General features: G+C 43.4%; 105 protein-coding genes and 1 pseudogene (1 of these 106 only partly in view). 105 read left to right on the forward strand and 1 reads right to left on the reverse strand.

Annotation, left to right across the window (positions count from 1 at the left end):
- From smc to AS888_RS24380, 92 genes and pseudogenes are all read left to right on the forward strand, one after another.
- Positions 1-2,300 carry the 3' portion of a chromosome segregation protein SMC gene (smc, locus tag AS888_RS23925; RefSeq protein WP_061144593.1) on the forward strand. 1,264 nt of this gene lie to the left of the window's left edge, so 2,300 of the gene's 3,564 nt are visible here — the last part of the coding sequence; its start codon lies off the left edge, out of view; it ends in the stop codon at positions 2,298-2,300.
- A 26-nt stretch (positions 2,301-2,326) separates the two neighbouring features.
- On the forward strand, positions 2,327-3,346 hold the full coding sequence (ftsY, locus tag AS888_RS23930; RefSeq protein WP_061144594.1) for a signal recognition particle-docking protein FtsY: 1,020 nt from the start codon (positions 2,327-2,329) through the stop codon (positions 3,344-3,346).
- Between the two features lie 108 nt (positions 3,347-3,454).
- A pseudogene (locus tag AS888_RS23935) lies at positions 3,455-3,853 on the forward strand (GNAT family N-acetyltransferase).
- A 121-nt stretch (positions 3,854-3,974) separates the two neighbouring features.
- Positions 3,975-4,307 carry a hypothetical protein gene (locus tag AS888_RS23940; protein WP_061144595.1) on the forward strand — a complete coding sequence of 111 codons (333 nt, stop codon included), beginning with the start codon at positions 3,975-3,977 and terminating at the stop codon, positions 4,305-4,307.
- Positions 4,308-4,379: 72 nt separating this feature from the next.
- A complete protein-coding gene (locus tag AS888_RS23945; protein WP_061144596.1) occupies positions 4,380-4,712 on the forward strand; it encodes a putative DNA-binding protein in 333 nt (110 codons plus the stop codon).
- Positions 4,713-4,723: 11 nt separating this feature from the next.
- Entirely contained in the window at positions 4,724-6,064 is a 1,341-nt protein-coding gene (ffh, locus tag AS888_RS23950; RefSeq protein ID WP_061144597.1) for a signal recognition particle protein, read from the forward strand.
- A gap of 153 nt (positions 6,065-6,217) precedes the next feature.
- Positions 6,218-6,490 carry a 30S ribosomal protein S16 gene (gene rpsP / locus AS888_RS23955; protein WP_053345299.1) on the forward strand — a complete coding sequence of 91 codons (273 nt, stop codon included), beginning with the start codon at positions 6,218-6,220 and terminating at the stop codon, positions 6,488-6,490.
- 13 nt (positions 6,491-6,503) lie between these two features.
- Positions 6,504-6,734: a KH domain-containing protein gene (locus AS888_RS23960; protein WP_061144598.1), complete on the forward strand. Its 231-nt coding sequence runs from the start codon at positions 6,504-6,506 to the stop codon at positions 6,732-6,734.
- A 223-nt stretch (positions 6,735-6,957) separates the two neighbouring features.
- Positions 6,958-7,344 (forward strand): YlqD family protein, encoded by a 387-nt coding sequence (locus tag AS888_RS23965; RefSeq protein WP_061144599.1) that lies wholly within the window; start codon positions 6,958-6,960, stop codon positions 7,342-7,344.
- A 10-nt stretch (positions 7,345-7,354) separates the two neighbouring features.
- Positions 7,355-7,873 (forward strand): ribosome maturation factor RimM, encoded by a 519-nt coding sequence (rimM, locus tag AS888_RS23970; RefSeq protein WP_061144600.1) that lies wholly within the window; start codon positions 7,355-7,357, stop codon positions 7,871-7,873.
- Positions 7,873-8,607, forward strand: a complete 735-nt coding sequence (gene trmD, locus AS888_RS23975) for a tRNA (guanosine(37)-N1)-methyltransferase TrmD (protein WP_061144738.1) — start codon at positions 7,873-7,875, stop codon at positions 8,605-8,607. Before rimM ends, trmD begins: the two co-directional genes overlap by 1 nt.
- A 130-nt stretch (positions 8,608-8,737) precedes the next feature.
- Positions 8,738-9,085: a 50S ribosomal protein L19 gene (rplS, locus tag AS888_RS23980; RefSeq protein ID WP_057913433.1), complete on the forward strand. Its 348-nt coding sequence runs from the start codon at positions 8,738-8,740 to the stop codon at positions 9,083-9,085.
- Between the two features lie 221 nt (positions 9,086-9,306).
- Positions 9,307-9,867: a signal peptidase I gene (gene lepB, locus AS888_RS23985; RefSeq protein ID WP_061144601.1), complete on the forward strand. Its 561-nt coding sequence runs from the start codon at positions 9,307-9,309 to the stop codon at positions 9,865-9,867.
- A 17-nt stretch (positions 9,868-9,884) separates the two neighbouring features.
- On the forward strand, positions 9,885-10,757 hold the full coding sequence (gene ylqF, locus AS888_RS23990) for a ribosome biogenesis GTPase YlqF (RefSeq protein WP_061144602.1): 873 nt from the start codon (positions 9,885-9,887) through the stop codon (positions 10,755-10,757).
- Positions 10,758-10,937: 180 nt separating this feature from the next.
- A complete protein-coding gene (locus AS888_RS23995; protein WP_061144603.1) occupies positions 10,938-11,723 on the forward strand; it encodes a ribonuclease HII in 786 nt (261 codons plus the stop codon).
- Between the two features lie 13 nt (positions 11,724-11,736).
- Complete coding sequence (locus tag AS888_RS24000) at positions 11,737-13,659, forward strand: hypothetical protein (RefSeq protein WP_061144604.1); 1,923 nt, start codon at positions 11,737-11,739, stop codon at positions 13,657-13,659.
- On the forward strand, positions 13,656-13,940 hold the full coding sequence (locus AS888_RS24005; protein WP_061144605.1) for an EscU/YscU/HrcU family type III secretion system export apparatus switch protein: 285 nt from the start codon (positions 13,656-13,658) through the stop codon (positions 13,938-13,940). Before AS888_RS24000 ends, AS888_RS24005 begins: the two co-directional genes overlap by 4 nt.
- Before the next feature lie 498 nt (positions 13,941-14,438).
- The gene (gene sucC, locus AS888_RS24010) at positions 14,439-15,599 is read left to right on the forward strand and encodes an ADP-forming succinate--CoA ligase subunit beta (RefSeq protein WP_061144606.1); all 1,161 of its coding nucleotides are present in this window, start codon (positions 14,439-14,441) and stop codon (positions 15,597-15,599) included.
- A gap of 18 nt (positions 15,600-15,617) precedes the next feature.
- On the forward strand, positions 15,618-16,520 hold the full coding sequence (gene sucD / locus AS888_RS24015) for a succinate--CoA ligase subunit alpha (protein ID WP_061144607.1): 903 nt from the start codon (positions 15,618-15,620) through the stop codon (positions 16,518-16,520).
- Between the two features lie 114 nt (positions 16,521-16,634).
- Complete coding sequence (gene dprA, locus AS888_RS24020) at positions 16,635-17,516, forward strand: DNA-processing protein DprA (protein ID WP_061144608.1); 882 nt, start codon at positions 16,635-16,637, stop codon at positions 17,514-17,516.
- 252 nt (positions 17,517-17,768) lie between these two features.
- Positions 17,769-19,844, forward strand: a complete 2,076-nt coding sequence (gene topA, locus AS888_RS24025) for a type I DNA topoisomerase (RefSeq protein ID WP_061144609.1) — start codon at positions 17,769-17,771, stop codon at positions 19,842-19,844.
- 430 nt (positions 19,845-20,274) lie between these two features.
- Positions 20,275-21,582 carry an FADH(2)-oxidizing methylenetetrahydrofolate--tRNA-(uracil(54)-C(5))-methyltransferase TrmFO gene (trmFO, locus tag AS888_RS24030; RefSeq protein WP_061144610.1) on the forward strand — a complete coding sequence of 436 codons (1,308 nt, stop codon included), beginning with the start codon at positions 20,275-20,277 and terminating at the stop codon, positions 21,580-21,582.
- 59 nt (positions 21,583-21,641) lie between these two features.
- Positions 21,642-22,544, forward strand: a complete 903-nt coding sequence (gene xerC / locus AS888_RS24035) for a tyrosine recombinase XerC (RefSeq protein ID WP_061144611.1) — start codon at positions 21,642-21,644, stop codon at positions 22,542-22,544.
- Between the two features lie 20 nt (positions 22,545-22,564).
- Positions 22,565-23,092: an HslVU peptidase proteolytic subunit gene (gene hslV / locus AS888_RS24040; protein WP_057913421.1), complete on the forward strand. Its 528-nt coding sequence runs from the start codon at positions 22,565-22,567 to the stop codon at positions 23,090-23,092.
- Positions 23,093-23,104: 12 nt separating this feature from the next.
- On the forward strand, positions 23,105-24,514 hold the full coding sequence (hslU, locus tag AS888_RS24045) for an HslU--HslV peptidase ATPase subunit (protein ID WP_061144612.1): 1,410 nt from the start codon (positions 23,105-23,107) through the stop codon (positions 24,512-24,514).
- Positions 24,515-24,618: 104 nt separating this feature from the next.
- Entirely contained in the window at positions 24,619-25,398 is a 780-nt protein-coding gene (gene codY / locus AS888_RS24050) for a GTP-sensing pleiotropic transcriptional regulator CodY (protein WP_057913419.1), read from the forward strand.
- 817 nt (positions 25,399-26,215) lie between these two features.
- Positions 26,216-26,611 carry a flagellar basal body rod protein FlgB gene (gene flgB / locus AS888_RS24055; RefSeq protein WP_061144613.1) on the forward strand — a complete coding sequence of 132 codons (396 nt, stop codon included), beginning with the start codon at positions 26,216-26,218 and terminating at the stop codon, positions 26,609-26,611.
- Positions 26,611-27,069 (forward strand): flagellar basal body rod protein FlgC, encoded by a 459-nt coding sequence (gene flgC / locus AS888_RS24060; RefSeq protein ID WP_061144614.1) that lies wholly within the window; start codon positions 26,611-26,613, stop codon positions 27,067-27,069. The genes flgB and flgC overlap by 1 nt, the downstream gene beginning before the upstream one ends.
- 8 nt (positions 27,070-27,077) lie before the next feature.
- Entirely contained in the window at positions 27,078-27,401 is a 324-nt protein-coding gene (gene fliE / locus AS888_RS24065) for a flagellar hook-basal body complex protein FliE (RefSeq protein ID WP_061144615.1), read from the forward strand.
- Between the two features lie 95 nt (positions 27,402-27,496).
- Positions 27,497-29,092, forward strand: a complete 1,596-nt coding sequence (gene fliF, locus AS888_RS24070; RefSeq protein WP_061144616.1) for a flagellar basal-body MS-ring/collar protein FliF — start codon at positions 27,497-27,499, stop codon at positions 29,090-29,092.
- 12 nt (positions 29,093-29,104) lie between these two features.
- Positions 29,105-30,124: a flagellar motor switch protein FliG gene (gene fliG / locus AS888_RS24075; RefSeq protein WP_061144617.1), complete on the forward strand. Its 1,020-nt coding sequence runs from the start codon at positions 29,105-29,107 to the stop codon at positions 30,122-30,124.
- Complete coding sequence (gene fliH / locus AS888_RS24080; protein ID WP_061144618.1) at positions 30,117-30,887, forward strand: flagellar assembly protein FliH; 771 nt, start codon at positions 30,117-30,119, stop codon at positions 30,885-30,887. Before fliG ends, fliH begins: the two co-directional genes overlap by 8 nt.
- Positions 30,884-32,209 (forward strand): flagellar protein export ATPase FliI, encoded by a 1,326-nt coding sequence (gene fliI, locus AS888_RS24085; protein WP_061144619.1) that lies wholly within the window; start codon positions 30,884-30,886, stop codon positions 32,207-32,209. The genes fliH and fliI overlap by 4 nt, the downstream gene beginning before the upstream one ends.
- Complete coding sequence (gene fliJ / locus AS888_RS24090) at positions 32,206-32,652, forward strand: flagellar export protein FliJ (RefSeq protein WP_061144620.1); 447 nt, start codon at positions 32,206-32,208, stop codon at positions 32,650-32,652. The genes fliI and fliJ overlap by 4 nt, the downstream gene beginning before the upstream one ends.
- A 4-nt stretch (positions 32,653-32,656) precedes the next feature.
- On the forward strand, positions 32,657-33,286 hold the full coding sequence (locus tag AS888_RS24095) for a MotE family protein (RefSeq protein WP_061144621.1): 630 nt from the start codon (positions 32,657-32,659) through the stop codon (positions 33,284-33,286).
- 15 nt (positions 33,287-33,301) lie between these two features.
- Positions 33,302-34,615, forward strand: coding sequence for a flagellar hook-length control protein FliK (locus AS888_RS24100; RefSeq protein WP_061144622.1), 1,314 nt, complete (start codon positions 33,302-33,304; stop codon positions 34,613-34,615).
- A 10-nt stretch (positions 34,616-34,625) separates the two neighbouring features.
- On the forward strand, positions 34,626-35,261 hold the full coding sequence (gene flgD / locus AS888_RS24105) for a flagellar hook assembly protein FlgD (RefSeq protein ID WP_061144623.1): 636 nt from the start codon (positions 34,626-34,628) through the stop codon (positions 35,259-35,261).
- A 12-nt stretch (positions 35,262-35,273) separates the two neighbouring features.
- The gene (locus tag AS888_RS27000; RefSeq protein WP_061144624.1) at positions 35,274-35,474 is read left to right on the forward strand and encodes a hypothetical protein; all 201 of its coding nucleotides are present in this window, start codon (positions 35,274-35,276) and stop codon (positions 35,472-35,474) included.
- A gap of 266 nt (positions 35,475-35,740) precedes the next feature.
- Positions 35,741-37,006 carry a flagellar hook protein FlgE gene (locus tag AS888_RS24115; protein ID WP_061144739.1) on the forward strand — a complete coding sequence of 422 codons (1,266 nt, stop codon included), beginning with the start codon at positions 35,741-35,743 and terminating at the stop codon, positions 37,004-37,006.
- Positions 37,007-37,055: 49 nt separating this feature from the next.
- Complete coding sequence (locus AS888_RS24120) at positions 37,056-37,271, forward strand: flagellar FlbD family protein (protein WP_061144740.1); 216 nt, start codon at positions 37,056-37,058, stop codon at positions 37,269-37,271.
- The gene (gene fliL, locus AS888_RS24125; protein ID WP_061144625.1) at positions 37,268-37,696 is read left to right on the forward strand and encodes a flagellar basal body-associated protein FliL; all 429 of its coding nucleotides are present in this window, start codon (positions 37,268-37,270) and stop codon (positions 37,694-37,696) included. Before AS888_RS24120 ends, fliL begins: the two co-directional genes overlap by 4 nt.
- Before the next feature lie 52 nt (positions 37,697-37,748).
- Complete coding sequence (fliM, locus tag AS888_RS24130; RefSeq protein WP_061144626.1) at positions 37,749-38,747, forward strand: flagellar motor switch protein FliM; 999 nt, start codon at positions 37,749-37,751, stop codon at positions 38,745-38,747.
- The gene (fliY, locus tag AS888_RS24135) at positions 38,737-39,948 is read left to right on the forward strand and encodes a flagellar motor switch phosphatase FliY (RefSeq protein WP_061144627.1); all 1,212 of its coding nucleotides are present in this window, start codon (positions 38,737-38,739) and stop codon (positions 39,946-39,948) included. Before fliM ends, fliY begins: the two co-directional genes overlap by 11 nt.
- An 18-nt stretch (positions 39,949-39,966) precedes the next feature.
- Positions 39,967-40,329: a response regulator gene (locus tag AS888_RS24140; protein WP_061144628.1), complete on the forward strand. Its 363-nt coding sequence runs from the start codon at positions 39,967-39,969 to the stop codon at positions 40,327-40,329.
- Between the two features lie 15 nt (positions 40,330-40,344).
- Positions 40,345-41,001: a flagellar biosynthetic protein FliO gene (locus AS888_RS24145; protein ID WP_061144629.1), complete on the forward strand. Its 657-nt coding sequence runs from the start codon at positions 40,345-40,347 to the stop codon at positions 40,999-41,001.
- Complete coding sequence (gene fliP / locus AS888_RS24150; protein WP_061144630.1) at positions 40,998-41,663, forward strand: flagellar type III secretion system pore protein FliP; 666 nt, start codon at positions 40,998-41,000, stop codon at positions 41,661-41,663. Before AS888_RS24145 ends, fliP begins: the two co-directional genes overlap by 4 nt.
- A gap of 12 nt (positions 41,664-41,675) precedes the next feature.
- Positions 41,676-41,945: a flagellar biosynthesis protein FliQ gene (gene fliQ, locus AS888_RS24155; RefSeq protein ID WP_061144631.1), complete on the forward strand. Its 270-nt coding sequence runs from the start codon at positions 41,676-41,678 to the stop codon at positions 41,943-41,945.
- Positions 41,946-41,948: 3 nt separating this feature from the next.
- Positions 41,949-42,725 carry a flagellar biosynthetic protein FliR gene (fliR, locus tag AS888_RS24160; protein WP_061144632.1) on the forward strand — a complete coding sequence of 259 codons (777 nt, stop codon included), beginning with the start codon at positions 41,949-41,951 and terminating at the stop codon, positions 42,723-42,725.
- A gap of 1 nt (position 42,726) precedes the next feature.
- Complete coding sequence (flhB, locus tag AS888_RS24165) at positions 42,727-43,809, forward strand: flagellar biosynthesis protein FlhB (protein ID WP_061144633.1); 1,083 nt, start codon at positions 42,727-42,729, stop codon at positions 43,807-43,809.
- A gap of 37 nt (positions 43,810-43,846) precedes the next feature.
- Positions 43,847-45,883 (forward strand): flagellar biosynthesis protein FlhA, encoded by a 2,037-nt coding sequence (flhA, locus tag AS888_RS24170; RefSeq protein ID WP_061144634.1) that lies wholly within the window; start codon positions 43,847-43,849, stop codon positions 45,881-45,883.
- Positions 45,880-47,034, forward strand: a complete 1,155-nt coding sequence (gene flhF / locus AS888_RS24175; protein WP_061144635.1) for a flagellar biosynthesis protein FlhF — start codon at positions 45,880-45,882, stop codon at positions 47,032-47,034. The genes flhA and flhF overlap by 4 nt, the downstream gene beginning before the upstream one ends.
- Entirely contained in the window at positions 47,018-47,884 is an 867-nt protein-coding gene (locus tag AS888_RS24180; protein ID WP_061144636.1) for a MinD/ParA family protein, read from the forward strand. Before flhF ends, AS888_RS24180 begins: the two co-directional genes overlap by 17 nt.
- A gap of 10 nt (positions 47,885-47,894) precedes the next feature.
- Complete coding sequence (locus AS888_RS24185) at positions 47,895-48,992, forward strand: protein-glutamate methylesterase/protein-glutamine glutaminase (RefSeq protein WP_061144637.1); 1,098 nt, start codon at positions 47,895-47,897, stop codon at positions 48,990-48,992.
- Positions 48,993-49,012: 20 nt separating this feature from the next.
- Positions 49,013-51,058, forward strand: coding sequence for a chemotaxis protein CheA (locus AS888_RS24190; protein WP_061144638.1), 2,046 nt, complete (start codon positions 49,013-49,015; stop codon positions 51,056-51,058).
- Positions 51,059-51,164: 106 nt separating this feature from the next.
- Positions 51,165-51,620, forward strand: coding sequence for a chemotaxis protein CheW (locus AS888_RS24195; RefSeq protein ID WP_061144639.1), 456 nt, complete (start codon positions 51,165-51,167; stop codon positions 51,618-51,620).
- 4 nt (positions 51,621-51,624) lie between these two features.
- The gene (locus AS888_RS24200; protein ID WP_061144640.1) at positions 51,625-52,263 is read left to right on the forward strand and encodes a chemotaxis protein CheC; all 639 of its coding nucleotides are present in this window, start codon (positions 51,625-51,627) and stop codon (positions 52,261-52,263) included.
- The gene (locus tag AS888_RS24205; protein ID WP_061144641.1) at positions 52,256-52,759 is read left to right on the forward strand and encodes a chemotaxis protein CheD; all 504 of its coding nucleotides are present in this window, start codon (positions 52,256-52,258) and stop codon (positions 52,757-52,759) included. The genes AS888_RS24200 and AS888_RS24205 overlap by 8 nt, the downstream gene beginning before the upstream one ends.
- Before the next feature lie 71 nt (positions 52,760-52,830).
- Entirely contained in the window at positions 52,831-53,586 is a 756-nt protein-coding gene (locus AS888_RS24210) for a FliA/WhiG family RNA polymerase sigma factor (RefSeq protein WP_061144642.1), read from the forward strand.
- A 247-nt stretch (positions 53,587-53,833) separates the two neighbouring features.
- Complete coding sequence (locus tag AS888_RS24215; protein WP_061144643.1) at positions 53,834-54,469, forward strand: hypothetical protein; 636 nt, start codon at positions 53,834-53,836, stop codon at positions 54,467-54,469.
- A gap of 153 nt (positions 54,470-54,622) precedes the next feature.
- Positions 54,623-55,336, forward strand: a complete 714-nt coding sequence (rpsB, locus tag AS888_RS24220; protein WP_057913389.1) for a 30S ribosomal protein S2 — start codon at positions 54,623-54,625, stop codon at positions 55,334-55,336.
- Positions 55,337-55,636: 300 nt separating this feature from the next.
- Positions 55,637-56,521, forward strand: a complete 885-nt coding sequence (gene tsf / locus AS888_RS24225; RefSeq protein WP_061144644.1) for a translation elongation factor Ts — start codon at positions 55,637-55,639, stop codon at positions 56,519-56,521.
- Positions 56,522-56,637: 116 nt separating this feature from the next.
- Entirely contained in the window at positions 56,638-57,360 is a 723-nt protein-coding gene (gene pyrH, locus AS888_RS24230) for a UMP kinase (RefSeq protein ID WP_061144645.1), read from the forward strand.
- A gap of 3 nt (positions 57,361-57,363) precedes the next feature.
- Positions 57,364-57,921 (forward strand): ribosome recycling factor, encoded by a 558-nt coding sequence (gene frr, locus AS888_RS24235; RefSeq protein WP_061144646.1) that lies wholly within the window; start codon positions 57,364-57,366, stop codon positions 57,919-57,921.
- A 395-nt stretch (positions 57,922-58,316) separates the two neighbouring features.
- Positions 58,317-59,090: an isoprenyl transferase gene (locus tag AS888_RS24240; RefSeq protein ID WP_061144647.1), complete on the forward strand. Its 774-nt coding sequence runs from the start codon at positions 58,317-58,319 to the stop codon at positions 59,088-59,090.
- A gap of 25 nt (positions 59,091-59,115) precedes the next feature.
- A complete protein-coding gene (locus tag AS888_RS24245; RefSeq protein WP_061144741.1) occupies positions 59,116-59,913 on the forward strand; it encodes a phosphatidate cytidylyltransferase in 798 nt (265 codons plus the stop codon).
- Between the two features lie 41 nt (positions 59,914-59,954).
- Complete coding sequence (gene dxr, locus AS888_RS24250; RefSeq protein ID WP_061144648.1) at positions 59,955-61,115, forward strand: 1-deoxy-D-xylulose-5-phosphate reductoisomerase; 1,161 nt, start codon at positions 59,955-59,957, stop codon at positions 61,113-61,115.
- 7 nt (positions 61,116-61,122) lie between these two features.
- Complete coding sequence (rseP, locus tag AS888_RS24255) at positions 61,123-62,391, forward strand: RIP metalloprotease RseP (RefSeq protein ID WP_061144649.1); 1,269 nt, start codon at positions 61,123-61,125, stop codon at positions 62,389-62,391.
- A gap of 251 nt (positions 62,392-62,642) precedes the next feature.
- Positions 62,643-64,343 carry a proline--tRNA ligase gene (locus tag AS888_RS24260; protein WP_061144650.1) on the forward strand — a complete coding sequence of 567 codons (1,701 nt, stop codon included), beginning with the start codon at positions 62,643-62,645 and terminating at the stop codon, positions 64,341-64,343.
- 157 nt (positions 64,344-64,500) lie between these two features.
- Positions 64,501-68,823, forward strand: coding sequence for a PolC-type DNA polymerase III (locus AS888_RS24265; RefSeq protein ID WP_061144651.1), 4,323 nt, complete (start codon positions 64,501-64,503; stop codon positions 68,821-68,823).
- Positions 68,824-69,016: 193 nt separating this feature from the next.
- The gene (rimP, locus tag AS888_RS24270) at positions 69,017-69,490 is read left to right on the forward strand and encodes a ribosome maturation factor RimP (RefSeq protein ID WP_061144652.1); all 474 of its coding nucleotides are present in this window, start codon (positions 69,017-69,019) and stop codon (positions 69,488-69,490) included.
- Positions 69,491-69,532: 42 nt separating this feature from the next.
- A complete protein-coding gene (gene nusA / locus AS888_RS24275) occupies positions 69,533-70,663 on the forward strand; it encodes a transcription termination factor NusA (protein WP_057913379.1) in 1,131 nt (376 codons plus the stop codon).
- Positions 70,664-70,680: 17 nt separating this feature from the next.
- Positions 70,681-70,956, forward strand: coding sequence for an RNase P modulator RnpM (rnpM, locus tag AS888_RS24280; protein ID WP_057913378.1), 276 nt, complete (start codon positions 70,681-70,683; stop codon positions 70,954-70,956).
- 5 nt (positions 70,957-70,961) lie between these two features.
- Positions 70,962-71,267, forward strand: coding sequence for a YlxQ family RNA-binding protein (locus tag AS888_RS24285; protein ID WP_061144653.1), 306 nt, complete (start codon positions 70,962-70,964; stop codon positions 71,265-71,267).
- Between the two features lie 19 nt (positions 71,268-71,286).
- Positions 71,287-73,443, forward strand: coding sequence for a translation initiation factor IF-2 (infB, locus tag AS888_RS24290; protein WP_061144654.1), 2,157 nt, complete (start codon positions 71,287-71,289; stop codon positions 73,441-73,443).
- Positions 73,440-73,721 (forward strand): DUF503 domain-containing protein, encoded by a 282-nt coding sequence (locus tag AS888_RS24295; RefSeq protein ID WP_057913375.1) that lies wholly within the window; start codon positions 73,440-73,442, stop codon positions 73,719-73,721. Before infB ends, AS888_RS24295 begins: the two co-directional genes overlap by 4 nt.
- An 18-nt stretch (positions 73,722-73,739) precedes the next feature.
- Positions 73,740-74,108 (forward strand): 30S ribosome-binding factor RbfA, encoded by a 369-nt coding sequence (gene rbfA, locus AS888_RS24300; RefSeq protein WP_034313607.1) that lies wholly within the window; start codon positions 73,740-73,742, stop codon positions 74,106-74,108.
- A 93-nt stretch (positions 74,109-74,201) separates the two neighbouring features.
- Entirely contained in the window at positions 74,202-75,122 is a 921-nt protein-coding gene (gene truB / locus AS888_RS24305) for a tRNA pseudouridine(55) synthase TruB (protein WP_061144742.1), read from the forward strand.
- A gap of 33 nt (positions 75,123-75,155) precedes the next feature.
- On the forward strand, positions 75,156-76,109 hold the full coding sequence (gene ribF, locus AS888_RS24310) for a bifunctional riboflavin kinase/FAD synthetase (RefSeq protein WP_061144655.1): 954 nt from the start codon (positions 75,156-75,158) through the stop codon (positions 76,107-76,109).
- 143 nt (positions 76,110-76,252) lie between these two features.
- Positions 76,253-76,522, forward strand: coding sequence for a 30S ribosomal protein S15 (gene rpsO, locus AS888_RS24315; protein WP_053345367.1), 270 nt, complete (start codon positions 76,253-76,255; stop codon positions 76,520-76,522).
- A 321-nt stretch (positions 76,523-76,843) separates the two neighbouring features.
- Positions 76,844-78,961 (forward strand): polyribonucleotide nucleotidyltransferase, encoded by a 2,118-nt coding sequence (gene pnp / locus AS888_RS24320; protein ID WP_061144656.1) that lies wholly within the window; start codon positions 76,844-76,846, stop codon positions 78,959-78,961.
- Between the two features lie 157 nt (positions 78,962-79,118).
- Positions 79,119-80,078: a polysaccharide deacetylase family protein gene (locus AS888_RS24325; protein ID WP_061144657.1), complete on the forward strand. Its 960-nt coding sequence runs from the start codon at positions 79,119-79,121 to the stop codon at positions 80,076-80,078.
- 46 nt (positions 80,079-80,124) lie between these two features.
- Entirely contained in the window at positions 80,125-81,351 is a 1,227-nt protein-coding gene (locus tag AS888_RS24330) for a M16 family metallopeptidase (protein ID WP_061144658.1), read from the forward strand.
- A 168-nt stretch (positions 81,352-81,519) separates the two neighbouring features.
- The gene (locus AS888_RS24335; protein WP_061144659.1) at positions 81,520-81,786 is read left to right on the forward strand and encodes a YlmC/YmxH family sporulation protein; all 267 of its coding nucleotides are present in this window, start codon (positions 81,520-81,522) and stop codon (positions 81,784-81,786) included.
- 234 nt (positions 81,787-82,020) lie between these two features.
- Entirely contained in the window at positions 82,021-82,923 is a 903-nt protein-coding gene (dpaA, locus tag AS888_RS24340; RefSeq protein WP_061144660.1) for a dipicolinic acid synthetase subunit A, read from the forward strand.
- Positions 82,920-83,522, forward strand: coding sequence for a dipicolinate synthase subunit B (locus AS888_RS24345; protein ID WP_061144661.1), 603 nt, complete (start codon positions 82,920-82,922; stop codon positions 83,520-83,522). Before dpaA ends, AS888_RS24345 begins: the two co-directional genes overlap by 4 nt.
- Before the next feature lie 217 nt (positions 83,523-83,739).
- Complete coding sequence (gene asd / locus AS888_RS24350; protein ID WP_061144662.1) at positions 83,740-84,795, forward strand: aspartate-semialdehyde dehydrogenase; 1,056 nt, start codon at positions 83,740-83,742, stop codon at positions 84,793-84,795.
- A gap of 102 nt (positions 84,796-84,897) precedes the next feature.
- Positions 84,898-86,124: an aspartate kinase gene (gene dapG / locus AS888_RS24355; protein ID WP_061144663.1), complete on the forward strand. Its 1,227-nt coding sequence runs from the start codon at positions 84,898-84,900 to the stop codon at positions 86,122-86,124.
- Between the two features lie 37 nt (positions 86,125-86,161).
- Positions 86,162-87,031, forward strand: coding sequence for a 4-hydroxy-tetrahydrodipicolinate synthase (gene dapA / locus AS888_RS24360; RefSeq protein WP_061144664.1), 870 nt, complete (start codon positions 86,162-86,164; stop codon positions 87,029-87,031).
- A 289-nt stretch (positions 87,032-87,320) separates the two neighbouring features.
- Complete coding sequence (locus AS888_RS24365) at positions 87,321-88,991, forward strand: ribonuclease J (protein WP_061144665.1); 1,671 nt, start codon at positions 87,321-87,323, stop codon at positions 88,989-88,991.
- A 124-nt stretch (positions 88,992-89,115) separates the two neighbouring features.
- The gene (locus AS888_RS24370) at positions 89,116-89,865 is read left to right on the forward strand and encodes a ClpP family protease (protein WP_155645600.1); all 750 of its coding nucleotides are present in this window, start codon (positions 89,116-89,118) and stop codon (positions 89,863-89,865) included.
- Positions 89,862-90,092: a YlzJ-like family protein gene (locus AS888_RS24375; protein ID WP_061144667.1), complete on the forward strand. Its 231-nt coding sequence runs from the start codon at positions 89,862-89,864 to the stop codon at positions 90,090-90,092. The genes AS888_RS24370 and AS888_RS24375 overlap by 4 nt, the downstream gene beginning before the upstream one ends.
- Before the next feature lie 233 nt (positions 90,093-90,325).
- Complete coding sequence (locus tag AS888_RS24380) at positions 90,326-92,656, forward strand: DNA translocase FtsK (RefSeq protein WP_061144668.1); 2,331 nt, start codon at positions 90,326-90,328, stop codon at positions 92,654-92,656.
- Between the two features lie 30 nt (positions 92,657-92,686).
- Here the strand turns inward: AS888_RS24380 and AS888_RS24385 are convergent, their stop codons facing one another.
- Positions 92,687-92,986, reverse strand: a complete 300-nt coding sequence (locus AS888_RS24385) for a DUF6509 family protein (RefSeq protein WP_061144669.1) — start codon at positions 92,984-92,986, stop codon at positions 92,687-92,689.
- 311 nt (positions 92,987-93,297) lie between these two features.
- Here AS888_RS24385 and AS888_RS24390 point away from each other — a divergent pair, with 311 nt between their 5' ends.
- From AS888_RS24390 to AS888_RS24450, 13 genes are all read left to right on the forward strand, one after another.
- Positions 93,298-94,023: a GntR family transcriptional regulator gene (locus tag AS888_RS24390; protein ID WP_061144670.1), complete on the forward strand. Its 726-nt coding sequence runs from the start codon at positions 93,298-93,300 to the stop codon at positions 94,021-94,023.
- 148 nt (positions 94,024-94,171) lie between these two features.
- Positions 94,172-95,272 (forward strand): BMP family lipoprotein, encoded by a 1,101-nt coding sequence (locus AS888_RS24395; RefSeq protein ID WP_061144671.1) that lies wholly within the window; start codon positions 94,172-94,174, stop codon positions 95,270-95,272.
- Positions 95,273-95,482: 210 nt separating this feature from the next.
- Positions 95,483-97,018 carry an ABC transporter ATP-binding protein gene (locus tag AS888_RS24400; RefSeq protein WP_061144672.1) on the forward strand — a complete coding sequence of 512 codons (1,536 nt, stop codon included), beginning with the start codon at positions 95,483-95,485 and terminating at the stop codon, positions 97,016-97,018.
- Positions 97,011-98,054, forward strand: a complete 1,044-nt coding sequence (locus AS888_RS24405; RefSeq protein ID WP_061144673.1) for an ABC transporter permease — start codon at positions 97,011-97,013, stop codon at positions 98,052-98,054. Before AS888_RS24400 ends, AS888_RS24405 begins: the two co-directional genes overlap by 8 nt.
- Positions 98,055-99,014, forward strand: a complete 960-nt coding sequence (locus AS888_RS24410; RefSeq protein WP_100534137.1) for an ABC transporter permease — start codon at positions 98,055-98,057, stop codon at positions 99,012-99,014.
- A 224-nt stretch (positions 99,015-99,238) separates the two neighbouring features.
- Positions 99,239-100,519: an EF-P 5-aminopentanol modification-associated protein YfmF gene (yfmF, locus tag AS888_RS24415; protein WP_061144674.1), complete on the forward strand. Its 1,281-nt coding sequence runs from the start codon at positions 99,239-99,241 to the stop codon at positions 100,517-100,519.
- Positions 100,519-101,805, forward strand: coding sequence for an EF-P 5-aminopentanol modification-associated protein YfmH (gene yfmH / locus AS888_RS24420; RefSeq protein ID WP_061144675.1), 1,287 nt, complete (start codon positions 100,519-100,521; stop codon positions 101,803-101,805). The genes yfmF and yfmH overlap by 1 nt, the downstream gene beginning before the upstream one ends.
- Positions 101,806-101,824: 19 nt before the next feature.
- Positions 101,825-102,550: an elongation factor P 5-aminopentanone reductase gene (gene ymfI / locus AS888_RS24425; protein WP_061144676.1), complete on the forward strand. Its 726-nt coding sequence runs from the start codon at positions 101,825-101,827 to the stop codon at positions 102,548-102,550.
- An 80-nt stretch (positions 102,551-102,630) separates the two neighbouring features.
- Entirely contained in the window at positions 102,631-102,888 is a 258-nt protein-coding gene (locus AS888_RS24430) for a DUF3243 domain-containing protein (RefSeq protein WP_061144677.1), read from the forward strand.
- Positions 102,889-103,125: 237 nt separating this feature from the next.
- Positions 103,126-103,917 (forward strand): DUF3388 domain-containing protein, encoded by a 792-nt coding sequence (locus tag AS888_RS24435; RefSeq protein ID WP_057913349.1) that lies wholly within the window; start codon positions 103,126-103,128, stop codon positions 103,915-103,917.
- Between the two features lie 8 nt (positions 103,918-103,925).
- The gene (locus AS888_RS24440) at positions 103,926-104,843 is read left to right on the forward strand and encodes a helix-turn-helix domain-containing protein (RefSeq protein ID WP_311316501.1); all 918 of its coding nucleotides are present in this window, start codon (positions 103,926-103,928) and stop codon (positions 104,841-104,843) included.
- A gap of 179 nt (positions 104,844-105,022) precedes the next feature.
- The gene (gene pgsA / locus AS888_RS24445; RefSeq protein ID WP_061144679.1) at positions 105,023-105,607 is read left to right on the forward strand and encodes a CDP-diacylglycerol--glycerol-3-phosphate 3-phosphatidyltransferase; all 585 of its coding nucleotides are present in this window, start codon (positions 105,023-105,025) and stop codon (positions 105,605-105,607) included.
- Positions 105,608-105,629: 22 nt separating this feature from the next.
- On the forward strand, positions 105,630-106,862 hold the full coding sequence (locus AS888_RS24450; RefSeq protein WP_061144680.1) for a competence/damage-inducible protein A: 1,233 nt from the start codon (positions 105,630-105,632) through the stop codon (positions 106,860-106,862).
- Positions 106,863-106,988: the final 126 nt, after the last annotated feature.

Genomic DNA, 106,988 nt, shown 5'->3' on the forward strand with positions numbered 1-106,988 from the left:
AGTTCCTAATTGAAAGAAATGATATCACCGCAAAAAAACGGGAGTATTCACAGCGGATGGACAAGGTGACCAAGCAGCTTGAAGAGCATGTCTCGGTTTTCAGGAATCAGCAGAATAAACTGGATGCGGCTAAAGATGTGTATCAAAAGCAAGAAACCACTCTTTATAAAGCTTATCAATTCCTTCAACAGGCCAAGTCTCGCAAAGAGCTTCTTGAAGAAATGGAAGAAGACTATGCAGGCTTCTTTCAAGGTGTTAAAGAAGTTTTGAAAGCGAAAGAAAAGCTTTCAGGCATTGAAGGCGCAGTCGCAGAGTTGATAAAGGTGCCAAAGGAGTATGAAACGGCCATCGAAACGGCCCTGGGCGGAGCGATGCAGCATGTTGTCGTCGAACGCGAAGAGCATGCACGTGAAGCCATTTCCTTCTTGAAGAAGAATAGATATGGACGTGCTACGTTCTTGCCGTTATCCGTCATAAAGGCAAGGGAAATTTCATCAAGTCAATTATCGATGCTGAAAAGCCATGCAGCATTTGTCGGGACAGGCTCCTCTTTGATCCAATATGATGTCAGGCATGCCGCAATCGCCGAAAACCTGCTAGGAACGGTCATCATCACCACCGATTTAAAGGGTGCGAACGACCTGGCCAAAATGATGCAGCATCGCTTTCGTTTCGTAACGCTCGAAGGCGATATCGTCAATCCAGGCGGTTCAATGACTGGTGGGGCGCTAAAGCAAAAAACGACCTCTCTGCTTTCAAGGAAGACCGAATTGGAAGAACTCCATCAAAAACTTTCCGCAATGGAAGCAAAAACGAACCAGCTGGAAAAGCAGGTCAAACAGCTGAAAGTGGATGTCGGTGTTCAAGAGCAAACGCTTGAACAAACGAGAAAAACGGGGGAGGATCTCCGGTTACAGGAGCAAACCCTGAAGGGCGAACTGCGTGAAGTCGAATTGCAGGAAAGAAACGTTAATGACCGGCTTCACCTGTATGATTTGGATAAAAACTCTTATTTGGAAGAGCAACAACAAAAAATGGCCAGATTGGAAGAGTTGGAAGAGTTATTGAAGTCATGCAAAACGGAAATCGAAGCGCTTGACAAGTTGATTTCAGACATGACAGCACAAAAACAATCTCAACAATCTTCAAAAGAAAGTCTTGCTGAAGAAACGAATGAGCTAAAGGTAACACTGGCGTCCAAGCGTGGGCTGCTGCAAAACCAAAAAGAAAAATTGGAACGCATTGAATTTGATCTTGCAAAGGAAACGAGCAAGCTTGCCGAAAATAAAGATGACTTGGGGCTTCTGACAAATGAAATGACGGACAGTTCAAGCGGCGAAGAGACACTCGAGGATATGGCCCAGCAAAAATTGCTTGATAAAAACGGGGCCATTGAAGGGATTGCCAGTAAAAAACAAGAGAAAAATGAGCTTCTTTCACAAGTTGAAACGCTTGAATTGGCCTTGAAGGAAGAAAATAGGGTTTATAAAGGCGTTATCGAAGTGATAAAAGATGAAGAGGTCAAATTAACTCGGTTGGACATGGAACTTGAAAATCGCCTTGACCATTTAAGGGAAGAGTATACGCTATCCTATGAAGGGGCCAAGGAACGGTATCCATTGATGCTCCCTGTAGAAGAAGCACGCAAAAAAGTGAAGCTCATCAAGCTGGCGATCGAGGAATTGGGGACGGTCAATCTAGGTGCGATCGAGGAATACGCCCGTGTAGCTGAACGCTATGAATTCCTGATGAGTCAAAAGGAAGATCTCCAACAGGCAAAAGACACATTATTCCAAGTCATAGATGAGATGGATGATGAGATGAAACGTCGCTTTGCTGATACCTTCTATTCGATACGGGAGCAATTCGAACAGGTGTTCAAAGCTTTATTTGGCGGGGGAAGAGCGGAGCTGAAGCTGACGAATCCCGATGATCTGCTGCATACAGGGGTAGATATCATCGCACAGCCACCAGGTAAAAAACTGCAGAACTTAAGTCTTTTATCCGGGGGAGAACGGGCACTGACGGCAATAGCCCTATTATTCTCCATCCTGAAAGTGAGGCCGGTGCCTTTCTGTATCCTCGATGAGGTCGAGGCAGCACTCGATGAGGCGAATGTCGTCCGGTTCAGCCAATTCTTAAGGAAGTTCAGCAGGGAAACGCAGTTTATCGTCATCACCCACCGGAAAGGTACGATGGAAGAGGCTGATGTCCTCTACGGGATTACGATGCAGGAGTCAGGTGTGTCCAAGCTTGTTTCTGTCCGGATGGAAGAGTCGGAAAACTTTATCGAAGTGTAAATTCATGAATGAGAGGAAGTGGGACAATGAGTTTTTTCAAGAAGCTAAAAGAGAAGTTTACGACCCAGGAAGAGAAGGAAAAAGAAATAGAGGTACAAGAAATCTCCATAGGGGAGAAATTCAAGCAAGGTTTGACGAAGACGAGGAATTCCTTTACTGGAAGAGTTAATGAGCTTGTTGCCCGTTACCGGAAAGTGGATGAGGACTTTTTTGAAGAACTTGAAGAAATCCTGATTCAAGCTGACGTGGGCTTCGACACCGTCATGGAATTGATCGATCAATTAAAAACGGAGGTCAAACTCCGCAATATCTCGGACACACGGGAAGTGCAGTCTGTCATTTCAGAAAAGCTTGTGGACATCTACCAAGGTGATGACGGTGATACCTCAAGCCTGAACATCCAAGAAGAAGGTTTGACGGTCATTTTGTTTGTCGGTGTGAATGGGGTAGGTAAAACGACGACAATCGGTAAACTTGCTCATAAGTTCAAGAGTGAGGGTAAATCGGTTGTACTGGCAGCGGGGGATACATTCCGTGCTGGCGCAATCGAACAGCTTGAAGTATGGGGGGAGCGCGTCGGTGTCAGTGTAATCAAACAAGGTGAAGGGTCCGATCCCGCTGCGGTCATGTTCGATGCCGTTCAGGCTGCCAAGGCAAGAAAAGCGGACATTCTGATATGTGATACGGCCGGACGCTTACAGAACAAAGTGAACTTAATGAAGGAATTGGAAAAAGTGAAACGCGTAATCGAACGCGAAGTACCGGGTGCCCCACATGAGGTGCTCCTTGCCCTTGATGCAACAACCGGACAAAATGCCCTGATTCAGGCCAAGACATTCAAAGAAGCGACGAATGTCTCGGGAATTGTTTTAACAAAGCTAGACGGCACGGCAAAAGGCGGAATTGTTTTGGCGATTCGCAATGAGCTGGCCATTCCCGTTAAATTCGTCGGACTTGGTGAAAAAATGGACGACCTTCAGGAATTCGATGCCGAAAAATATGTTTACGGCCTATTTGCTGATATCATTGATAAAGAAGAGCTTTGAATATAACTTAGTAAGCCGGAAGAGATTATTCTCTTCCGGTTTTTTGTTGATACTATAGTATTTAAGGGAAAAACCATTCACCGTTTTATAAGTAGGCGAGGAAACATTTTGAGCAAATATGAGATTGAAAAATAATACGCCAACGTTGGAAGAATACATATATTTGTGTGCTTCTGTGGGATGGGCCGATTATATGAATTTTGAAGCGGAGGAAATATTACTAAGGAACTCCATCCACTGCCTTACAGTCAGAGATCAAAGTCATGTTGTGGGCATGGGGCCGTCTATTTCTATGTTCAAGATATCGTGGTTCATCCAGATTATCAGAAAAAAGGTATTGGAAAGGAGATCATGGATCATTGGGTGGGGTACTTGAATACCCATGCGCCAGATAAGGCATTTATCGGTTTGTTTGCTTCGCACGGTAAACACTCTTTCTATGAAAAATATCGTTTTAAAGATTATTCTCCTAATATGATGGGGATGTTTACTGTAATTTCAAGATAGATATATTTTAAAAATCGGACATGACTGTCGATCAAAGCATCGGATATCGAAGACAAGCGTTTTAACCGTCCATATAGCTGCTCCAGAGGGGAATGGCTGATCTTTAGACTTATTTCCTTTTATGGAGCCTATCGTCGCCATAATGAAGAAATGGACGCACTTCCTCTCGACGGTCAATTTTAAAAGAAGAGCAGGAATGGTCACGATAGGGGTAGCCGCCGCTGTCCTTGGAGGCAATCGGCCGGACACACGCGGATTCAAAACACAGGGAAACCTCGGCGTCTTTCCGACCTTTCCCTGTTTATTTGTGCAATTGAAATTTGGCTTACACAGGCATTATTTGCAGATGAAAAGATGGCAAGTTAAACTTAAAATCAGGCTGAAGCGGCGTTTAAAAGCGAGAAAAAGAAAAAAAAGGATCGGCTCCAAGCCAGTGGTAAGGAGTTTAGCTTGACATCAAATAAACAAGACGATACAATATAAACTTGTAAAGGGTTTTCACTTAACAGCAGGGAGGCTTGCTAAGATGCTTGAAAAGACAACGCGGATTAACTATTTGTATGACTTTTATCAATCGTTGTTAACAGAGAAGCAGCAGAGCTATATGTCCCTCTACTATCTGGATGATTACTCTCTTGGGGAGATTGCCGATGAATACGAAGTGAGTAGGCAGGCAGTCTATGATAATATAAAAAGAACAGAAGCGATGCTTGAGGAATATGAAGCAAAGCTATTGTTATTTCAAAAATTTCAAGAGCGTAACCAGTGGATTGCGAATATGAAGGCACTCATTGAAAAGGATTCCTTTTCGAAGGAGAAGCTGCTTGATGCAATCACGACGCTTGAGAAGTTGGATTAGGAGGCGGCAATATGGCATTTGAAGGATTGGCCGACCGACTGCAGAGCACGATGCAAAAGATCCGCGGAAAAGGGAAGGTCAACGAAGCAGACGTAAAAGAAATGATGCGTGAAGTTCGATTAGCCCTGCTTGAAGCGGACGTTAACTTTAAAGTCGTGAAGGATTTTGTAAAGCGTGTAAGTGAACGTTCGGTAGGTCAGGAAGTGCTGAAAAGCTTAACCCCCGGTCAACAGGTAATTAAAGTAGTTAAGGAAGAATTGACGGAGCTGATGGGCGGCGAACAGAGCAAGATTGCCGTAGCCTCGAAGCCGCCGACCGTCATTATGATGGTTGGGCTTCAAGGGGCGGGTAAAACGACGACCACCGGAAAGCTTGCCAATCTTCTTAGAAAGAAATACAACCGCAAGCCATTGCTCGTTGCGGCTGATATTTACCGTCCGGCGGCGATTAAGCAGCTTGAAACACTTGGCAAACAATTAAGCATGCCTGTTTTTTCCCTTGGTGACCAAATCAGTCCTGTTGAAATAGCGAAACAGGCGATTGAAAAAGCGAAGGAAGAACATCATGATTATGTTTTGATCGATACCGCAGGCCGTCTTCATGTTGATGAAAACTTGATGGGCGAACTGAAGGATATTAAAGAACTGACAAAACCGGATGAAATCTTCCTTGTGGTCGATGCGATGACGGGGCAGGATGCGGTCAATGTAGCCCAAAGCTTCAATGATCAGCTCGGCCTGACTGGAGTCGTCTTGACGAAACTCGATGGGGATACACGCGGTGGTGCGGCACTTTCGATTCGTTCAGTCACGAACACGCCGATCAAATTCGTCGGTATGGGGGAAAAACTGGATGCACTTGAGGCATTTCATCCAGAACGGATGGCGTCAAGGATCCTCGGCATGGGCGATGTATTGACCCTTATCGAAAAGGCACAGGCCAATGTCGATGAAGACAAAGCGAAAGAATTAGAGAAAAAGATGCGTACAGCGACTTTCACCTTTGATGATTTCCTTGAACAGCTTGGTCAGGTGCGGAATATGGGACCGCTTGATGATATTCTGAAAATGATTCCTGGTGCGAACAAAATGAAAGGGATGGACAATCTTCAAATTGATGACAAGCAGATCGGTCATGTTGAAGCCATCATCCGTTCCATGACGACCCATGAAAAGGAACATCCAGAAACCATGAATGCATCCCGCAAGAAACGGATTGCCAAAGGCAGCGGCAGATCGATTCAAGAGGTGAACCGTTTATTGAAGCAATTCGAAGAAATGAAAAAAATGATGAAACAGGTCACGAACATGCAAAAAGGAAAGAAAAAGGGATTCAAATTCCCGTTCATGTAAGGGTTATTTCAAGTCGAAACGAAGCGGAAATACAGGCTGAAGCCATGTAGTTCAACACTTTTTTCGCCTGTTAAGAAAAAAACCTTTACAAACATACAAGACATTTGATATCATACTATCTTGTGTGAAACTATTCGGAGGTGCTTATTTAAAATGGCAGTAAAAATTCGCTTAAAACGTATGGGAGCTAAAAAATCTCCTTTCTATCGTATTGTAGTTGCAGATTCCCGTTCACCACGTGACGGACGTTACATTGAAGTGGTAGGAACTTATAACCCGGTGACTCAACCAGCTAAAGTTGACATCAACGAAGAGCTTGCTCTTAAATGGTTACAAGATGGAGCTAAACCATCTGATACAGTTCGTAACTTATTCTCAACACAAGGCATCATGGAAAAATTCCATGTTGCAAAAAACAGCAAGTAATCGACGGTAGTTGATGAAAGCATTAATTGAAACGATTGTTTCAGCGCTTGTGGATTTTCCCGAAGAAGTCACTGTGACCTCAAAGGAAGAGTCCGACCGGATTGTCTATATCCTCTCCGTTCATAAAGAGGACATGGGCAAGATCATCGGGAAGCAAGGGCGTGTTGCTAAGGCGATTCGGACTGTAGTATATGCAGCAGGATCTTCACAGCAGAAGAAAATCTATTTGGAGATTTCCGAATAAGGAGGGCTAATACCCCTCCTTTTTTTGCACTTCAAGAAAGTGAAATCCCGGCTCCCCGCACTTCTGAAAATGGTCCGGAGATAAACTTTACGCCTTTTTAAGACGCATCTTTTATCGATATACGTTATACTTAAGGGAATGACCCCCATTATTCAAAAAGATTACCCCATCATACATATTTTTTGAAGGAAATAAGAAATCATAGATAATAGGAGGTGCTGGAATGAAAATTCTCCAAAATGTAATCGTTAACCAAGTATTAACGGAATCCAGCAAGAGTCAGCTCCTCGAGAATTACAAATCAAAACGCCTTCAGCTTCAAAAAGAGAGTGAACAACTCCGATTTGAGCTGAAAAAGCTTGAAAAAACAAGAAATCTCCAGCCTGCCAGTCTCCGTGCCCATTTCGAAAAAGAGATAAATCAGAGGCAGGAAAAAATTAAACTGCTTGAATTTCAGATGGAGCAGCTGGAGATCCTTCCCGCCGGAAGCGAATTGAAGGAACGGGAAGTTCAAAGTATCATTGATGTGGAAATCGGGGCAGATTGGGACGAAATAATGGCAACGAAGACCATTGTCATTAAAGATGGAATCGTCTCGGAAATTCGTTAGAGGTGAAAGAATGGAAAACTGGTTTAATGTAGGTAAAATTGTCAACACCCATGGTTTATTAGGAGAGGTCCGGGTCATTTCTTCAACAGACTTTCCGGAAAAACGCTACAAAGTGGGGAATACCCTGTATTTGTTCAGGGATACGGAGAAAAAGCCTATGCCGCTTGTCATCAGGTCCCACCGCACCCATAAAAACTTTAATCTATTGACGTTCGAGAACTATTATAACGTGGGTCAAGTCGAGGCTTTTAAAAACGGGGTCCTGAAAGTCAAGGAAGCACAGCTTGGTCCATTGGACGAAGGCGAGTTCTACTTCCATGAAATCATCGGCTGTGCGGTATTTACGGATGAGGGCAGTGAAATAGGGGAAATCGTTGAGGTGCTGACGCCAGGTGCCAATGACGTATGGGTCATAAAGAAAGCCGGAAGCAAGGATATTTTGATACCGTATATTGATCAAATCGTCAAAGAAGTGGATATATCCGCCAAAAAGGTCATCATTACGCCGATGGAAGGACTTTTAGATTGATGAAAATCGATGTACTTTCGCTTTTTCCGGAAATGTTCGAAGGCGTGTTCGGCTCGTCGATTCTAAAAAAGGCTTCCGAAAAGCAGGCTGTCAGTTATAAGGTGACCAATTTCCGGGATTATGCCGATAATAAGCATTCGACGGTGGATGATTATCCTTATGGCGGAGGTGCCGGGATGGTGTTGAAGGCACAACCGATTTTTGATGCCGTGGAAGCTCTTAAAGGACAAGCTGAACAAAACCCCCGGGTGGTCCTGCTTTGTCCCCAGGGAGAGCGTTATTCGCAGAAAAAAGCTGAAGAGCTCGCTAAAGAAGAACATCTCATTTTCATATGTGGACATTATGAAGGATATGATGAGCGCATTCGTGAGCATGTCGTAACGGATGAAATATCAATCGGTGACTTTGTGCTTACAGGTGGGGAACTGGGCGCGATGGTCATTATTGACAGCGTGGTCCGCCTGCTGCCTGGTGTTTTAGGAAATGTAGACTCCCCGATCCTTGATTCCTACTCTTCTGGTTTGTTAGAGCATCCCCATTATACTAGACCTGCAGATTTCCGGGGAATGAAAGTGCCCGATCCGCTCATATCCGGAAATCACAAAAAAATCGATGAATGGCGGATGAAGGAATCACTGCGCAGAACGTGGACGCGGCGTCCCGATTTGCTCGAGAGTTATGAACTTTCGGATCTTGAGAAAAAATTATTGTCCGAGATTCAAAAAGAAGACTGATCCCTATTGCATCGACGTTTGGAATATGATAGGATATACCTTGTGACTTGGGCAAAATGCTCAGTCTTATAACGATGTTCCGCTGCAAACATTCAGTATTTGCAAGAGCGTCCAGGAGGAGTTGGAAACGATGCAAAACATTATTAACGAAATTACAAAAGAACAACTTCGCTCAGATCTTCCATCATTCAGACCTGGTGACACAGTACGTGTACACGTAAAGGTTATTGAAGGAACTCGCGAACGTATCCAGTTGTTTGAAGGCGTTGTAATCAAACGTCGTGGCGGCGGAGTCAGTGAAACTTTCACAGTTCGTAAGATCTCTTACGGCGTTGGAGTTGAACGTGCTTTCCCTGTTCACACACCAAAAATTGCAAAACTAGAAGTTATCCGTCACGGTAAAGTACGTCGTGCGAAACTTTATTACCTACGCGAACTTCGTGGTAAAAAAGCACGTATTAAAGAAATTCGTCGTTAATCCTTCGAATATCTCCATACGGGTTTACCATGATCCACATAAGGTGAATAACCAAACAGTATCATGCGAAAAGGGAGCTTGTTCATCAGGCTCCCTTTTTGCACTTGATGAAACTCATGAATGCTCCAAGTGGGTGAAAATCCATATGGAATCCTGCTCGCTATAGCTTCCGCGACATGTTAAAATGGTTGTTGATATGCATTCTAAAAGGGTGGGTAAGGATGGCGAAAAAGAAAAATGAATTGTGGGAATGGACAAAGGCGGTCATAATCGCGGTCATAGCTGCGACACTGATTCGGTATTTCCTCCTGGCACCTATTGTTGTGGACGGTAATTCCATGATGCCGACATTGAAGGACACGGACCGCATGATCATTAACAAAATCTCCTATTCGATCGGTGAACCGAAAAGATTCGATATTATCGTTTTTCATGCTCCAGAGGGCAAGGATTACATAAAGCGGGTCATCGGATTGCCAGGCGAAAAGGTAGAATATAAAAACGATACACTTTATGTGAATGGAAAAGCTTACGCTGAGCCATACTTGGATGAAAATAAAAAGAAATTGATTGATGGCGGTGCTTTGACGGAGCCATTTACATTAAGCGAGGTCATAGGCCGGGAAACGGTTCCTAAGGGCCATCTGTTCGTCTTGGGGGATAATCGCCGGCTAAGCAAGGACAGCCGTTATGATAGCGTAGGCGTCGTTCCTTACGATAAAGTGTTAGGAAAAACTAAATTAGTTTATTGGCCAATCGAAGACTTTCGATTGGCGGAATAGTAGGAAGGTTGATTCCATTGACAATACAGTGGTTCCCTGGCCATATGGCCAAAGCGAGACGGGAAGTAACGGAAAAATTAAAACTGATCGACATCATTTTTGAACTAGTGGATGCCCGTCTTCCGGCATCATCAAGAAATCCAATGATAGATGAGATCATACAGCATAAACCGAGGGTCATCCTTTTGAATAAAGCGGATATGGCTGATCCGGCAAAAACGAACATGTGGCTGGATTATTATAAGTCACAAGGGAAAACGGCCATTGCGATTAACTCGCAGGCAGGGAATGGATTGAACCAGATCACGGCTGCCGCAAAAAAACTTTTGAAAGAGAAGTATGACCGGATGGAGTCAAGGGGAATCAAGCCGCGGGCGATCCGTGCGATGATCGTGGGAATTCCGAACGTTGGGAAATCAACGTTAATCAATCGACTCGCCAAAAAGAACATTGCTAAAACAGGGAATACACCCGGTGTAACCAAAGCGCAGCAGTGGATAAAAGTCGGCAAGGAAATGGAGCTGCTTGACACGCCGGGAATCCTCTGGCCTAAATTCGAGGATCAGGAAGTGGGCTTGAAGCTTGCGTTAACCGGAGCGATCAAGGATACGATTCTAAACCTGCATGAAGTCTCCTTATACGGGCTCCGTTTCTTGGAAAAGGAATATCCGGATAGGATGAAATCACGCTATAACCTTGATGAAATTCCTCAAGAAACGCTCGAACTCTTTGATGCCGTCGGAAAGTTCAGGGGATGTTTAGCTTCTGGTGGGTTCATTGATTATGATAAAACCGCGGAGTTGGTCGTACGTGAAATCCGTTCGGAAAAGATGGGGCCACTTACGTTTGAGGTACCCATGGACTATGAAGAGGATGCCATTACGGAATAATCTGGCGTGGAGATTGAAAATGCTGGCTGAGTTTTGAAGACAGTAAGTGAAAAATGGGTGATACGGAGCTGGAGTTGGATATCAAGATGTTTTTTGATGTCTCTTTTCCGCTCCGTATTTTTGTTTGGGCTATAAGCGGGAAGCAAGACTGCCGATAATGAAGATGATGGGTGATGAATGATGAAAACTTCAATGAGTATAAAAGATATATCTGCAAAATTAAAGGCAATCAACGATCCTGAAGATTTATTTTTGCAAGAATGCTTGGATGACGGCAGAAAGGGAGTCACCGACTTAGTGAGCAAGTGGCAAAGGAAGTATGAAAAAGCGCAGCAGGTGAAGAATGCATTCATGGAAATGACGGAGTTTGAAAGGCAACTTCGAGCACAGGGGTTTTCCATTCTCGCTGGCATCGATGAAGTGGGGAGGGGGCCGCTTGCAGGACCGGTTGTGACGAGTGCGGTCATCTTGCCTGAATCCTTCTATTTGCCAGGGCTGAATGATTCCAAAAAGATTCCGGAGTCCAAGCGGGAACTGTTTTATGAAATGATTTATAAAGAAGCCCTGTCCATTGGGGTCGGTGTTGTACATAGCGATATAATCGATGAAATCAATATATATCAAGCTACGAAAAAGGCCATGATTGCAGCTGTCAACGACCTGTCAGGTCTCCCGGATCACTTGCTGATCGATGCGATGGAACTGGATGTCCCGATTCCGCAGCTTTCGCTCATAAAAGGAGATGCAAGAAGCATTAGCATCTCCGCCGCCTCCATTATAGCGAAAGTGACCCGTGATCGGATGATGAAGGAGTATGGGGAGAAATATCCGGAATACGGTTTCGAAAAGCACATGGGCTACGGGACAAGCCAGCATTTGGACGCACTGGACAAGCACGGGCTAACCCCATGGCACAGGAGGAGTTTTGCGCCTGTTAAGGAAATTGCTGCACGAATGAATGATTAAGGGAGGATGAGTGATGCAATCCATAACAAGCGGTCAACCTGCAGCTTCACCAGTTGAAACGCTAGGAGCTGCAAGTCTGAAAAATGGGCAAATTCTTTTCGGGAAGGTGAATAAGGTATTTCCTAACCGGATGGCCGAGGTGCAGATTGGCGATCAAAAGATGATTGCGACGCTCGATATCCCGCTTCGCACAGGGGAAAGATATTGGTTTCAAGTAGAGCAGCCGATTGAAGGGAAGCTTGTATTGAGGGCTCTGGAGTTTCCGGATGTGAATTATGCCAATTTAAAGGGAGCGGCTGCACAATTGACCGCTCACTTTGGCATGAATTCCGACCCGGCTGCAGCCAAGCTTGCCGAATATTTTCTGAAAAACCGTCTTCCTATAACCAAGGAAACCTTTCAGTCCGCTTTGCAATGGTTAAAAGCTGCTGATTCACCTGAAGCTGGTCTTCCCATCTTTAAAACGATGTTTATTCAGCAATTTCCCATTGTTAAAGAGGTTTTTGATGCATTATTGGCACAGGCCAAGGGAGCACCCTTCCACAAACAGCTCACTTCCCTCCAGCAGCAGTTACAGGCGGTGGGGGAGAAAACGATAACAACCGTCAAGTTAATGGCCGTATTGGACAGGTTGCAAATTGCAGGAAGGAGCCAAATTCAACAAACCGGTTTGCAGCAACTTGTGACTAGCTGGCTCGATCCCGATTCTACAGCCGAAATGAAATCCGGTGCTTTCTCACTGCTCCAAAAGACAGGATTCATTCCAAAGGGTTTGACGGAAGCTTTCTTTTTGAACAATTTAATGGAGGGAGCACAGGCAAGGACCGGATTTCCTGACAATCCAGCGATCGATAAATTTCACCACGGCTTGCAAATGCTGTCAAGGGCAAAGGATGGGTCATTGGGGGAACTTGAAAAGGTCGAAATTAAATTACAGCGCTTAATGAACGATATTGACCAGGTAGGGGCAAAAATGCCAGCTGAAATCCAGCAGGTTCAGAAGAAAAATGTTTCTTCTGAAAAGATATCTTCGCTTTCTTTTCATATGCTTGTGGATGCTTTTACTGAAGTGGCATCAGGAAGAACAGCGGTAGGTGCCAATACGGCATTGGATGACCTCTTGGCTTATTTGAATGGGGATAAGCAGCTGGTAGCTGCAGCGAAGGGCAAGGCAGCCGAGATGATCTTGCAGTCGGATACACAGCAGCCTGAGGCCCTGTCCTTAAGGAATAATGAGAAATTGGTTCTGGCTCATGTTATGGAAGCGGAATACCAAGCCGTCGATTTTACAAATGGTGCATCTGTTGCATTTCAGCTCAAAGAATTGACGAAGTTACTCGGCCTTCAGCTGGAGCATGCACTCATTAACCAATCCGCAGCCAATCTGGAGGAAAACCCGCAGGATATGGAGACACTAAAGCCGCTGCTGTTAAAACTGCTGAATGAACAATTGCCAGCAGGTATCAAGGAGTTGGCTGAACAGATCCTGAATCGGATCACGGCGCAGCAGATCCTTTCACAGGAAAATGGGCCATTGCAGAATCTGCTCCTTACACTTCCTCTTAATCTGGGGCATGCCCAAACAGATTTAACATTGCAATGGAGCGGACGGAAAACGAAAGATGGCAATATAGATCCCGATTTCTGTCGGGTCCTGTTTTATCTAGAGCTAGAAGGCATAAAAGAAACGGTCATCGATATGCATGTTCAAAAACGGGTCATCAACGTGACGGTCATCAATGAGCAAGTGGCACACATGGAAGGGGCAGCCAATCGATATGTAAATCTGCTGAGAGGGAATTTGGAGAAGATGGATTACAGATTGTCCGGTGTGTCGTTCGTTAACCCGAAGCATGAAAGAATCGGCGGCAAAGGGCCGAAGTTCAATCCTTTTTCAGAAACGGGATCTTATAGTGGAGTGGATATTCGAATATGAAAAATGTAAAACGAAAAGAAGCGATTGCCTTAAAATATGATCAAGAGAAATCGATTGCCCCTGTCATCTTGGCGAAGGGAAAAGGAAAAACGGCGGAAAATATTCTGGAAAAGGCGATGAAACTGAATATTCCCGTTCAAAGTGATGAGTCGCTTGCAGCGCTTTTAGGTCAATTGGATATAAATCAGACGATTCCTGAAGAATTGTATGCTGCGGTAGCGGAGGTATTTGCCTTCATTTATAAAGCGGACAAGGAGATGCAGATGAAGGACAATGGGTGAGCCATTAGACTTTTTAGGTGATTCATGTTGGTTTATGTAGAAATTTAGGGAAATTGCCAAAAGAATTTAATTATACTAAAAACATAATTAATAAGCAGCAAAAAGGAAAATCCAGAACTTTTCCTTTTTGCTTTTTTATTAGGGTATTGCTGGAAAAGACTGTTTTTTTAGAAAAAACTATAATTTATAAAAATGACTCACTAGATTTATATCATGGAAAAGGCTTTCATAATAAGCTCTATTGCTAAAACCCATTCTATAAATTACCTTTTTTGGAATTGGTTTAGGCATGCCGATTAAATAAAATTTAATAGAGGGAAAGAGAGAGCAAGATCGATCCATTCCCTGTTTATCCCTTTTTATATTAGTATATTATTATAATGATTTCCAAAAAAAACGAAAGAAAATTATGCACGAAGCAGAATTTTGTTGTACTATGTAAGAGAAAACACGCATTAAATCTCAAAGTTGTTTTTTAGTAGATAAGGAGGATGGGAAATGAATATCCATGAGTATCAGGGGAAAGAGATTTTGCGACAATACGGGGTATCCGTTCCGAATGGCCGGGTTGCCTTTACTGTTGATGAAGCAGTGGAAGCAGCGAAGGAATTAGGTACGGAAGTTGTTGTCGTCAAAGCTCAAATTCATGCGGGCGGCCGCGGAAAAGCCGGTGGAGTTAAGGTAGCGAAAAACCTTGACGAAGCACGTACATATGCACAAGAAATTCTTGGTAAAACGCTGGTGACCCATCAAACTGGTCCTGCAGGCAAGGAAGTTAAGCGTTTACTTATTGAAGAAGGCTGCGACATCTCGAAAGAATATTACATCGGTCTGGTTTTGGACCGTGCTACCAATAGTGTCGTTTTGATGGCTTCTGAAGAAGGCGGAACGGAAATTGAAGAAGTGGCTGAAAAGACACCGGAGAAAATTTTCAAAGAAGTGATCGATCCGGTTGTCGGCCTGACGGGCTTCCAGGCGCGCAGGATCGCTTTCAATATCAATATCCCGGCTAAACTTATAAACAAAGCTTCCAAGCTTATGGTGAACTTATATACAGCTTTCGTTGACAAAGATTGTTCAATTGCTGAAATCAATCCATTAGTCGTTACGGGTGATGGAAATGTCATGGCACTTGATGCTAAATTGAACTTCGATGATAATGCGATTTACCGCCATAAGGACATCGCGGAATTCCGTGATTTGGATGAAGAGGATGCGAAAGAGATCGAAGCATCAAAACATGGCCTTAGTTACATATCGCTTGACGGTAATATCGGATGCATGGTTAATGGTGCTGGGCTTGCTATGGCAACGATGGACATCATTAAACATTATATGGGAGATCCGGCTAACTTCCTTGATGTTGGCGGCGGCGCCACAGAGGAAAAAGTAAAAGAGGCTTTCAAAATCATCCTGTCCGATCAAAATGTTAAAGGCATTTTCGTTAACATCTTCGGCGGAATCATGAAATGTGACATCATTGCGGCAGGCGTCGTAGCTGCTGCTAAAGAGCTTGGCCTGGACGTACCTTTGGTTGTTCGTCTTGAAGGAACGAATGTGGATCTTGGCAAACAGATCCTAAAAGAGTCAGGTTTGAATATCACGGCTGCTGAATCAATGGCAGATGGAGCACAAAAAATAGTATCACTTGTAGGATAATAGGCAGGGGGGAACATAATGAGCGTTTTTATTAATAAAGATACGAAAGTGATCGTTCAGGGAATCACTGGTTCAACAGCATTATTTCATACTAAACAAATGTTGGAATACGGCACGAAGATCGTTGGCGGAGTCACTCCGGGTAAAGGTGGAACGGAAGCGGAAGGAGTACCTGTATTCAATACAGTTTCCGAAGCTGTCACTGAAACCGGAGCGAATGCATCGGTAATCTACGTTCCTGCTCCATTTGCAGCGGATGCAATTTTGGAAGCAGTTGACGCAGAGCTTGATCTTGTCATTTGCATTACGGAACATATTCCCGTTCTGGATATGGTCAAGGTGAAGCGTTATATGGAAGGCAAAAAGACCCGTTTGATCGGGCCGAACTGCCCGGGTGTCATCACCCCTGAAGAATGCAAAATCGGTATCATGCCAGGCTACATCCATAAAAAAGGCCATGTAGGTGTAGTTTCCCGTTCCGGAACTTTGACCTATGAAGCCGTTCATCAATTATCTCAAGAAGGCATCGGGCAATCGACAGCTGTCGGAATCGGTGGAGATCCCGTTAACGGAACGGACTTCATTGATGTGTTGAAAGCATTCAACGAGGATCCGGAAACCCATGCAGTGATCATGATCGGAGAGATCGGAGGCACGGCAGAGGAAGAGGCAGCTCTCTGGGTGAAAGAGAATATGACAAAGCCTGTTGTTGGCTTCATTGGCGGCCGTACGGCTCCTGCCGGTAAACGTATGGGACACGCAGGTGCGATCATTTCTGGAGGAAAAGGCACTGCTGACGAGAAAATCCGCGTTATGAACGAATGTGGAATTAAAGTTGCCGAGACTCCATCCGTAATGGGCGAAACATTGATTTCCGTCCTGAAAGAAAAAGGCATTTACGAACCTTGTAAAACACATTGATCCATGCTGGCCGACCTGTTTTTTGGGTCGGCCTTTATTTCCCTCTCCTTTTTTCGGCAATCCGGCTTCCGCCACGATCAACCTCTTAAAAATAAATGACTAGGGGTGCTTCCGTTGAATCGTATAGAAAAGTTAATCCACCTCCATCATTGCCGCGGTGCAGGATGGAAAACGATCCAAACAATCATGTCCAATGATCCATCCCTTTCTTCCCTCTTTACTACCAAACGCAATGAATGGGTAAAATTGCTCCCTATCCCTTCCAATAAACTTAACCTCTTTCTCAAAGATTTACATTCTCTCAATACCCTTGAAAAGCTCAAGAGATATGAAGATAGCCAAATTCATTGGCTAACGATCCTTGATGATGATTATCCTTTTTTATTGAAGCAAATATTCGATCCCCCTTGGGTTCTTTATTATAAAGGCGATAAGAAGCTCCTAAGTAGGAGTGATACGCTAGGTGTCGTTGGAACGCGTAAGCCGACCTCGTACGGACTGGAGGCCTTAAAAACGATTTTATTACCGCTCGTTAAGAAAAAATACGTCATCATCAGTGGTGTTGCGGCGGGAATCGATTCAAGGGCGCATGAAATCACGTTAGATGCGGACGGGGATACGATTGGAATCTTGGGAGGAGGGCTTATGCAAATATACCCAAAGTCCAACATTCCCCTTGCAGAGAGAATCATGGCTAAAGGGGTGCTCATTTCTGAGACTCCACCGGAAATGAGAGCGGAACCATGGATGTTCCCGCTAAGGAACCGTATCATCAGCGGATTATCACAAGGAGTGTTCGTTGTGGAGGCAAAAGAAAAAAGCGGTTCCTTAATAACGGCACAAACGGCTTTGGAGCAGGGGCGTGAGGTGTTTGCACTTCCAGGAAATGTAACGAGTCCAGAATCAATCGGGACCAATCAATTGATTTCCGATGGAGCCAAACTTGTTTTGAATTCCAAGCAGATCGAGGAAGAGTTTTTTCGCAATATAATATAGAAGATAGACGGAAAATCAGCCAGGGAATTAGTAAAAAAAGGCGATTTTTACCTGAATGGGTTGAAATATTAGACAAAAGGGTTGAAAATATTGTAAAACTGTTATAAGTTTTGCAAATGGAATCTTTTAGCTAAAATGGTTAGGAATATGTAAGTCAACATGCTTTGAAAAGTAATGGGGTGTTGACAAATGATTTTTGTATGATTAATAATAGTGAAGATTTATATTACCTCTTTGAGGAGGATTTATTGGATGTCAGAATACTTAGTGATTGTGGAATCGCCTGCGAAGGCGAAAACGATAGAACGCTACTTGGGAAAAAAATATAAAGTAAAGGCTTCCATGGGGCATGTGCGTGATTTGCCTAAAAGTCAAATGGGTGTCGATGTTGAACATGAATATGAACCTAAATATATAACGATCCGCGGCAAAGGCCCGGTTTTAAAAGAATTGAAAACCGCTGCAAAAAAAGCGAAAAAAATATATCTCGCAGCTGACCCCGACAGAGAAGGTGAAGCCATTGCCTGGCATTTGGCTCACAGTCTCGATGTGGATATCAACTCCGATTGCCGCGTGGTTTTCAATGAAATCACGAAAGAAGCGATCAAAGAATCATTTAAATCGCCGAGGCCGATCAACATGAAATTGGTTGATGCACAACAGGCAAGAAGGATCTTGGATCGCTTGGTCGGCTACAATATTAGCCCGCTGTTATGGAAAAAAGTAAAAAAAGGCCTAAGTGCTGGACGGGTCCAATCGGTCGCTGTAAGGATGATCATCGACCGGGAGAAAGAAATCAAAGATTTTAACCCGGAAGAGTATTGGACAATCAAGGCGGATTTCGTGAAAGGAAAAGAACAGTTTGAAGGTTCCTTTTTCAGTATCGGGGGAGAGCGTAAAGAATTAAACAACGAAGAGGACGTCAAAAAAGTACTCGCTTCTTTAAAAGGCAGTGAATTCACTATCGGCGCCGTGGCTAAAAAGGAAAGAAAACGTAATCCGGCAGCACCTTTTACGACGTCTTCCCTGCAACAAGAAGCGGCACGAAAATTGAATTTCCGTGCAAAGAAAACGATGATGCTTGCCCAGCAGCTTTACGAAGGAATCGAGCTTGGAAAGGAAGGGACAGTCGGATTAATCACTTATATGAGGACGGACTCGACCCGGATTTCCGATATTGCTAAACAGGAAGCCCATACCTTCATCCAAAATAGTTATGGGAAGGATTATGTACAGGTTGAACAGCGCAAAGAGAAAAAGCAGACCAATGCACAGGATGCGCATGAAGCAGTTCGGCCAACCAGCACATTACGTGAACCTAATATCGTCAAGGAGTATTTATCCAGAGATCAATTCCGTCTATATAAATTGATCTGGGAACGGTTCGTTTCGAGCCAAATGTCATCGGCGGTCATGGACACAATGAGCATTGACCTTCATAATGGCGATGTAATCTTCAGGGCCAATGGGTCCAAAATCAAGTTTCCAGGTTTCATGAAGGTATATGTGGAAGGTTCCGATGACTCTGTGGAAGAAAAGGAAAATTCCCTTCCGGATGTAAAGAAAGGCGATCAACTCTTTTCGAAAGATGTCGAGCCGAAACAGCATTTCACACAGCCGCCGCCCCGCTATACAGAAGCGAGGCTTGTCAAAACCTTAGAAGAACTTGGTATAGGCCGACCTTCTACATATGCACCTACCTTGGATACGATTCAAAAACGGGGCTATGTTACCTTGGACAATAAACGATTCATCCCGACAGAGCTTGGTGAAATTGTCCTTGAATTGATACGTGAATTCTTCCCGGATATTCTTGATGCCGAGTTCACGGCCAAGATGGAGCAGGAATTCGATAGCGTCGAAGAAGGCAGCATCGAATGGATTAAGGTCATTGATGAATTTTATAAAGAGTTTGCGGTTCATTTGGCTAAAGCCGAGGTCGAAATGGAGAAAATCGAGATCAAAGATGAGCCTGCTGGAGAAGATTGTACGGAATGCGGCCATGAAATGGTCTTTAAAATGGGGCGCTACGGGAAGTTCATGGCATGCAGTAATTTCCCGGATTGCCGTAACACCAAACCGATCGTGAAAGAGATTGGTGTGAAATGCCCGAAATGTAAAGAAGGGAACATCATTGAAAGGAAGAGTAAAAAACGCCGCATATTTTACGGTTGTGATACTTACCCTGGATGCGACTTCATCTCTTGGGATAAGCCCCTTCCTCGTAGTTGTCCTAAATGTGAGGGCACACTTGTTGAGAAAAAGCTCAAAAAAGGTGTGCAGGTCCAGTGTATGGACTGTGATTTCAAAGAAACGCCTCAAGCGTAGAGTTAAATGGGATGGAACGGTGCTTTGTGCCTGCATCCGGAAGAAAACTCAATATAGACCGACTCGGCATTCGCCGAGTTTCTTTATGTTCCTGGAAGTATGGTATCATGGTAACGAGCACAATTACTTCCCAAGAAGAAAATGGATGGAACATGAAACTTTTTTATTTGGGTGATGTGATGTAAAATTCAGTGGACAAGTGTATTCCTTTAAAGATATAATTCCTCTTTGCGCCAAATTATCCACTTAGGAAAAAAGGTTGGCAAGAGAAATGCCGTATCCAAGGCATATGCTTTATAATTATCGTTAGCAGGAGTAGGTATTTCTTAGAATAAATACATAAATATCGTTAAAAATGAAACGCTTATGAATGCAATTTTAATGATAAATGATCCTGTCTTATCATATCTATACATGGAGGTTCGAAAAAATGAAAGAAACAAAAGTAAGTGTTATCGGTGCGGGGCTTGCTGGAAGTGAAGCGGCTTGGCAGTTAGCTAAAAGAGGAATTAAAGTGGATCTATACGAAATGCGTCCGGTAAAACAAACGCCAGCCCATCATACCGATAAATTCGCTGAACTTGTTTGTTCCAACTCACTTCGGGCAAATACGCTAACAAATGCAGTCGGAGTATTAAAAGAAGAAATGCGCATGCTTGATTCGGTCATCATGTCCGCAGCAGATGCTTGTGCTGTACCTGCAGGCGGCGCACTGGCAGTCGATCGTCATGAATTTGCCGGCCTTGTAACGGAAAGGGTGAAGAATCATCCCAATGTAACGGTCATTAATGAAGAGGTAACAGAGATCCCCGATGGGCCCACCATCATTGCAACCGGTCCGCTTACAAGTCAGTCCCTATCCGACAGCTTAAAGCAAATCATGGACGAAGAATACTTATACTTCTATGATGCAGCCGCTCCTATTCTTGAAAAGGACAGCATCGACATGGATAAGGTATATCTAAAATCCCGTTATGATAAAGGCGAAGCTGCTTACTTGAACTGTCCGATGACAGAGGAGGAATTTGATCGCTTTTATGAAGCGTTGATTTCTGCTGAAACGGTTCCGCTAAAGGAATTTGAAAAAGAAATCTTTTTTGAGGGATGTATGCCGATTGAAGTGATGGCATCGCGCGGGAAGAAAACCATGTTATTCGGTCCATTAAAGCCAGTTGGCTTGGAAGATCCCAAAACAGGAAAACGCCCTTTCGCTGTCGTCCAATTGCGTCAAGACGATGCAGCAGGCACACTATATAATATTGTTGGTTTTCAGACACATTTAAAATGGGGCCCGCAAAAAGAAGTGTTAAGGCTCATCCCTGGATTGGAAAATGCGGAAATTGTTCGTTATGGAGTTATGCACCGTAATACGTTCATAAATTCTCCTAACGTCCTGAAACCTACGTACCAATTCAAAAATAGGGATGATTTGTTCTTTGCCGGTCAGATGACTGGTGTCGAAGGGTATGTTGAATCCGCAGCATCAGGGCTGATTGCAGGTATAAATGCAGCAAGAATCGTCCAAGGCCAGGACCCTGCCGTTTTCCCTGCCGAGACGACTATGGGGAGCATGGCAAGGTACATAACATCGACAAACGGAAAAAGCTTCCAGCCGATGAATGCGAACTTTGGACTGCTTCCAGACCTTGAAGTGAGGATCAAATCGAAAAAAGAACGGAACGAAACGCATGCTAAGCGCGCTTTGGACACAATTCAGAACTTTGTGAAAAATTTGTAAAATATTTGCCTGCCGTTTTAAAGTATGATACTATTTATTAGCCTTTGCGAGGTGTTTCCATGATGAATCAAAAAAAGGCATTATCATCCTTCATCGAATATTTACAAATTGAAAAAAACAGTTCACATTACACCATTGAAAATTACAAACGTGATATTCTCGAATTTTTCCTGTTTCTTGATGAACAGGGAATGACGGATATCACCTCTGTTGAATATTTTGATGTCCGGTTGTTTTTAACGAGTTTATATGAGAAAAACCTTTCTAAGCGCACTGTAGCAAGGAAAACTTCTTGTCTGCGGAGCTTTTATAAATTCTTATTACGTGAAGGCGATGTGAAGGATAATCCTTTTTCCCTTGTTTCTTTGCCTAAAAAGGATCAAAAACTGCCACGGTTTCTTTATGAGAAGGAAATGGAACAGTTGTTTTCTTCTTTAAATAAAGATTCACCGATAGGAAAAAGGAACAATGCTTTACTGGAATTACTGTATGCCACTGGCATTCGCGTAAGTGAATGTTGTGAGATTAAGCTGCACGATATCGATCTGTCCCTTGGTACAGTACTGGTGCATGGGAAAGGGAAAAAAGATCGCTACGTTCCGGTTGGTAAATATGCTCAAGAAGCGATAGAGTTATACATACGTACAGCCAGGATGGAAATGACTTCGTCTGACGCCAAGGCGCATGTTTATTTATTCGTAAATTTTCGTGGAGACCCTCTGACACCTAGGGGAGTTCGCTATATATTAAATGAATTGATCAAAAAGTCAGCCGCGGAGGGAAGTCTTCATCCCCACATGCTAAGGCATTCATTTGCAACCCATCTATTGAATAATGGGGCGGATATTCGTACCGTTCAGGAATTGCTTGGTCATTCCAAAATTTCATCAACGCAAGTGTATACGCATGTTACAAAAGACCAATTAAAAAAAGTCTATAATGCAACACATCCACGGGCTTAAATGTTGAAAGGGGACACTTTATGACAACGATATTTGCAGTGCATCATAAAGGTGAATGCGCCATGTCCGGTGATGGGCAGGTTACGTTAGGAAATTCAGTAGTGATGAAGCATACAGCAAGAAAAGTCAGGAAAATCTTCAATGGTAATGTCCTTGCAGGTTTCGCAGGCTCTGTTGCAGATGCATTCACCTTATTTGAGATGTTCGAAGCAAAGCTTGAGGAGTATAATGGCAATCTTCAGCGTGCTGCCGTCGAAATGGCAAAACAATGGAGAAGTGACAATGTATTGAGAAAGCTCGAAGCCATGCTAGTCGTCATGGATAAGGACCATTTGCTGCTCGTTTCCGGTACCGGGGAAGTCATAGAACCTGATGACGGGATTCTTGCCATCGGATCAGGCGGCAACTATGCACTTGCTGCCGGCAGGGCATTGATGCGATTCTCCAGTGAGCATTTATCTGCGAAGGAAATTGCCCAATCATCTTTACAAATTGCAGCGGAAATTTGTGTATTTACGAATACGAACATAATCGTGGAAGAGTTGTAAGGAGGAGCGCAAATGTCAAATAAAGCTAATTTAACACCGAGGCAAATCGTCGAAAAACTGGATCAGTATATCGTGGGGCAGCGTGATGCAAAACGGGCAGTGGCAGTGGCTCTTCGCAATCGCTACCGACGTTCCCTTCTCTCGGATCAACTTCGTGATGAAGTCGTTCCGAAAAACATATTAATGATTGGACCGACAGGAGTCGGGAAAACAGAAATAGCTCGGAGAATGGCTAAATTGGTAGGTGCTCCTTTTGTAAAAGTTGAAGCAACGAAATTTACGGAAGTCGGATATGTCGGAAGGGATGTAGAATCCATGGTCCGTGATTTGGTGGAGACTTCCGTCCGCCTCGTGAAGGAAGAAAAGATGGCCAGCGTAAAAGAACGTGCTGAAGAAAATGCCAACCGCCGTTTAATTGAGCTATTGGTGCCATCTGCGAAAAAACAAAGTAATTTCAAAAATCCTCTTGAAGTCTTTTTTGGCGGCAATAGCAATCAAGATGAACAGGACCCGGAAGAAAATTCCGAAGATTTAAGTTTGCAGGAAAAAAGAAAAATCGTCGCTGCAAAGCTTGCTAATGGTGAGCTCGAAAGTGAAATGATCACGGTTGAAGTGGAAGAACAGGCTGCTTCAATGTTTGATATGCTCCAGGGTTCGGGAATGGAACAAATGGGGATGAATATGCAAGACGCTTTAGGCAGCTTGATGCCGAAAAAAAGCAAAAAGCGCAAATTGAAAGTAAGTGAAGCAAGAATCGTTCTAACAAATGAAGAAGCGGGCAAATTGATTGATATGGATGATGTCACCTCAGAAGCCGTTTACGGTGCTGAGCAAAACGGGATCATCTTTATCGATGAAATCGACAAAATCGCCAGCAAGCAGTCTGGAAGCTCTTCAGCCGATGTTTCCAGGGAAGGTGTTCAAAGGGATATATTACCTATTGTAGAAGGCTCGACGGTCGTGACGAAGTATGGTTCCGTAAAGACGGATCATGTCCTGTTCATTGCGGCAGGTGCCTTCCATATAGCGAAGCCATCCGATCTTATCCCGGAACTGCAGGGGAGATTTCCAATCCGGGTGGAATTGAACAAACTGACCGTTGATGACTTTGTGCGGATTCTCCATGAACCTGATAATGCATTGTTAAAACAATATGTTGCTTTATTGGAAACTGAAGGTATAGAAATTGAATTTTCTGACGATGCTGTTCGTAAGATAGCTGAAGTGGCCTTCGAAGTAAATCAAAATACAGATAATATTGGTGCAAGACGGCTTCATACCATTTTGGAACGGTTGCTTGAGGACCTGTCGTTTGAAGCTCCCGAAATCACAATGGAGAAGATTACGATTACACCACAATATGTCGAAGGGAAGCTGGGTTCTATCGCACGGAATAAAGATTTAAGTCAGTTTATCCTTTAAGAACGAAACAATGGCAAACATTTGCCGATGTAATGAACATACAATTACGGAAATACAACTTCATAGTTATGTGAACCATGGTATTTTTAGGAGGAACAAATCAAATGAACTTATTAGCAAAAACAAGAAAAATCAATGCAATGCTCCAAAAGGCAGCCGGTAAAGCCGTTAACTTTAAAGAAATGGCAGAAAGCTTGAGTGAAGTTATTGAAGCAAATGTATTCGTCGTTAGCCGCCGCGGGAAATTATTAGGAATAGCTGTAAGTCAGCAAATCGAAAATGAGCGCATGTACAAGATGTTGGAAGATAAACAATTCCCTGAAGTGTACACAAACAACTTGTTTAATATTCCTGAAACATCTTCCAATCTTGATATTGAGAGCGAATATACTGCGTTTCCAGTGGAAAACAAAGAGCTTTTCAAAACGGGATTAACAACAATCGTACCAATCATGGGTGGAGGAGAGCGTTTAGGAACTTTGGTTCTTGCCCGTTTACAAGAAAAATTCCACGATGACGATTTAATTTTAGCCGAGTATGGTGCGACTGTAGTCGGTATGGAAATTCTTCGTGAGAAATCAGAAGAGATTGAAGAGGAAGCCCGCAGTAAGGCTGTCGTTCAAATGGCGATTTCCTCGTTATCGTATAGTGAATTGGAAGCTATCGAGCACATTTTCGAAGAGCTAAAAGGAAATGAAGGTCTGCTTGTAGCATCTAAAATTGCAGATCGCGTAGGTATCACCCGTTCAGTAATCGTTAACGCACTAAGGAAATTGGAAAGTGCAGGAGTCATTGAATCACGTTCCCTTGGAATGAAAGGTACTTATATCAAAGTATTGAACGATAAATTCCTGCTAGAATTAGAAAAACTTAAAAATAATTAATACCAAAAAGGCAATCCTTGCAATAAGGCTGCTTCAAAATGTAGACGAACTCGATGAAGACCGGGTTCGCCTGCATTTTTTTTTGATTTGATTTGCCTCTCGCAACACTTCGCTTGGATTTTACTTTTAGGGAGTATACCATTAGACTGAATTTTTTTAAAGAAAAGAGGTATTTCGGATTACCGAACCTTGACGATAATGTGAAAATAGGAGTGTTTTCCCAATAGGCCAGTTAAATTCTTCTTGAAAAGGGTAATTATATTATTATAACTACTCAACTAACGGACAATCGATACTTTTGATTGAAGAGTTGGTTTTTTGAACTTCCCTCCAAAGCAGATTCGGTTTTTAGCCATTTGCCGAATTTGTCGAAATGCTGGCCGATGTTTAACTCTCTCTTTTTTTAAAAAACTGAATAAATGGATAACTTGTATTTTTTGATGAATTCCTTGCTGTTAAAAGGGTGAGGCAAGTAATATGGAAAAAATTACTTTAAATTTATTTGAAAATTAGTTCTAAAGTATCAGGTATATGGATACGTTTTTCGATATGATAAATAAGCTAATAGAAGTAAAATTTGGGTAAAATGTAGAATACCCTAACAAAATGTAATAAACCGTAATATTATACCTTGAATAATCCTATGAAAATCGTCAAATTTGAGCATTTTGTGACATTTTTCGACTATAATAGGACTAAAGTCTGTGTTTAGTTTATAGACATAGTTATTTTGTTTCTTTAAAATTAAACCATGAAAGCAATGGTTTAATTTAATGAAAAAGTAATTATTTGTTATAAATAGAAAGAGGTGAATGGTATGGAACTATTTTCAAATACTTTTCGATCACTTGAAAATGCTCTTGATTATTCTAATACAAAACAAAAAGTCATTTCACAGAACATAGCGAATTCGGATACGCCTAACTATAAAGCTAAAGAGGTCGATAAAACACAATCTTTTAAAGCGGAGCTCGAATCTTCACTAGAATCATATCGAACAGATGTCAGGCATCTTGCCTTCACCCCTGAAGACAGTCAGGGATCAACAATCGTGACAAAGAAAAATGTCCAATACAACAATAATGGCAATAGCGTGGACGTAGATAAGGAAATGACGGATCTTGCGGCCAATCAAATTTATTACAATGCTGTATCCGACAGGCTATCAGGTAAATTCAAATCATTGGAGAATGTAATTAAGGGAGGTAAGTGATGGGGATTTTCCAAAGTATAAATATGACCGGCTCCAGCCTGACCAGTCAGCGGTTAAGGATGGATGTAATCTCTGCAAATATGGCTAATGCGGAAACCACCAGAGGCGAATATGATGCGGAAACGAAATCATGGAAGCCGTACACAAGAAAAGCGGTCGTGCTGCAAAGCAAGGAAGAGGGTTTTTCCAGTTTCCTAAACGCCGCATCCAAAAAAACGAGCGGGGTTGGAAATGGTGTCAAGGTGACGGAAATCGTAAAAGATCAAACCCCCTATAAACTGGATTATAATCCCGATCATCCAGATGCCAATGAAGATGGATACGTTGAAATGCCAAATGTCGATCCACTAAGGGAAATGGTGGATTTAATGAGTGTCACGCGCTCATACGAGGCTAATGTGACCGTGTTGAATGCCTCAAAGGGAATGATGATGAAGGCATTGGAAATAGGCAAATAAAAAAATGAATGGAGAGTGTTGATGTGGAGGGGATTTCGCTATCGCCTGTCAGCAATGCCGGGAATGTACTGAAAAAAGAACAGAGCAAGATTAATACACCATACGAAGCACAGCAAAATTTTGCGTCCGTCTTAAAAGAATCAATGAATAAAGTTAATGAAACACAGGTGGCATCAGATGACCTGACGACTAAACTGGTGAATGGAGAAGATGTTGAGCTTCATTCGGTGATGATAGCTTCACAAAAAGCCAGCATTACGATGCAGGCTACATTAGAGGTTCGGAATAAGGTGGTTGAAGCCTACCAGGAAATGATGAGAATGAGTATCTAGCATTCATTTTTTTAAACCTCATTTATATAGAGAAAAAATGACCAGGGGGATATGCATCCCCCATCATAAATTCATAGACTGACCGGGGGATTTAAATGAATGATGCACTAATGAATATGAAAAATAAAATAACTGCATACTGGTCGAGCCGGAGTAAAAAGCAAAAAATGCTGATGATTGGTTCCGCCGCTTTAATGATCATCATCATTTCGGCCGTTTCGATCCTGACCACGCGCACGACGCTGGTACCCTTATATTCCAATCTAACACCTTCGGAAACGGGGAGCATCAAAGAGAACTTAGACAGTCAAGGAATCAAAAATGAAATTACGGAAAATGGTACGACGATAAAAGTTCCTGAAGAAAGCGTGGATACGCTTAAAGTGGAATTGGCCGCTGAAGGAATTCCTGATTCGGGCAATATCGACTATTCATTTTTTAGTCAAAGTGCTGGAATCGGGATGACCGAAAATGAATTCAATGTCATTAAATTGGACTCGATGCAAACGGAGCTGGCCAGTTTAATTAAGAAAATAGATGGAGTACAGGATGCAAGCGTGATGATCACGCTTCCTGATAAAGGCGTATTTGTAAGTGATGCAGCGGGGGAAGCTTCGGCATCCATTGTACTGAATACGAAACCGGGATATAAATTTGAAGAAAGCCAAATCAATTCGCTTTATCATCTTGTTTCGAAAAGCGTTCCGAATCTCCCTACCGATAATATCGTCATCATGAATCAAGACTTTGAGTATTATGACCTAGAAAATGAAAATTCTTCTTTCGCGTCGGCATTTGCTTCTCAAAACGAGATAAAAAAAGAAATAGAACGTGATATCCAAAGGCAAGTTCAAAATATGCTCGGAACGATAATGGGTCGGGATAAAGTGGTCGTTTCCGTCACGACGGACATCGATTTCACACAAGAAAACCGGGAAGAGAATTTAGTGGAACCGGTCGACAAAGAAAATATGGCCGGAATCGAGATTTCCGCGCAAAGGATCAATGAATCGTATAGCGGGGATCAAGCGGCTGCCGGGGGCGTTCCGCAAAGTGAGGACTCCTCAGATTCATTGGGATCTTACTCATCAGGGAGTAACGGATCCGGTGATTATGAAAAAGTGGATGAAAAGATAAATAGTGAAGTGAACCGGATCAAGAAGGAAATAGTGGGTAGCCCTTATAAAGTGAAGGACTTGGGCATACAGGTCATGGTCGAGCCGCCGAAGGCAAACGACCCCAATTCTCTATCTCAACAGAGTGTGGATGATATCACCCAGATTCTCGGGACGATTATCCGCACGACAATCGAGAAAAAGGCTGAAGGGGAAGAGCTGACGGACGAAGAGCTGACGAATAAAATAGCGATTTCTGTTCAACCGTTCAACGGGAAAATGAAACTGCCGAAAGAGGAAGCCAATTCTTCGTTGCCAATGTGGGCTTACATAGTCGGAGGAGTGCTGATACTTGCCATTATCATTCTCTTAATCTTATTCTTCCGTTCCCGCAGGCAATCCGAAATGGAAGAGGAATATGTGGTGGAAGAGGAAGAGGTCGTATTCGATGTACCGGATTTGAACAAGGAAAAAGAAACGGAAGCATCTTTAAAGAGAAAACAACTGGAGAAACTTGCAAAAGAAAAACCAGATGAATTCGCAAAATTATTAAGAAGCTGGATAGCGGAAGATTAGGAGGCTGGGCAAGTGACAGACAGAAAGAAAAAGGCCGGATTGACTGGTAAGCAGAAAGCCGCCATCCTCCTTATTTCATTAGGCCCGGATGTTTCTGCATCCGTATATAAGCATCTATCCGAAGAGGAAATTGAGAGGTTGACCCTTGAAATCTCGGGAGTGAGAAAAGTGGAATCGCATGATAAAGAAGAGATTCTTGAGGAGTTCCACAACATTGCTTTGGCTCAGGATTATATTTCCCAAGGCGGGATAGGGTATGCAAAGCAAGTGCTTGAAAAGGCGTTGGGATCCGATCAGGCAGCGGCCATCATTAACCGGTTGACATCTTCCTTACAGGTACGGCCGTTCGACTTTGCAAGAAAGGCAGATCCAGGCCAAATATTGAATTTCATCCAGAATGAACATCCGCAGACCATTGCATTGATCCTGTCGTACCTAGACCCGGCACAAGCTGGACAAATATTGTCTGAGCTCCCGCAAGAGGTACAGGCTGATATTGCGAGAAGGATCGCGTTAATGGATAGCACCTCGCCGGAAATCATCAATGAAGTGGAGCAAATACTCGAAAGGAAGCTGTCTGCGACCGTGACTCAAGATTATACGCAGACCGGTGGAGTAGAGGCGGTTGTCGATGTGTTGAACGGTGTGGATCGCTCAACCGAACGAACGATCTTGGATGCCCTCGAAATCCAGGATCCCGAGCTTGCTGAAGAAATCAAGAAACGGATGTTTGTTTTCGAAGATATCGTGACCCTTGATGGCAGAGCGATTCAGCGTGTGGTCAGGGAATCTGAAAACGAGGACCTTAAACTTTCCCTTAAAGTGGCAAGTGATGAAGTAAAGGAAATTGTTTTCCGAAATATGTCAAAACGGATGGTCGAAACGTTCCAGGAAGAAATGGAGTATATGGGACCTGTACGTTTGCGAGATGTTGAAGAAGCCCAATCAAGAATCGTTGCGGTCATCCGCCGATTGGAAGAAACTGGAGAAATTGTGATTGCCCGCGGTGGAGGGGATGATATCATTGTCTAGGATCATAAAATCCCGGCAGGCACAACGAGAGGACAGTAGAAAGGTCACGATAAAGGTGCGTCCTTTCGACTTTTTTCAAGCGGGCAATGAGGATGAGGAGCAAGGCCTTCACCATTTTCAATCTGGTGAATTCCTGAATCATGCCAAACAGGAAGCTGAAATGTTAATACTGGAGGCTCAGCAACAAGCGCAAGCGATTGCTGCCGGTATTCAGAAGGAACGTGAGAATTGGGAAAACGAAGAAAAGCTGATGTATATCGAACAAGCCCAAAAAGAAGGCTATCAGCAAGGAGTCGAAGATGGCATCCAAAAGGGCTATAACGAAATCGCAGGTGAAGTCGCCTATGCGAAAGACGTGGTGGAATCTTCAAAAAAAGATTATCGCCAGCATATCGAATCCTCGGAAACCGTAATTTTGGACCTTGCCATGAAGGTGGCGGCGAAAATCATTGGAAGCGAGATCGAAAAAGATGATGCGTCCTTTCTATCGATCGTCAAGAACGCGATCAAAGAGGTGCGGGATTACCGGGAAGTGCAATTGCACATCCATCCTGTTCACTACCAATCGATTCTTTCCCACAAGGAAGAATTGATCGCGATCTTTCCGAGGGATACGGAGTTGTATATCTTTCCCGATGATGAGCTGGAAGAAAGCAGCTGTATTATCGAATCCGAAAAGGGAAGGATAGATGCAAGCGTCGATAGTCAGCTGGAGGTAATCAAAACGAAACTAACTGAATTGCTGGAAGGGGAGCAAAAATGAAAGCTTTGGATCTATTGCCCTTGGTCGAAGATGTCGATCCATACAAACATTATGGACGGGTCAAACGGGTCGTAGGGTTAATGATAGAATCTCAAGGCCCTGAAAGCTCTGTAGGTGATGTTTGCTATATCTATACGGGCATGCAAAAAAAGAAAAATCGAATATTGGCGGAAGTCGTCGGGTTTCGTGATGAGATGGTCATCTTAATGCCATTTACGGCAGTTAGTGATATAGCCCCGGGGTGCATGGTTGAAGGGAGCGGGCGGAGCCTGGAGATTAAGGTTGGCAGCGGCTTGATTGGCAAGGTGGTTGATCCATTGGGGCAGCCAATTGATGATTCCCTGCTCCCGAAAGGCCTCGCTACCGTTCCTGTTGATCAAGATCCGCCCAATCCGATGAAACGTCCCCCGATTCATGAGCAGATAGATGTAGGTGTCCGGGTGATTGATAGTTTATTGACCGTCGGAAAAGGTCAGCGAGTTGGCATCTTCGCAGGGAGCGGTGTCGGGAAGAGTACACTGCTTGGCATGGTGGCAAGGAATACGACCGCTGATATAAACGTAATCGGCCTTGTGGGTGAACGTGGCCGTGAAGTTCGTGAATTCATTGAAAAGGATCTCGGTCCAGAAGGACTGGCGCGATCGATCGTTGTTGTTGCGACTTCCGATCAGCCGGCGCTGATGAGGATAAAAGGAGCATTGACGGCAACGGCAATAGCCGAATATTTCCGTGATAAAGGATTGAACGTAATGCTGATGATGGACTCGGTCACAAGGGTTGCAATGGCCCAGAGGGAAATCGGGCTGGCCATTGGCGAACCACCAACGACCAAGGGGTATACCCCATCCGTTTTCGCCATTTTGCCTAGGCTTTTGGAAAGGACTGGGACAAATCAGTTAGGAACGATTACAGCTTTTTATACGGTTCTAGTCGATGGTGATGACATGAATGAGCCGATTGCCGATGCAGTGAGGGGAATATTGGATGGTCACTTCATACTTGACCGAGATTTGGCCAATAAAGGACAGTTTCCCGCGATCAACATCTTAAAGAGCATCAGTCGGGTCATGAATAACATTGCCCAAGATAGGCATAAGAAATCCGCAGAAAAACTGCGGGCAAACTTATCAACTTATATGGAGTCGGAAGATTTGATCAATATAGGTGCTTATAAAAGAGGATCATCAAAACAAATTGATGACTCGATTACGCGCTATCCGGAAATCATCTCTTTCTTAAAGCAGGGGACTCATGAAAAGGCGGCCAAGGATGATAGTATCAATGCCCTGGTCGGATTGATGGAGAAAGGTGATCAGTCATGATTTATCAATATAAATTCGAGAAGATCCTGACCATTAAAGAAAAGGAAAAAAACGACGCATTGGCTAAATATAATGCTGCTGTAAAACGATTTGAAGAAGTGGCAGAAAAATTGTATCGTCTCTTGAAGAAAAAAGAAGAGTTGCTTGACTTTCAGCAGGAAAAGCTGCGAAATGGTTTATCGATCCAGGAGATTCGTCATCATCAGTTATTCATGGATAATCTGGAGATACTGGTGAGCCATTGCCAACAGGAAGTCATTGAATCGCGTTACAAAATGAATTTTCAACGGGATGCTCTTATGGAAAGAAATATTGAAGTGAAAAAGTACGAAAAAATGAAAGAAAATGATTTTCTTAAATTCCTCGATGTCATAAAGGAAGCTGAGAATAAACAAATGGATGAAATATCAATCCGCCAATTCTTAAGCAAAGGCGTTAGGTGATAGAATGCGTAAAAAAATCGAATCTAATGGAATGGAAGAATTGGAAGAAAGCAAGATAAGTAAGTTTCAATGGTTTCTTGTCATTTTCATACCGTTAATCTTTGCTGTAACTGTAGCATTGATCGTTTTAACAGTTGCAGGAGTCAATGTGGCGGATAAGGCCAAGGAAATGTCCGCAAAAATTCCCTTCATTGAATCGGGGAAAAAGGATGAGGAAAAAGGAAATGCAGACCGGAATGATGAGAAAGTTTCAATCAAACTGGAAAAATTGGAAACGGAAATTGAAACCAAGCAAAAAGAGATAGACAAGCTTGAAGGCATCATCGATACACGTGACAAGACCATTGAAAAGGCTGAAGCAGAAAAGCAGCAGCTTCAATTGGAAATGAATCAACTCAAGGTTAGTCAGAGCGGCAATGCCAAGGCTTTCAAAGATATCATCCGCACCTATGAAACGATGGCCCCTAAGAAGTCTGCACCAATCATTACTGAAATGAATGAGCAAGACGCATTGAAAATTCTCTCAAGCATGAAGGCGGCCACATTAGCCAAGGTATTGGAGAACATGTCAACTGCGGATGCCGCAAGGTTAACGAAGAGGCTTACGGAACAAAGCACGCAAGAGGAAAGTTGAGGGAGGTGAGGATAGATGAATTCAGCCATTAATGCCTTTCTCCCGTCTGTATCGGCAGGTCAAAAGGTTACGTCAAAGCAAAACCAACCAATCCATTCCGGTTTTGGCTCAGTCCTTCAATCTGTTGCGGGGGCAGAAGCATCCCCTCCATCTGAAAGCCTTGACGTTCTTGAGGGAAGATTGTCCGCATTAGGGGAATTGCTTGATTTTTTGAAAAGCGGCACGTTGATGGACGGTGAGGAAGAGGCAGTTGTTGAAGGGGGTGCAGCTAATACCCAAGAAGATATCAGCAACCAACTTTTGCGGGTTCTAAAAAAAATAACTGGAAACGATGAAGATAGCCTTTCTGAATTCCTTTCCAGCATAGAAGAGCTGGATTTAGAGCAAGAACAAGATGATTTGGACCTGAAATCTCAAAGCCTGGTATCGGGCAATGTCATGGAACTATATACCCTCCTAAAAAAAGTCTCGGTGTTTAGTGAAGAAGAATGGCATAAGCTGCCAATCCCTGGTGGGGCGAATTTGTTGAAATTGGTAAAAATCCAAAATTTGCTATCAGAGAATAAAGAGATGACGCAAGATGAAGCGGTCATCCAGAAGCAACTGAAAAACCTGCTTGAAGGGATGACCGGCAAGCTGGAAAAATGGCTATCCCATCAGCAAAAAGCAAATCCTGAACCTGATCAAACCAATATTTTGGGTACGGCACGAACTAACCAAAATGAAATCCTGAAAAGCGCATTCTTGACATTCTCAACAAGCGAGAAGGGAAGCAAGGAAACTAAAAGCGGCAGCGGTTTAGCTGTGAAAACCGTGGATGGGGGCCTCTTTCAAGGCACAGGCATACCTTTGACCATGACGAAGCTGGAACAATTCGTACTGACCGTTTCCAAAGGGGAGCAAACAGTCAGCCAAGAAGAATTCGTTAAGCAATTCGAAAATATTTTGGGCAAGGCAAATTTCAATGCGCATAACGGTGTAAATAAGCTGTTGATCCGGTTGAATCCGGAACATCTAGGAACCTTGAGAATCGAATTGATCCAAAAGGACGGGCTGATGTCAGCAAGGATATTGGCCACTACTGCACAGGCAAAGGATATGCTCGAGAAGCAGATTCATGGATTGAAGCAAGCCTTTAGCGGGCAAAGCATTCAAATCGAAAAAATTGAAATTTCCCAGGCCTTCACCGCTTTCGGTTCCGAGAAATTCTTACAGAAGGATGCGGATGAACGGCACGAGCGACAGCAGCGTAAGGAAGAAAGCAACGATGAGGGAGAAGGCGAATTTACAGGCTCCCTTGCTGAAGCTCTGCTAAATATGGAAGTGTAGAGGTGAAAAAATGACGACCATCGATACATCACTTTTATTATCGAATAATCAACAGGACAAAAGAAACACGGGCGATGCATTAGGAAAAGATGACTTTTTGAAATTGCTGCTCACCCAGCTGCAAAACCAAGATCCTTCAAGTCCAATGGACAATACCGAATTCATTGCCCAAATGGCGACATTTTCATCACTCGAACAGATGATGAATCTGGGGACGAAAATGGATGAAATCATCGGGATCAATCAACAAAATAGTTTAATGAATTATAACTCCTTTGTCGGGAAAGAAGTCACGTGGCATAAATTGGATGAGGGCGATGATAACCTTGCGATAGAAGAAGGAAAAGGAATCGTGAAATCCATTCAATATAAGGGCGAGAATGTGTATTTCCTTTTAGAAGATGGCACAAAACTTACACCGGCCAATATTTCCGCTATGGAACAAACAAGTACGACTTCGATTGGCCTAACTGCAGCAAGCGAGTTAATCGGGAAACGGGTAAGCTGGAAGGATGAAAAAAATGGAGATTCGTCAGCAATCGTTGTCTCTGTGTCCATGAATAAAGGCAAGCTGCAAATAGAAGTGGATGATGAAAGCAAAACCAAGCTGTCCTATGAGCAACTGACGGAAATTGCCAAACCATAAAGGGGCGGGAAAATGAATAAACTTGGTTTCCAAGCAAATCCCGCTCAGATGTTGTCACAGCCAAAGTTACCTTTGCGCCAAAGGCAGATCATCCCTCAAGGATTTCAGCACCATTTTCAAGCCGCCGTGTCCCCTATTGAAAAATTGACCATCAGTAAACATGCGCAAATGAGGATGAATGAAAGAAATATCCAAATAGCGCCGCAAATGTGAGGGGAAATAGAAGTAAAAGCAGATGGGGCCAAAAAGAAGGGTGTGACCGAATCTCTTGTCATTACGGATAATGCTGCGCCCATAATAAGTACGAAAAATAACAAAGTCATTACGGTCATGGATAGGGATGAAGCATCATCGTAAATTTTCACGAACATTAAGGGAACCATCATTTTGGATTGATGGAATAGTAGGCTGGACCTAATATAGGAAGTCTCGACTGTGGAATGACGGAAGCGGTCGCAAAAAGAAAGGGGAGCTTTAATATGCTTCGTTCAATGTATTCGGGAATAAGCGGATTAAAAAACTTACAAACAAAATTGGATGTTATCGGCAATAACGTCGCCAATGTCAATACTTACGGTTTCAAAAAAAGCCGTGTGACATTCAGCGATGCGATGAACCAAACGATATCGGGTGCAAGCGCAGCTACAGCCAATAAGGGTGGGACTAACTCGAAACAAATCGGATTGGGCTCCACGATTGCTACGATTGATACCATCCATACTCAATCAAGCTTACAAACGACCGGACGGGATCTTGACTTGGGGATATCTGGCGATGGCTATTTTGTAGTCAAGCAAGGCGATGCACTTTCCTATACGCGGGCAGGAAACTTTTATTTGGATGATAACGGTACCCTAGTAAATGCGAATGGTTTGAAAGTACAAGCTTACAAGGTCGATGAAAACGGGAAACGGTCGAAAACCATCGGCGATGTCGCCGTTAACGTCAATGCCATCTTACCTGCAGTAACCACGACGAAAATATCGGTAAGTGAAAATCTTGCTGCTGATGCCATTGATGGTTCCGTATTCAGCCAGCAAATAAAAGTGGTGGATGGAAAGGGTAAGGAACAGACGGCCACGATTTATTTCCAAAAGACGAGTGATAATAAATGGAACGTTTTTGATGAAGAGCCTGCTGCACTTGGAGATACTTCAGCTACAAAACCAAAACCGTTCACTTCGTTGAATTTCGACGCGAATGGTCAGCTCGTGGCCGCTGACAAAAATCAGCCAAATAAAACGATTAACATAACAAGCGGCAAAGAGGATGACACGAATACAGCGGCTGATGAAAGCGTCCAAAGGGCTCAATTGGATTTTGATTTCTCAAAGCTCACTCAAGTCAAAGGCTCTACAACTGCATTAGTCAACCCGAATGGCAATAAAGAAGGAAAACTGGAAAGCTTCAATATTGGTTCGGCAGGGGAAGTGAATGGCGTTTATTCCAACGGTCTGATCACTACTTTAGGTCAGTTGGCAGTTGCCAAGTTTTCCAATTCATCAGGCTTGACGAAAACGGGGGGCAATACTTTCCAGGAATCGATCAACTCAGGTACGGCAAACATCAATATCCCTGGTGAGGGGCGCGGTGTGATCGCTTCAGGTTCATTGGAAATGTCCAATGTCGATCTGTCAGAAGAGTTCACGGAAATGATTGTTGCCCAACGGGGTTTTCAATCGAATTCCAGGATCATCACGACTTCGGATGAGATATTACAAGAATTGGTTAATTTAAAAAGATAGGTTAAAGGAGGGAGGAGCCCGGTGCTTTTTGCTCTGGCTCCTAAATATCATTATCAAAGTGACAAGACTCAATGGAAAATGCTTTCACGTCAATGCGTTGTACATAGACACAATCGAATCATTGCCTGATACGACCATCTCTTTTACAAATGGCAAAAAGATCGTGGTACTTGAAAAGGAAGAGGAAATGGTCGAAGCTATTATTCAATTTTATCGTACCGTGAATATTCTTGGATTCAGGAAGGGTGTGGAGGAAGGAACATGAAAAAAAAATTAATGACCATAATATTGATCATACTTGTGGCCATCACGCTGGTTGGTGTCATAGCGGTAGTGGTTGTGACAAAGTTATCTGAGCCCACATCTGCCGAAGCTAAACCGAGCATCGACGAAATCGTCAAATCATCTGTTGAAATTCCCGAAATAACAACGAACCTTGACGGAAATGATTATATCAAAATCTCATTTATGGTCCAAACCGAAAATAAAAAGGCAAAAGAAGAATTGGAAAAAAGAAATTTCCAGATGAAAAATATCATCATTACTGAACTGTCCGAAATGAAAGCGGAAGAGTTAACCGGTAAAAAAGGTAAAGAAAAATTACAAAATGTATTAAAGGATAGAATGAATGAATTAATGGAAGAAGGAAAAGTTGAAAAGGTTTATATAACCTCCTCGATTCTTCAATAAGAACAACCTTGCTTCATTAAATAAGAAGGGGAAGCTTTGGAGGTGAATGTTAATGTCCGGGGAAATATTATCACAAAACGAAATCGATGCTTTGCTATCGGCCATTTCAACGGGTGAAATGGATGCAGATGATTTAAAGAAAGAAGAACTGGAAAAAAGAGTGAAAGTGTATGACTTCAAAAGGGCACTCCGTTTTTCAAAGGATCAAATCAGGAGTCTGACCAGGATACATGAGAACTTTGCAAGGTTGCTGACCACTTACTTTTCAGCCCAGCTAAGGACGTATGTACAAATATCCGTTGCTTCTGCAGACCAAATCCCGTATGAAGAGTTTATCCGTTCCATCCCTAAAATGACGATCCTGAATGTGTTTGAGGTGCCACCTCTGGATGGCCGGATCATTCTTGAGGTCAACCCGAATATCGCCTATTCGATGATGGATCGAGTGTTGGGGGGACGGGGCATAAGCGTGAACAAAGTGGACAGTTTAACGGAAATAGAAACGAAAATCATGTCCAATTTATTCGAGAAGGCTTTTGAGAATTTGCAGGAGGCTTGGGGGACGATTGTTGAAATCGAGCCGGTGATGACCGAGTTCGAGGTGAACCCGCAATTCCTTCAATTAGTCTCGCCCAATGATACGGTAGTGGTCATTTCCTTGAATACACAAATTGGTGAAACGAGCGGGATGATCAACGTGTGCATTCCACATGTGGTTTTGGAGCCGATCATACCAAAGCTATCAGCACATTATTGGATGGAAACTGCCCAGAAGGAGAGAATTCCTGAGGAAATCATGATTTTAGAAAAACGGATCAGGAATGCTGACCTTCCGATTGTGTCCGAGCTCGGTTCTACCGATATCACCATCCAGGATTTTTTGTTACTGGATGTTGGTGATGTGATTGACTTAAATAAGGCGATCGAGGAACCTTTGATGATTAAGGTTGGAGGAATCCCTAAATATAGGGGGCAGCCAGGAAAAGTAGGCAAAAAGCACGCCATCCAGATTCTTGATATTTTGAAAGGGGGAGACGAAGATGATAAGTGATGAAATGCTCTCGCAAGACGAGATAGATGCCCTTTTAAAAGGTACAAGTGACATAGAAGATGAGGTGAGCCCTCTTGCGATTGACGAGTATTTATCGATGATGGAACTGGACGCTCTCGGTGAAATTGGTAATATTTCTTTCGGAAGCTCGGCCACGGCCTTATCCACATTATTGAACCAGAAAGTGGACATCACGACACCGACGGTAACCTTGATTGAGAGGGGCCAGATCGCTAGCGAATTTCCGCATCCATATGTAGCGATACAGGTGCAATATACGGAAGGGTTTTCAGGCATCAATATGCTCGTCATCAAACAAAGCGATGCGGCCATCATTGCCGATTTAATGCTTGGCGGCGATGGGCTGAATCCCTCAGATATGCTGGGGGAAATCCAGTTGAGTGCCGTTCAGGAAGCGATGAACCAAATGATGGGCTCGGCCGCGACATCCATGTCGACCATTTTCAGTAAAAAGGTCGATATTTCCCCGCCAAGCATAGACCTGCTTAACTTTTTGAATGGTGAAGGGGAAAACGCGATACCAAATGAAGATTTATTTGCAAAAATCTCATTCCGTCTTCGGGTCGGTACGTTAATCGATTCCAGCATCATGCAGCTGCTGCCTTTGGAATTCGCCAAAGGGTTAGTCTCTGAACTATTGAATGGAACAAACGAAGAGGCCGATATGAAGTTGGAAAAACCAGTGAGCCAGCCAACACACAGCCCCTCACCTGAGCCTGAACGTGTCCAGAGTACGGGATTGAAACCATCACCGGCAAATGACGCTTATGGGCAAGGCGGCTATCAAACGCATCCGGCAAGTCAAAGCCCGAATGTGCCGCAGCACTTTGGAGCCCCATCGGCCCCATCAGGCCCACCGGTGAATGTGCAGCCTGCGAGCTTCACTAGTTTTCAGCCCCATCAGCTTCAAGAGTCTGAATCGAAAAATCTAAGCATGCTGATGGATATTCCGCTGCAAGTAACGGTGGAGCTGGGGAGAACGAAGCGTTCTGTCAAGGATATTTTGGAGCTTTCCTCCGGTTCGATCATCGAATTGGATAAATTGGCAGGAGAGCCAGTCGATATCCTGGTTAACAGCCGTTTAATAGCAAAAGGTGAAGTGGTAGTGATCGATGAAAACTTTGGGGTCCGGGTTACGGATATCATGAGCCAAAGTGAACGATTAAATAAAATCAGATAAATTTGGGGGAAGAAAAAAATGGCGAATAGAATTTTAATAGTGGACGATGCAGCATTTATGAGAATGATGATTAAGGATATCTTGTCTAAAAATGGATTTGAGATCGTCGGCGAAGCAGCAGACGGTGCACAAGCGGTGGACAAATATAAAGAAACACATCCCGATCTTGTAACGATGGATATCACGATGCCAGAGATGGATGGAATCACAGCATTAAAGGAAATTAAAAAGATCAATCCTCAAGCTAAGGTCATTATGTGTTCAGCAATGGGGCAACAAGCGATGGTCATCGATGCGATCCAAGCTGGGGCGAAAGACTTTATCGTGAAGCCTTTCCAAGCAGACCGGGTGTTGGAAGCCATAAATAAAGCATTAAGTTAAGAGGGTGTCTTCATATTGTCTTTTATTAAAAAATGGCTACAGGTCTCATTGATGATAGCAATATTCTTCACTGGGGCCTTGCAGGCTCATGCGGAAAATCTTGATGAAACGGTGAAGGATGTCTATCGACAGCCGAATGCTAACGTGGATAAAGCTGACTCCAAAGACTTACAATCTAACAATCAAGCTTCTAGTCCCGATAAAGTCGGGATAACCGTTTGGGAATTTCTCAGGATGATATTTGCAACCATCTTTGTGGTAGGTCTTCTTTATATATTATTAAAATTCATCAATAAAAAAAATAAATCATACCAAAAGGCAAATTCAGTCGAAAATATAGGCGGTACCAGCCTTGGTGCAAATCGTTCCGTTCAGCTTGTTAAAGTGGGGGGCCGAATATTGGTGATCGGGGTGGGCGAAAATATCCAACTCCTTAAAGAAATCGATGATCCTTCGGAATGCGAACAGCTTTTGCAAGACCATAACGATAAGATCGATCAAATGTTGCAGCCCGGTGCCATGGCAATGAAGCTGAAAAATAAGTGGTTGAAGAAAAATGAATCAAAATCGGCCGGTTTCTCAACCGAATTCAAAAATCAGCTCGATCAAATGTCCGCCAGCAGGAAGAAGCTGTTAAAGGAGCTTGATAGGAAAGGGAGAGACGATGAATGAATGAGTTCATGGAGTTTTTCAAAACTAGCGATCCCGCCAATGTCTCCACTTCCGTCAAGCTTGTCCTGCTCATGACCGTTTTAACGCTGGCTCCCAGCATTTTGATCCTGATGACGTGTTTCACAAGAATAATAATAGTACTGAGCTTTGTGAGAACATCATTAGGTACACAGCAGATGCCTCCGAATCAGGTGCTGGTCGGACTGGCTCTTTTCATGACATTTTTCATCATGGCACCGACATTTCAGGAAGTGAATGAGAAAGCACTGACTCCATTATTTAATGAACAAATAGATTTGGAAGAAGCATATGTGGAGGCCTCGATACCTTTTAAGGAATTCATGAGCGCCCATACAAGGCAGAAGGATCTGGCGTTGTTTTTGGACTATGCTAAGGTGGAAAAGCCTGAAACGATACAGGATATTCCTTTGACTGCGTTTGTACCGGCGTTTGCAATCAGTGAAATCAAAACGGCCTTTCAAATTGGCTTTATGATATTCATTCCATTTTTGGTTATCGATATGGTCGTAGCTAGCGTCCTGATGTCAATGGGGATGATGATGCTGCCGCCGGTCATGATTTCCCTGCCCTTTAAAATCCTTCTTTTCATTCTTGTCGATGGATGGTATTTGGTCGTGAAGTCTTTATTACAGAGTTTTTAAGCGGGTGAAAAAATGAATGCAGAGTTTGTTATTGATATAGCAGAAAAAGGAATATATATGGTATTGATCATTGCTGGCCCATTGATGGTGATAGCTCTGGTTGTAGGGCTTTTAGTAAGCATTTTTCAGGCGACTACACAGATTCAGGAACAGACCTTGGCATTCGTTCCGAAAATCGTGGCCGTTTTGTTGGGACTCATACTTCTGGCTCCGTGGATGCTAAGCCATTTATTATCATACGCAAATGAAATTTTCGGTAACCTGAATCGATTTGTAGGGTAGGGCATGGAAGAACTATTTCCGCATTTTCCTGCTTTTTTATTAATCGTGGTCAGGGTCACCACATTCTTTGTGGCAATGCCGATTTTCTCGTACCGCTCAATACCGGTGCAGCATCGTCTAGGGCTTGGAATCTTTCTTGCCTGGATCATGTACTATACCATTGATGCCCCCATCCTTGACCTGGATGCCACATTTTATTTGTTGATCATTAAGGAGGCACTTGTGGGGCTTTTCATCGGATTTGCTTCCTATATGATTTTATCAGCCGTTCAGGTAGCAGGGGGATTGATTGATTTTCAGTTGGGTTTTTCGATAGCCAATGTCATCGATCCCCAAACCGGGGCCCAAAGCCCGTTGATGGGACAATATCTATATACCATCGCTTTATTATTCCTACTGAGCACGAATGGCCATCATTTGCTTTTGGATGGGATATTTTATAGCTACCAATTCATCCCGATCGATCAATTGTTTGTGCCATTTGGGGATCATAGATTGATAGAATACTTGGCCAAGGCATTCGGAAAAGCGTTCATGATTGCCTTTCAAATGTCGATACCAGTGGTGGGAAGCATTTTTCTGGTGGATGTCACGCTAGGCATCCTTGCAAGGACGGTTCCCCAATTGAATGTATTCGTTGTTGGGATCCCAGTCAAAATCATAGCGGGCTTGGCGGTTATTGTTTTGGTAATGGGAATGATGATGACGGTTGTCACCCAACTCTTCAATTTCTTGCTTGTGACGATGCGTCATCTCATGCAGCTGATCGGAGGCATATGATTTGGACAAATTTCAGCTGGATTTACAGTTCTTCGCAGGTGAGAAGACTGAAAAGGCGACACCGAAAAAACGCCAGGATTCAAAGAAAAAAGGACAGGTGGCAAAGAGTCAGGATGTTAATACATCCGTTAATTTAATTGCTGTATTCGCGGTGCTATTGATTATGGGGCCATATATGTACAACCATCTCGTCGCTCTCATGAAAGATTATCTGCAGCATTTTTCCGTGGCTGGCTTCACGGAGGGTACTGTCCAGATTATCATGATCGAAGTACTGAAGGAAATGGGCCTAGTCCTTGGACCTGTTTTTGCAGCGGCGGTAGTGGCTGGCATTTTGGCTAATGTCATGCAGATCGGGTTCATGTTTTCAACAGAATCCATACAGTTCAAGCTTGAAAAATTGGATCCCATTAAAGGTTTCAAACGTATCTTTTCGATGAGGGCGATTGTTGAATTATTGAAATCGATTCTTAAAATATCCTTTGTTGGTTTTGTTGCCTTTTATGTACTTTGGCAGCGAATGGACGAAATTATGATTTTATCACAGATTTCTGTGGAAGAAGCGATGGCAACGCTGGCGGATATTACGATCAAAGTAGGATTTTATGCTGCCGTGGCTTTATTGTTCATTGCTCTATTGGACTATTTGTATCAGAAATATGACTTTGAAAAAAACATCCGAATGTCCAAGCAGGATATTAAGGATGAATATAAAAATTCCGAAGGCGATCCGCTCATCAAGTCAAAAATCAAGCAAAAGCAAAGGCAGATGGCTGCTCAAAGAATGATGCAGGAGATTCCCAATGCCGACGTCGTCATTACTAATCCGACACATTTTGCCATTGCTTTAAAATATGATGAAGAAAAAGCGGAGGCTCCATTTGTAGTGGCAAAGGGCGTTGACTTTGTCGCTCAGAAAATTAAATTCATCGCTAAAGAAAACGATGTAATCATGGTGGAAAATCGCCCTTTGGCAAGATCCTTATACGATCAGGCGGAATTGGGCCAGGCGATTCCCGAGGAGTTCTTTAAGGCGGTCGCTGAAATACTCGCCTTTGTTTATAAAACCAAAGGTAAGCTGTAAAGAAGTAAAGGTAACCCGTTAGTTAGGAGAGAAAAACATGCGAGCAAGAGATTTAGTTGTTATATCGAGCGTCATCATGATCGTTGCCATGTTGGTCATTCCATTGCCGACATGGTTGTTAAGTATTTTACTCCTTTTGAATATCTCTCTTGCGCTGCTGGTTCTATTGACAACGATGAATATGAAAGAACCTCTCGAATTCTCGATCTTCCCTTCGTTGCTCCTTTTACTGACATTGTTCAGGTTGGGGTTGAATGTTTCGACGACTCGTGCCATTTTGACCTATGGTGATGCTGGCGGTGTCGTAGAAACCTTCGGGTCGTTTGTAGTCGGAGGTAATGTGCTTGTAGGATTAGTTGTGTTCATCATATTGGTCATCATCAATTTCATTGTCATCACGAAAGGATCGGAACGGGTCTCGGAGGTTGCCGCCAGGTTTACACTGGATGCGATGCCAGGGAAACAGATGGCCATTGATGCGGATCTGAATGCTGGGATGATTTCCGAAACGGAAGCACGTGCCAGAAGGGACAAAATCAGTAACGAAGCAGACTTTTATGGTTCCATGGATGGTGCGAGCAAATTTGTTAAAGGAGATGCAATTGCTGGCATCATCATAGTCATCATTAACTTGATTTTTGGGATGATCATTGGGGTCATGCAATTGGATATGGGATTTGCTGAATCCGCCACCCATTTTTCGATGCTATCCGTTGGTGATGGAATCGTCAGTCAGGTGCCGGCCTTATTGATTTCAACGGCTACAGGAATAGTCGTGACAAGAGCTGCCTCGAACGGCAACCTCGGAGCGGATATTGTTGAACAACTGTTTCAATTTCCCAAAATGCTCTACCTGACAGCAGCCACCATCTTCCTGCTTGGGTTATTCACCCCGATTTCCGACTTGTTCACTTTGCCGATTGCAGCTTTGCTAGTCGTAGGCGGGTATACCATTTCCAGGATACCGAAGCAGGACGAAAGCGAAATTCAGGAGATGGAAGAAGTACTTGAAACGGATGAAATGAAAAGTCCGGAAAGTGTCGTGAATCTGTTAAGTGTCGACCCGATCGAATTTGAGTTTGGATATGGACTGATACCTCTTGCGGATGCCAATCAAGGAGGGGACCTGCTGGATCGCGTCGTCATGATCCGCAGACAGCTTGCCATCGAATTGGGGCTCGTGATTCCCGTCGTCAGGATCAGGGATAACATTCAGTTGAATCCCAATGAGTACCGTTTGAAAATTAAGGGGAGTGTCATGGCAAAAGGGGAATTGCTTCTTAATCATTTCTTGGCGATGAGTCCGGGAATCGAGGATGATTCGATCGAAGGGATCGATACGATTGAACCCTCCTTTGGCTTACCGGCCAAATGGATCACGGATGATATGAAGGAACATGCCGAGATGATGGGATATACCGTTGTGGACCCTCCGAGTGTAGTTTCCACACACTTGACGGAAGTCATAAAGGCCAATGCACAGGAATTGTTGGGCAGGCAGGAAACGAAGCAATTGATCGATCACCTCCGGGAATCTTCACCAATCCTTGTAGAGGAAGTGACACCTAATCCCTTGTCGATTGGCGATGTCCAAAAAGTGTTGGCAAAGTTATTGAAGGAAAAGGTGTCAATAAGGAATTTACCGATCATTTTCGAAACGCTTGCTGATTATGGAAAGCTATCAACTGACACGGATTTGCTTACTGAATATGTAAGGCAGAATTTAGCACGGCAAATAACCGGTTCATTTATGACCGATGAAAATAAAATCAAAGTGATAACCTTATCGGGGAAAGTGGAGAAAACGATCGCTGATGGGGTACAGCAAACCGAACATGGTAACTATTTATCACTTGATCCAGTCATATCGCAATCCATATTGGAGGCCATTTCAGCCAAGCTGGAGGAACTGACATTAATGGATCACCAACCGATCTTGCTCTGTTCGCCGGCAGTACGGATGTATGTCCGCCAATTGACGGAACGTTATTTTCCCAATGTGCCGGTCCTTTCATATAACGAACTAGAATCCAATGTAGAAGTACAAAGTATAGGGGTGGTGAATATCGATTGAAGGTAAAGAAATATTTGGCCCCGTCAATGACCGAGGCGATGAAGCGAATTAGGGGGGAGCTAGGCAGTGAGGCGGTCATCTTAAGCTCAAAAGCTGTCTATAAAGGTGGTTTCCTAGGTTTGTTCAAAAAGAGGAACATTGAAGTCATTGCGGCGATCGATCCTGTTTCCGCGCCTCTCCAAACGGTAACCAAGCAAAAAAAGAAGAAGCTGCCTTCCAATCCGCAACTGGAAGATCAAGCACCCGCTGTTTATGAATCCAGGGGGAATTCCGAGTTAATGAAAGAAATCGAAGGCTTGAAAGACATGATTAATCGGATACAGATCCATTCATCTGATCGAAAATTCCCCGAGAGATTGCAGAAAGCCTATGATTCCTTAACGGAGCAGGAAGTGGACCCGGCACTTCGGTCACAAATCATGGATGAATTACTTGAAAAATGGTTCGCTTTCAAGCAAAGAGCGACCGTTGAAGAGGTACAAGCCTGGTTGGAAGAATCGCTGCTGGCGATTTTGGATCAGGTCGAGAACGGACAACCGGGAATGCAGAAAAAGTATATCAATATTGTCGGGCCAACAGGGGTGGGCAAGACAACGACTCTTGCAAAGGTAGCGGCAGAAACCATGTTGAAGCATGATAAAAGGGTGGCATTCATAACGACGGATACTTACAGAATTGCAGCCATAGATCAGCTTAAGACGTATGCGAAGATTTTGAACGTTCCGATCGAAGTGGCTTATAACTTGGAAGACTTCAAACGGGCTACTGAACGTTTCTCCCATTATGATTATGTTTTTATAGATACAGCCGGGAGGAATTTCCGCAATCCGCAATATGTCAAAGATCTGAATGAGATCATTCACTTTACAGATGAGATCGAAACCTATTTGGTGCTGTCATTAACCTCCAAGCAAAAAGATATGGAAGATATTTACCGCCAATTTGCAGCCATTCCGATAAAACAGGTCATATTTACAAAAGCGGACGAAACCTCGACTTTCGGTAGCATCTTTAATTTCATACACACGCATAAAGTAGGAGCCGCTTATATAACAACTGGCCAGAATGTTCCGGATGATATTGAAATTGCGACATCATCACAGCTATTGAAAATGGCTCTTGAGGCAAAAAAATATGAAAGACCAAGCTGAGAGCCTGCGAAGGAGACTGGAAGCCCTGCAAAAACAAACAATGGCAAGAACCATTGCCGTTTTAAGTGGCAAGGGCGGTGTCGGTAAATCCAATTTCTCCTTGAATTTTTCAATTGCCTTATCCAAAAGGGGAAAAAAAGTATTGCTGTTTGACATGGACATCGGCATGGGGAACATAGATATTTTAATCGGGGGGCATTCCCCCTTCAGTATTATCGATTTCTTTGAAAATGGTCGCAGTTTGCAGGAAATCATCACCGCTGGTCCAGGTAATATTTCAATCATCACTGGCGGAACGGGCCTGTTGAATCTCTTTTCACTTGATGAAGTGAAGTTTGCGCGTTTCAATGAAGAATTCAGTTCATTGATGGCGAATTACGATTATATATTATTTGATATGGGCGCGGGCATTACGCATGATTCGCTGAAATTCCTATTATGTGTCGATGAATTATTCGTGATTACGACCCCGGAGCCGACTTCCATCACGGATGCCTATTCTGCAATGAAATATATTCATTCGATCAATAAAGAGATTCCATGTTTCCTTGTGTGCAATAGGATATGTTCAAGCAAGGAGGGGAAGGAAACGATTAAGCGTCTGCAAAATGCCTTCATGAAATTTTTAGATCTTGAAACGGTTGCATTAGGTTATGTACCAGACGATAGGACCGTTTCAAAAGCCGTTACTAAACAAATGCCATTTATCCTTTTCGACCCTGAAGCCGATGTATCCCGAGCCATCATGGACATTGGGACGAGATATGCAAACCATTCATTTGGGGGGGATATGACTTTGCCTAAAGGTCATTTCCTCCGAAACATGAAAAGATATTTTCTTGGAAGGTAGGTCTCCTTACATGGATAAAGTAAGAGTATTGATAGTGGATGATTCTGCGTTCATGAGAAAGCTAATTTCAGAGTTTTTATCGGAAGAAAGCAGGATTGAGGTCATTGGAACTGCGAGAAATGGAAAAGATGCTTTAGAAAAAATCAAGGCATTGAAACCCGATGTCGTGACTTTGGATGTGGAAATGCCGGTTATGGACGGTCTGCAAGCTTTGAACTTGATCATGAATGAATGTCCAACCCCCGTGGTCATGTTATCAAGCACAACGAAGGTAGGTACCGAAAATACATTTGCTGCGATGAGCAGCGGGGCCTTTGATTTTGTGGCAAAGCCTTCCGGTGCCATTTCACTTGATTTGCATAAAATCAAGAAGGAACTTCATGAAAAAGTTATGGCAGCAAGCCGGGCAAATGTTCACAAACTGCAAAAGAATGCTCTGAATATTGAAAAAAGCCCATCCGTATGGAAAAATAATAGTAAAATAGAATTAGTTAAATTGGTTAAAAAACAAAAAAATGAACGAAACTGGTCCGATGGAAATGATAAGGTCATTGTCATCGGTACATCCACTGGAGGCCCAAGAGCCTTGCAGACTGTTTTGACAGGTCTGCCGGGCGATATCGATGCGTCAATCCTTGTAGTCCAGCATATGCCTCCCGGCTTCACGAATTCCTTGGCTTCCCGCCTGAATTCATTATGCAAGATTCAAGTGAAGGAAGCTGAAGAGGGGGAACTGATCCAAAAGGGCATAGCCTACATCGCTCCCGGAGGTTTTCACTTGAAAGTGAGAAAAGTCGGAATGAATTGGGTGGTTCATTTAGATCAATCGGATTTGCGCAATGGACACCGCCCTTCCGTGGATGTGCTCTTTGAATCCGTCAGTGAAATGAATGATTTTGCCAAGATAGCGGTTATCATGACCGGGATGGGAATGGACGGGGCGAACGGCCTTAAGAAGCTGAAACAAAAGGGCCTTTCAAAAGCGATAGCGGAATCAGAGGGGACATCGATCGTTTTTGGTATGCCGAAAGCGGCAATCAATACCAATTTAATAGATAACATAGAGGATGTAGAAAAAATAGCTAAATCGATAATGGGCTATTGTTAACTCGTGGAGGTGGAGATTATATGGATATGAATCAGTATTTAGAGGTATTTATTGAAGAAAGTAAGGAACATCTTCAAACAGCAAGCGAACAATTGCTGGTGCTTGAGAAGAACCCGGAAGACCTCTCGATTGTCAACGAAATCTTTCGTTCCGCTCATACGTTAAAAGGGATGTCCGCAACGATGGGGTATGAGGATTTGGCGAACTTAACCCATAAAATGGAGAATGTATTGGATGCGATCCGTAACAGTCAAATCATTCTTACGCCTGAAGTGTTTGATGTGATATTTTTAGCCGTTGATGATTTAGAAGCGATGGTCATGTCCATTGCAGAAGGCGGAGATGGAAAAAGAGACGTCTCCAAGGTTGTCCATCAACTGGATTTGATTGAAAAAGGGGAGTCACCAGTCACATCCTCGGCCGCAGAGGTTGCAGCAGCTTCAGCCGTTCTTGATAAGGAGGAAATGAATGAGGGGGAGTATGATGAATTCGAATGGACCGTGCTTCAGCAGTCCAAAGAGCAAGGGTTCAACAGCTTTGAAATCGCAATAGAATTGCGTGCAGATTGTCTGTTAAAAGCTGCCCGGGTATTCATGGTATTTGAAGTGCTTGAAAAAGCGGGTGAAGTCATCAAATCCCATCCGCCTGTCGAACTGTTGGAAGAAGAGCAGTTCGATCAGCAATTCAGCGTCACGATGATAACCAAGGAATCGAGTGAAGAGTTACAGAAAAAAATCATGAAGGTTTCTGAAGTGGATACTGTGGTGATACATAGCCTTGATCTGGAAGTGGCGCGACATGCCAACGTTGAAGAGGATAAAATTGCTGAACTGGATAACAAGGGACAAGAGAAGAATAATGATATGCTTCCAAGCGATGTTAAAGAAAAGAAAAAACAGCCGTCTGTTAAACCTGCATCAAGCAAAACGATCCGGGTAAACATTGAACGTCTTGATATATTAATGAATTTATTCGAGGAGCTTGTAATCGATCGAGGAAGACTTGATCAAATTTCCAATGATTTGGGTAATCAGGAGCTGCATGAAACAGTAGAAAGAATGTCCCGTATTACAAGCGATTTACAAACAATCGTATTGAATATGCGGATGGTGCCAGTGGAAACGGTATTCAACCGCTTTCCTAAAATGGTCCGCCAATTAGCGAGGGATTTAAACAAGAAAGTTGAATTGGAAATCACGGGAGCAGAAACCGAGCTTGATCGCACAGTCATCGATGAAATTGGCGATCCACTCGTCCATTTATTGAGGAACGCCATGGATCATGGAATCGAGACACCTGAAGAACGTCTGGCGAAAGGAAAGAACGAAGAGGGCAAAATCCATCTGAAAGCCTATCACAGCGGAAACCATGTATTCATTGAAATTGATGATGATGGGGCAGGCATTAAAAAAGAGCGAGTTTTGAACAAGGCGCTTACCAATGGAATTATAACGAGGGAAACGGCCGCCACTCTGACAGATAAGCAAATCTATGAATTGATATTCGCCTCGGGCTTCTCGACAGCTGAAACCATTTCGGATGTATCAGGAAGGGGTGTCGGTCTGGATGTAGTGAAAAATACAATCGAGTCTCTGGGCGGCTCTGTCACAATCGATTCAAAAGAGGACGAAGGATCGATATTCCTTATTCAGCTGCCACTTACATTGTCGATTATTTCAGTGATGCTGGTTGCCATCCAGGATGAAAAATATGCCATACCGCTTTCTTCCATCATAGAAACAGCGATCATAAAAAAAGAAGATATCATGAACGCCCATAATCAACAGGTTATAGACTTCAGGGGCAAAGTGCTTCCGCTTCTTTTCCTTAAAGATATTTTTGAAGTGCCGATCAGTCAGGCAGAGGAAGAGTTCCTCTCTGTGGTCATCGTAAGAAAGGGTGACAAATTAGCAGGATTGGTCGTTGATTCATTCATTGGGCAGCTTGAGGTGGTCTTGAAATCACTAGGCAATTATTTAACAAGCGCCTTTGCAATATCGGGAGCGACGATTCTTGGTGATGGTCAAGTAGCTTTAATCATCGATTGCAATACACTGATTCATTGATTGATGAAAGACAGGTGATGTGATGCTGGCTGGGGCATGCCGCATCCAGGATATCGGCAAGCTTCCAACCGCACACTTGAGTTTTTTTAAAAGAGGAGGGGAATAGATGTCGCAGGAAATGAAAGTGATCGTATTCAAAATTAAAGATAAAGAGTATGCCATTCCAGTAGATAAGGTCAGTGGGATTGAAAAGCTTCTGCACATTACGAGAGTTCCGAAGGCGGTCCAATTCGTTAAGGGTGTAATCAATTTAAGGGGCGTCATCACGCCAATTATTGATTTGCGGGTGCGCTTTGGGTTCGAAAAGGTGGAGTACGATGATTCAACAAGGATCATCATCGTCATGCTCGATGATATGGAAGTGGGGCTGATCGTGGACTCTGCCAATGATGTTTTGGATATTCCAGTGAGTAGTATTGAGCCGCAACCTGAAGTTGTTGGCCATTCGGCTTCTGAATACATAAGCGGAGTCGCAAAAATTGAAAAGCGCCTGCTCGTGTTAATAAATTTGGAAAAGGCTTTAAGCTTGGAAGTGACTGAAAATATGTTAAAAGAAGGATAATGAGATGTCATACATTGAGAAAATCAGTCCTCTTCAACTTGATATTTTGAAGGAAATTGGCAATATAGGCGCAGGGAACGCAGCAACTTCGCTTTCGGCCATCCTTAATCGGAAAATCGATATGAATGTCCCGCATGTCCGAATCGTTTCCTTCGGTGAAATGATCGAGATGGCTGGCGGTGCCGATCACGTCGTCGCCAGCATTTTCCTAAGAATAGAAGGGGATGCCTCCGGGAGTATGTTCTTTATCCTTTCACTTCCATTAGCCCAATATTTGATACGGGAGATGGCCGGTGATGACACCTTTTCAATAGATAAGACACCGCATGCCGAACTCGCTCTTTCCTGCCTGCAGGAAATTGGGAATATTTTATCCGGATCGTATCTTTCTTCTTTGGCTGATTTCACACAGTTGAATATTATCCCTTCCGTACCGTCATTGAGCATTGATATGGTAGGAGCGACGATCAGCTATGGGTTGTTGGAACTGTCACAGGAGAGTGATGCAGCGATAGTCATTGATACGGTCCTTGTTAAAGATCAACTATTGGCCGATTCCATTGCCGGTCATTTCTTTTTATTGCCAGACCCGGAGTTTTTTGAAATCATTTTTGGCGCTTTAGAGTTGACGGCTGATGACTGAGTTGTTAAAGGCAGAGGTTGTTAAAGTTGGGATAGCGGATATGAAAATTGTAAAACCTCCCTGTTCGATCCGTACGTCTGGCTTGGGATCCTGCGTCGGAGTTGTCGTTTATGACGAGAAAAAAGCGGTTGCCGGTCTGGTCCACGTGATGCTGCCGGACTCTTCACTCACAAAGACGGGGCAAATCAACGTAGCTAAATTTGCAGATACGGGGGTAAGGGAATTAGTGCAGCGCTTGGTAAAAGCGGGTGCGAGAATGCCTTTCTTAAAAGCGAAGCTGGCTGGCGGGGCGCAAATGTTTCAGTTTGCCTCCGGAGGGGATTTAATGAGAATAGGGCCCAGGAATGTAGAGGCTGTCCGGAAAGAGTTATCTGACTTGCATATCCCAATCGTTGCTGAAGATGTCGGCGGTAATAGCGGAAGGACGATCGAATTCAATTTGCACGATTGTTTATTGAATATCCGTACCGTCAATAAAGGAACAAAAAACATATAGCAAGCCGACTGGGCGTGTGTAAAAAATGCTGTTTGGAGTACAAAACGTATACAATGTAAGGAGGATGTCCAATGTCTCATCTGACCATCGAAGAAGAACAAGTATGTTGGAAAAATTGGATTGATTGCAGAGATCCGCGAGCTGGGGACATTTTGGTCAAGAAATATATCCCTCTTGTTTCCTATCATGTTCAACGCATTTCGGTTAGCCTTCCTAAAAATGTGAGCCGTGATGATATCAGGAGTCTAGGGATGATGGGGTTATTCGATGCCCTGGAACGATTTGATACGAAGCGCGACCTGAAGTTCGATACATATGCTTCATTTAGAATTCGAGGAGCGATTTTAGATGGATTAAGAAAAGAGGATTGGCTTCCACGGAGTGCAAGGGATAAAGCCAAGAAAATTGAGTCAGCCATAGAAAAGCTTGAGCAAAAATACATGAGGAACCTCACTCCAAATGAAATTGCAACCGAATTGAACATACCGGAAGAAGATGTGTACGCTGCGATACAAGGGAATTTCTTTGCAAATGTTCTGTCCATGGATGACCAGGAGCATGATGATAAGGATAGTAAGACTTTTCATATCAAGGATGAAAAAGCGGATTTGCCAGAGGAACATGTATTACGGGAAGAGTTGTATATGGAATTGGCAAAAGTCATAGAGACGCTCAATGAAAAGGAACAGCTTGTCTTACAGCTCTTTTATAAAGAGGAATTGACGTTAACCGAAATCGGGCAGGTCATGAGCCTGTCCACTTCGCGAATTTCCCAGATCCACTCAAAAGCGATTTACAAATTAAGAAACGCAATGAAAGAGCAATAATATCATTCTTCATCTGCGATTGGTAAGTGGGATTGGATGCGGCACCCTTATCAATGATTGTTCCAAAATCACAGAATGTTCGAACTGGACAGACACGTAATGAAAAACCTTTTAGCTTGTCTTGTCCGGTAAAAAGGATGGACAAGTGCCCGTGCAACCAAAATGGAGCGGGGATTCAAGTGAAGATTCAATGAAGGCTTTCATTTAAGCAAGCCAGAGGGCGATTCCTGGTTATTTAGGAGGCAATATGTCAGTATTTTTTATGTTTCTCTTGTTTGTATTGAATATATGCTCCATTTTTGCCATCATCATTTTATATTTGCGCCAAAACCGTCTAGCCAAGCTGGAAAAAGATCAAAAAGCCATCATTCGTGAAATGGAGCAGCTTTTGACCGGTTACTTAATGGAAATGAAGGAAGATAATGAAGCATTGATCAAGGCGTTCACCGAGCCGGCTGCCATGAATGGCCAGCCTTTACCGAAAGAACGGTTCGGGCAAGGGAAAGAACCCATCGGAGAGAAAGAAATTAACCATGACCAAAATACGCCTAAGGGACAAAAGGTTAAAAGTCGTGCCGCCACCAAAAGGCAGGCTATCGACGCTTACAAAAACTCGGCTGCAGAGGATGAGGACAAGCCTTTGCCGCTAATGGCCGAGGACAAGATGGAGCTTTCCCCGGCAGCCCATCCCCCAACGAATGAAGGGGAGCTGGCCGGAAAGGAATTTGCCGATTTATTAAAGTCCTCGTTGCAGGAACCCTCACTGAATGAACAAGTGTATGCATTGGCGGATCAAGGACATTCGTTAGAAGAGATTGCCAAAAAAATGGCCCGAGGTCAAACGGAAATAGAACTACTACTGAAGTTTCGCAAGAATAGATAGAAATATCTTGATTGTGAAGGGTCATTATGATATATTATGAAATGGTGTTAATACACACGCCCCGTGATTCTTGCAGCTGGTGCTGTTTCGACAGTTTCTGTATGAAAATGATCGGGTGCGGAGGAAAAACAAAACCATTTAGGAGGAACTAAAATGTCAGTCATTTCTATGAAACAATTGCTTGAAGCTGGTGTGCATTTCGGACACCAAACACGTCGCTGGAACCCTAAAATGAAGAAATATATCTTCACTGAGCGTAACGGCATCTACATCATCGACCTTCAAAAAACAGTTAAAAAGGTTGAAGAAGCTTATAACTTCGTGAAAGAATTAGCTGCTAACGGCGGTACTGTTCTTTTCGTTGGTACTAAAAAACAAGCTCAAGAATCTGTTAAAGAAGAAGCTATCCGTTCAGGTATGTACTATGTAAACCAACGCTGGTTAGGTGGAACTTTAACAAACTTTGAAACAATCCAAAAACGTATTGCTCGTCTTAAAGATATCGAAAAAATGGAAGCAAACGGAACTTTCGAAGTGCTTCCTAAAAAAGAAGTTATCCAACTTAAAAAAGAATGGGATCGCTTAGAGAAATTCTTAGGCGGTATTAAAGATATGAAGACTCTTCCTGATGCGATCTTCGTTATCGACCCTCGCAAAGAGCGTATCGCTGTTGCGGAAGCACACAAATTACACATTCCACTTGTAGGTATCGTTGATACAAACTGTGATCCGGATGAAATCGATGTAGTTATTCCTGCGAATGACGATGCAATCCGTGCTGTTAAATTATTAACAGGTAAAATGGCAGATGCTATCTTAGAAGCTAAACAAGGTGAAGAAACAGCAACTGAAACAACAACTGCTTAATAAGCAAAAAAAGGTTGCTTATTCAGTAAGAAAAAGGTGATAAGAGGATAATGCCTTTTATCCCTTTTTTTTGCACTAAATAAGCATACATAAATCACCACGCCAATGTTGAAAAGGCAGGCTGATTTTTAAGGGAAAAGGACTTTCGGCCGTTTGGTTTTGTCGATAAGACTGGCTTTTCTGGCAGATAGTTCTGGCATTCTGCCGAGTTTCGTTATTTTCTTTGATAATAACCGTATTTTCTGGCAAAAATGGGTAAAGATTGAATAAACTGCATTTAATTTGAGGAGGATATATATTATGGCAATCACTGCACAATTAGTTAAAGAATTGCGTGAAAAAACTGGTGCCGGCATGATGGATTGTAAAAAGGCGCTTGTACAAACGGAAGGCGATATGGAAAAAGCGATCGATTTCCTACGTGAAAAAGGAATTGCAAAAGCTGCCAATAAAGGCGACCGTATCGCTGCTGAAGGATTGACTTCTATCGTGGTTGACGGAAGCCAAGCGGTCATTCTTGAAGTGAACTCAGAAACTGACTTCGTTGCTAAAAACGAAGGCTTCCAAACTCTTGTTAAAGAATTGGCTGCATTCCTTCTTGCTAACAAACCTGAAAGCGTTGAAGCAGCTCTAGAGCAAACTATGGAAAATGGAGCAAAAGTTGCAGATCATATCAATGCTGCTGTTGCTAAAATCGGGGAAAAATTAACGCTTCGCCGTTTCCAAGTTGTTACAAAAACTGATAGTGATGCATTTGGTGCTTACCTTCACATGGGCGGCCGCATCAGCGTACTATCCGTTGTTGAAGGCACAACTGACGAAGAAGCAGCTAAAGGCGTTTCCATGCATATCGCTGCTCTTAACCCAAAATATATCTCTCGTGACCAAGTCGATGCTAGTGAATTAGATCGCGAGCGCGAAGTTCTTACACAACAAGCACTTAATGAAGGCAAACCAGAAAAAATCGTTGCAAAAATGGTTGAAGGGCGCATCAACAAATTCTACGAAGAAATTTGTGTGAATGAGCAAGCTTTCGTTAAAAACCCAGATCAAAAAGTGGGAGAATTCGTTGAATCAAAAGGCGGAAAACTTCTTTCATTCGTTCGTTATGAAGTAGGGGAAGGTCTTGAGAAACGTCAAGAAAACTTTGCTGAAGAAGTAATGAACCAAGTTAAAAAAGACTAACTGCTAAATAAAAATAGGGAACACTCTGGTGTTCCCTATTTTTTGAAACTTTTTGGCATTATTGCCATTGGAAGCATGAAGAACAATTGAATAAGATTACATAGTTGGAGGGTGTCATGAGTAACGCTAAATATAAACGTGTAGTATTAAAACTCAGCGGCGAAGCATTAGCCGGAGAAGAGGGATTTGGAATCAATCCCGCTGTAATTAAATCTATCGCTGAACAAGTCAAGGAAGTGGCAGAGCTTGATGTGGAAGTGGCTGTAGTTGTAGGCGGCGGAAACATATGGCGCGGGAAGATTGGCAGCGAAATGGGCATGGATCGTGCCAATGCCGATTATATGGGGATGCTGGCGACTGTCATGAACTCTTTGGCTCTACAAGACAGCCTCGATCAACTAGGAATCGAAACGCGCGTGCAGACTTCGATTGAGATGAGGCAGGTTGCGGAACCTTACATTAGACGCCGTGCAATCAGGCATTTGGAGAAAAAGAGAGTCGTGATCTTTGCTGCTGGTACAGGTAATCCTTATTTTTCAACGGATACCACTGCCGCTCTGCGTGCTGCTGAAATCGAAGCTGATGTCATCCTGATGGCGAAGAATAATGTGGATGGCGTCTACAATGCCGACCCTGTTAAGGATAAAAATGCAGTGAAATATGATCAACTTTCCTATCTTGATGTGATTAAAGAAGGCTTGGAAGTAATGGACTCGACTGCGTCCTCATTATGCATGGACAATGATATTCCATTGATCGTCTTCTCGATCATGGAAAAAGGCAATATAAAACGGGCCGTTTTAGGCGAAACGCTTGGAACAATAGTTAGGGGGAAATAAAAGATGCCGAAGCAAGTTATTTCAAATGCGAAAACGAAAATGGAAAAAGCCATTGGAGCGTACACACGTGAATTAGCCAGCATCCGTGCCGGAAGGGCAAATGCCTCATTGCTTGATAGAATCTCGATTGATTATTATGGTTCTCAAACACCGGTTAACCAGGTGGCAGGCATTTCCGTACCGGAAGCTCGACTATTAGTGATCCAACCCTATGATAAAACGGTTTTAGGGGAAATTGAAAAAGCCATATTAAAATCAGACCTAGGCTTAAATCCTTCAAATGACGGATCGATCATCAGGATAGCGATTCCAGCTTTAACGGAAGAACGCAGAAAAGAGCTTGTAAAAGTGGTCAAGAAAGAAGCGGAAGAAGCGAAAATCGCAATCCGCAACGTACGTCGTGATGCTAACGATGACTTGAAGAAGCTTGAAAAAAATGGTGAAATCACGGAAGATGATTTACGCGGCTATGCTGATGACATTCAAAAGATGACGGATGGCAATATCACGAAAATCGATGAGATTACCAAAGATAAAGAAAAAGAAATTTTGGAAGTATAATTCCCACTAATGGAATTGATTAAGTAAAGAGGGCCTAATCCATACTGATCATGTCTTGGTTCTAACATATAGGTGTGCTTAAAAGAGAAAACTGTTATAATAAGGTTTCTCCGATAATGTGTACTCTTTAAGTTAGGATGTTGCATGGGACGTTGGAGGTGGCCCTTTTTTGCATTTTTCACCGGACTTTGACCCGGTGACCGAAAAAAAACTTAATGTGATTACCCGCTTTCAAGCTTCTAATGAAGAAATAATTTTCATAATAATAATATGAGAACCAACTTTTTTTTGATATTATAATATAGATTCTTTTTTGCAAAAATGCTTGATATACATAGCGCACGAAAATATTGCCTTTGTAGAGAGATAAGTACAACCTGATGGGGGACTAACATATGTATTCACTATGGAAGCGTTTCGTTAAAAAAGATGCTTCTTCCGATGTAACAAATAGGATTCAGCATATTCAGCAGTTTGATGTTCCTCAGCATATTGCCATCATAATGGATGGAAATGGCCGTTGGGCGAAAAAAAGGGCATTGCCGCGCGTGGCGGGACATCATGAAGGAATGAAAACTGTTCGTAAAATTACGAAAGTTGCCAATAAATTAGGTGTCAAGACATTGACCGTCTATGCGTTTTCGACGGAAAACTGGAAACGTCCAAAAAGTGAAGTCGACTTTTTGATGAAGCTTCCCCAGGAATTTCTTGGGACCTTTTTGCCTGAGCTCATTTCCGAAAATGTAAGGGTGGAAACCATTGGGGAATTGTCACTACTTCCATCTCACACTCAAAATGCCGTAATAAGGGCAATGGAAGATACGAAGGATAATGACGGGATGATCCTGAATTTCGCTTTGAACTATGGGAGCAGGGGAGAGATTGTATCCGCGGTGAATAGCATTATTCAAGATGCTAAGAATGGTATAATAAAGGAAGATGTATCTGAGCAAATGCTCTCCGGTTACTTGATGACCGAGCATTTGTCCGATCCTGATTTACTGATTCGCACAAGCGGCGAAATCCGTTTAAGCAATTTCATGCTATGGCAGGCCGCTTACACTGAATTATGGTTTACTGAGGTGCTATGGCCTGATTTTAGTGAGGAGCATTTATTACAGGCGATTGAGGAGTATCAAAAGCGTTCACGTAGATTCGGTGGCGTTTAATGCAGAAGGCGAGGAAATTGGAATAATGAAACAACGAATAATTACTGCGGTCGTAGTTGCCGCTATCTTCATTCCACTGGTTATTTTAGGGGAGATCCCGTTTTTATTGACGGTTTATCTATTGGCTTCCATCGGTTTATATGAACTGATGAAGATGAAAAATTTGCGTGTATTCTCATTTGAGGCCATTCTCTCACACCTTTTATTATGGGTGCTTTTATTGCCTGAACAATATTCCGCTTTTTTGGCGGACATTGATTATGATAAGGTGCAAATCTTTTTAATCGGGGTTTTGCTGTTCTTATTGTACACTGTCGTTTCCAAAAATCGATTCACTTTTGATGATGCTGGATTTTTAGTGATTTCCATCCTTTACCTGGGAGTGGGCTTCTACTATCTATTCGAAACACGTGATTCCGCAGGACTGGGACTGATTTATATCTTGCTGACCCTATTTACGATCTGGGCAACGGATTCCGGAGCCTACTTCATTGGCAAGGCTATAGGCAAAAGAAAGCTATGGCCGGAAATAAGTCCAAATAAGACGGTGGAAGGTTTTATCGGCGGGGTATTTTCAGCGATGATCGTCGGTGTGCTCTTTTATGCCTTCTCAAGCCTGGATTACACGTTATTTCAGCTATTATTGATATCGTTGGTGATTGGGGTTTTCGGCCAATTGGGGGACCTTGTCCAATCCGCCTATAAACGTCATTATGGGGTTAAGGACTCGGGAAAGATCCTTCCGGGGCATGGCGGGATATTGGACAGGCTTGATAGTTTGATATTCATTTTACCGATTTTGCATTTATTGCACGTTTTATAATATAAATATAGGCAAGCGTCAGGAATTAGGAGATGAATAAATTGAAAAATATCAGCCTTTTGGGCGCAACAGGTTCGATTGGTCAGCAAACAGCGGATGTGGTGAGGTCACATCCTGAGCAATTCAAAATCGTGGCGCTTTCTGCTGGAAAGAATTTAGATTTGGTGAGGGCTTATATAGAAGAGTTTGAACCGAAACTGGTTTCAGTCCAGGCGGAAGAAGATTATCGAGTATTGAAAAATGAATTTACCAGCCGGAAGGATATCGAATTCATGTTTGGGGATGAGGGATTGACGGCAGTTGCTGTATACGATCAAGCGACGATATTGGTCAATGCCGTCATCGGAAGTGTGGGTCTTTACCCGACGCTCCAGGCAATCAAGGCTAAAAAGGATATAGCCATCGCCAACAAGGAGACTTTAGTGACGGCGGGGCATTTGGTCATGAGTGAAGCGAAAAAAGCAGGGGTGAGATTGCTTCCTGTCGATAGTGAGCATTCCGCAATCTTTCAGGCCCTGCAGGGTGAAAACGATAAAAATATTGAACGTTTAGTCATTACTGCTTCAGGCGGCAGTTTTCGCGATAGAACCAGGGAAGAATTGAAAGGGGTAACGGTGGAAGAGGCGTTGAACCATCCGAATTGGTCGATGGGCGCGAAAATCACGATTGATTCGGCCTCCATGATGAATAAGGGATTGGAAGTAATTGAGGCACACTGGCTATTCGAGCTTCCTTACGATAAAATTGATGTACTGTTACATAAGGAGAGCATCATCCATTCCATGGTTGAATTTCATGACTCCAGCGTGATTGCGCAATTGGGAACACCAGATATGCGCGTACCGATTCAATATGCCCTTACTTACCCAGACAGGATGCCTCTTGGAGGGCGCAAACGCCTGAACTTGGCCGAAGCGGGGAAACTGCATTTTAGTGATATGGATTTCACTAGATATCCTTGTTTGCAATTCGCCTATAAAGCGGGTAAAATGGGCGGAACGATGACAACCGTGCTGAATGCAGCCAATGAAGCGGCAGTTGCCGCATTTTTATCTGGAAAGATATCTTTCCTCGAGATTGAGACACTGATCGAAAAAGCGCTGAATCAGCATTCCGTCATTGCCCTTCCGGATTTAGAAACGATTTCTGAAGTGGATATCATGACAAGGCAGTATATAGAATCCATAGTGAAAGATAGGTGATTGGAACATGCAGACTTTAGAAACGATTATAGCGTTCATCATCATATTTGGCGCTCTTGTATTTTTCCATGAGCTTGGACATTTAGTGTTTGCAAAGCGGGCAGGCATCTTATGCCGTGAGTTCGCAATTGGCTTCGGGCCAAAAGTATTCACGTACAAAAAGCAGGAAACCGTGTATACGATTCGATTGCTCCCTCTTGGCGGTTATGTACGCATGGCTGGGGAAGATGCAGAAAATATTGAACTGAAGCCCGGATATCGCGTTGGATTAATGTTTGATCAGGAAGAGAATGTTACAAAAATCATTATGAACAACAAAGATAAGTATCCTGATATTCGTCTTGTGGAAGTCGAATTGATCGACCTTGATCATAAACTAATCCTGACTGGTTATGAAGAGGGCGAAGAAGATGAATTAAAGACGTTTCCCATTCATAAAGAAGCGGTAATCGTCGAAAATGGTATGGAAAACCAGATTGCCCCATACGACCGGCAGTTTGCCTCGAAATCGCTCGGCCATCGCTTCCTTACGATTTTAGCTGGTCCGGCGATGAACTTTGTTTTGGCCTTTGTCATTTTTGTCTTGATCGGCTTATTTCAGGGAGTCGTAGTTGATGAAGCGAAGCTTGGTGAACTGACACCGGAAGGTTCGGCTGTAAATGCCGGGCTTAAGTCTGGAGATATCATTCAATCCATCGAAGGGTCGGAAGTCTCTTCGTGGGAAGATGTTCAGGAAAGTATCCAAAAAAATCCTGGGCAGGAAATTGAATTTGTTGTTGATAGGGACGGAAAAACATTTGAAGTACCTGTCGTTCCTCAAGAAGTTGAGCGAGAAGGCAAGAAAATAGGGATTATCGGTGTATACCCTCCGGTTGAAAAAGCGCCTATCAAAGCAATCCAATACGGTTTTACGGAGACCTATTTCTGGACAAAACAAATTTTCATCATCCTAGGTGACCTCATAACGGGTGGGTTTACGATTGACAGCCTTTCCGGTCCCGTAGGAATCTACAAATCAACGGAAGAAGTCGCAAAGCAAGGTATCTTCACGTTGATGAAATGGGCAGGCTTGCTCAGCATTAACCTTGGGATCATGAACCTGTTGCCGCTCCCGGCATTGGATGGAGGCAGATTGTTATTCTTTGTCGTAGAATTCTTAAGAGGAAAGCCGATCGACCGTCAAAAAGAAGGAATGGTTCACTTCATCGGCTTTGCACTGCTGATGCTGTTGATGATCGTCGTTACATGGAATGACATCCAGCGTTTCTTTTTGTAAGCCATTAATCGATAAAGTGAAACAGCCAGCAGGTTTTTCTGTTGGCTGTTTCTTATCTCATAGTTTTTTAGCTGTTTTAGGGAAATAGTTTGTTTTCTAGCGAAATCGTCAGTATAATCGAGAATGAGTATAGTAAACAAGCTTTAAAAAAAGAACTTAGATTTTTTTTTGTGATTGGAACCGATGATGCCATGGTATGAATGACTATGGTTATGGATTAATTATTAAGGAATTATTGAAGAGGTGCAGATATGAAACAAAGTATGACGTTAATCCCTACATTGAGAGAAGTGCCTGCAGATGCTGAAATCAAGAGCCATCAGCTGTTATTGCGTGCAGGATTTATGCGACAGAACTCCAGCGGGGTGTATAGTTTCATGCCGCTTGGGAAAAAAGTGCTCCAAAAGGTTGAAGCGATCGTTCGGGAAGAGATGGAGAATGCTGGCGCTGTCGAACTATTGATGCCTGCTTTACAACAAGCCGAATTCTGGCAGGAATCAGGACGCTGGTATACGTATGGCCAGGAATTGATGCGCCTAAAGGACCGTAACAACCGTGAATTTGCGCTTGGTGCAACACATGAAGAAGTGATAACGAGCTTGGTCCGTGATGAGATTAAATCTTACAAACGCCTGCCGTTAACGGTTTACCAAATCCAAACGAAATTCCGTGATGAGAAAAGACCTCGTTTCGGGTTGTTGCGCGGACGTGAGTTCATCATGAAGGATGCCTATTCTTTCCATGCAAATCAAGAGAGCCTTGATGCAGTTTATACAAAAATATATCAAGCCTATTCGAATATATTTTGCCGCTGCGGTCTTGACTTCCGTGCCGTCATTGCCGATTCTGGGGCGATGGGCGGTAAGGATACCCATGAATTCATGGTCTTATCGGAAATCGGCGAGGATACCATCGCGTATTCGAATACTTCCGATTATGCAGCTAACATTGAAATGGCACCGGTAAGCGTAAAATATGAAAAAAGCTCAGAGGAACAAAGTCAACTGGAGAAAATTCACACCCCTGGTCAAAAAACGATTGAAGAAGTAACTTCATTCTTGAATGCTGCTACTGATAAATTAATCAAATCATTATTGTTCAAAGTGGATGAAAAGCATGTGCTGGTATTGGTGCGTGGCGACCATGAAGTGAATGATATCAAATTGAAGAATTTCTTTAACGCTTCAGCCGTTGAATTGGCTGACCCTGATGAGACGAAAGAAGTCTTGGGATGTGCAGTGGGATCTTTGGGACCAATCAATGCCGCATCTGAAGTGGAAGTAATCGCGGATGTTGCCATTGAAGCAATCGTGAATGGCATCTGCGGAGCGAATGATGAGGATCATCATTATGTGAACGTAAATCCGGATCGTGATTTTAACGTGTCCCATTACATCGATCTTCGCTTCATTCAAGAGGGTGACCCATCACCGGACGGAGAAGGGACGATTAAATTCGCCAAAGGGATCGAGGTAGGTCACGTGTTCAAACTTGGAACGAAATATTCCGAAGCGATGAATGCGACATTCCTGGATGAGAACGGGCGGTCACAGCCAATGATCATGGGCTGTTACGGTATTGGCGTTTCACGCACACTTGCTGCCGTAGCGGAGCAATTCAACGATGAAAAAGGGTTGGTATGGCCAACGAATTTAGCGCCATATCAAGTCCATTTGATTCCAATCAATGTAAAAGATGAAGCACAGACTGCCCTTGCAGAGGATTTGTATACGGATCTTAAGGCAAAAGGCATGGATGTTCTGATGGATGATCGTCAAGAGCGTGCAGGGGTCAAATTTGCAGATTCTGACTTGATCGGTCTTCCGGTGAGGGTGACGGTCGGTAAAAAGGCTTCCGAAGGAATCGTCGAAGTGAAAATCCGTCAAACGGGTGAAGTGCTTGAAATTGAAAAAACTGAACTGGCGCAAAAGCTTCTAGAAATAATGGGATGAATTTAAGAGGGGGTTCGGGCATCATTCATTTGGATGATGCCTTTCCTTTTCGTGCATAAAGATAGGAGTGAATGCTTTGCAGTATGATATAATAGCCTCTGATATCAAAGTGAAGATGGATAATATCTTAAGAGATAATAGATAGGGGAGAGAGGAAATGGATCAAAATCCAAATAGCGGTAGAGAGAGATTTCAACTCTTGCTCCAGCAAATGGGCTTGGTTGAGGATGCCTTTGTGAATTTTTTCATCGGTGCCGAAATTGATAAGCTCTCGATTGAGAGGGAGTCCAAAACATGGCATTTTGCCTTCAATATACCTGCATTAATACCTTGCAGCGTTCATACAAGATTTGCCACGCAACTAGCGAGTACTTTTTCCCATATTGCCAAGGTGACCTTCAGCTTGAATGTGGCCAATCCGCAAGTGACGGAACAACTGATTAAAGAATATTGGAAGAATTGTATTGGGGAGCTCGAAGGCATGTCGCCTGCCCTTTTGTCGCTTCTGAATGAACAAGAGCCCGCAGTCAATGGATATAAGCTGATCGTAAGTGCCCGAAATGATACAGAGGCAGGCCAGTTGAAACGGAAATACTCCGGCATCATTTCGAATATATACCAAACCTTTGGCTTTCCTCCGCTGACCTTGGAGGCGGAAGTGAAGGAAACGGTATCGAATCCTGATTACCAGAAATTCTTGGAAGAGAAACAAAAAGAAGACGCGGAAAAGGGCCTTGCTGCATTAGTGGAAATGCAGAAGAAGGAATCGGAAAAAGGCAGTGATGATGGCGTATACGATGGTCCCGTTAAAATTGGCTATACGATTAAAGAAGATGCGGATTTCCGCAGGATCGAACAAATTATCGATGAAGAGCGCAGGATTGCGATTGAAGGCTTCGTCTTTGATGCAGAGGTGCGTGAGCTTCGTAGCGGGCGCAGTCTTTTGACATTTAAAGTTACCGATTATACAAGTTCGATATTAGTGAAAATGTTTTCGCGTGACAAAGAGGATGCTGCCATTCTTGCCCGTGTGAAAAAAGGGATGTGGGTACGTGCACAAGGAAGCATCCAAAACGATACATTCGTACGTGACCTGGTGATGATCGCAAATGATATCAATGAAATTTCCAAGCAAGGCCGCCAGGATAAGGCTCCTGAAGGGGAAAAACGTGTGGAACTGCACATGCACACGCCGATGAGCCAGATGGATGCAGTGACACCTACGTCCGCACTTGTTGCGCAGGCTGCAAAATGGGGGCATAGAGCGGTTGCCATCACGGATCATGCAGGTGCACAATCATTCCCTGAAGCTTATAGTGCAGGCAAAAAGAATGGTATCAAAATCCTTTATGGCGTCGAAGTGAATCTTGTGAATGACGGAGTGCCTATCGTCTATAACGAGGCGCATATATCTTTGGCAGATGCCACCTATGTCGTGTTTGACGTCGAGACGACAGGACTTTCAGCCGTTTATGATACGATCATCGAATTTGCTGCAGTGAAAATTCATGACGGCGATATCATCGACCGCTTCGAGTCATTTGCTAATCCGCATCATCCGTTATCGAACACGACGATAGAGTTGACGGGAATCACCGATGACCTTGTCGAAAACGCCCCTGAAGTCGCAGAAGTATTGGAGAAGTTCAAGGCATGGGCCGGGGATGCAATCCTGGTTGCCCACAATGCTGCTTTCGATATGGGGTTTTTGAATATTGGCTATAAAAACATCGGATATCCTAAGGCTTCCAACCCTGTCCTGGATACATTGGAGCTTGCCCGATTCCTATACCCGGAGTTTAAAAATCACCGATTAAACACATTGTGCAAAAAGTTCGATATCGATTTGACCCAGCATCACAGGGCCATTTATGATGCCGAAGCCACAGGATACCTTATGCTGAAGATGCTGAAGGATGCAATGGCAAAAGAAATTACCCATCACGATCAGCTTAATGACAATATGGGTAAAGGAAATGCTTATCAACGTTCCCGCCCATCCCATTGCACATTGATTGCGCAAACGCAGGCAGGACTAAAAAATCTTTTCAAATTAATATCGATATCACATATTGATTATTATTATCGTGTGCCACGGTTGCCCCGTTCACAGCTCAAGAAATATCGTGAAGGAATCCTGGTCGGTTCGGGCTGTGATAAAGGGGAAGTATTTGAAGGAATGATGCAAAAGGGCTTCGAGGAAGTCGTCGATATTGCCGAATTTTACGATTATCTTGAAATCCACCCGAAGGAAGTTTATCAGCACTTGATTGAGCTGGAGTATGTTCGCGATGATAAATCGTTGGAAACAATCATCTCCAATATCGTCAAGCTTGGTGAAAAACTGGACAAACCAGTGGTAGCCACAGGGAATGTTCATTATTTGGATCCCAATGATAAAATTTACCGTAAGATCCTCGTGAATTCACAGGGGGGAGCAAATCCGCTCAATCGTCACAAGCTGCCCGACGTGCATTTCCGGACTACGGATGAGATGCTGCGGGAGTTTTCCTTCCTTGGCGCCGATAAGGCTAAGGAGGTCGTGGTGGCGAACACGAATAAAATCGCTGATATGATCGAGGATATCAAGCCTATTAAGGATGAACTATATACACCTAAAATTGAAGGTGCAGAAGAAGAAATGCGCGAGATGAGTTATGGCATGGCAAGGAAGATATATGGGGACAACCTGCCGGAAATCGTGGAAGCCCGTCTTGAGAAAGAATTGAAAAGCATCATTGGCCATGGGTTTGCCGTCATTTACTTAATCTCCCATAAATTAGTTAAAAAATCGCTGAATGACGGGTATCTCGTTGGTTCCAGGGGCTCTGTCGGATCATCCTTCGTAGCAACGATGACCGAAATCACAGAGGTAAACCCGCTTCCGCCTCATTATGTATGTCCGGAGTGCAAGAAATCCGAATTCTTCAATGACGGATCCGTAGGTTCCGGTTTTGACCTGCCAGATAAAGACTGTCCGGATTGCGGGATCCCATATACTAAAGACGGCCATGACATTCCGTTTGAAACCTTCCTTGGATTCAAAGGGGATAAGGTTCCCGATATCGATTTGAACTTCTCCGGTGAATATCAACCGAAGGCCCATAATTATACGAAGGTCCTATTCGGTGAGGAGTATGTATATCGTGCAGGTACGATTGGTACGGTAGCTGAAAAAACGGCTTATGGGTATGTGAAGGGATATTCCGCTGATAACAACATCCACATGCGCGGGGCTGAAACGGACCGGCTTGTCGCTGGGTGCACGGGTGTGAAACGGACAACGGGACAGCATCCGGGCGGAATCATCGTCGTGCCGGATTATATGGATATTTATGATTTCACCCCAATTCAATTCCCGGCGGATGACCGGAATTCCGAGTGGAAAACGACGCACTTCGATTTCCATTCCATCCATGATAATATTTTGAAACTCGATATACTCGGACATGATGATCCAACTGTCATCCGTATGCTCCAAGATTTGAGCGGCATCGATCCAAAGACCGTTCCAACGGATGATCCTGAAGTGATGAAAATTTTCAGCAGCACGGAATCATTGGGAGTGACCGAAGACCAGATCATGTGTAAAACGGGTACACTCGGCATTCCCGAATTCGGGACGCGGTTCGTACGGCAAATGCTTGAGGATACGAAACCTACCACATTCTCCGAGCTTGTCCAGATTTCGGGACTGTCACACGGTACGGATGTATGGCTGAGCAATGCACAGGAGCTGATTCACAACCGGATATGTACACTGAGTGAGGTTATTGGGTGCCGGGATGATATTATGGTTTATCTCATTTATCAAGGACTAGAACCTTCCTTGGCATTCAAGATCATGGAATCGGTGCGGAAAGGGAAAGGTCTATCTGAGGAATTCGAAGAGGAAATGCGCAAAAATGAAGTGCCGGAATGGTATATCGATTCATGCAAGAAAATAAAATACATGTTCCCGAAAGCCCATGCTGCAGCCTATGTGTTGATGGCTGTCCGGATTGCTTATTTCAAGGTGCATCTGCCCTTATTATATTATGCAGCTTACTTCACGGTGCGTGCCGATGACTTTGAAATCGACGCCATGACTAGAGGATCGCAAGCGATCAAAGCGAAAATGGAAGAAATCATGGTTAAGGGATTGGATGCTTCCACAAAGGAAAAGAATACATTGACCGTTCTTGAATTGGCTTTGGAAATGTGTGAACGCGGCTATGCTTTCGCTAAGGTCGATTTGTACAAATCCAGTGCGGACCAGTTCATAATTGAAGGAAACACTTTGATACCGCCTTTCAATTCGATCCCAGGCCTTGGTACGAATGCTGCCATCAATATCGTCAACGCACGCAAGAATGGTGAATTCCTTTCGAAGGAAGATCTGCAGCAACGGGGGAAAGTTTCCAAGACCATCCTTGAATATCTTGATAAGCAAGGATGCCTGGAGTCATTGCCTGAACAAAATCAATTATCCTTATTTTAATGTGGGAACGAGTTCCAAAAAGGAAGAAACAGACATGATATTTGCATAAATATCTTGATTATGGTATATTTTTATTGGAAATACTAAGAGGAACCAATGGCAAGAGTGGGGAAACCCACTCTTTCGTGTTGTATTGACCATTTAATTTTGAATCCGAAACCAAGCGCATACAACGCACGTATGGAGGAAACAAATGAGTAAAAAGGTAACGGAAGTTGTAGAGGAATTAGCATTACCAATTCTTGAGGAATTGCAGCTTGAATTAGTTGAAGTGGAGTATGTGAAGGAAGGTAAAAGCTGGTTCCTTCGAGTATACATTGATAAAGAAACAGGCGTAGATATTGAAGATTGCGGAAATGTGAGTGAAAAACTCAGTGAAAAGCTTGATGAGGTTGATCCGATTCCACAAAATTATTTTCTCGAAGTTTCATCTCCCGGAGCAGAAAGGCCTCTGAAAAAAGAGAAGGATTTCCTTAATGCTATCGGTAAAAATGTTTACATAAAAACATACGAGCCCATTTTAGATGAAAAAGAATTCGAAGGAACCCTAACCAGTTTCGATGGTAAAGAAGTGACGCTGGAAGTCAGGATCAAGACACGAAAGAAAACGATCGTCATACCATTCGAAAAGGTAGCCAAAGCAAGATTGGCCATTACCTTCTCTTAAGTCAAGTAAATCATTCATTAAATATCCGTAAGGGGGATCACCATGGGCAATGAGTTATTGGATGCTCTCTATATTTTAGAAAACGAAAAAGGAATTTCCAGGGAAGTTTTGATCGACGCGATTGAAGCTGCTCTTATATCGGCATATCGCCGTAACTTTAACCAAGCGCAAAATGTACGTATCGACTTGAATCTTGGTAAAGGAACGATGCGTGTATTCGCTAGAAAAGACGTTGTTGACGAAGTATTCGATTCGCGTCTGGAAATTTCTGTTGAAGAAGCAAGAGCAATTGATCCCAACTATCAGTTAGAGGACGTTGTCGAGATGGAAGTTACGCCTAAGGATTTCGGCCGTATCGCTGCTCAAACTGCGAAACAAGTCGTCACTCAAAGGGTGCGTGAAGCAGAGCGAGGCATCATTTATGCCGAATTCATCGACCGCGAGGAAGATATCATGACTGGCATCGTTCAACGCCAGGATTCCCGTTTCATCTATGTAAGCCTAGGAAAAATCGAAGCTTTGCTTCCAGTGAATGAGCAAATGCCGAATGAACAATATAAACCCCATGATCGCATCAAAGTTTTCATCACGAAAGTCGAAAAGACGTCGAAGGGCCCGCAAATTTTTGTATCCCGCTCACATCCTGGACTTTTAAAACGTTTATTCGAAATCGAAGTGCCTGAAATTTTCGATGGAACGGTGGAAATTAAATCAGTTGCCCGCGAAGCAGGCGACCGTTCGAAGATCTCCGTTCACTCCGATAACGAAGAAGTCGATCCTGTCGGTTCCTGTGTAGGGCAAAAAGGCCAACGTGTTCAGGCCATCGTCAATGAACTGAAAGGCGAAAAAATCGATATTGTCAAATGGTCGGAGAACCCGGTCATTTTCGTAGCGAATGCTTTAAGTCCTTCCAAGGTCCTTGAAGTCATCGTAAAAGAAGAAGAAAAAGCGACGACCGTCATCGTTCCTGATTATCAATTATCCCTGGCAATTGGTAAGCGTGGACAAAATGCCCGTTTGGCTGCCAAGCTTACTGGCTGGAAAATTGATATCAAGAGTGAAACGGAAGCACGTGAAGCTGGGATCTATCCAGTGGAAGAACAAGAATTCCTTTTAAGCAGAGATAGTTATGTTAATGAAGAGGATACAGATTTCGAAGAGGATAACGAGTAATCCAGAGGTGAAAAAAGATGAATAGCCGAAAAAAAATCCCGATGCGCAAATGTGTGGCGACAGGCGAAATGAAGCCGAAGAAGGAACTCATCCGCATCGTTCGATCTAAAGAAGGGGAAGTCAGCCTTGATCCGACCGGAAAGAAATCGGGAAGGGGAGCTTATTTGACTCTTGATCGGGATATTATCGAGCTGGCCAAAAAGAAAAACGTGCTGGCTAATCACCTTAGTACCCAAATCGATTCTTCCCTTTATGAACAATTGCTTGAATTAGTGAATAAGGAGAAAAACTAAACATCATGACCCAACAACAACAATGGATGTCTCTATTAGGATTGGCCAATCGAGCACGCAAGCTAATTTCGGGTGAAGAATTAGTGGTTAAAGAGATTAGAAGCGGTAATGCCAAAGTTGTTATTTTATCCGCGGACGCTTCAAAAAACACTGAAAAAAAAATATCTGATAAGTGCGCATTTTATCAGGTTCCTTTAAAAAGAGTCGAAAGCAGGTCCATGCTCGGCCATGCGATAGGCAAGGATGCTAGAGTTGCCGTCGCAGTTCTGGATGAAGGTTTTGCACAAAAACTCCGAACGCTGCTCGATTAAATTTTACGGGGGTGAACGTATGACAAAATTGCGTGTATATGAATATGCAAAACAAAAGAACGTTTCAAGCAAGGATGTAATAAATAAACTTAAAGAAATGAATATAGAGGTAACAAACCATATGACAGCATTAGACGATTCAACTGTAAATAAATTAAACGATTCAATTAAACCTAAAAACGAAGATAAAAACCAAGCTGCTGAACCGAAAGCTAACGCCACCGTTGCAAAATACGAAGCGGAAGCAGATGAGAAAAGCACGGTAAATAAAGAAAAGCTTAAGAAAAAACCACCAGTTAAACCTGTAGGCACGAAAAAACCGGCAGGCCAGTTTAACCGGAACAGAAATAACAAAAATAAAAATAACAAACAAAGACAACAAGCGCCAGCAGCGCCTGTTACAAAGCGTAAAGAACGGGAATTGCCAGAGAAAATTACGTTCTATGAGTCTTTGACCGTCATGGAACTTGGAAAAAAACTTCACCGTGAACCTTCAGAAATCATCAAAAAGCTCTTTATGCTTGGTGTCATGGCTACAATTAACCAAACCTTGGATAAAGACGCGATTGAATTGATTTGTGCTGAGTACGGTGTAGTGGCTGAAGAGGAAATCCGTGTCGACCTAACCGATCTTGAATCATTGGTGACTGAAGATGCTTCTGAAGATTTGATTGAACGTCCGGCCGTCGTAACGATTATGGGACACGTCGACCATGGTAAAACGACATTGCTTGATTCAATTCGCCACACTAAAGTGACGGAAGGCGAAGCTGGCGGAATCACGCAGCACATCGGTGCCTATCAAGTCAAAGTAAACGATAAGAAAATTACATTCCTTGATACGCCAGGACATGCCGCGTTTACAACAATGCGTGCCCGTGGTGCTCAGGTTACGGATATCACGATCCTGGTCGTTGCAGCGGATGATGGCGTTATGCCTCAAACGGTTGAAGCCATCAACCATGCCAAAGCGGCTGAAGTTCCAATTATCGTAGCTGTAAACAAAATGGATAAAGAAGCGGCGAACCCAGACCGCGTTATGCAAGAATTGACTGAGCACGGTCTAGTTTCGGAAGCATGGGGCGGAGATACCATTTTCGTACCTATTTCGGCTAAAAACGGTGAGGGCATCGACAGCTTGCTTGAAATGATCCTGCTTGTAAGTGAAGTGGAGGAGTATAAAGCGAATCCAACTCGTAAAGCAAACGGAACGGTCATCGAAGCTCGCTTGGATAAAGGACGCGGATCTGTTGCGACATTGCTTGTTCAAAACGGTACGTTGAAAATCGGAGATCCAATCGTTATCGGTAATACGTTCGGACGTGTGCGTGCAATGGTCAATGATCTTGGCCGCCGTGTGAAGGATGCAGGTCCGTCCACACCGGTTGAAATCACTGGATTGAACGAAGTTCCACAAGCTGGCGATCGTTTCATCGTCTTTGAAGATGAGAAAACGGCCCGTCAAGTTGGGGAAGTTCGTGCGCAAAGGCAGTTGGCTTCACAACGTAATGAAAAATCCCGTGTAACTTTAGATACATTGTTCGAGCAAATGAAAGAAGGGGAAATTAAGGAATTGAACATCATCTTGAAAGCGGATGTTCAAGGTTCTGCGGAAGCAGTTGCAGCCTCCCTGAATAAAATAGAAGTGGAAGGCGCTAAAGTGAAGATCATCCACACTGGCGTCGGAGCCATCACGGAGTCTGATATCATCCTTGCCACAGCTTCCAACGCGATCGTCATCGGATTTAACGTCCGTCCTGACGTGAATGCGAAGCGTGCAGCTGAATCGGAAAATGTCGATGTCCGCCTTCACCGCATCATCTATAAAGCGATTGAAGAGATCGAGTCGGCCATGAAAGGGATGCTTGACCCAGAATTCGAAGAAAAAATCATCGGTCAAGCTGAAGTTCGTACAACGTTCAAAGTATCTAAGGTCGGCACGATTGCCGGTTCATATGTTACTGAAGGAAAAATCACACGCGATAGCGGAATCCGCTTAATTCGTCAAGGTGTCGTCATTTTCGAAGGTGAAATTGATGCATTGAAACGTTTTAAAGATGACGTTAAAGAAGTGGCAACGAACTATGAGTGCGGGATCACCATTAAAAATTACAATGACCTTAAAGAAGGCGATGTAATCGAAGCATATGTGATGGAAGAGATCGAGCGTAAATGATCGTTGGCTCTGTCCAATGTGAATGCATCATCCATGACACCCATTCATTGAAAGAAAAACGAGCCGTGTTGCAGCGTGTCATGACACGGCTTAAGCAAAAGTTCAATATATCGGTAGCCGAAACCGATTTTCAGGATTTATGGCAGCGGACAAAGATCACGATCGTAACCGTAACATCCTCAAGGAAGGCTACTGAGAGGGAACTTCAAAATGCCCTTAAATTTCTAGATTCTTTTCCGGAACTAGAGCGAACAATAACAGATATAGACTGGCTTTAGGGCTATTGAGGTGATATTATGAGCCTTCGTTCAAATCGTGTTGGCGAACAAATGAAAAAAGAGCTGAGTGAAATTATCGGCCGCAAAATAAAAGACCCAAGGATCGGATTTGTAACCGTAACGGACGTTGCGGTTACAGGAGATCTACAACAGGCAACTGTTTACATTTCCGTTCTGGGTGACCAGGAGCAACGGGAAAAAACACTGCAAGGGCTAGCAAAGGCCAAAGGATTCATGCGTTCAGAAATCGGGCAAAGAATCCGTCTTCGTAAAACTCCTGAGCTGTTTTTTGAATTTGATGAATCGGTCGATTATGGCAATCGCATCGAGTCATTGATTTCCCAAATCAATTCAGAGGATAAACCGGCTGAAAAAGACGAAGAATAAGCAAGCAGTAAAAAGGAGGCCGACTCAAAAAGTGCTTTGCACTTCTTGAAGTCGGCCCCTTTTTTTTTGAAAATGAATGATGAGGTGACAGCCATGAACGGCATTCTTCCATTATGGAAACCAAAGGGAATGACATCCCATGATTGTGTTTTTAAATTAAGAAAGATATTGAAAACAAAAAAGGTTGGGCATACGGGAACACTTGATCCTGATGTAACAGGGGTTTTGCCGATTTGTATCGGCAGGGCAACGAAAATCGCCGAGTATTTGACAGAAGCCGGCAAGGCATACGAAGGGGAAGTGACCCTCGGCTTTTCCACGACAACCGAGGATGCAAGCGGTGAAAAAGTCGAGGAGAAAACCATCGATGAAGTAATTACGCGGGACCGGGTCCTGGAAGTGCTGGAATCATTGACAGGGAAAATCGAACAGACACCGCCGATGTTTTCAGCTGTGAAGGTGAACGGGAAGAAATTGTATGAATATGCCCGTGCAGGTATTGAAGTGGAGAGGCCGACAAGGGAGGTCACCATCTACGATATTACCCTTCTCGATGATCGTACGGAATTCTCCGGAGAAACGATTTCTTTTCGCTTTAGCGTCAAGTGCAGCAAAGGAACGTATATCAGGACTCTTGCCGTCATGATGGGTGAAAAACTTGGTATACCTGCCCATATGTCAGATTTGACCCGGATTGAATCAGCCGGCTTCAAGCTTGATGACTGTTTGACGTTTGCGGAGGTCGAAGCATACATGGAAACTGGACAATCGGATGATTTTCTATTGCCTTTAGAGCGTGGATTATTTCATTTGCCGAAATGTAAGATTAGTGATAAAGTAGCAAAGAAAGTACTCAACGGTGCGGTATTGGAACAAACAGGGGATGTTGCTGCCGAAAAAGGGGTGCCCTTTGTGATGGTGGACCCATCCGATAAGGCAATTGCCATTTATCAAGTACATCCGACAAAAGAAGGATTAATTAAACCTGTAAAAGTATTGGCACAAGAATCATAGACCGTTTTGCCGTCGGAAAGAGGAGATTGAAAGGTGAAAGTGATTGCAATAGAGCATCCTCATCAATTTAATTCGGATGATTTTCCTGAGCTTGTTATGGCGCTTGGGTTTTTTGATGGGATACATAAAGGCCATCAGATCGTTATACAAACCGCCAAGCAAAAAGCCGATGAAATGAACCTGAAGTCAGCCGTCATGACATTTGATCCGCATCCTTCTGCAGTCTTGGGAAGGAAAACGGAAAATATCCGCTATATTACCCCGCTTGAAGATAAGGTGGCTATCATCGAGTCGATGGAGATAGATTATTTATTCATTGTCCATTTCAGCAAGGAGTTCGCTTCGGTATTGCCGGAACGGTTCGTTGACGAATACATTGTAGGGTTAAATGTCCGCCACGTAGTCGCAGGCTTTGATTATTCATATGGCCGTTATGGTCAAGGTTCGATGGAAGATCTGCCTGTTTACGCACAGGGAAGGTTTTCACAGACGGTAGTCGCCAAGCAGACACTCGAAGATGAAAAAGTTAGCTCGACAAGAATCAGGGAGACCCTTGGCAATGGTGATTTCATCGATTTTTATCATTTGGCAGGCCGCCGCTTCATAACGAAGGGGCATGTCGTTCACGGTGAAAAAAGGGGCAGGAAGCTAGGATTCCCCACCGCTAATATAGAGGTGAGCGATGATTACATTTTCCCTGCTTCTGGCGTATATGCTGTCAGGATCAACATAGGCGGCAAATGGTATCATGGAGTCTGCAATGTCGGTTATAAACCCACGTTCCATGAGGAAAAACCTAAATATCCTACGGTGGAGGTCCATGCATTGGAATTCTCGGGGGATATTTATGGCAGCCAGGTTTCTGTCGAATGGCATGTTAGACTTCGGAGCGAACAGAAGTTTTCCGGGCTTGAATCATTGGTTGCCCAGATTGAAGCGGACAAGGAGAATGCGATCGCTTATTTCGCGGAGCTCGAACATAAATAGAATAACAGAAGACAGGACTTGCAATTTTAGTGAAATGCATGTATTCTATTATATGTATGAAAATAACCATTGCTTGGCTAGTCGAGACTCCGACGCTGGCTCGGTAATAGGTGATTTTACAGAATTTTAGGAGGAATAATATTATGGCAATTACACAAGTACGCAAAAACGAACTAATCGCTGAGTTCAGAACTCACGATACTGACACTGGATCTCCAGAAGTGCAAATCGCAGTTTTAACAGAAGAAATCAACAACTTGAACGGTCACTTACGCACTCACAAAAAAGACCACCATTCACGTCGCGGTCTTCTTAAAATGGTAGGTAAACGTCGTAACCTTTTAACTTACCTACGTAACAAAGACGTTACTCGTTACCGTACACTAATTAACAAATTAGGTCTACGTAGATAATTTTTTTCAGGAAGGCGGGAAATTTCCCGCTTTTTTGATGTTAATCAAATGATTTGGACGTGTTCTACTTTAAGGCTGAGCCTTCGTCCTTGGGACTCGGCGTGAGCCGGGTCTTTTTCCGTTTATAGATGATCAGGATATACATATTCGAATGAATGAAATTTTTATTCATTTTGCTGTTAATGCTTGTTTTTTTCGTGCATAATAGGAATAGTTTGGTTTTTACTTGAGTTCAGTTACTTTCACATATAAATGATTTAATCCAATACAGGTTTAGGTAAACTAAGCCTCTAAGTGAAGATTCAGAGAGGGGTTTAATGAATGGGACAGGAAAAACATACGTATTCATTTGATTGGGCCGGCCGTAATGTTACGGTGGAAATAGGGCAATTGGCCAAACAAGCCAACGGAGCAGTAATGGTCCGTTATGGAGAGACTGCTGTATTAAGTACGGCAACGGCTTCGAAGGAACCGAGAAATGTCGACTTCTTCCCTTTGACAGTCAACTATGAAGAAAGACTTTATGCAGTCGGTAAAATTCCGGGAGGCTTCATCAAGCGTGAAGGCCGGCCAAGTGAAAGGGCGATCCTTGCTAGCCGTTTAATAGACCGTCCGATCCGTCCGTTATTCGCTGACGGCTTCAGGAATGATGTTCAGATCATCAGCATGGTCATGAGTGTGGACCAGGATTGCTCCACGGAAATGGCAGCGATGCTAGGTTCATCCCTAGCGCTTTCAGTTTCCGATATTCCGTTCGAAGGTCCAATTGCTGGAGTGGTTGTGGGAAGAATCAATAATGAATTCATTATTAACCCTACTGTCGACCAACTTGCTCAAAGTGACATCAATCTGACGGTTGCCGGTACTAAAGATGCCATCAACATGGTTGAGGCAGGAGCGAATGAAGTACCTGAAGAAACGATGCTCGAAGCCATCATGTTTGGCCATGACGAAATCAAGAAGGTCATTGCATTCCAGGAGAAAATCGTTGCGGAGATCGGCAAAGAGAAAATGCAGATCGCTTTATATAAAGTGGATGCGGACCTTGAAGCGGAAGTGAAGGGCCATTGTGAAGCGGACTTGAACAAAGCAGTGCAAGTTCAGGAAAAACATGCTCGCGAAGATGCGATTAAAGTGGTAAAAGATCGTGTATTGGCCAATTATGAAGAAGAGACAGATGAAGCTAAGCTAAAACAAATCAAAGAAATCCTGAATAAATTGGTTAAATCCGAAGTCCGCCGTTTGATCACGGAAGAAAAAGTGCGTCCGGATGGCCGAAATCCTGATGAAATCAGACCACTATCTTCAGAAGTCACCATTTTGCCGCGTACACATGGCTCTGGATTGTTCACACGTGGACAAACCCAAGCGCTTTCGATTTGTACATTAGGTGCATTGGGTGATGTCCAGATTTTGGACGGCCTTGGAACCGAAGAGTCAAAACGCTTTATGCATCACTACAACTTCCCGCATTTCAGTGTAGGTGAAACGGGCCCGATCCGTGGAGCAGGCCGCCGGGAAATCGGTCATGGTGCACTTGGTGAAAGAGCCTTGGAACCGGTCATCCCTAATGACAAAGATTTTCCTTATACGATCAGGCTTGTGTCTGAAGTCCTTGAATCGAACGGTTCAACTTCACAAGCAAGTATTTGTGCAAGCACTTTGGCAATGATGGATGCTGGGGTACCATTGAAAGCTCCAGTTGCCGGAATAGCAATGGGACTTGTCAAAACTGGCGAGCACTATACGATCCTAACTGACATTCAAGGCATGGAAGATCATCTGGGTGACATGGACTTTAAAGTCGCTGGAACTTCAAAAGGTGTCACTGCACTGCAAATGGATATCAAAATTGAAGGTCTTTCAAAGGAAATACTTGAAGAAGCATTGCTTCAAGCGAAACATGGACGGATGCATATTTTGGAATCCATGATGTCAACCATCAATCAACCGCGTGAACAATTATCCAAATATGCTCCTAAAATCGTTACAATGTCCATCAACCCGGATAAAATCCGTGATGTCATTGGACCGAGCGGAAAACATATCAATAAGATCATTGAAGAAACTGGCGTGAAAATCGACATCGAACAAGATGGAACGGTGTTCATCTCATCAACAGATGAGCCAATGATTCAAAAAGCGAAGAAAATCATTGAGGATATCGTCCGTGAAGTCGTGGTGGGTGAACTTTATTTAGGTAAAGTGAAACGCATTGAAAAATTCGGTGCATTCGTTGAAATCTTCAATGGTAAAGACGGTTTGGTACATATTTCTGAACTGGCTGAAGAAAGAGTCGGAAAAGTGGAAGATGTCGTTTCACTTGGAGATGAGCTATTGGTGAAAGTAACCGAGATTGACAAGCAAGGCAGGGTGAACCTTTCCCGTAAAGCCGTCCTGAAAGAGCAAAAAGAGGCAGCCAACCCTTCTCAATCGTAATAGAAATAAATGTTCCCGGCATGCGATTCCTTGTGAATCTGCATGCTTTTTCTATTGAATGAGCAAATGGCGGTTCAAGGGAAATGGCATTAAAAAGATGACATGTTCTACCTTGTCCGTTTTCTTCATACATTTTGGTATGAAGGGGGCGGAAAAAATGAATAATAAATGGAAGCAGATAGTTGCGATAAGTGCCATTGCAGGTATATCATGGTTATTAGTGCAAAATCCATATACACAGCTTTATCTGGCCCAATTGACGGATGATTCAGTTGCTACGATGAAGCAAGAAGATGATATTCTTTTACAAATCAAAGATTCAGCAAAAAAATATGAGGTTGCGCCACAGGATGCCCGAATAGATTCGGTCTGGAAAACCGTTCCTGCCTATAATGGCCTTAAGGTCAACATTGATGATTCATATAAAGCCATGAAGAAGGCGGGCGAGTTCGATGAGGATAAACTGGTACTCGAGCAGGTCCCTGCGACAGTACATTTAAAGGATCTCGACCCCGCTCCGATTTACCGTGCCCATCCTGAAAAGCCGGTGGTTTCATTTTTAATCAATGTGGCTTGGGGGAATGAATACTTACAGGATATGCTGGGTGTATTAAAAAAGAATAACGTCAAGGCCACCTTCTTCCTGGAGGGTAATTGGACCAAGAAAAATCCGGAATTGGCCAAAATGATCAGGGATGGGGGCCATGAAATTGGCAATCACTCCTATTCACATCCCAATATGCAGAATATATCGGCACAGGCTACACGTGAAGAACTTCGAAAGACGAACGAAGTCATTGAAGCGGTGACAGGCTCAAAAATGAAATGGTTCGCCCCGCCAAGCGGCAGCTACCGGGACGAGACGGTTCAAATCGCTGATTCTTTGGGCATGGAGACCGTCATGTGGAGTGTCGATACGATTGACTGGCAAAAGCCAAGTCCCGAAGTCCTTCAACAACGAGTGCTTTCCAAGGTTCACCCGGGGGCGTTCATCTTGATGCATCCTACGGAATCTACCGCAAAATCGTTGGAAGCCCTGATTATAGAAATAAAAAAGAAAGACCTGGATGTCGTTACCGTTTCAGAAGCAGTAGATGAGAAACGATTGACCCCATAATATTTGGGTTACATTAGCAGCATAGAATGCTTGGGAGGAATGTTAGTTGATTAAGAAATACACGTGTCAAAATGGAGTAAGAATCGTATTGGAAAATATTCCAACAGTACGCTCGGCAGCCATCGGAGTATGGATTAAAACCGGTTCCCGAAATGAAACCCCTGAATTGAATGGAGTTTCGCATTTTCTGGAGCACATGTTTTTCAAAGGGACAACAACAAGGAATGCACGTGAAATTGCCGAGTCGTTCGATAGCGTCGGCGGCCAAGTGAATGCATTCACCTCAAAGGAATATACATGCTATTATGCAAAAGTAATGGATAACCATGCTAGCTATGCACTTGAAATCCTTGCAGATATGTTCTTTAATTCAACCTTCGATGAAGAAGAGCTTAAAAAAGAAAAAAATGTCGTCTATGAAGAGATTAAAATGTATGAAGACACACCGGATGATATTGTTCACGACCTCTTAAGCCAGGCGGTATATGAAAAGCATCCGCTGGGCTATCCAATCCTGGGTACGGAGGAAACGCTTGAAACATTCAATAGTGAAACATTGAAGAAATACGTCCATGATATGTATACACCAGATAAAGTGGTAATCTCCATAGCTGGGAATGTCGATGAAAAGTTGATTCAAGAAGTCGAAAGCTACTTTGGCTCGTATCAAGGAGGGGAGCACCGTCCTGAATTGATCAAGCCAGCTTTTCATGAAAATAGGATCACTCGTAAAAAAGAAACGGAGCAAGCCCACTTATGCCTTGGGTACAAAGGATTGGAAATCGGCAATGATAAAACATACAGCTTGATTACCTTGAACAATATTCTTGGGGGAAGCATGAGCAGCCGTTTATTCCAGGACGTCAGGGAGCAACGCGGCCTTGCCTATTCCGTATATTCTTATCACTCCAGCTACCAAGATAGCGGTTTGGTGACAGTCTATGGCGGGACAGGCACAAGCCAATTGGATAGCCTGTATGAAACGATTCAGGAAACATTGGATACTTTAAAAAGGGACGGCATCACTGAAAAGGAATTGCGCAATAGTAAAGAGCAGCTTAAAGGCAGCTTGATGCTTAGTCTTGAAAGCACGAATAGCCGCATGAGCCGAAATGGCAAGAATGAGCTCATGTTGGGTGAGCACCGTTCCCTCGATGATATCATCATCAAGATTGACGAGGTGACGGAAGGTACCGTAAATGAACTGGCAAACCAAATCTTTACGGAACACTCCCTGTCATTGGTGAGCCCCCTGGAAAACTGGGACAAATAATAATCAAAACGTCTGATCTTCCTCTGCAAATGGAAGGTCGGATTTTTTTTGCAAAAAATCATGAAAATGGAAGGGGCATGAGATGTGGACAATATTTGCGGAAAAGCCTTCTAAGTTTTTCTTTTTCGGATATAGATGGATTATAAGGTGAAAAAGGAGGAGCTATAAGTGAGATTGAGTGAAATGAGCGGTAAGGAGATAGTTGATGTAAACAGGGCGGAACGATTGGGGGTTCTCGGACAGACGGATCTGGAAATAGACGAAACTGGACAAATTACCACATTGATCATCCCTTCGGTCAAATGGTTCGGCCTTATGAAGAATGGAAGTGAAATCCGGGTACCTTGGAACCATATAAAAAAAATCGGGACGGATATGGTGATCATTGATTTCCAGGAAGGGCTTTCGAAAGATGGGGAGCATATGGACGGATAGAGCATGATTACAGATCGGTGTCCTCTTTGGCATGCTTCCCATGAATAGTCAAAAAACGCCTCAGCTGCGGATAGCTAAGGCGTTTTTTCTTTTCTTATCACCGTTTTTTAACTGAAAACATAAGATGGCAGGGTAACTAGAGATTGTCGGAAAAACTTAAATTGCTTCTTGAAGGGCATGTACCTTGAAGCGAGGATGTTTAGGATCTTTTATATGAAGAAGGTGACGGTTTTAATGCTCACAGGTATGCAAATCGCTGTAATTGGTGGAGATGCGCGTCAGCTCGAAGTTGTCCGTAAACTGACGGAGCTTGATGCGAAGCTATTATTAGTTGGTTTTGAACAGCTCGACCATGCTTTTACCGGAGCGGTTAAGGAAAAAATGGAAGATATAAATTTCAAGGAAATTGATTCAGTAATCCTGCCTGTCCGGGGGACGGATCCTGATGGAAAAGTGGAAACGATTTTTTCCAGCGAAGAGGTTGTCTTGACGGAAGAAATGATAAAAGATACCCCGGCACACTGCATTTTTTATGCAGGGATCAGTAATAACTACCTCAATGAAATTTTTCAGAATGCGGACCGCAAACTTGTTCTCTTGTTCGAGCGCGATGATGTGGCCATTTATAATTCAATTCCTACCGTGGAGGGTGCAATCATGATGGCCATCCAGCATACCGACTTTACAATCCATGGTTCGAATGTAGCTGTTCTTGGTTTAGGAAGGGTCGGCATGAGTGTAGCCAGATCATTCCATGCTCTTGGAGCAAAAGTTAAGGTAGGGGCCAGAAAAAGTGAAGATATCGCGAGGATAAGCGAAATGGCACTAACCCCTTTTCAGTTAAAAAATCTAGCTGCTGAAATGAAAAATGTTGATATTTGTATCAATACGATCCCTTTTCAGATCATTACGGCAAACGTGCTGGCAAATATGCCCGTTCACACATTAATCATCGACCTTGCTTCAAAACCAGGGGGGACGGATTTTCGTTATGCTGAAAAAAGGGGAATAAAGGCGCTGTTGGCACCGAGCTTACCGGGTATAGTAGCCCCGAAAACAGCTGGTCAGATATTGGCGAACGCGCTGGGAGTATTGATTCAGGATGAGTTCAGGGAAAGGAAGGGGAATAAGATATGAGTCTCCAAGGGAAAAGGATTGGTTTTGGATTGACAGGATCACATTGCACATATGATGAAGTATTTCCTGAAATTGAAAAGCTTGTGAATGAAGGGGCGGAGGTCATCCCAATCGTAACATCGACCGTGCAGAATACGGAAACGCGTTTTGGGAAGGGCGATGATTGGGTTGAAAGAATTGAAAAATTGACGGGGAATCGAGTCGTTGATACAATCGTCAAAGCGGAGCCATTAGGGCCGAAATTGCCACTTGATTGTATGGTGATCGCCCCTTTGACAGGTAACTCAATGAGCAAAATGGCAAATGCCCTTACCGATTCGCCCGTACTTATGGCTGCAAAAGCGACGATGAGAAACCACCGTCCGGTTGTGGTGGCAATATCCACGAACGATGCACTCGGGTTAAATGGTGTCAATCTCATGAGGTTGATGGCAGCAAAGGATATTTATTTCGTTCCGTATGGCCAGGATAATCCTATAGGTAAGCCGAGCTCGATGGTTGCGAGGATGAGCATGATAAGGGACACAATCATATCGGCACTCGAAAGGGAGCAAATTCAGCCAGTCATCGTCGAAAAGTTCAAGGATAGTTTAGACTGATTTTAGTGTTCGGATACGCTCCCATGTGATAATGACTGATTTATATGCAGGGCTTTTCCGTGTGGAAAGTCATAAAAAAACACTACACTACCAGAATATTTTGTTAAAGTCCGACCCTTTGGAATGTTAATGTGTTAAAATTAATGATATTCTGAGCAAGTAGAAATATATCCAATAAATAAAATAATTTTTAGAGATAGAAAAGGAGTATGGACAAATGACTGAGACACAGGGATTGCATATTGCAGTTGTGGGAGCAACTGGAGCAGTGGGACAACAAATGATTTCAACACTCGAACAACGGAATTTACCGATCAAGAAAATCATCTTTTTATCATCGGCTCGTTCCGCGGGAACCAAACTTACGTTTAAGGGCGAAGAAATCGAAGTGCAGGAAGCAAGACCTGAAAGCTTTGAAGGCATCGATATCGCTTTATTCAGTGCTGGAGGAAGCGTGTCTAAGGAATTGGCTCCAGAAGCAGTGAAGCGCGGAGCGATAGTAGTGGATAATACGAGCGCATTCCGTATGGATGAAAATGTGCCGCTTGTCGTCCCTGAAGTAAACGAAGCTGACTTAAGACAGCATAATGGAATCATTGCCAACCCAAATTGTTCAACCATTCAAATGGTCGTGGCATTAGAACCTATCCGCGAGACCTATGGATTATCAAAAATCGTGGTTTCCACCTATCAGGCCGTTTCAGGTGCTGGGGCTGCTGCAATAAATGAATTAAAAGAACAAGCACGCGACTTGCTTGATGATAAAGAAATAGAACCAAGGATTTTACCGGTCAAGGGCGACGAAAAGCATTATCAAATCGCATTCAACGTCATTCCTCAAATCGATAAATTCCAAGATAATGGGTATACGTTCGAAGAGATGAAAATGATTAATGAAACTAAGAAAATCATGCATATGAATGATCTTCCGGTAGCTGCAACATGTGTAAGGCTTCCTGTTGTTACGGGTCATTCGGAATCTGTTTATATTGAAGTGGAAAAAGAAGGAGTGACAGCTTCTCAAATCAAGGATTTGATGAAAACGGCTCCTGGAGTAGTGCTGGAGGATGAACCGGAACAACAAATCTATCCAACGCCTGCTTCTTCCGTTGGCAAAAATGACGTATTCGTCGGTCGGATTCGCAAGGACTTGGATGAGGATAAAGGCTTCCATTTATGGGTGGTTTCCGATAATCTATTAAAGGGAGCAGCCTGGAACTCCGTCCAGATTGCAGAAAGCCTTTTAAAATTAGGTTTAGTGACCGTCAAGTAATAATTCATTCTTAAACATTCGAAAAAAGTGATATCCAACAGAATAGAGAGTTTTTGTCAGCTTCCCGGAGCGGGAAGCTGGCTTATATTTGAGGTGCATATTATGAAAATCATTGTCCAGAAATACGGTGGGACATCCGTTCGTGATGAGGAAAGCCGGTCATTTGCCCGAGGGCATATAGAAAAGGCAATTCAAGAAGGCTTTAAGGTGGTGGTCGTGGTTTCAGCGATGGGGAGGAAGGGCGATCCCTATGCAACGGACACTTTGCTTTCTTTAGTGAATGGCTCGAAAGCGATACTTTCGAAACGTGAACAGGATCTCCTTATGTCAGTTGGTGAAACGATCTCCTCGGTAGTATTTACCAACATGCTGTTGGAACACGGTATTGAAGCCGTAGCATATACAGGGGCACAGGCGGGATTCTTGACGAATACCGACTATTCAAGTGCGAAAATCATGGAAATGAAATGCGACCGTCTCATGAAGGAATTGGAATTGAAGGATGTAGTCGTCGTAGCAGGATTCCAGGGTGCGGCAAAAAATGGGGATATCACCACCATCGGACGTGGTGGAAGTGATACATCAGCTGCAGCGTTAGGCGCAGCTTTGCAAGCGGAGAGGGTAGATATATTTACGGATGTGGAAGGCATCATGACGGCCGATCCACGAATTGCAGATCTTGCGCGTCCGTTATCGATCGTTTCCTATACCGAAGTTTGCAACATGGCCTATCAAGGTGCGAAGGTGATACATCCACGCGCTGTTGAAATTGCCATGCAGGCAAAAGTGCCGATCCGGATCAGATCCACATACAGCGAAGGTTTGGGGACACTTGTTACAAGTGTGAATAAAGGAAGCCAGGGCAGTGATATCCGTGAGAGGCTCGTCACAGGAATTGCCCATGTTCCGAAAATCACACAAATCAAGGTGCGTGCGAAAAAGGATCAATATAATTTACAAGCCGAGGTTTTCAAGGCAATGGCCAACGCCTCCATTTCGGTCGACTTCATCAATATATATCCGAGCGGTGTCGTATATACCGTTTCCGAGGAAATGACGGATCTCGCTCTTTCAATTTTGGCCGAGCTTGGTCACGAACCGGTCATTGAACGGAATTGCGCCAAAGTCTCTGTCGTCGGTGCAGGCATCAACGGGGTGCCTGGTGTTGCTGCGAAGATCGTAACGGCACTTTCGGAGAAGGAAATAGCCATTCTTCAATCCGCTGACAGCCATACGACGATATGGGTCTTGGTCAAGGAAGAAGATTTGATAGAAGCTGTTAATTCACTTCACTACGCATTTCAGCTGCATGAAAGTGAAATTAAATAATCCGGATTTCAATAAAAGTTTTATGAAGAGGTGTTAGATGATGATATTTGGTAGAGTATCAACCGCAATGGTCTCCCCTTTCGATAGCAAGGGAAATATCGATTTGCAGAAAACGACCAAATTGGTCAATTACTTAATAAAGAATGGAACGGACTCCCTTGTACTTTCGGGGACGACGGGGGAATCTCCAACTTTATCTTCGGAGGAGAAGATCGCCTTATTGCGGCATGTCTCCAAGATTGTGGAAAAAAGAGTGCCCATCATCATGGGTACAGGTAGCAACAATACGTATGCTTCCATTGAGCTGACCAAAAAAGCAGAACAAAATGGTGCCGATGCGATCATGCTGGTGGCCCCTTATTATAGCAGGACGAATCAAGAAGGCCTTTATCAACATTTCAAAGCAATCGCAGCGAGCACGACACTGCCTGTAATGATTTATAATATCCCTGGCCGTGCTTCGGTTAACATCGAGCCGGAAACGATCATCCGCCTTTCAAAAATTGCTAATATCTTAGCGGTGAAAGAAGCTAGCGGAGATTTGAATGCAATGACCGAGATCATAGCCGGAACGGATGAGGATTTCGCGTTGTACAGCGGTGATGACGCTTTAACTCTCCCAGTCCTTGCAATAGGGGGCGTTGGGGTAGTTTCAGTTGCATCCCATGTTGCGGGCAATGAGTTACAGAAAATAGTCGAGGCATTCATCAGCGGGAATTTGAAAGAGGCAGCCAGGCTGCATCAGGAACTATTACCGCTGATCAAAGGCTTATTTGCCGCCCCAAGCCCGGCACCTGTCAAAACAGCGCTTCAGTTAAATGGAATTGATGTGGGGTCCGTCAGGCTGCCGATCGTGCCTTTGACGGAACAGGAACGACTTTCTTTAGCCTCTGTATTAAAAAAATAAATAGCCATGGAACAAGCTGATCGTTAAAGATTGGCTTGTTTTTACATAAACATGCATTGAAATGACAATTCCTTACTAAAGCAGGTTTAAGAATGGTCTTTAAGCCCGGTCAATCGAAACCACATTAGTATAGGTGATGAATAAATGATACATATCGGTACCGCTCATTTTTAAAGGGACGAATGAAAAAAAACCACGAAAAATGGTAAGTGTTGTCATGTTTTTTAAACTTCGGTTATAATGAAAGCATTGGAAATTATGAACGGGATTTTTTAAGGAGGATATTCGATTGGGTAAAGATAAACATAATGGCATAAAGGTCATTTCTCTTGGAGGACAAGGGGAACTTGGTAAAAACATGTACGTTGTTGAGGTGAATGAGGATATCTATCTGCTAGATGCAGGTTTGATGCTTCCGGAAGAAGAAATGCTGGGAATCGATGCGGTTATCCCTGATATTTCTTACTTGATCGATAATAAAGAACGTATTCAGGGAATATTCATTACCCATGGTCATGAAGACCATATGGGAGCGCTTGCATATGTTTTGAAATTTTTACCCGTTCCCGTTTATGGAACGAAGCTTACCCTTGCGCTAATTAAAACGAAATTGAAGGAAGATGGCTTTAACGGAAGGGCGACATTTACCGAGATCGATTCCGATTCTCTGTTAAGTTTCCCTCAGGCAGCCGTATCATTTTTCCGGACTAACCATAGCATCCCCGATTCTGTCGGAGTGGTAATCCACACCCGCGATGGTGCCATCGTTTATACGGGGGATTTCAAATTCGACCAAGCGGCAAGCGATCTGTATAAACCAGAGATCGGAAAAATGGCCAGTATTGGCGAAGAAGGCGTTCTATGCTTGCTATCGGATAGTACGGGTGCCGAGAGGCCGGGGTACACGCCGTCAGAAGCCATTGTGGCCAAAGACATTACTGAAGCTTTCCTTGCCGCTTCAGGCAGGATCGTCGTTGCGTGCTTCGCTTCGAACATCAACCGGATTCAACATGTTTTCAATGCAGCTGCGGCAAGTCGCAGGAAAGTGGCCGTTGTAGGGAAAAGCCTGCAGCGTGTTTATGAAACAGCATTGAATCTTGGTTATTTAAAGGCAGAAGAAGAGCTGATCATCCCTATCAATGAAATTAGCCAATATGACGATCGTGAAATCGTCGTATTATCTACAGGCCATCAAGGAGAACCGATTGCGGCGCTTCAAAAAATGGCTAAACAAACTCATAAACAGGTGACGATCAAAAAAGGTGATACCGTACTGATCAGTGCTTCACCGCTCCAGGGAGGCGAACTGATTTTATCCAAGACCGTGGATTTGCTTTATAGGGTTGGCGCTGAAGTGGTATCGTCCAATAAATATAAAGTTCACGTAACGGGACATGGAAGCCAGGAAGAACTGAAAATGATGATCAATCTGATGAATCCTAAATTCTTTATCCCGGTGCATGGTGAATATCGCCAATTATATGCTCACCAAAAAGTCGGAATCGCCGCTGGAATTAAACGGGAAAATATCGTGATTGCCGAAAAAGGTGATGTCATCGAGCTTAAAGGAAATAAAATCGGCCTAGCCGGCAAAGTCCCTTCAGGAAATATCCTGATAGATGGCAGCGGTGTAGGGGATGTCGGCAATATCGTTCTTCGTGATCGCCGCTTGTTATCCCAGGATGGCATTTTGATCGTCGTCGTAACCTTGAACCGTCAAGATAAAAGCATTGCCGCTGGTCCTGAAATCATTTCAAGGGGATTCGTTTATGTTCGTGAATCCGAAAAAATGATCGCGGAAGCGACCGAAATCGTAAGTGAAATCGTCAAAAAAAATGGATCGCGCCAACCATTCGATTGGTCTACACTGAAACAGGAAATGCGTGATGCCTTGAATCAGTTCTTCTACGAAAAAACGAAACGTCGTCCAATGATCTTGCCGATCATCATGGAATATTAAGCAATCCTCCCCTGATAATCAAGTCAGGGGTTTTTTCCGTTTGCCCAACCTCTAATATCTTCAAGAATGAAGTCGAAGACTCGAGACATAATAAAGCTATAGGTTAAAAGAGAAAGGGGTTGGCATCGTGGATAATGCACCATTACCAAATGAAAATGAAGGCCGGCAGGAAGGGAAGAATTCCACTTTAATCGAAAAGATCCAGCAGCTGGGGGCAACGAATGTCCCACAACTATCAAAGGACTCGAAAATCCATTGTTTGACGATCATTGGTCAAATTGAAGGACATATGCAGCTGCCGCCTCAAAATAAAACGACTAAATATGAGCATGTTATCCCACAAATCGTGGCGATTGAGCAAAACCCGAATATCGAGGGACTGCTTGTCATTTTAAATACTGTGGGTGGGGATGTTGAAGCGGGACTGGCGATTGCAGAGATGCTTGCTTCCCTGTCCAAGCCATCCGTTTCGATCGTACTCGGCGGAGGGCATTCCATCGGAGTTCCGATTGCCGTATCATGTGACCATTCCTATATCGCTGAAACGGCGACGATGACGATTCATCCGATTCGTCTGACAGGCCTTGTCATAGGTGTTCCGCAAACCTTTGAATACTTGGATAAGATGCAGGAAAGAGTCATCAAGTTTGTAACGAGGCACTCCAACGTAACGGAGGAAAGTTTCAAGGAATTAATGTTTGCCAAAGGTAATCTAACCCGTGATATCGGTACGAATGTAGTCGGGGCTGAGGCCGTCGAAATCGGGATGATCGATGATGTCGGGGGTGTGGGCCAGGCCATGAGGAAGCTGAATAGCTTCATGGAAGAAAGAAAACCAAAAACAGCCGGTGAAGAGGAGGGGCTCCTGCAATGACACTCTATACAATCGTCCCTGAAGTAATCATCTTTCCCCATCACCATGAAAAAACGGCGAATTTAATCGAAATGATCTATAATGGTGTGCATGTAATGGTTGAACATGATGGTCAACGGTCATTTCGAATTGATCGAATTGTGAGCACCGATCCCGCGGATTATATGAACGCAAACATCCATCCGGGGGCAGTCATCAACGTGTTCGAACAGCCCAACGGCCACTGAAAACGACTAATGAAACCAATTATGATATACTGGATTGAAATCGGCAGCCATTTGGCTGCTTTATTCAGTATCTGGGCCAATTGGATCCTTTAGTTGAAAATGTACATATAACAAGGACAGTGTCATCTTTTTTTGGTATAATTTATGAACGAACATTTGTTTTGTGAAGGGAAATCAAGATGTTATGTTGAATAGGAAAGTTAGAATAGTTTCATGAAGAATCAGGTGATATGATGGCAAAGAAGAAAAAACGAAAAAACAAAAGTACCGATAAATTAAAACTAACACTTAAATATGAATTGAGTGGCTTGACTTTAATAGGGCTGGCCGTCATTGCGATTGCCAAGCTTGGAGCGGTGGGAAATGGGACGGTTCTTTTAATTCGCTTCTTTATGGGGGAATGGTACATCCTTTTGTTGTTGGCTGCCATTGCAGCAGGCTTTTATTTGATGATTAAAAGGGAGGTTCCTTACCTGTTAAAACGGCAGTTCATCGGATTATACTTCCTTGCTGCGAGCATGCTCCTGCTCAGTCATGTGACGCTGTTCAACATGCTGGCAGATGGCGGCCCGTTCACGAAGCCAAGCGTCATTTCGAATACATGGGAATTATTCTGGATGGAAGTGACCGGGAAGGCCAGTTCGAGGGATCTGGGAGGCGGCATGATTGGAGCGATACTATTTGCGGCTTCCTACTTTTTATTTGATGAAGCGGGCTCCAAAATCATATCCTTCCTTTTTATCATCACGGGCATTGTTCTGTTGACTGGGAAAACCTTGGGTGAGACCCTTGGAAGGTTTTTCCTCGGCCTTGGGAACTTCATCGCGAATCAATGGTCGGCTTTCAGGGATGACATGAAAACTTGGAATGAGGAGAAAAAAGAAAAGAAAAAAAATCCGCAAAAAAGGAAGAAACGCGAAAAGGATCCGGTGGCAGAAACCGATCAGCCCCTTCATCAAGAAGAGGAAACACCACAGATGGCAACGGAACGGATCATCTCCAGCTTTGCTGATAAAGCCTATAGCGACAACGAAACTGAACCTCCAGTTGCTGCAGAAGCTGTACCTGAAGCTGCCGAGGAGCAGGATGATGCCGTATTACCGATGAATTTCACTGAAGTGGAAAATAAAGAATATCTGTTGCCGCCGCTTTCCTTATTATTGCAGCCTAAAAAAACGGATCAGAGCGGAGAATACCAATTGATTCATGATAATGCAGCAAAACTTGAACGGACCTTCAATAGCTTTGGGGTGAAAGCAAGGGTCACGCAAGTCCATTTGGGACCAGCGGTGACCAAATATGAGGTTCATCCCGATGTTGGGGTGAAGGTAAGCAAAATCGTCAGCCTATCTGATGACTTGGCCTTAGCACTGGCTGCGAAGGACATCCGGATCGAGGCTCCGATACCAGGAAAATCTGCTATTGGGATAGAGGTTCCTAATTCCGAAGTGGCAATGGTATCCTTAAGGGAAGTCTTGGAGGCGAAAGAAGTTGACAAGCCCGATGCTAAATTGCAAATAGGCTTGGGGCGGAATATTTCGGGTGAAGCAGTGAAGGCAGAGCTCAATAAAATGCCCCATTTACTGGTTGCCGGAGCGACAGGGAGCGGTAAATCCGTTTGCATCAACGGCATTATCACGAGTATCCTGATGCGGGCTAAACCCCATGAAGTGAAAATGATGATGATCGATCCCAAAATGGTGGAGCTTAATGTCTATAATGGCATTCCCCACTTACTTGCGCCAGTTGTGACGAATCCAAAGAAAGCGGCGCAGGCCTTACAAAAGGTCGTCAGTGAAATGGAACGCCGCTATGAGCTGTTTTCACATTCAGGTACGCGTAATATTGAAGGCTATAATGATTATGTTAATCGGTATAACATAGAGGAAGATGCCAAGCAGCCGCTGCTGCCTTATATCGTGGTCATTGTCGATGAGTTGGCTGATTTAATGATGGTGGCCTCTAACGATGTAGAGGATGCCATCACACGGCTTGCACAAATGGCAAGGGCTGCTGGCATCCATTTGATCATTGCAACGCAGCGCCCTTCCGTTGATGTCATAACGGGGGTCATAAAAGCGAACATCCCATCTAGGATTGCGTTTAGTGTCTCGTCGATGACGGATTCAAGAACGATCCTGGACATGGGAGGTGCCGAAAAGCTGTTAGGCAGGGGCGATATGTTATTCCTGCCAGCGGGAGCTTCAAAACCTGTACGGGTGCAGGGAGCGTTCCTGTCCGATCATGAAGTCGAGGAAGTTGTCACATATGTCATTTCACAGCAGAAGGCCCAGTATAACGAAGAAATGATACCGGATGAAATTACTGAAACCTCAAGCGGCGAAGTGGACGACAATTTATACGACGATGCCGTAGCATTGATCATGGAAATGCAAACCGCATCGGTCTCCATGCTGCAGCGCCGATTCCGAATCGGCTACGCGCGGGCAGCGAGGCTGATCGATGAAATGGAAGCAAGGGGAATCGTCGGCCCTTATGAAGGCAGTAAGCCGCGGAATGTTTTGGTGTCAAAAGATGAACAGGATGAAGCGCATTTATCCTAAAAAAACCGGGCAGCTCAGCTGCCCGGTTTTTTAATTATTCATCGCTTCGTCCAAATGTGTAAGGCAGAAGTCGGCAATCATCGCTTCTTCATCGTCATCCAAATCGAATTCGAGCGCGCCTTCATTCCCTTTTTCAAAAATATCATATTTAATCAGTTTGCCTGCTTGTTCTTCCACTGCAAAAAGAACTCGGATATATAATCCATTTTCTGAAAAGAGCTCGTCCTCTTCCGGCACTTCGATATCCAGGAATAATTCGTAACGCTCCCCGGATAAAATGCCGAATGGATCATTTAATTTTTCGATACTGTATTCTGTTATAGTTAACATGATGTGTACATCCCTTCAAAGAAGATAACCTTATTATACAGGAAAACCGCAACTTGAGAAGAAAGCTGGCGGCGTTCAGAAGGCATTCCAAAAATTTTTTTTAATCTGATTTAGGAGAATAATCGTACAATTTTCGTTGTGTTTACTAGATTGAAAGACACAGAGGAGGGTAATTCCTCCTAAATTCTTTTCTGCGAATTAGGAAAACACTATTTATTTATATGAAAAAAAATGTTATATTATTTTCGATTAGTAGGAATGATTCAACATCAGAGGTCTGATGTCTTAAGAAATTAGCTGGGGGAAACTGTATGTCAATAAAATCAGATAGTCGACATTTATACTTGCAGGTCATTGATTACCTGAAGCAGGACATCGAAGCAGGAGTCTATCAGGAAAATGAAAAATTCCCTTCCGAATTCGATCTTGCCAAAAAACTGGGCGTGAGTAGGGCGACACTTCGAGAAGCGCTGCGGATTTTAGAAGAAGAAAACATTATCATTCGCCGCCATGGAGTTGGTACTTTTGTCAATCCAAAACCTCGTTTCACTTCAGGTATCGAGCAATTAAAAAGTGTCACTTCCATGATTGAAGAGGCAGGGATGAAACCTGGTACGATTTTCTTAAGCTTGACGGCTCAAGAACCGACGGAAGAGGATATCCGCAGGTTTTCTTGCTCACCAGATGAGCGCATCGTGATCATCGAACGTGTAAGGACAGCGAATGGAGAGCCAGTAATCTATTGTGTCGATAAAATTCCTGAGTCAATACTATCAGAAAATTTCGACCGCAACGATGAGTCTCTTTTTGATATATTGGAAAGGGATGCAAATCGTAAAATTACGTATGCCGTGGCAGAAATCGAGCCTATAGGATATCACGAGAAAGTTTCTCCTATCCTTAAATGCTCTCCAGAAGCAGCGCTACTCGTTTTGAAGCAGATGCATCTCGATGATTGGGACCAGCCGATACTGTATTCCGTTAACTACTTTAAAGCCAATATGTTCAGTTTTCATGTTCTCCGTAAACGAGTATAACCTTTACCCATTAAATGCGGATGAATGCAAGCGCTTGTACTAAAATCAAAAGCATGTAAAAAAAATTAACGAGAAGTGAAAACGCAAACATGAATGACTTTTCAGAACATTCCTGCTCTACAAACTATGCATATTAGGGGGATAAAAATTGAAAAAGCGCAAATTAGGTCTAGCTCTATCACTTGTTCTTGCAGCGGGTACGCTATTGGGGGCATGTGGTAATTCAGAGAATGATGATAAAGATTCTTCAAATGGAAAAGACAAGAAAGATAACTTCACAGTATCGATGGTTACCGATATTGGCGGTATCGACGACAAATCCTTCAACCAATCTGCTTGGGAAGGTCTGCAAGCTTTTGGTAAAGATAATGGATTGGAAAAAGGAAAAGACGGCTATAATTACATCCAGTCAAAATCGGATTCAGAGTATACGACAAACCTAAATACACTAGTTAAAGAAAATTACAATATTATTTATGCGATTGGGTATGCATTGGCTGAATCGGTTGATGAGGTGGCTACACAGCGTCCTAACTCTCAATTTGCAATCGTTGACAGCGTGGTTAAACAAGACAATGTGGCGAGCATCGTTTTTAAAGAACAACAAGGATCATTCCTAGTGGGCGTTATTGCCGGTTTACAGACGAAATCGAATAAAGTGGGCTTCATCGGCGGTGTCGATTCCGAGCTGATCAAGAAGTTTGAAGTAGGCTTCAAAGCTGGTGTCCTATCAGTGAATCCGGATGCGAAAATTACAGCACAATATGCAGGGTCGTTTGGGGACGCAGCAAAAGGTCAGCAAATGGCAAATAACATGTATTCTTCTGGAATCGATATCATTTACCAAGCAGCTGGCGGTACAGGAAACGGTGTATTCACTTCTGCTAAAGAGTTGAAGAAAAAAGATCCTAAAAAAGACATTTGGGTTATCGGGGTAGACCGTGACCAAAAAGAAGAAGGAGCATTGAAAGTTGATGGCAAGGATTATAATGTTACGTTGACTTCAATGGTAAAACGTGTGGATGTTGCAGTTCAAGATTTAGCGAAAAAGACAAAAGAGGGTAAATTCCCTGGTGGAGAAACGATTGAATACGGTCTTGAAGAAAACGGGATCATGATATCGGAATCTCAAGAAAATGTTTCTGAAGAATCATTGAAAGCGGTTAATGAATACGTCGAAAAAATTAAATCTGGCGAACAAAAAACTCCTGGTACTGAAAAAGAATTAAAGGAATTGGGATTCAAATAATTCACTCAGAAATGATAAGGAATGAGAAGGCCTGTTGAAGGCCTTCTAATCCTATTTCATATGAATGAAAAACCGAATGAAAGACTATGACAGATTTTGTAGTTTTTCATTTGGTTTTTTATGAAAAAAACCAAATGAGAACTATTAGGAATCTATCAATATCTCCTAGTTAGGTATCAGAATCCTCATTTCTATAGGAGTTGATTATACGTGGAACATGTAATTGAGATGCTTAATATCCGTAAAGAATTTCCAGGTATTGTTGCAAATGATGATATAACCCTTCAGGTGAAAAAAGGGGAAATTCACGCATTGTTAGGCGAAAATGGAGCTGGGAAATCCACGCTAATGAACGTACTGTTCGGTTTATATCAGCCAGAGCAGGGAGAAATTCGTGTGAATGAGCAGGTAGTTCAGATTACAAGTCCGAATGTTGCCAATGACCTCGGAATTGGAATGGTGCATCAGCATTTTATGCTAGTAGATCCATTTACTGTTACCGAAAATATCATTCTTGGAAAAGAACCATCGAAATATGGAAAGGTTAATGTAAAGGAAGCGAGCGAAGAGGTAAGGAAACTTTCGGAACGATACCATTTAAGTGTGGATCCAGATGCTAAAATTGCCGATATTTCCGTAGGGATGCAGCAAAGGGTGGAAATCTTGAAAACCCTGTACAGAGGTGCGGAAATTCTCATTTTCGATGAACCTACTGCTGTATTGACACCCCAGGAAATAAAAGAATTGATCACAATCATGAAAGCCCTTATCAAGGAAGGGAAGTCCATAATCCTGATCACCCATAAGTTAAAGGAAATTATGGAAGTTTGCGATCGAGTCACGGTTATTCGAAAAGGAAAGGGCATCGGGACCGTGAATGTTAAAGAAACAAATCCTGATGAACTGGCCAGTTTAATGGTTGGACGGGATGTCGTTTTTAAAACGGATAAATCTGCAGCAAATCCTCAAGAAGTGGTGCTGGAAGTGAAAAACTTGGAAGTGAAAGATTCTCGTGGCGTATCGGCGGTCCATAACCTTGACCTTTCAGTACGTGCTGGCGAAATCATCGGAATTGCGGGAGTGGATGGCAATGGACAGTCTGAACTTATCGAGGCACTGACAGGTCTGAAGAAAGTGACTAATGGAACTATATCATTGAACGGGAAACAGGTACAGAATATGAAACCCCGTAAAATCACCGAGGCTGGGGTAGGGCACATTCCTGAAGATCGTCATAAACATGGACTTGTCCTGGACTTTAGCATTGGGGAAAACATCGTTCTGCAAACATATTATCAGGAGCCTTTTTCGACAGGCGGCATTTTGCATTCCAAGAAAATCTTCGATAAGGCTCGTACGATCATTAAAGAATATGATGTTAGGACACCTGATGAGTATACGCCTGCCCGTGCACTATCGGGAGGGAATCAGCAAAAAGCGATCATCGGCCGAGAAGTGGATAGAAACCCGGATTTATTGATTGCGGCTCAGCCAACACGTGGGTTGGATGTCGGTGCCATCGAGTTCATCCACCGTCGATTGATTGAACAGCGTGACGCTGGTAAAGCGGTTCTTCTCATCTCTTTTGAACTAGATGAAATCATGAATGTCAGTGATCGAATCGCAGTCATTTATGAAGGGGAAATCGTTGCGATCGTCGATCCTAAAGAAACGACAGAACAAGAATTGGGATTATTAATGGCTGGAAGTAAGCGTCCGGAAGCAGGTGAAAAAGAACATGTCTAAATATTTCTATAAATTAACGAGTCCGTTGTTTGCTGTAATCCTAGGCTTGCTGGCTGGGGCAGTCATCATGTTGGTGAGTGGATATAATCCAGTTGAAGGGTATGGGGCAATGTTGGCCGGTATCGCTGGCGATTCCTATTATACTGGTGAAACATTACGGACGATCATACCGTATATCCTTGCTGGTTTAGCTGTTGCCTTCGCATTCAGAACAGGATTGTTCAATATTGGTGTTGAAGGGCAATTGATCGTTGGCTGGCTGGCAGCGGTTTGGGTTGGGGTCGCTTTTGATCTCCCGAAAATCATCCACTTGCCATTAGCCATACTTGCAGGAGCTGTAGCTGGATCGCTTTGGGCCTTTATTCCAGGGTATTTGAAGGCTAAATTCCGCGTGCATGAAGTAATTGTGTCCATCATGCTGAATTACACAGCTTTGTATGTAACGAATTACTTAATACAAAACGTTATTTCCGATAACCAGGATAAAACGGAAAGGATTGCTGAAACAGCATCCCTCCGCTCGCCGTTTTTTGAGAGTTTAACAGATTTCTCCCGACTTCATTGGGGAATCTTCATAGCGATCATCTGTGTGTTCATCATGTGGTTCATCTTGGAAAAGACGAAAACCGGTTTCGAGTTGAAAGCTGTTGGTTTTAATCAGCAGGCTTCCGAATATTCCGGGATGAGCGTAAACAAAAATATCATTCTATCCATGGTCATTTCAGGTGCATTCGCAGGCTTGGCTGGAGCGATGGAAGGTCTGGGGACATTTGGCTATGCAGCGATCAAGGGCGGATTTACGGGAATCGGGTTTGATGGAATTGCCGTTGCCTTATTAGGAGCCAACTCCGCAATAGGGGTTGTCCTGGCAGCTTTCTTGTTCGGTGGACTTAAAGCAGGGGCAATCAATATGCCATTACAGACCGGCATCCCAAGTGAAATTGTTGATATTGTCATTGCATTGATTATATTCTTTGTTGCATCAAGCTATTTTATCCGCTGGATTGTGCAACGCTTTAAGAAGGGGGCGAAATAAGTGGACTTTTATCAGGTGCTACAAATCATCATTCCGTCCATGATTGCTTACGCTGCCCCGCTGATTTTCACTGCGCTTGGTGGTGTGTTTTCTGAACGATCTGGTGTTATCAATATAGGGCTGGAAGGGCTTATGGTGATTGGGGCCTTCACAGGAATCGTTTTTAACTTAATGTATGCAGATGTTTTGGGAGCCTGGACACCATGGCTTTCCGTTTTAGTGGCCATGATTGCTGCGTTGGTATTTTCAGCACTTCATGCAGTCGCGTCCATAACATTCCGGGCGGATCAAACCGTAAGCGGGGTGGCTATTAACTTATTGGCAGTCGGGCTTACGTTATTTCTCGTAAAGAAGATTTATGATAAAGGACAAACGGATATCATCACCGAAACTTTCCCGAGGATCGATATTCCTCTGTTAAGTGATATCCCTTTCATTGGTCCAATTTTGTTCTCCAACGGCTACTATATTGCTTATCTGGCCATCATCGTGGCAATTTTCGTTTGGTATATCATTTTTAAAACACCATTTGGACTCCGACTCCGTTCGGTAGGGGAGCATCCGATGGCTGCTGATACGATGGGTGTAAATGTGACCAAGATCCGCTATCAAGCTGTCCTTCTATCAGGAGCCTTCGCGGGTATCGGGGGAGCCATTCATGCGACTTTGTTTGCGAATGACTTTAGCCATACTACCATCAATGGACAAGGCTTCATGGCCATTGCTGCGATGATATTCGGTAAATGGAATCCGCTTGGGGCAATGGGGGCTGCACTATTCTTTGGTCTGGCACAAAGTTTAAGCATCGTCGGTTCCAGCCTTCCGTTCATAAAAGACATACCGTCCGTGTTCTTATTGATTATGCCATATATCTTGACAATCATTGCCTTAACAGGATTCATTGGACGTGCAGATGCTCCAAAAGCATCTGGACAGCCATATATCAAGGGTAAAAGATAAATTATTTCCAACCGGTCAGTCAACATTGCTGGCCGGTTTTTCCGTAGGATACGTGCAAAAGATCAGATCATAATTGCAGAGGGCATAGTGATAACCTAAAAAAAGTAGCTGTTACTTGCATGATTTTTCCTTTCACATGTATATTTTAAGTAGATGTTTAAAAGGGTTGCTATATACAAACAATAAGCTACTAAAGGTGATTTATATATTGAGGAGGATTATTCATGTCTATCGCTTCCGATAAAATAATGGAAAAAAGCGGCTACAAACTTCATGTGGTCCGTACGGATAAATATAAAACGAATACGCTCGTCCTGAAGATGAAGGCTCCATTGACGAAAGAGAAAGTTACATATCGTGCATTGGTGCCATATGTATTACAGAGCAATACGAGTAAATATCCTACGACGCCTGAGCTTCGATCCTATCTTGATGAGTTATACGGCGCAGGCTTTTATGTGGATGTTGCTAAAAAAGGAGAATATCAAATCGTTAGTTTCACTATCGATATCGTCAATGAAAAATTCCTTAGTGATTCCACACCGCTTCTTGAAAAAGCTTTTACCTTATTATCTGAGGTGATCTTTCACCCGAAAAAGAATGGCGAAGCCTTTGATCCTAAAACGGTTTCCAACGAAATCCGTTCATTGAAACAACGGCTTCAATCCATTTCCGATGATAAGATGCGCTATTCAGCTACAAGGCTTGTGGAGGAAATGTGCAAAACTGAACCATATGCCCTCGAAGCAAGCGGAAACCTGGAGGACTTGGAAACGATTACGCCAGAGTCCCTTTTCTCTTATTATCAAAAAATGCTGGCTGAGGATGAAATCGACTTATATGTGATCGGTGACATTGATGAATCAGAGGTGGAGGCTTTAGCTGACAAGTATGTTTCATTGAAGGATCGAGCACCGGTACGTTTGCCAAGGAACACGGGCAAGGAAGTGGAGAAGGAAAAGGAAGTCATCGAAAACTCGGATGTCAAACAAGGAAAACTGAATATAGGCTACCGGACCCATGTTGCCTATGGTGATCCGGATTATTATGCACTGCAGCTTTTCAATGGGATCTTCGGTGGTTTTTCACATTCAAAACTATTCATCAATGTTAGGGAGAAAGCCAGTTTAGCGTATTATGCAGCTTCAAGGCTCGAGAGTCATAAAGGGCTATTGATGGTGATGGCGGGCATTGAAAATGCGAACTACAAGCAAGCACTCGAAATCATTCATGCCCAAATGAATGAAATGAAGCAAGGGAATTTCTCCGATGCCGAACTGGAACAGACGAAGGCGGTCGTAAAGAATCAGCTTCTTGAAACGATTGACGTTTCTAGAGGGCTTGTTGAAATTTTATACCATAATGTGATTTCCGGACAGAATATATCATTGGACGATTGGTTTGCTAAGACGGAACGGACGACGAAGGAAGAAATCGTTGCCGTCGGTCAGAAGATTCAGCTTGATACAATTTATTTCCTAACAGAAGCGGGGGTGCAAGAGTAATGGAAAAAATAGAATTCACTCAATTGAAGGAAGAACTTTTCCATGAAAAAATGGCCAATGGGCTTGAGGTATATATCCTTCCGAAAGAAGGATTCAATAAATCATTTGCGACGTTCACGACGAACTACGGTTCAGTGGACAATCATTTCAAGCCTTTGAATGAAACCGAATTTTCTAAGGTGCCAGATGGAATTGCCCATTTCCTTGAACATAAGCTTTTTGAAAAGGAGGATGGCGATGTTTTTCAGCAATTCTCAAAGCAGGGGGCATCAGCTAATGCCTTCACTTCTTTCACCCGTACGGCCTATCTGTTTTCCAGCACGTCCGATTTCAATAAGAATTTGACGACCTTAATCGATTTTGTCCAAGATCCCTATTTTTCGGAGAAGACGGTAGAGAAGGAAAAAGGAATCATAGGACAGGAAATCAATATGTATGACGATAACTCTGACTGGCGGCTTTATTTCGGGACGATTGCCAACATGTATCATCATCATCCAGTGAAAATTGATATTGCTGGTACTGTGGCATCGATTGCCGATATTACGAAAGATATGCTTTATGAATGCTATAACACGTTTTATCATCCGAGCAACATGCTTTTGTTCGTTGTAGGGCCTGTCGATGTCGAGAGTACTATGAAGTTAATCCGCGATAATCAAACGAACAAAGGCTATAGGGAACAGCCTGAGGTGGAGCGCAAATTCGAGGATGAGCCAAACACCGTTGCCAAGAAGAAGGAAATCTTAAAGATGAATGTCCAGACTCCGAAGGTCATGCTTGGAATCAAGGCCATCAATGTTCATCAATCAGGTATACAGCTTTTGAAAAGGGAATTGGCGACCAATATTTATTTGGAAATGCTGTTTGGCAAAAGCTCGCCATTGCATGAAGAATTGTATGAGGAAGGACTGATCGATCAAAGCTTCTCTTATGACTATACACAGGAGCAGGGCTTTGGATTTGCATTGGTTGGCGGGGACAGTTCCAAGCCTGAAGAATTGACCGAGTCGATATTTACGATCCTGCAAAATTCCAAAGCCGGGACCGGTTTGAATGAAGAAAGTCTGCAAAGGACGATTAAGAAAAAAATCGGTTCTTTCCTTCGTTCGCTGAATTCACCGGAGTATATCGCTAATCAGTTTACCCGATATGCATTCAATGATATGAACTTGTTTGATGTGGTTTCGGTACTGGAAAAACTAACGATTGAAGATATCAGGAAGGTCGCCGTAGATTTAATTGCAGATGAACGGATGACAGTGTGTCAGGTACTTCCTAAATAATAGTAAAGGGGGCTGGAATGTGGGGAAACGTTTTGCCCTTATAACTGGTGCCAGTGGAGGAATCGGCAGGGAAATCGCCATTAAGCTTGCCGAAGAGAATTATTCACTTTATTTACATTATAACAGCAATGAAGAAGCAATCATGGAGTTAATAGAAGAGCTTAAGCCTCATCAGGTGGAACTCATTCCGATACAAGCGGATTTATCTAAACCGGACGGATACAAGGTATTGGCGGAAAATATCTTCGCCCTTCATGCGATCGTCCTCAATAGCGGGAATAGCTATTATGGGCTCATATCTGATATGGATGACAAGGTTGTTAGTGAAATGGTCCAATTGCATGTAACCAGTCCTTTCCAATTAACGAAGGAACTGCTTCCAAAGTTGATGTATCAAGATCGGGCTGCCATTGTTGCCGTCACATCCATATGGGGGCAGACGGGGGCATCTTGTGAGGTATTATATTCGATGGTCAAAGGCGGTCAAAATGCTTTTATCAAAGCGTTAAGCAAGGAAGTCTCACTTAATGGAATCCGGGTGAATGCAATTGCCCCTGGTGCGATTTCGACATCCATGCTTGAATCTTTCAGTGCTGACGATTTGGAAATCATCAAAGGTGATATCCCGATGGGAAGGATGGGAAGCGCTAAAGAAGTCGCCGAGGCTGTTTTCTATTTACTTTCCGACAAGGCATCTTATATCACTGGACAAATCTTAGGCGTCAATGGTGGATGGTACACGTGATTTTTTTTATGCTATGTATAATTTCCTCTGTTCCTTCACAAAATATCTATGTACTATTTTGAAGGAAAGGGTGACCATTCATGTCTGTACTAGACAATTGGGATCAATGGAAAAATTTCTTAGGCGACAGATTAAATCAAGGTGAGCAACAAGGATTATCAGGAGGCGCTGTGAACAATTTGGCTTTTGAAATCGGTGATTATCTAGCTAAGCAGGTTGAGCCCCAGAATGATCAAGAAAAAGTCCTTGCTGATCTTTGGTCAGTCGCTAACGAAGAAGAAAAACATGCCATGGCAAGCGTTATGGTCAAGTTAGTCGAGAACAACGGAACAAAGTAAACATTTTAAGCCAAAGGCCCTGTTATTAATTAACAGGGCCTTTGGCTTGAGGATGACCGGTAATTATCCTCGAATATAAAAATGGATACTTTTATAGGGTTTTTCCTTTTAACTTCTCATGAAATGCTATATTATAGAAGCTAGACAATAATTATGCGTACAGACCTTGAAATTTACGATGGATAAGTTTTGCTCGGATGTTTGGGGTAAAAGCTTCTAGGCTTAAGGAGTGTTATCGTGGAGAAAAAAGAATGGTATTTTGAATATGAAATCCAAGTCAACCGTCCGGGTTTATTAGGGGATATATCATCCCTCCTGGGAATGCTGTCCATCAACATCATTACGATAAACGGTGTGGATGAAGGCAGACGCGGTTTACTTTTAAAAGCGGAAGATAGCCGTAATATAGAAAGATTCGAATCAATCCTCCATACGATGGATACGATAAAGGTCATTAAGCTTAGGGAGCCTAAATTACGTGATCGACTGGCTGTCAGGCATGGCCGTTATATCCAGCGCGATGCGGATGAGAAGAACACCTTTAGGTTCGTTCGTGATGAGCTGGGCTTGCTTGTCGATTTTCTGGCCGAGCTGTTTAAACAGGAAGGCCATAAATTAATCGGGATACGAGGCATGCCGCGTGTCGGTAAAACCGAATCGATCGTAGCCTCGAGTGTATGTGCAAACAAAAGATGGTTGTTCGTGTCGTCAACCCTTTTAAAGCAGACCATTCGCAGTCAGCTTATCGAGGATGAATATAATAATGATAATTTGTTCATTTTAGACGGGATTGTTTCCACTCGCCGTGCCAATGAGCGGCATTGGCAATTGATTCGTGAAATCATGAGACTTGATGCGGTCAAGGTCATTGAACATCCGGATGTATTTGTCCAAAATACGGAATATACTCTCGAAGACTTTGATTATATTATTGAGTTGCGAAACAATCCAGACGAGGAAATAACATATGAAGTTGTCGACCAAAAAGACCAGTTTTCGGGGTCCGATTTTGGTTCCTTTGACTTTTAAGATGGCAGGTGTTTGATTTGACTGAGTTAGGTAATCGATTAAAGGAAGCTAGGGAAGCCAAAGGCCTTAGCTTAGAAGATTTACAGGATTTAACGAAGATCCAAAAGCGTTACCTTGTTGGCATTGAAGAAGGAAATTACAGCATGATGCCTGGAAAGTTCTATGTACGGGCATTCATCAAGCAATACTGTGAAGCGGTCGGCCTTGATTCAGAAGAGATTTTTGAACAATACAAGAGTGAGGTTCCTTCCGTCTATAGCGAGGAAATACCGGAACAGCTTTCAAGGGTCCAATCCCGGAAAACCCTACCCGCAGGAGATTCCAAGGTTGTTGAAATGTTACCGAAGATATTGGCAGTCGTTTTGGTCATTGGTGCGGCCATCTTGATATATGTACTGGTATCGAGCTATATGAGTAAACCGGATGATGCCGATAAAAAGGACGACAAACAGAGTGAATCCGTGGGCTACGGCAAGAGTGAAGAGTTCGACAAGGAAGAAAAGAATGCAAGCAAGAAACAGAACGAAGAAAAACAACCCGCTTCTTCCGATAAGAAGAATGAAGATGACCTTGATGCTAAAAAAGATGAAGAAAAGAAAGAGCAAAAACTCGCCGTTATCAGTGCCAGCGGTAAAAATAGCACGTATGAATTGAAAGGTACGGATACCTTCAAATTAAAAGTGACATCCAAGGGTTCACCATGGGTTGGCATTAAAAATGGTGAAGGCAAGTTGCTTTACCAGGGTACCATCGATAAGGACAAGAGCGAGGAAATTGATTTCACCAATGAAAAAGAAGCCGTCATCAATATAGGCAGGGCATATGAAACTGAAATTTTTGTGAATGATGAGAAGCTGGAGTATTCCATTTCACCGACAGAAGTGAATACGCAATTGGTCACGATACAATTTACGAAAGCCGAATAGTCATCTTATAGATGACTATTTTTTCTCTACATACTATTAAGCCGGGTTTCGGCATATAAGATTGGGTTTTGAGTTAAATTATACATAAATGCACCGGATGGCCCTTCGCCATATCATTTTAAGATCTATAACGCATTGCCCGGCCCAAAGGGCTGGCGTAAATTTTGGAGGTAAATGTTTTGAATCTGCCTAATAAGATTACAGTAGCAAGAATTTGCTTAATACCAGTTTTTTTAATCATCATGCTCGTCCCTTTTTCATGGGGTACGCTGACATGGGGGGAATACAGCTTGCCAGTTGCACACTTGGCTGGTGCCCTCCTCTTCATAATCGCTTCCACTACGGATTGGATCGATGGACATTTTGCAAGGAAATATAATATGATCACTGACTTAGGGAAATTTCTAGATCCTTTGGCGGATAAGCTTCTGGTTTCGGCTGCCCTGATTGTATTGGTCGATTTGGATTTGATGTACGGTCAATCCTGGATTGCCATTGTCATCATAAGCCGTGAGTTCGCCGTGACGGGATTGCGTCTTGTGCTTGCCGGCACTGGGGAAGTCGTAGCAGCGAACCAGCTTGGTAAAATTAAAACGTGGGCGCAAATTGTTGCGATTTCGGCATTGTTGCTGCATAACCTTCCCTTTGCCCTCATTTCACTTCCCTTTGCCAATCTCGCCTTATGGATTGCCTTAATCTTCACGATATGGTCAGGGTTGGATTATTTTGTAAAAAACAAACAAGTATTTGTTAATTCCAAGTAAAACGAATGGTGGTCATGAAAACATGGATGCAGAAATCATTGCAGTTGGCTCCGAGCTTCTTTTAGGACAAATCAATAATACTAATGGGAGATTCTTATCACAGCAGTTTGCCCAAATGGGAATCAATGTTTTTTACCATACTGTGGTTGGGGATAACGATCGTCGTTTGCAGCAAGCAATAGAGATTGCAGAATCAAGGGCGAACTTGATTGTCTTTACTGGTGGACTAGGTCCCACCAAGGATGATTTAACGAAGGAGACGATTGCTCGCCATATTGGCAAGAAACTCGTTTTTAACGATGAAGCCCTGCAATCCATCGAAGCTTACTTTCAAAAACGGGAACGGCCGATGACGGAAAATAATAAAAAGCAGGCTCTTGTTTTAGAAGGCAGTGAAGTGCTGGCAAACGATCATGGCATGGCACCGGGAATGGTTTTGTCCAAATCCGGGATTACATATATGCTCCTGCCTGGGCCACCTAGTGAAATGGAACCGATGTTTTTAAGTTATGGCTATGAATCGATCATGAATAAATTGGATAAGCATGATCGAATCGATTCGAAAGTACTTCGTTTCTTTGGCATCGGTGAAGCGGAATTGGAAACGGTGATAGATGATCTACTTGTCAATCAAACGAATCCGACGATTGCACCGTTGGCATCCGAAGGCGAAGTGACATTAAGGATCACAGCGAAGGACTCGTCCAAACAAAAATGCGAAGAGCTCATTTTATCCGCAGAAAAAGAAATTATGGACAGGGTTGGGAAGTTTTACTACGGAACTGATAATACTTCGCTTATAAAGGAACTTGTAAAAGAATTGACGGTCCGCAAGCTTTCGATTGCGGCGGCGGAAAGCTTGACCGGGGGGATGTTTCAGGAACAGTTGACAACCATCCCGGGTGCCGGTAAGGTCTTCAAGGGCGGCATTGTGAGTTATACGAATGATGCGAAGTCGAGTGTCCTCGGCGTCAGCGGCGGAATCATTTCCGAGCATGGTGTGGTCAGCGGTGAGTGTGCCAAGGAAATGGCTTCCAATGTCCGGAAAATGCACGATGCGGATGTAGGCATAAGCTTCACGGGTGTTGCAGGGCCCGATGAACAAGAAGGCAAGCCTGTAGGTACCGTATTCATTGGCATTTCGTATCGTGATGGAAACACGCACTTTAAAGAGTTGAATCTATCAGGCAGCAGGGAGCAGAACCGCATCAGAAGCGTCAAGTATGGCTGCCATTACTTGCTTAATGATTTGTGAATGAGTGGGCAGAGCTTTTATAGCTCTGCTCAGTTTGTAGACAAAAGGGGTTCGGAATTAAAAAATTCCGAACCCCTTTTGAAATTCCTTTGAAATTTTGATCAAAGGTTACGAGATTTGGGCTCT

Origin of the sequence: Peribacillus simplex, from assembly GCF_001542915.1 — a bacterium.
Lineage (GTDB): Bacteria > Bacillota > Bacilli > Bacillales > DSM-1321 > Peribacillus > Peribacillus simplex_B.

Bases quoted from the DNA above. Each gene is read 5' to 3' on its own strand.
- ftsY (WP_061144594.1), top strand. From the start codon at position 2,327: ATGAGTTTTTTCAAGAAGCTAAAAGAGAAGTTTACGACCCAGGAAGAG.
- AS888_RS23940 (WP_061144595.1), top strand. From the start codon at position 3,975: ATGGAGCCTATCGTCGCCATAATGAAGAAATGGACGCACTTCCTCTCG.
- AS888_RS23945 (WP_061144596.1), top strand. From the start codon at position 4,380: ATGCTTGAAAAGACAACGCGGATTAACTATTTGTATGACTTTTATCAA.
- ffh (WP_061144597.1), top strand. From the start codon at position 4,724: ATGGCATTTGAAGGATTGGCCGACCGACTGCAGAGCACGATGCAAAAG.
- rpsP (WP_053345299.1), top strand. From the start codon at position 6,218: ATGGCAGTAAAAATTCGCTTAAAACGTATGGGAGCTAAAAAATCTCCT.
- AS888_RS23960 (WP_061144598.1), top strand. From the start codon at position 6,504: ATGAAAGCATTAATTGAAACGATTGTTTCAGCGCTTGTGGATTTTCCC.
- AS888_RS23965 (WP_061144599.1), top strand. From the start codon at position 6,958: ATGAAAATTCTCCAAAATGTAATCGTTAACCAAGTATTAACGGAATCC.
- rimM (WP_061144600.1), top strand. From the start codon at position 7,355: ATGGAAAACTGGTTTAATGTAGGTAAAATTGTCAACACCCATGGTTTA.
- trmD (WP_061144738.1), top strand. From the start codon at position 7,873: ATGAAAATCGATGTACTTTCGCTTTTTCCGGAAATGTTCGAAGGCGTG.
- rplS (WP_057913433.1), top strand. From the start codon at position 8,738: ATGCAAAACATTATTAACGAAATTACAAAAGAACAACTTCGCTCAGAT.
- lepB (WP_061144601.1), top strand. From the start codon at position 9,307: ATGGCGAAAAAGAAAAATGAATTGTGGGAATGGACAAAGGCGGTCATA.
- AS888_RS23995 (WP_061144603.1), top strand. From the start codon at position 10,938: ATGAAAACTTCAATGAGTATAAAAGATATATCTGCAAAATTAAAGGCA.
- AS888_RS24000 (WP_061144604.1), top strand. From the start codon at position 11,737: ATGCAATCCATAACAAGCGGTCAACCTGCAGCTTCACCAGTTGAAACG.
- AS888_RS24005 (WP_061144605.1), top strand. From the start codon at position 13,656: ATGAAAAATGTAAAACGAAAAGAAGCGATTGCCTTAAAATATGATCAA.
- sucC (WP_061144606.1), top strand. From the start codon at position 14,439: ATGAATATCCATGAGTATCAGGGGAAAGAGATTTTGCGACAATACGGG.
- sucD (WP_061144607.1), top strand. From the start codon at position 15,618: ATGAGCGTTTTTATTAATAAAGATACGAAAGTGATCGTTCAGGGAATC.
- topA (WP_061144609.1), top strand. From the start codon at position 17,769: ATGTCAGAATACTTAGTGATTGTGGAATCGCCTGCGAAGGCGAAAACG.
- trmFO (WP_061144610.1), top strand. From the start codon at position 20,275: ATGAAAGAAACAAAAGTAAGTGTTATCGGTGCGGGGCTTGCTGGAAGT.
- xerC (WP_061144611.1), top strand. From the start codon at position 21,642: ATGATGAATCAAAAAAAGGCATTATCATCCTTCATCGAATATTTACAA.
- hslV (WP_057913421.1), top strand. From the start codon at position 22,565: ATGACAACGATATTTGCAGTGCATCATAAAGGTGAATGCGCCATGTCC.
- hslU (WP_061144612.1), top strand. From the start codon at position 23,105: ATGTCAAATAAAGCTAATTTAACACCGAGGCAAATCGTCGAAAAACTG.
- codY (WP_057913419.1), top strand. From the start codon at position 24,619: ATGAACTTATTAGCAAAAACAAGAAAAATCAATGCAATGCTCCAAAAG.
- flgB (WP_061144613.1), top strand. From the start codon at position 26,216: ATGGAACTATTTTCAAATACTTTTCGATCACTTGAAAATGCTCTTGAT.
- flgC (WP_061144614.1), top strand. From the start codon at position 26,611: ATGGGGATTTTCCAAAGTATAAATATGACCGGCTCCAGCCTGACCAGT.
- fliE (WP_061144615.1), top strand. From the start codon at position 27,078: ATGGAGAGTGTTGATGTGGAGGGGATTTCGCTATCGCCTGTCAGCAAT.
- fliF (WP_061144616.1), top strand. From the start codon at position 27,497: ATGAATGATGCACTAATGAATATGAAAAATAAAATAACTGCATACTGG.
- fliI (WP_061144619.1), top strand. From the start codon at position 30,884: ATGAAAGCTTTGGATCTATTGCCCTTGGTCGAAGATGTCGATCCATAC.
- fliJ (WP_061144620.1), top strand. From the start codon at position 32,206: ATGATTTATCAATATAAATTCGAGAAGATCCTGACCATTAAAGAAAAG.
- AS888_RS24095 (WP_061144621.1), top strand. From the start codon at position 32,657: ATGCGTAAAAAAATCGAATCTAATGGAATGGAAGAATTGGAAGAAAGC.
- AS888_RS24100 (WP_061144622.1), top strand. From the start codon at position 33,302: ATGAATTCAGCCATTAATGCCTTTCTCCCGTCTGTATCGGCAGGTCAA.
- flgD (WP_061144623.1), top strand. From the start codon at position 34,626: ATGACGACCATCGATACATCACTTTTATTATCGAATAATCAACAGGAC.
- AS888_RS27000 (WP_061144624.1), top strand. From the start codon at position 35,274: ATGAATAAACTTGGTTTCCAAGCAAATCCCGCTCAGATGTTGTCACAG.
- AS888_RS24115 (WP_061144739.1), top strand. From the start codon at position 35,741: ATGCTTCGTTCAATGTATTCGGGAATAAGCGGATTAAAAAACTTACAA.
- fliL (WP_061144625.1), top strand. From the start codon at position 37,268: ATGAAAAAAAAATTAATGACCATAATATTGATCATACTTGTGGCCATC.
- fliM (WP_061144626.1), top strand. From the start codon at position 37,749: ATGTCCGGGGAAATATTATCACAAAACGAAATCGATGCTTTGCTATCG.
- fliY (WP_061144627.1), top strand. From the start codon at position 38,737: ATGATAAGTGATGAAATGCTCTCGCAAGACGAGATAGATGCCCTTTTA.
- AS888_RS24140 (WP_061144628.1), top strand. From the start codon at position 39,967: ATGGCGAATAGAATTTTAATAGTGGACGATGCAGCATTTATGAGAATG.
- fliP (WP_061144630.1), top strand. From the start codon at position 40,998: ATGAATGAGTTCATGGAGTTTTTCAAAACTAGCGATCCCGCCAATGTC.
- fliQ (WP_061144631.1), top strand. From the start codon at position 41,676: ATGAATGCAGAGTTTGTTATTGATATAGCAGAAAAAGGAATATATATG.
- fliR (WP_061144632.1), top strand. From the start codon at position 41,949: ATGGAAGAACTATTTCCGCATTTTCCTGCTTTTTTATTAATCGTGGTC.
- flhA (WP_061144634.1), top strand. From the start codon at position 43,847: ATGCGAGCAAGAGATTTAGTTGTTATATCGAGCGTCATCATGATCGTT.
- AS888_RS24180 (WP_061144636.1), top strand. From the start codon at position 47,018: ATGAAAGACCAAGCTGAGAGCCTGCGAAGGAGACTGGAAGCCCTGCAA.
- AS888_RS24185 (WP_061144637.1), top strand. From the start codon at position 47,895: ATGGATAAAGTAAGAGTATTGATAGTGGATGATTCTGCGTTCATGAGA.
- AS888_RS24190 (WP_061144638.1), top strand. From the start codon at position 49,013: ATGGATATGAATCAGTATTTAGAGGTATTTATTGAAGAAAGTAAGGAA.
- AS888_RS24195 (WP_061144639.1), top strand. From the start codon at position 51,165: ATGTCGCAGGAAATGAAAGTGATCGTATTCAAAATTAAAGATAAAGAG.
- AS888_RS24200 (WP_061144640.1), top strand. From the start codon at position 51,625: ATGTCATACATTGAGAAAATCAGTCCTCTTCAACTTGATATTTTGAAG.
- AS888_RS24205 (WP_061144641.1), top strand. From the start codon at position 52,256: ATGACTGAGTTGTTAAAGGCAGAGGTTGTTAAAGTTGGGATAGCGGAT.
- AS888_RS24210 (WP_061144642.1), top strand. From the start codon at position 52,831: ATGTCTCATCTGACCATCGAAGAAGAACAAGTATGTTGGAAAAATTGG.
- AS888_RS24215 (WP_061144643.1), top strand. From the start codon at position 53,834: ATGTCAGTATTTTTTATGTTTCTCTTGTTTGTATTGAATATATGCTCC.
- rpsB (WP_057913389.1), top strand. From the start codon at position 54,623: ATGTCAGTCATTTCTATGAAACAATTGCTTGAAGCTGGTGTGCATTTC.
- tsf (WP_061144644.1), top strand. From the start codon at position 55,637: ATGGCAATCACTGCACAATTAGTTAAAGAATTGCGTGAAAAAACTGGT.
- pyrH (WP_061144645.1), top strand. From the start codon at position 56,638: ATGAGTAACGCTAAATATAAACGTGTAGTATTAAAACTCAGCGGCGAA.
- frr (WP_061144646.1), top strand. From the start codon at position 57,364: ATGCCGAAGCAAGTTATTTCAAATGCGAAAACGAAAATGGAAAAAGCC.
- AS888_RS24240 (WP_061144647.1), top strand. From the start codon at position 58,317: ATGTATTCACTATGGAAGCGTTTCGTTAAAAAAGATGCTTCTTCCGAT.
- AS888_RS24245 (WP_061144741.1), top strand. From the start codon at position 59,116: ATGAAACAACGAATAATTACTGCGGTCGTAGTTGCCGCTATCTTCATT.
- rseP (WP_061144649.1), top strand. From the start codon at position 61,123: ATGCAGACTTTAGAAACGATTATAGCGTTCATCATCATATTTGGCGCT.
- AS888_RS24260 (WP_061144650.1), top strand. From the start codon at position 62,643: ATGAAACAAAGTATGACGTTAATCCCTACATTGAGAGAAGTGCCTGCA.
- AS888_RS24265 (WP_061144651.1), top strand. From the start codon at position 64,501: ATGGATCAAAATCCAAATAGCGGTAGAGAGAGATTTCAACTCTTGCTC.
- rimP (WP_061144652.1), top strand. From the start codon at position 69,017: ATGAGTAAAAAGGTAACGGAAGTTGTAGAGGAATTAGCATTACCAATT.
- nusA (WP_057913379.1), top strand. From the start codon at position 69,533: ATGGGCAATGAGTTATTGGATGCTCTCTATATTTTAGAAAACGAAAAA.
- rnpM (WP_057913378.1), top strand. From the start codon at position 70,681: ATGAATAGCCGAAAAAAAATCCCGATGCGCAAATGTGTGGCGACAGGC.
- AS888_RS24285 (WP_061144653.1), top strand. From the start codon at position 70,962: ATGACCCAACAACAACAATGGATGTCTCTATTAGGATTGGCCAATCGA.
- infB (WP_061144654.1), top strand. From the start codon at position 71,287: ATGACAAAATTGCGTGTATATGAATATGCAAAACAAAAGAACGTTTCA.
- AS888_RS24295 (WP_057913375.1), top strand. From the start codon at position 73,440: ATGATCGTTGGCTCTGTCCAATGTGAATGCATCATCCATGACACCCAT.
- rbfA (WP_034313607.1), top strand. From the start codon at position 73,740: ATGAGCCTTCGTTCAAATCGTGTTGGCGAACAAATGAAAAAAGAGCTG.
- truB (WP_061144742.1), top strand. From the start codon at position 74,202: ATGAACGGCATTCTTCCATTATGGAAACCAAAGGGAATGACATCCCAT.
- rpsO (WP_053345367.1), top strand. From the start codon at position 76,253: ATGGCAATTACACAAGTACGCAAAAACGAACTAATCGCTGAGTTCAGA.
- pnp (WP_061144656.1), top strand. From the start codon at position 76,844: ATGGGACAGGAAAAACATACGTATTCATTTGATTGGGCCGGCCGTAAT.
- AS888_RS24325 (WP_061144657.1), top strand. From the start codon at position 79,119: ATGAATAATAAATGGAAGCAGATAGTTGCGATAAGTGCCATTGCAGGT.
- dpaA (WP_061144660.1), top strand. From the start codon at position 82,021: ATGCTCACAGGTATGCAAATCGCTGTAATTGGTGGAGATGCGCGTCAG.
- AS888_RS24345 (WP_061144661.1), top strand. From the start codon at position 82,920: ATGAGTCTCCAAGGGAAAAGGATTGGTTTTGGATTGACAGGATCACAT.
- asd (WP_061144662.1), top strand. From the start codon at position 83,740: ATGACTGAGACACAGGGATTGCATATTGCAGTTGTGGGAGCAACTGGA.
- dapG (WP_061144663.1), top strand. From the start codon at position 84,898: ATGAAAATCATTGTCCAGAAATACGGTGGGACATCCGTTCGTGATGAG.
- dapA (WP_061144664.1), top strand. From the start codon at position 86,162: ATGATGATATTTGGTAGAGTATCAACCGCAATGGTCTCCCCTTTCGAT.
- AS888_RS24375 (WP_061144667.1), top strand. From the start codon at position 89,862: ATGACACTCTATACAATCGTCCCTGAAGTAATCATCTTTCCCCATCAC.
- AS888_RS24380 (WP_061144668.1), top strand. From the start codon at position 90,326: ATGGCAAAGAAGAAAAAACGAAAAAACAAAAGTACCGATAAATTAAAA.
- AS888_RS24385 (WP_061144669.1), bottom strand. From the start codon at position 92,986: ATGTTAACTATAACAGAATACAGTATCGAAAAATTAAATGATCCATTC.
- AS888_RS24390 (WP_061144670.1), top strand. From the start codon at position 93,298: ATGTCAATAAAATCAGATAGTCGACATTTATACTTGCAGGTCATTGAT.
- AS888_RS24405 (WP_061144673.1), top strand. From the start codon at position 97,011: ATGTCTAAATATTTCTATAAATTAACGAGTCCGTTGTTTGCTGTAATC.
- yfmF (WP_061144674.1), top strand. From the start codon at position 99,239: ATGTCTATCGCTTCCGATAAAATAATGGAAAAAAGCGGCTACAAACTT.
- yfmH (WP_061144675.1), top strand. From the start codon at position 100,519: ATGGAAAAAATAGAATTCACTCAATTGAAGGAAGAACTTTTCCATGAA.
- AS888_RS24430 (WP_061144677.1), top strand. From the start codon at position 102,631: ATGTCTGTACTAGACAATTGGGATCAATGGAAAAATTTCTTAGGCGAC.
- AS888_RS24450 (WP_061144680.1), top strand. From the start codon at position 105,630: ATGGATGCAGAAATCATTGCAGTTGGCTCCGAGCTTCTTTTAGGACAA.